Here is a 113,637-nt window from a genome sequence, read left to right on the forward strand (position 1 = left end):
CGAGACCAGGTGACGGATCGCCTCCTCCCGGCTGCTGCCGAGCCGCTGCTGTCGCGCCTCGATCTGCGGCGCGATGATGGGCGTGTCGGTCCAACCCGGACAGATGGCGTTCACCGTGATGCCCTGGCCGGCGGTCTCCAGCGCCACCTCCCGGGTGAAACCTACCACGCCGTGCTTGGCGGCCACGTAGGCCGACTTGTCCACCGAGGCCACTAGCCCGGATATTTCACCGGGTCAGTCAGAAGTCCCCAAATGCCAGGCTCGGTGGGGATATAAGGGCTCTGGGGGTGGAGATTGGCTGCTTTTTGATCAATTTCCTGTGCTCAGGGCGCACTTCCCCTACCCCCATGTCTTTTCTGTGCCGGGGACAGCACGCCGCGGCGCTATCCCGGCACCAGCTTGCTGGCCAGCCTCAGGAAGAGGTCCTGTTCCGGGTACTGGCTGCTCAACATCAGCCGAATCGTGCGCGTGTTGCGGGTGATGACAGCGCCGATCTTCAGCAGCTTCAGGCGGAGGGTGTTGACCTGGGCCTGGGCGAAGGCGGTGCGCTTGAGGTAGACCCGGCGCAACCGCTCCAGCAGCAGGTAGGCCAGCCCCGACAGCAGCAGTCGGTACTGGTTGGGCCACCATTCGTGGCAGCTGGTGCGGTCGGAGAACAGGAACTGCTGCTCCTTGATACGGTTCTCCATCTCGCCCCGGGCACAATAGCGGTGGTCATAGAGCCACTCGGCGCTGCAGCCGCGCAGGCTGGTGACCACATAGCGGGTGTTGAAGCCACGCCGGCTGGTCTCGGACTTGACGATCACCCTTCGTCGACGCTCCTTCCAGCTCTTGGCAGCGTACTTGATGAAGCCGAAGACACGCTCTTTCTCCCAGGTCGTCTCGAAGCGGATGGCCGATTCGTAGTCGATGTTCAGAGCCAGCTTGGCCAAGCGCTTGTTGCCGGCGAGGCCGATGATGTAATCGACGCCGTGGCGGTCACACCAGTTGAGGATCAGCGGACGGCAGAAGCCACTGTCGCCGCGGAAGACGATCTTCACCTCAGGCCACGCCTGGCGTAGCCGCCGGACCAACAGGGCGAGGATGGCGCCGGCGTGGTGAGCGGCATCCAGCGAGGCCGGACGCAGGTAGCTGACCAGCAGCTGGTCGCCACAGAACACGAATAGCGGCAGGAAGATGTAGTGGTTGTAGTAGCCATTGAAGTGCCGCCCGAGCTGCTGGCCATGCACCCGATCGTCGGTGGCATCGAAGTCGAGGTAGAGCGGCTTCTTGGGTGGCCGCCGGAACGAGCGGATGAACTGCTCGATCATCTCCTCGTGGATGGTAACCGCCCAGTCCCGATCGGCCTGCTGCTCGAAGCGACACAAGGTGGACTGGCTGGCCAGCACGCCATCGGTATCGACGGCGGTCTGCAGGGCGATGTCGTGACGCAGGGCCTGGTGGTCATTGAGGTCCTCATAGCCCAGCGCCAGGCCGAACACGCGCTGCCGGACCAGGGTTTCGGTGCGATGCAGGCAGCGCTGAGCGTCGCGCTCGTCGCCGAGCCGACGAGCAATAGAGCGGGTCAGGCCCATCTCGCGATCGAGCTGCCGCAGCAGCAGGATACCGCCGTCGGAAGTGACATCACCGCCATCGAAACGGGCGATGACCTGACGGCCTTTGCAGCGTGGAAAGGAAGCGGACGGCGTGGTACATTTTGTCATGGCGGCTGATGCGGTTGGTTCTGGTGTAGGAGCTTGAATCATAACCGATTTTCAGCCGCCTTTTTCATGCCCGGTGCAATATCCGGGCGTGCGCCAGGCAAAGCCTGGTCGCTGGGGGAGCCACACAGGGAGGCGTGGCCTAAACAGCGAATTGAAACCCAGTGGGTGCAAGTCCCACCCGGCCAAGGGTAGCCGCCAGCCGGTAGCGAGTCTTGCGCAGCATCGGGCAACCGGCGCTGTGAAGCGTAGACAGTGAGTGAGCAGGCCGTGTGATAGAGCACCGAAATGTTGGAATCGTGGCTGCCGACATTCTGCCCGACGTGGAAGGCAACACCGACCCGCTGAAATGGCTTGGCGGAAAGGAGCCACCGGTGTCAGAGAGCAGGGCATGCTCACACAGGGGTTTCCCAGGAACCTGGGAGGCCCGCCTTTCTCCCCCGAAAGGTGAAAAATCAGGTGCAGGAGCCACCTGTCCCGAAAGCTCCCGGTTCGGTGCTGTCGTGCCTGACGGTACCGGAAGCGAACCACAGGCACTCAGGGGGTACGGCCAGGCGATCACAAGGAGCCAGTCGGACGGAAGGGCGGGAGTCGGAGTTGCCCATAGTACCGAAGAAGGCGGGGAACCTACTCGACGGGACCCGCTGGAGGGAAGGGGCAATCAATCATCAGAACTGCACGAGGGACACATGACAGGTACACAGGAACCTGAGGTCATGTCCACGAAACAAGTGCGGATAGCAGCGCTGGCAGAGCGCTTCCCGCAGCGTGCCTTCACGTCACTGGCGCACCATATCGACGCCCAGTGGCTAAAGACGGCCTACCTGATGACGCGCCGTGACGGTGCCGTCGGGATCGATGGCCAGACGGCGGACGACTTCGCGCGTGACTTCGAGGCCAACATCCAGCGCCTGCTGGAAGCGGCCAAGAGCGGTCGCTACCGGGCGCCGCCGGTGCGGCGTGTCCATATCCCCAAGGGAGACGGGCGTGCCACACGACCGATCGGCGTCCCCACCTTCGAAGACAAGGTCCTGCAGCGTGCCGTGGTCGCCCTGCTGGAGCCTCTCTACGAGCATGACTTCCTGGAGTGCTCATATGGCTTCCGGCCAAGGCGCTCGGCGCACCAGGCGATCAAGACGGTATGGGATGAATTGTCGAGGATGGGCGGTGGTTGGGTCATCGACCTGGACATCAAGGCCTTCTTCGACACGATCGACCACCGGCACCTGCGAGCGTTTCTGCAGCAACGAGTGAAGGACGGTGTGATCCTGCGCCTGATCGGCAAGTGGCTCAAGGCCGGGGTACTGGAGGCCGGGCAGTGGCAGAAGGGTGAGCTAGGCAGTCCGCAAGGGGGCGTGATTTCCCCTTTATTGGCGAACGTTTACCTCCACTACGTGCTGGACGAGTGGTTCGAACAAGATGTTAAGCCACGACTGAAAAGTCAGGCGTTCGAGGTGCGTTTCGCCGATGATGCCGTGCTCGCCTTCAGCAACGAAGCCGACGCCCGCAAGGTGTTAGAGGTACTGCCCAAGCGCTTCGCGCGCTACGGGCTGACCCTGCACCCCACCAAGACCCGGCTGGTGCGGTTCCGGCCGCGCCCGGGGCAACGCGCCGAGACCTTCGACTTCCTGGGTTTCACCCACTACTGGGGGAAGTCACGCCGGGGCAGCTTGATTATTCAGCGGAAGACGGCGAAGGACAGGTTCAGTCGCGGGCTCAAACGGATCGCACATTGGTGTCGCCATAACCGACACCGTCCACTGCGTGACCAACATCGGGAGCTATGCAGGAAAGTGCAGGGGCATGCAGCCTACTACGGTATTCGTGGCAACATGAGAGCCCTACAGACATTCCGGTTCCGAGTGTCGTGGATCTGGGTGAAGTGGCTGAGTCGCCGCTCACAGAAGGGCCATATCCCGTGGGACAAAGCCTGCAAGCTACTGGATGCCCTGCCACTAACTCCGGTGAGGATTGTGCAGCAATGCTGAGTCCTTCAGCGAACCTGATGATTGAGGAGCCGGGTGCGTTAATTGCGCACGCCCGGATCTGAGGGGGGCCGGGACGAGCAATCGCCCGGTCTACCCGACTAGGCCATGCACCGAGGCCAGGTTGATGACGCGCCCCCAGCCCTTGCGGCGCATGTCGACGAGCGCCTGCTTGGTGCAGTGGTACACGGCCACCAGGTTGATGGCGATGATCGATTCCCAGAGATCATCGGGGAAGTCGGCGATGGGGGAGGTCTTCTGGATGGCGGCGTTGTTGACCAGCACATCGACGTCACGCTGCTCCTCACGGAGCCGGGCAAACATGGCGTGAATCTCCTGCCGGCTGCCCAGGTCGGCCTGCTGGTAGCAGACCTCGCGGGCTCCGACCGAGAGCAGCTGGGCCTTGAGGGCGGCGACCGTCTCCTCATCGGCCGCCACCCGGTCATGGATGATGATGCCGGCCCCCTGGCGAGCGTAGGCCAGGCAGATGGCGGAGCCAATGCCGCCCAGGGCGCCGGTGACCAGCACGTTCTTGTCGTGAAGGTATGACATTGGGACTTTCCTCGCTTGTTATTGGAATGATGACGGGAAGCGTTGCCGAAGCCGCCGGCGCGTCACCGGCGGCAACGTCAGTCGGTGACGCGCTCCAGCAGGCTGGCGTAGTTGGCCACGCCCATGCCGCCCATGTTGAAGACGGCGGCCAGGCGGGCATCCGGGATCTGTACGCCGGTCGCCTCGCCGAGCAGCTGCCGGGCCGCCAGCACGTGCATGGAGACGCCGGTGGCCCCGACCGGGTGCCCCTTGGACTTGAGTCCGCCGGAGGGGTTGATCGGCAGCCTGCCGTCGGGCATCACCCAGCCCTCCTCGATGGCGCGGGCGCCCTGGCCGTGGGGGGCGAGTCCCATGGCCTCGTAGATCATCAGCTCGGCGATGGTGAAGCAGTCGTGCACCTCGGCCAGCGACAGCGCCTCGAGGCCGACGTTGCCCTCGGCGAGCAGCTGCTGCCAGGCACGCTCGGCGCCCTCCAGGCGGGTGAGGTCGCGGCGGGCCAGCGGCATGAAATCGGTGACCTGCGCCCTGGCGCGGAAGCGCACCTGGCGAGGGCCGGCGGGGGCCGCCTCGGGGTGGGCGAGCACCAGGGCGGCGGCGCCGTCGGAGACCGGCGAGCAGTCGGTGCGCTTCAGCGGCGGGGCGACCACCGGGTTCTTGTCCGAGACCTTGCGGCAGAACTCGACCCCGAGATCCTTCCTCAGCTGGGCGAGGGGGTTGTGGACGCCGTTGGCGTGGTTCTTGGCGGCGATGCGCGCCAGGGCCTCGGTGTGGTCGCCGAAGCGCTCGAAGTAGGCCCGGGCGACCTCGGCGAAGATCCCGGCGAAGCCGGCCTCGACGCCCTGGGACTCGGGCCGGTAGCTGGCACCGAGCAGCCCCTCGGCGATGGCGGCGGGGCTCGCCTCGGTCATCTTCTCGGCGCCGATCACCAGCACCCGCCGGGCCAGGCCGCCCTCGATCAGGTTGATCCCCTGATAGAGCGCCGCCGAGCCGCTGGCACAGGCGTTCTCGCAGCGGGTGGCGGGCTTGAAGCGCAGATCGGGGTCGGCCTGCAGCGCCAGCGAGGCGGGGAACTCCTGGGCACACATACCGCTATTGAACTGGCCGACATAGATGGCATCGATGTCGCGCGCCTCGACGCCGGCGTCGGCCAGGGCCGCACTGGCCGCCTCGCAGATCAGGGTTTCCAGGCTCGCCTCGAGCTTGCCGAACGGGCTGTGGGACATGCCGATGATGCGGGTCTTCATGAAGTGCTCTCCTGCTGTGGGCGGGCGAGGCGCTGCCTCAATGCTGTCTTGACGATCTTGCCGTAGGCGTTCTTGGGCAGCGACTCCAGGACCTCATAGCGCTTGGGGCGTTTGAAGCGGGCCATGCGCTCCAGGCAGTGCCGGTCCAGCTCGGCAGGGTCGAGCGGACGATGGAGCGAGACGAAGGCCACCACCTCCTCGCCCCACTCGGGGTGGGGGGTCCCGACCACCGAGGCCTCGTGGACGGCGGGGTGCTGCAGCAGCACCTCTTCCACCTCGCGCGGGTAGATGTTGGTGCCGCCGCTGATGATCACGTCCTTGACGCGATCGGTCAGGTAGAGAGTGCCGTCGACCTCCATGCGGCCGATGTCGCCGGTGCGCAGCCAGCCGTCGCGCAACGCCTCGCCGGTGGCCGCGGGGTTGTTCCAGTAGCCCAGCATCACGCTGTCGCCACGCACGCAGATCTCGCCCTCTTCGCCTGCAGGCAGCGGGTTGCCCTGGCGATCCTGGATGGCCACTTCCACCTGGGGGTGGGGGCGACCCACCGGCACCAGGGCCTGGCGATCAGCCGTTGTCTCGGCGGTCTCGGCGTAGGGCGCATGGGCCTCACGGTCCATCACCGAGATGGTCATGGGGCTCTCGCCCTGGCCGTAGATCTGCACGAGCCGGGGGCCGAAGGTGGCCAGGGCGTCGCGCAGGTCGCGCTCGTACATGGGGCCGCCGCCATAGACGATGGCCTGCAGGTGCTCGAGCGCCAGCGGCGTCGCCTCTGCCTCCAGGTGATCGACGAGCCGGCGGATCATGGTGGGGGCCAGGAACATGGCAAGCCCCGCGCGCTGGTTGACCAGGTCGACGAACTCGGCCTCGTCGAAGCCGGCGCTGGCGGGCACCAGGTTGGCGCAGCCTCGCATCAGGTAGGGAATCAGGTAGATGCCGGAGCCGTGGGAGAGCGGCGCGAAGTGCGCCAGCACGTGGTCGGTCTCGACGCGATCCACGTTGGTCAGGTAGCAGTTGGCCATGCAGGCGAGGTTGCCATGGGAGAGGGCGGCGCCCTTGGGTCGCCCGGTGGTGCCGCTGGTGTAGAAGATCCAGGCGGGATCGCGGGAGGCCCGGTGCAGCGGCTCGGCGAGGGGCTCGCCGTCGGCCGCGAAGCCGGGCGCGTCGAGCCTCAGCAGGACTGCCGGGCTGGCAAGCTCGGCGTCCGGGGTGCGGTCGCTGATCAGCAGCCGGCTGCCGCTGTCCTCGAGGATATAGTCGACCTCGCGCCAGTGCAGCTTGGCATTGATCGGCACGACCACCAGCCCGGCGTACCAGGTCGCGAGCAGGGCATCCAGATAGGCGGGCCGATTCTTCATGTAGATGGCCACCCGCTCGCCCGGGGTGAGCCCGAGCTTGACGAAGTGGCCCGCCAGGGCCTGTACCCGCGCTTGAAGCTGGGCGTAGGTGGCGTGGAGCGCCGCGCCATGATAGAGCGCAGGACGCGTTGGCCCGACCCGCGCGCTGTGGTCGAGGTAGTGGGCAATGTTCAAGGGATCTCTCCGCACTGTCTTGTCGTTGTGATTCGGGCATTCGCCGTATGCACCAAGACTAGAGGCCTCCCCTACGGATCGATATACGTAGTACTACGGATGCGATTCCGTATTAGGTCGCGAGTGGCGGGCGCGGTCAAACCTGCCCGCAGGGGGGCGCCGAGCGCGGGAACGGGGGCGTCGCTGGTTGGGCGTGGCGGGAAGGCAGCGGAGGACGCGGTCTTAGCGAAGGGGAGGCGGCCTCGCCAGGCAGGCGAGGCCGCTTGGCGGGTTACGCCGTCAGCCGGCTGGCCACGGCGTCGAGGAAGCCGTTCATGTCGACCAGGGTTTCGCTTGCCGGGTCGCGGGTCTTGCCCTTGAGGTCGCCGGTGATGATGCCGGCATCCACGGTGTCGATCAGCGCCGCCTTGAGGGCATGGGCGTAGTCGATCAGGGCGTTGTTCTCGTCGCGCTCGCCCAGGGTCTCCAGGGCGTTGGCCACGGCGAAGAGCAGGGCGGAGGAGTTGAAGTGCGCCTCCCGGCCGTCGGTCTCCAGGTACTTCAGGTAGAGGTCGTGGGCGGTGCCGTGGGGCGCCTCGAACAGCATGGTGCCGTCCTTGCTCTCGATGATCGAGCTGGCGGTGGCCAGGCTGCCGCCCAGGGCGGCGGAGATGTCGGAGAAGATGTCGCCGTCCAGGTTCTGCGCCGGGTAGAGGGCGTTGCGGGGCGGGTCGGTGATCATCTTGATGAGCTGGCTGGAGGGCCGCATGATCATGAACGACGGCGGTGGGGTGCCGGTCTCGGCGAGCTCGCGACGCACGTCGGTGATCGCCGTGCTGAACACCTCGTCGTACTCCATGTACTCGCGCTTGAGGCCGAAGTAGACCTCCTTGCCCTTGCGCGAGGCGTCGCGGAAGACCTGCAGGACCCAGTCCTTGATCGCCGCCTGGTCGTTGGACATCAGCAGGATGGCGTCGCCCTTCCTGACCCGGCGCGCGTGCTTCTCCTCGCCGTCGACGATCACCTTGAGGATGCCGTCTTCCGAAGCGGGGGCGTTGAAGCTGCCGTACTGGTCGCCGCCGCCGGCGCTCATGCGCGAGATGGAGACCTGGGCCTTGCGGTCGGGAATGCCGAAGCGCTTGAGCTCCTCCACCAGCTTGTAGAGCTTGCGGCCGGTGGTGTTGTCCGGCACCCCCCACAGGGCGCGCTCCGGCGGATTGGCCACCAGGCGGGCGGCCTGGGCGTCGATCAGTTCGTAGTGATAGGAGAGCCCCAGCGCTTCGACCTGCTCGCGGTAGTCGCGATCAAAGATCTCCTCGATGGCGGCCCGCATCACGCCGTCGTAGCCGGCGATGACGGTATCCTTGAGGCCCAGGTAGATGTCGCGTTTCTCGCCGATGGCGCGCTGGAAGAAGCGGTGGGCCCAGGCCTTCACGTCTTCCACATCGTTGGTGGCCAGCAGCCAGGGGTCGCCCTTGTTGACCTCGCGGCGGTGCAGTTCGACCGGGTCGCCGCTGGCTCCCACGAACATCAGCTTGACCACGCCGGTGGCCCGGGAGAGCTCGTTGAAGCTGTCCTTGATGCCGCCGGTCTCCATGGTGTCGACCTCGATGTCGCGGCCGATCCATTCGGGGCGCGAGAACTTGAGGTTGCGAAACTCGATGTCCTCGCGGGTGATGTTGCCGCCGATGCCCTTGCGGATGGCGCCGTTGGGCGATCTGGTGGCCAGCGGGTGGAGCTTGGTGCCGTCGATCTCGGGGTGCTTGGCGAGCAGCTCGCCGAGCTGGGTGCGGTTGACCGTCATGCCGGCGTTCTTGATCCCCACGCCGTGTTCCCTGAGCGCCTCGACCGCATCGACAATCACCTGACCGTTGGTGACCAGACGGTTCTCCGCCGAGAGGTCGATCTCTACCAGCGGGACCTCCAGTCGTGAGGTCACGAAGGTATCGAGGATCTTCTCGAAGGCCACCTGGGCCATCTCGTCGCCATGCAGGATGACGAGGGGGGCGTCGACGCGGATCTTTTTGCTCATCACGGTTCCCTGTTTGTAGTGTTCGATCGATGAGGATCGTCACGATGTGCGGTGAGCCACAGGGTACGCCTGGCATGGCCAGGGCGCTACGCGCAGAAAGCAGTAGGGCATAGGGGCGCGCCGCTGCGCTAACCCTCGGCGCGGGCGGACCAGCGCTCGTCGGGATGCACCTCGTTGGCGGGCAGCACCGGGTCGTAGCCCTCGGCGCGCAGCGCCTCGATCACCTCCCGGGTGTGCTCGCTGCCCAGGGTCTCGAGCGTCGCCTCCACCTCGGTGGCGCGCAGCGAGAGGTCGGTGAAGGTGCGCTGGTGGGCGATCTGGATCACGTTGGCGCGCTGGTCGGCCAAGAGCCGGGTGAGCTCCGCCAGTGCCCCCGGCACATCGGGAATCGCCACCCGCACCCGCACGATGCGCCCGGTGCGCACCAGGCCACGCTGGATCACCGAGGCGAGCGCCAGCATGTCGATGTTGCCGCCGCACAGGATCAGCCCCACCTTGCGGCCGCGGTAGCGCTCGGGGTCGGCGAGCACCGCGGCCAGGCCCGCGGCGCCGGCACCCTCGGCCACCGTCTTCTCGATCTCCAGCAGCAGAAGGATGGCGCGCTCGATCTCGGGCTCGTCCACCAGCACGATGTCGCGCACCCGCTCGCGCACGATGGGCAGGGTCAGCCGTCCCGGCTGCTTGACGGCGATGCCCTCGGCCAGGGTGGCCAGGCCGCAGTGGATCGGCTCTCCGGCCAGCGCCTGCTTCATGGCCGGGAAGCGCGACGTCTGCACGCCGATCACCTCGATGGCGGGGTTGAGCGCCTTGGCGGCCACCGCGTTGCCGCCGATCAGCCCGCCGCCGCCGATGGGGATCACCAGGCACTCCAGGTCGGGCACCTCGTCGAGCATCTCCAGGGCGATGGTCCCCTGCCCGGCGATGATCCGTTCGTCGTCGTAGGGGTGCACGAAGACCAGGTCGCGCTCCTCGGCCAGGCGCCGGGCATAGTCGCCGGCCTCGGCGACCCCGTTGCCCTCCAGGTGTACCTCGGCGCCGAAGCTGCGGGTATTGCGCACCTTGAGGTTGGGCGTGTGGCGCGGCATGACGATGGTGGCGTGAATCCCCAGACGGGAGGCGTGGTAGGCCACCGCCTGGGCGTGGTTGCCGGCGGACATCGCGATCACCCCGCGGGCCCGCTCATCGGCGCTGAGCGAGAGCAGGTGGTTGAGGGCGCCGCGCTCCTTGAAGGCGGCGGTGAACTGGTGGTTCTCGAACTTGATGTAGAGCTCGCAGCCGGTGAGCTGGGAGAGGGTGTGCGAGTGCAGGCAGGGGGTGCGCTCCACGCTGCCCCGGATGCGGGCGGCGGCCTGTCGGACGTCGTCGAGGGTCACGGTCATGGTGGGCGGCTCCGGGTTGGCTGAGCCCCCCATGATGCGTCGCCGTGAGACGCTTGTCGAAGCCGTCGCCGACCCCGCGAGGGAAACGCTTACCGAACCCCGGCGGCTGGGATAGAGTCCATCCAGGCACCCCTTCCAGGGTGATACTGACGAGGAGCATGCGATGAATGCCAGCAGGATACTGGAACAGCTGATGCAGCAGGCCGGTGGCCAGTCGGGCCGTCAGGGCGGCAGCGGGAGCCAGGGCGGTTCGGGCCTGGATATCAAGGGCATGCTGGATGGGCTCTCGCGCCAGCTGGGCGGTGGCGGCGAGGGGGGCGCAGCCGGGCAGGGCGGTGGCTCGGGGCTGGACGTCAAGAGCCTGCTGGGCGGCGGCGCCCTGGGGCTGCTGGTCGGCTCCAAGCGTGGCCGCAAGCTGGGCGGCAAGGCGCTCAAGTACGGCGCCATCGCCGGAGTGGGCGCGCTGGCCTGGAAGGCCTGGCAGAACTCGCGCGGGCCGGGCGGCGAGTCGCCCGCCGAGGGCGAGCCGGTGGAGCGCCTGGGCGGTGAGGCCCGCGAGCGGCGCAGCCTGGAGCTGCTGCAGGCGATGATCATGGCGGCCCGTGCCGATGGCCATATCGACGACCAGGAGCGGGCGCTGATCACCCAGCAGATCGATGCCCTGGGTGCGGACCAGGAGCTGCACGCCTGGGTGGAGCGCCAGCTGGCGGCACCGCTGGATGCCGAGGCCCTGGCTCGCCGGGTCGATTCGCCCCAGGCGGCCCGCGAGATGTACCTGATCAGCGTGGCGGTGGTCGACGAGCAGAATGCCATGGAGCGCGCCTGGCTCGACCAGCTCGGCCAGGCCCTGGCGCTGCCCGGTGAGGTCACCGCGGCGCTGGAGCACCAGGCGCGCGAGGCCGGCTGATGGAAGCGGCGCTGATGACGCTGGCCACCGGCTTCGGCCTGGGGCTCTCGCCCTGGGCTTCGGGCACGGTGGGCTCACTGCTCGGCCTGCCGCTGGCCTGGTGGCTGCTGGGGCGCACCCGCCGCGTGCAGGCGGGCGTCACCCTGGCGCTGCTGCTGGCGGCGGTGCCGGTCTGCCACCTGGCCGAGCAGGCGCTTGCCGCCAAGGACGACGGACGCATCGTGCTCGACGAGATCGTCGCCTTTCCGGTGGCGGTGCTGGGCCTGGCGGGCGCGCGCCAGCCCTGGGCGATGGCGTCGGCCTTCGTGGTCTATCGGGTGTTCGACAGCACCAAGCCGCCGCCGGTGAACCTGGCCGAGGCGGTGCCCGGCGGCGCCGGTATCGTGCTCGATGATCTCGTGGCCGCGGCCATGACCTGGCTGGTGATGGCGGGCGGCCTCGCACTGTGGCGGCGGCGTCAGGCGTCGCCTTGAGTCGTCGGCGGGAAGCGCACGTCGAAGCCGCGAGCGTCGAGCTGGCGGATATCGCGGGGTCGGCCCTGCTCGTCGAAGTCCACCAGACCGATCCCGCAGCCGTTCCACAGCCGCTCGCCGGCCCTGGCACGGTCCGGGTCGCGGGGCGTGATGGCCAGGCGCCGGCGCTTGGTGAACCAGTTGAGCGGCGAGCAGGGCGCGTAGAGCCAGCGGTTCAGGCGGTCGAACCAGTCGAGCAGGGTGTCGGGGAAGGTGTTCTTGATACCGCTGGAGGTGATCTGCCACAGGTGCGGCCCCTGCCGGCGATGGCGCACCCGGATGTCGTAGGCGAAGGAGTAGTGCACGTCGCCGGATAGAACCACGTAGTTCCCCGGGGTGCGCGAGTGGCGGAAGATGTTGAGCAGCACGCTGGCCGCGCCGCGGTGGGCCATCCAGTTCTCGGCATCCACCATCAGCGGCTTGCCGGCCAGGGTGAAGAGCTTCTGCACCACCTCGATCAGCTTGACGCCGAACATCGGCGCCGGCGAGACGATGATCACCGAGCGGTGGTCGAGCAGCGCCTGCTGGAGTTCGCTCAAGGCCTCCCAGTCCATCAGCCCCGAGGGGCGCCTCGGGCTTTGCTCGCTGCGCCAGCGTCGGGTGCGGGTATCGAGGACCACCAGCGGCGGTTCGCCGGGCACCCGGTACTCCCAGCCCTCGAAGCGCAGCAGGCGGCGGATCAGGGTGTCCAGGGCCTCGCCGTCGAGCCAGCCGTCGTTCGCGGCGGCGGCCTCCAGCAGGCGGACGCATTCGTTCAGCGGCTCGGCGAGGCGGTCCGGGTCGTTGCCCCAGCCCTGGCAGAGCAGGTAGCCGACCAGGGCGTTGCCGATGATGCGCCGGGAGAAGGGATGGCCATAGGCGGTGCTCTCCCAGTCGGCGGTGAGGTTCCAGTCGTCGGTGACATCGTGATCGTCGAAGATCATCAGCGTCGGCAGGCGTGCCAGCAGCCGCGCGCAGGCCGGCAGGCCCGCCACGAAACGCTCGACGACCGCCCGCTGCTGCTGAAACAGGCCGCGGTGCTTCTCCGTCAGCCGGGGCGTGTCGATCTCGATCAGCTGCCAGGGCGTCGGTGACCAGGTCAGCAGGTACATGGCCAGCACCTCGGCCAGGGTGGCCAGGTGGTTGTGGGCGTTGGCCGAGGTGAACACCGGCTTGCGCACCCCGCCGAAGAAGAGCTCGCGCAGGTTCTCGCTGCTCTCCACGTCGGGCAGCAGCGATTCGCGGTCGTAATAGTGGGCGGCCTCACCGTGCAGGGCGCGGCTGTCGGCCACCACGGCCCCCTCCAGCGGTTCGTCGAACAGCCCCAGGCGCCGGATCAGCGCATGGATGGCCACCAGCATGGGACCGGCGACGTCGTCGGCGTAGACCTGGTCACCGGTCATCAGCAGCCAGGCGGGACGCTCGTCGGGCCGGTGGCGCCGTTCCGCTAGCCAGGCCTCGGCGCGCACCAGGCCGTCGGGGCCATCGTGGTGGGGCTTGCGGCAGGAGCCGTGGAGCAGGCGGTGATGGCGGCCGGCCAGCACGAAGGCGGGCAGCTCGCCGTCGGTATCGAGCAGGTGGGGTCCCCAGTCGGCGATGCCCTGCTCCTGGCCGGCGTCTCGAACGCAGAGGTCGTAGGCGATCAGGGTATCCCGGGGCAGCGGCGTCTCCAGCGGCAGGTCGATCAGATGCAGCCAGGCATGGCGCCCGACGGGCAGGCGACGGCAGTGCTGCGCCCCGATAAGCAGCCGCCGGGTCGCCTCGCCCGTGGGGGTGAGGGCGAGGATCAGCTCGAGGGGGCGGGTGGCGGCCAGCCAGAGCACCAGGCGATCGGGCGCCAGCCGCCGCAGCAGCGGGCCGGCCAGCACGTCGGGCAGGGGGGCGTCATCCATGGGCGGGGTCATCCGTGCATTCCTGGGGTCACCCCGAGACCGACCGGTGCCGCGTCGATAGGTTCCCGCCCTGACGAGGCGGCCCGTGCCGGATGCCTGCCCGCCCGGGTGGCTCAGTGGCGCCCCGCGGCAACCGGGTCGGCGAGCAGGCGCTGCGCCAGCCCGGAGACGTGGGGATCCTCCACGCCAAGCGCCTGCAGCGCGTCGGCCAGGTGGAGCAGGTAGTCGCGGTTGGCGCCGCTGGGGCCGTGGGCCCGGGCGATCTGCTCGGCGATGGCCTCGAGCGGGGCGTCGCCGAGGAAGGCGGCGTTGTCCTCGGTGGCCAGGTAGACCAGCCCCTCGGCGCGGCCGCCGGCCGGGTCGTCGAAGCAGAGGGTGATGACCTCGCGCAGGTAGCCGTTCTTCTCGCGCACATCCAGCGGGGCGAGTACCTCCGGGGTGATGCGGTAGGCCATGCCGTGGCACACCGCCCCGGGGTCGCGCACCAGGGTGGCCACCCGGCCAGGCGCCTCCGGGGTGCCGCGATGGTCGTGGGAGCCCTGCCAGAAGCGCCGCGACCAGCCGTGGATGAACGCCGGGCGCCGCTCCAGATAGGCGAAGTCGACCTTCCAGATCAGCGAGCCGTAGCCGAACAGCCAGATCTCGTCGTGGCCGTCGAAGTGGGTCATCTGGCGGTTGAGGGCGGTGGTGTCCAGGGCCATGGTCGTCGTGCAGCCGGTGGTGGAAAAGGAAGCTTCCATGATGCGTCGGCAGGCGGCGAAAGTCTAAGGGGGGAAGGAGCGCGACGTGGTCATGCGGGTGCGGTAGTCTGGCGGCCTGTTCACTTTCTGCTGATGGAGTCTCTGCCATGACCGTGATGATACTCGGCCTCTTGATCTTCCTGGGGGTTCACTCGGTGCGCATCGCCGCCGACGACTGGCGCAGCGCCAGGATCGCCCAGATGGGCGAGCTGCCCTGGAAGGCTGCCTACTCGGTGGTCTCGATCGTCGGCCTGGCGCTGGCGATCTGGGGCTATGGCCAGATGCGCCTGTCGCCCACCTGGGTGTGGTTTCCGCCGGTGGGGCTGCGCCACGCCGTGTCGCTGCTGATGATTCCCGCCTTCATCCTGCTGGTGGCGGCCTATGTGCCGGGCAACCACCTCAAGGCGAAGCTGGGCCACCCGATGATCATCGCGGTGAAGCTGTGGGCCTTCTCCCACCTGCTGGCCAACGGCCGGCTCGGCGACATCGTCTTCTTCGGCGCCTTCCTGCTCTGGGCGGTGTTCGACTTCCGCGCCGCGCGCCGTCGCCCAGCACCGCCGGCCCAGGCGGCGAGCGCGGTGCGTACGGCCATCACCGTGGTGGCGGGTCTGGTCGCCTACTATCTGTTCGCCTTCCATCTGCACATCTGGGTCACCGGCGTGCCGGTGATGTGACCGCCTCGGCTCACCTCGCGGTGAGCCGAGGGAGGCCAGCGGCACCCCAGTATCCCGCACACATACATGGTTCATGGTTCATGCCCTTGACCGCGGTCAAGTGACGGTTTGGCTCAGGGGCTCCCCCCAGACTCGCTCCAGCACCGCCAGGGCCTCGGCGATCACCGCTTCCTCGCCGCGGTCGCGCCGCCAGATGAAGCAGAGCGCGCAGGGCAGGCGGATCCCCTCGGCCACGGCGAGGCCACGCTCCTGACGCTCGGTCATGGCCAGGGTGTCCCGGGCGAGGCTCAGGCCCACCCCGGCGCGCACCAGGTCGAGCATGCAGGCTTCCTGATCCACCTGGGCGACCCCGTTGGGGACGAGCTCCAGCGGGTCGAGCACGCCGTGCAGCAGGCGGTGATGCACGGAGTCTTGCGGGGTGACGATCCACGGCAGCCGGGCGAGCCGCTCCCAGTCGGTACCGGCCAGGCGGCTGCCCCAGCCGGCCGGGGCGATCACATGGTAGTGAAAGTGGGTGAGCTCGCGGTGGACGATCTCGTCGGCGGCCTCGCCGGGGCCTTCACCCGGCGGGGCGAGATAGAAGCCCACGTCGAGTTCGCCGCGGCGCACGCGCTCCAGCACGCTGCCGCTCATGCCGTGGGAGAGCTCCGTCTCGAGCTGCGGGGCGCGCTCCACCAGGCGGTGCAGGAAGGCGCCCAGGCGTATGAACTCGGGGTCGACGATGGTGCCGATCTTCAGCCGGCCGCGCAGGGTGCTGTGCAGGGCGCGGGCCTGCTCCTCGAAGGCAGCCACCGCGGCCAGCGCCTTCTGGGCGGCGGGCAGCAGCGCCTGGCCGTCTTCGGTCAGCGCCAGCCCCTGGGGGCGGCGACGAAAGAGGGTGAGCTCCAGATTGGCCTGGAACTGCTTGAGCTTGAGGCTCACTGCCGGCTGGGTGAGGTGGAGGCGCTCGGCGGCCCGGGAGACGCTGCCTTCGTGGGCGACCGCAACGAAGGCGCGCAGGGTCTGAAGGTCCTGCATGGGGAGGCCTCTCGTTGTCATAGCATGATATTAGTAGAGCTTATATCCTGGTTTTGAATTACTCAATTGATTCGGGTGGCGCCGGGGCTAGTCTAGTGCCAAACAGGCGCGCATCCGTCGCTTCCTGTCACGGACAGTGGACGTCTGCCCCTCATTCCGACAACGACGAGACGAGACCACCATGAGCAACTCCAGCATCCTGCATTATATCAATGGGCAAATGACCGCCGGCGAGTCCGGCCAGAGCCAGGAGGTCTTCAACCCGGCCACCGGCCAGGTGAGCGGCCGAGTGGCCCTGGCCTCCCGCGCCGACGTGGATACGGCCGTGGCCGCCGCTGCCGCGGCCTTCCCGGCCTGGGCCGATACCCCGCCGATCCGCCGTGCCCGGGTGATGTTCAAGTTCCTGGAGCTGCTCAACGCCCACAAGGATGAACTCGCGGAGGCGATCACCCGGGAGCATGGCAAGGTCTTCACCGACGCCCAGGGCGAGGTGGCCCGCGGCATCGATATCGTCGAGTTCGCCTGCGGCATCCCGCAGCTGCTCAAGGGCGACTACACCGAGCAGGTCAGCACCGGCATCGACAACTGGACGGTGCGCCAGCCGCTCGGCGTGGTGGCCGGCATCACCCCCTTCAACTTCCCGGCCATGGTGCCGATGTGGATGTTCCCGGTGGCCATCGCCGCCGGCAACAGCTTCATCCTCAAGCCGAGCCCGCTGGATCCCAGCGCCTCGCTGCTGATCGCCGACCTGCTCAAGCGGGCCGGGCTGCCGGACGGCGTCTTCAACGTGGTGCAGGGCGACAAGGAGAGCGTCGAGGCGCTGATCGACCATCCCGAGGTGCGCGCGCTCTCCTTCGTGGGCTCCACGCCGATCGCCAACCTGATCTACGAGCGCGGCGCCCACCACGGCAAGCGCGTCCAGGCCCTCGGCGGCGCCAAGAACCACATGGTGGTGATGCCCGATGCCGACCTCGACAAGGCCGTGGATGCGCTGATCGGCGCCGCCTACGGCTCCGCCGGCGAGCGCTGCATGGCGATAAGCGTTGCGGTCCTGGTGGGCGACGTGGCCGACCAGGTGGTACCGCGCCTGGCCGAGCGGGCCCGCGCCCTCAAGGTCAAGAACGGCATGGAGCTCGACGCCGAGATGGGCCCCATCGTCACCGCCCAGGCTCACCAGCGCATCACCAGCTATATCGAGAAAGGCGTTGCCGAGGGTGCCGAACTGGTGGTGGACGGCCGCGACTTCGATGCGGCAAGCGCCGGTGAGGGCTGCGCCGAGGGCTTCTGGATGGGCGGCACCCTGTTCGACCACGTCACCCCGGAGATGACCATCTACAAGGAGGAGATCTTCGGCCCGGTGCTGGTCTGCGTTCGGGTCCCCGACATCGCCACCGCCATCCAGCTGATCAACGACCACGAATTCGGCAACGGCGTGAGCTGCTTCACCGAGAGCGGCAGCGTGGCCCGTGAGTTCGGCCGCCGCATCCAGGTGGGCATGGTGGGCATCAACGTGCCGATCCCGGTGCCCATGGCCTGGCACGGCTTCGGCGGCTGGAAGCGCTCGCTGTTCGGCGACACCCACGCCTACGGCGAGGAGGGGGTGCGCTTCTACACCAAGCAGAAGTCGATCATGCAGCGCTGGTCAGACTCCATCCGCGGCGGCGCCGAGTTCGCTATGCCGACGCATAAATAAGGTTTTTCGCAGGCTAGCGTGAAACTGCCCTGTGGGAGCCCGGGTCCCCCGGGCGAATGGCGCCGCAGGCGCCCCGGCGGTGTTGGTGAGGTTGGCATCTTCCGCCAGGAGTCCTTCGGCCTCCATTCGCCGGGCAAAGCCCAGCTCCCACAAGAAGTTCTCAGCCTCAACCAAGGCTCATGCCAGTTTGCGAAATAAGCAGCACGAGCCACCATTTGCCGCAGTGAGATCACGCCATGGCTGATCAGGAATTCGACTATATCGTGGTGGGGGCCGGCACCGCCGGCTGCCTGCTGGCCAACCGCCTGAGCGCCGATCCGGCCAATCGGGTGCTGCTGATCGAGGCGGGCGGCCGCGACAACTACCACTGGATCCATATCCCGGTGGGCTATCTCTACTGCATCGACAACCCCCGCACCGACTGGCGCTTTCGCACCGAGCCCGACCCGGGGCTCAACGGCCGCTCGCTGATCTACCCGCGGGGCAAGACCCTGGGCGGCTGCTCGAGCATCAACGGGATGCTCTATATCCGCGGCCAGGCCCGCGACTACGACGGCTGGGCCGAGTTCACCGGCGAGTCCGCCTGGCGCTGGGAGAACTGCCTGGCGGACTTCATGAAGCATGAGGACCACCACCGCCTGGATGCGGGGGGCGACGCCGACGCCGCCCATCGCGACTTCCACGGCCACGGCGGCGAGTGGCGGGTCGAGAAGCAGCGCCTCAGCTGGCAGGTGCTCGACGACTTCGCCACCGCAGCGGTGGAGGCTGGCATCCCGCGTACCCGGGACTTCAACCGCGGCGACAACGAGGGGGTCGACTACTTCGAGGTCAACCAGCGCAAGGGATGGCGCTGGAACACCTCCAAGGCCTTCCTGCGCGGGGCTGAGACCCGCGGCAACCTGACCCTCTGGCACTCCAGCCAGGTGCTGGGGCTCGAGCTCCAGCGTGGGGAGAATGGCGAGCCGCGCTGCACCGGCGTGCGCGTCGAGCGGGGCGGCGCCGAGGTCGTGTCCCGTGCGGCCCGCGAGGTGATCCTCGCCGCCGGAGCGATCGGCTCGCCCCAGCTGCTGCAGCTCTCGGGCATCGGCCCGGCGGCGCTGCTCGCCGAGCACGACATCCCGGTGGTGGTAGACCTGCCCGGGGTGGGGGAGAACCTGCAGGACCACCTGCAGATCCGCTCGGTCTATCGCGTCACGGGGGCGAAGACCCTCAATACCATGGCCAACTCCCTGGTGGGCAAGGCGAAGATCGGCCTGGAGTATGCGCTCAAGCGCACCGGGCCCATGAGCATGGCGCCGTCGCAGCTGTGCGCCTTCACCCGCAGCTCCGAGGCCTATGAGCATCCCAATATCGAGTACCACGTCCAGCCGCTGAGCCTGCCGGCCTTCGGGCAGCCCCTGCACGACTTCCCGGCGATCACGGCCAGCGTCTGCAACCTCAATCCCACCAGCCGCGGCACCGTGCGCATCACCAGCCGCGACCCGCGCCAGGCGCCGGCCATCGCCCCCAACTACCTGAGCACTCCGGAGGATCGCAAGGTGGCGGCGGACTCGCTGCGGGTCACCCGGCGCATCGCCGCCCAGCCCGCCTTTGCGAAGTACCAGCCGGAGGAGGTGAAGCCAGGCGTCGAGTTCCAGAGCGACGAGGACCTGGCGCGGCTGGCCGGGGATATCGGCACCACGATCTTCCATCCGGTGGGCACCACCAGGATGGGGCGCGACGACGATCCCATGGCGGTGGTCGACCCACACCTGCGGGTGCGCGGCGTGGCGGGGCTGCGCGTGGTGGATGCCGGGGTGATGCCCACCATCACCAGCGGCAACACCAACTCGCCGACGCTGATGATCGCCGAGAAGGCCGCGGCCTGGATCCTGGCCGGGGAGTAACTTTCTCGTCATCGAAGGCAAATAGTGTTTGACCTGCGCCCGAGAAGGGCGCAAGCTGTGCGCAGTTGGTTAGCAAGTCGAACATCGCAAGTGGTCATCGAAGGCTCATGGCATCGATTTCCCGGTGAAAGGTTTCTTGTTCTACCCACTGCAACTCGGGTATTTCCCGGAAAATCAATTGCTATTAGAGGAATTCGATAATGGCTACCGGTACTGTCAAGTGGTTCAACGACACCAAGGGCTTCGGCTTCATTTCTCCGGACGACAACGGCGACGACCTGTTCGCTCACTTCTCCGAGATCCAGGCTGACGGCTTCAAGACCCTGCAAGACGGCCAGAAGGTTTCCTTCGACGTCACCCAGGGCAAGAAAGGCCTCCAGGCTTCCAACATCAAGGTCATCGGCTAATCGCCAGCTGACACTGATGTGACTCCTTCGGGAGTCGAGAAAGGGCCCGCCACGTGCGGGCCCTTTTGCGTGTGCGCGAGTTGGCCCGTGAGGAGCGTACCGGGGAGCCGGCTCAGGCAGGAAGGTAGGATCGATATGGCCATTTATGGAATAAGAGAAGTTCCACGAAGAACTTTTTAGAATAATCGGCGGGCGGCAGAATAGGGGTACTCTCGTTGACCGGATGCCTGCCATGCCCCTGGACGCCTGGATCTCCCTCGCCGTCGTGATCGCCGTCTTTCCGCTGATGGCCTTCTCGCGGCTCGGGCCGGATATCGTCCTGCTGGGCGCGGTGATCCTGCTGCTGACGCTCGGCATCCTCGAGCCGTCCCAGGCGCTGGGCGGCTTCTCCAGCACTGGCCTGTTCACCGTGGCCTTCATGTATGTGCTGGTCACCGCCATCCGCCAGACCGGCGGCATCGACCTGATCATCCGCCATGTGCTGGGCCGGCCTCGCCGCGAGAGCGGCGCGCTGCTGCGCCTGCTGCTGCCGGTGGCCTCGCTGAGCGGCTTTCTCAACAACACCCCGGTGGTGGCCACCTACATTCCCGCGGTGCTGAGCTGGAGTCGCCGCGTGCGCGTGCCGGCCCACCGCTTGCTGATGCCGCTCAGCTTCGCCTCCATCCTCGGCGGTACCATCACGCTGTTCGGCACCAGCACCAACCTGGTGGTGCACGGCCTGCTGGTGGACCGTTCGCCCGAGCTTGCCATGGGGCTCTTCGATCTCGCCTGGGTGGGCGTGCCGGTGGCGGTGATCGGCCTCGCCTACCTGATCCTGCTGGGGCCGCGGCTGCTGCCGGCGCGGCGCGGCGCGGCGGCGGCCTTCGAGAACCCCCGCGAGTTCACCATCGAGATGGAGGTCGACCCGGAGGGGCCGCTGGTCAATCGCACGGTGGAGGAGGCGGGGCTGCGCCACCTCCAGGAGCTGTTCCTGGTGGAGATCGAGCGCGACGGCAACGTGGTCAGCGTGGTGGGGCCCGGCGAACGGCTCAAGGGCGGCGACCGGCTGGTGTTCGCCGGCACCAGCGAGGGGGCAGTGGAGCTGCAGCAGGTGCGCGGCCTGATGCCGTCGCGCCACGGTGAGTCGAGCCTGGAGAAGGACTTCAAGGAGCGGCGCCTGGTCGAGGCGGTAGTCTCCAGCCAGTGCCAGTTCGTCGGCCAGCGCATCCGCGACGGCCACTTCCGCACCCTCTACGGGGCCGCCGTGCTGGCGGTGTGCCGCGGCGGCGAGCGGGTCGCCGGCAACCTCGGCCAGGTGCGCCTGCAGCCCGCCGACGTGCTGCTGCTGGAGGCACGCCCGCCCTTCATCGAGCGCCATCGCCAGTCGCGGGACTTCCTGCTGATCAGCCAGCTCAACGGGGCGGCACGCCCCGTTCACGAGAAGGCCTGGCTGGCCTGGAGCATCCTGGCCGGCGTGGTGGCCCTGGCCAGCCTCGGGGTGATGAGCATGATGAATGCGGCCATGCTGGGGGCGGCGATGGTGCTGCTGACCGGCTGCTGCTCTGTGGGGGCCGCCAAGCGCGGGCTGGATACCCAGGTGCTGCTGACCATCGCCGCCTCCTTCGGCCTGGGCGCGGCGCTGGAGAGCTCCGGGGCCGCGGCGGCTCTTGCCGGAGGGGCCCTGGCGCTGGCGGATGGCAACCCACTGCTGCTGCTGGTCGGGACCTACCTGCTGGTGGCGCTGCTGACCGAGCTGGTCACCAACAACGCCGCCGCGGTGATCACCTTCCCGGTGGTGATGGCCAGCGCCGAGAGCCTGGGGGTGAACCCGATGCCCTTCGTGGTGGCGGTGATGTTCGCCGCCTCGGCGAGCTTCCTCACGCCTATCGGCTACCAGACCAACCTGATGGTGCACGGGCCCGGAGGCTACCGCTTCGGCGACTTCCTGCGGGTGGGCGGGCTGCTCAACCTGATCACCGCCGCGGTGGCCCTGACGCTGATTCCGCTTATCTGGCCCTTCTGACGGACCCGGCGTCTCGCCGCCGCCATGGCTTTGCGGTAGGGTGTCGGGTCTGATTTCCCCGACCAATGGAAGCCCTCCCCATGAGCCAACCCGGTGAGCTGATCATCGAGCCGAAGGGCGGCAAGCCCGCCGATGCCTGTGTCTTCATCCTGCACGGCCTGGGGGCCGACGGCAGCGACTTCGAGCCGCTGGTGCCGGCCCTCTCGCTGCCGGCCGACGCCAGCGTGCGCTTCATCCTGCCCCATGCGCCGCGCCTGCCGGTGACCATCAACGGCGGCATGGTGATGCCGGCCTGGTACGACATCCTCGAGATGAACCTGGGGCGGCGCGTCGACGAGCGCCAGCTAAAGGCCTCCGCCGAGCGCATCCAGGGCCTGGTGCGCGAGCAGATCGGCCACGGCATCGACAGCCGTCGGATCATCCTGGCCGGCTTCTCCCAGGGCGGGGCGGTGGCCTACCAGGCGGCGCTCTCCTTCGAGCAGCCGCTGGGCGGCCTGCTGGCGCTCTCCACCTACTTCGCCACCGCGGAGAGCATCGCCCTGGCCGAGGCCAACCGCGAACTGCCCGTCGAGGTGCACCACGGCAGCTTCGACCCGGTGGTGCCCGAGGCGCTCGGCCGCGCGGGCTTCGAGCGGGTCAAGTCGCTGGGCTATCCGGCCCACTATCGCCAGTACCCTATGGCCCATGCGGTCTGCCCCCAGCAGGTCGCGGATATCGGTCACTGGCTGAGCCAGCGTCTGTCACGCTGACCCCGGTGGCAGGCCCCTCCGGGCGAGCCCCCAGGCCCCGACCCGGCTCGCCCAAGGTCGCCTCGACACCGTCGGGGCGGCTGGGCAAACTGTGCCGACGACCTTTCGGCATGCCTCCAGGACAGACACCATGAGCACTTCCCCCTTCGCCAATCTCCCCGATGCCCAGGGCTATTTCGGTCGCTTCGGCGGCCAGCTGATTCCGCCGGAGCTCAAGGCGGTGATGGACGAGATCGACGCCGCCTACGAGGAGATCCGCGTTCGCGAGGACTTCCAGCAGGAGCTGGCCAGCCTGCTCGCCGACTACGTGGGCCGGCCCAGCCCGATCTTCCACGCCCGGCGGCTCTCCGAGAAGCTGGGGGGTGCCCAGATCCACCTCAAGCGCGAGGACCTCAACCACACCGGCGCCCACAAGATCAATCACTGCCTGGGCGAGGCGCTGCTGGCCAAGTTCATGGGCAAGACCAAGGTGATCGCCGAGACCGGCGCCGGCCAGCACGGCGTGGCCCTGGCCACCGCCTGTGCCCTGGTGGGCATCCCCTGCGAGATCCACATGGGCCAGGTGGACATCGAGAAGGAGCACCCCAACGTCACCAAGATGAAGATCCTTGGCTGCACCCTGGTGCCGGTGACCCGCGGCACCGCGACCCTCAAGGATGCCGTGGACAGCGCCTTCGAGGAGTACCTCAAGGACCCGCACAACTTCATCTACGCCATCGGTTCGGTGGTGGGGCCGCACCCCTTCCCGAAGATGGTGCGCGATTTCCAGTCGGTCATCGGCCGCGAGTCCCGCGAGCAGTTCCTGGCGCGCCATGGCCGCCTGCCGGACCACGTCACCGCCTGCGTGGGCGGCGGCTCCAACGCCATCGGCATGTTCACCGCCTTCCTCGAGGACGAGGGCGTGCATCTGGTGGGCGTGGAGCCGGCCGGCGAGGGCCTCGATACCCAGCGCCACTCCGCCACCCTGACGCTCGGCAAGCCCGGCGAGATCCATGGCATGGCCTGCTACGTGCTGGAGGATGAGGCCGGCAACCCCATGCCGGTGCACTCCATCGCCTCCGGCCTCGACTACCCGGGCGTGGGCCCCCAGCACAGCTACCTCAAGGAGCAGGGCCGGGTCGACTACCAGAGCGCCAGCGACGAGGAGTGCCTCGAGGCCTTCCTGACCCTCTCCCGGGTCGAGGGCATCATCCCCGCCCTGGAGAGCGCCCACGCGGTGGCCTGGGCCATGCGCGAGGCGCCGAAGCTGCCCGCCGACCAGCACATCCTGGTCAACCTCTCCGGCCGCGGCGACAAGGATGCCGACTACGTGGCGGACAAGCTCGGCCTCTAGGCGCTGCCCCGGCCAAGCGGCATCGGCCATGCGTACAGGTGCCAGGCCACGCATTCTGGGTTAGGGTGGAGGGCGGACTCGGAGAGGTCCCTTCACTTGACGCAGGGAGTGTCGTGGCTTGGGCATGGAGATAGTCAGGCGGACATGGCAGCGCTGGCGGGCCGGAGGCGAGGACGATGCCCCCGGCCTCGACGCGCTGCTGCTCGCGCACTACCCCGGGGCGGTCATGCTGCTCGACGAGCAGGGCGTGGTGTTGCGCGTCAATCCCGACTTCGAGCGCCATGCCGGCCACCCTCCCGACCAGCTCCTCGGTCGTCGGGCGGTGACGCTGGATGCCGACCCCCTGCATGGCGGTTTCGCCCTCGCCCTCGATCACTGCGTCACCCAGCGCCAGGCGTGGCGTGGCGTGCTGCTCTGCCGGCGCGCCGATGGCGCCCTGCGCCACCAGACCACCATGATCCAGCCCCTCGAGGAGCGCCCTGGTGGCCCGCTGCGGCTGCTGGTGATCCAGTATGACGTCACCGGCATGCGCGAGCGGGAGCTCCACGACCGCCAGTTGCTGACGAGGCTCGGGGATACCGTCGCGCGCCTGCCCGGGGCGGTGTTCCGCCTGCGCCAGGATGCGGCCGGCCATCTGGAGCTGCTCTACGCCAGCGAAGGGCTGGTGGCACTGATCGGACAGACCCCCGAGCGGGTGATGGACGATATCGAGAGGCTGCTGGGCCGGGTCATGGCGGAGGATCGACGTCGGCTCGAGGTGGTCCTGGCGCAGTCGGCGGTGAGCCTGGAGCCCTGCCAGCTGGAGCTGCGTCTCGACCTGCCGAGTGGCCTGCGCTGGCTGGAGGCCCGTGCCCGGCCGCAGCGTCGCCGCGACGGCAGCACTCTGTGGGACGGCCTGCTGGTGGAGATCACCGAGCGCAAGCACGAGGAGTTCAAGGTCCGCCGGCTGGTCAGCACCGACATGCTCACCGGGGCGCTGAACAGGCGCGCCTTCTTCGAGCAGGGCGTGGCACTCCAGGCGCGTGCCCAGCGCCACGGCGAGGCCCTGCCCCTGGCGATGCTTGACCTCGACCACTTCAAGACCCTCAACGATACCCACGGCCATGCCGCCGGCGACCTCGCCCTGCAGGCCTTCGCGGCCACCTGCCGCGAGTGCCTGCGCCCCTACGACCTCTTCGCCCGCATCGGCGGAGAGGAGTTCGCCGTGATGCTGGTGGATATCTCGCTCGACGAGGCCTGGCCCATCCTGGAGCGCCTGCGCCGGGCGGTGGAGGAGATCGTCCTGGAGGTCGAGGGGGCGACCATCCGCTTCACGGTCAGCCTGGGCCTGGCGATCCTGCCTCCCGATGGCAGCCTGGAGGGCGCCCTGGGCGATGCCGACCGGGCCCTCTACCGGGCCAAGCACGAGGGGCGCAACCGGATCTGCGGGCCCGGCGACGCCTCGCCGCTCCCCCGCGACGCTGATCCAGCGTGAGGGAGCGGCCTGGCATGCGCCCCGTAAAATGGTCAGGATCTTCGTCATGATATCGACTGCCCTGATTCTCCTGGCGCTGCTCTGCCTGCTGGACCGGCAGCTGGCCCGCGCCTGCCTGGCCTTCATCGCCTTTGCCCTGGTGATGGCCCTCACCTGGTGGCGGCTGGGGGCTCCCTGGCTGGCCGCTGCCGAGGCGCTGCTGGGCGCGCTGCTGTCCGGCGCTGCCCTCTTCCATGCGCTGGGTCGCGCCGGCGACGTGCCGCGCCTGCCCCAGCGGGACACCACGCCGCGCTCCGGCCTCCGGGCGGCGGTGCGTTGGCTCGCCGTCCTGGCCTGGCTGCTGCTTGCCGGCCTGGCGCTGGTGGGTCTGCTCGCCAGCGAGCGGCTCTCCCTGCGCGGGACCGCCATGCCGGCCCTGGTGCCGACGGGGCTCGGGGTGATGGCGCTGGGGCTGTGGGCCTTCGCCCACCATCGCCACCTGCTGCGCCGGCTGCTGGCCTTCAACGTGCTCGGCTCCGGCGTCTTCCTGCTGCTGGCGGGGCTCGCGGGCACTGCTCCCGAGGTGCAGGGGCTGATCCTGGTGGGGCTGACGGTGGCGCTGGTCGGCTCGGTGCTGGGCGCCCTGCTGCTGCGCCGCCTGCATGCCCTGGAGGGCAGCGTGATCCTCGAGCCCGAGGCCGCCCATGAGTGAAGCCGCAAGCCTGCTGCTTTGGCTGACGCTGGCGGCGCCGCTGCCACTGGGCCTGCTGGCCCTCTGGAAACCGCCGTGCCAGATGCGCACGGTGGTGCTGGCCACCGGGGCGCTGCCGCTGGCGACGCTGTGGCTGCTGCCCAGAGCGGGGGAGGGCGCGCTGCACGGCAGCCTGGCGCTGGGTGGGCTCTCGCTGCACTGGCGGCTGGATGCCCTGGCGGCGCTGCTCCTGCTGCTGACCCAGCTGGTGCTGCTGGCCAGCGCCGCCTACGGCGTGGGTCACCGCCGCGCGGCGCTGGCCGCCGACGCGCCCCATGCGCGCTTCTGGCCGCTGTTGGGCGGCCTGGCGTTCGCCCTGGGGGTGATCTGGGTGGCCGCCGACCTGCTGCTGCTCTATGCCGGCCTGGAGCTGATGGGGCTGTGTGCAGTGGGCATGATGCTGCTGCCCGGCAAGGCCGAGGCGATCCGCGCCGGCCTGCGCTACCTGCTCTACGCCCTGGTGGGATCGCTGGCCTGGCTGCTGGGGGTGGCGCTGCTGCTGGGTGCCTGGGGCACCCTGGAGCTGAGCGGCCTGGTCGCGGTGGCCGAGCCCGATGCCACCACCCGCATCGCCATGGCGCTGCTGGCCGGCGGCCTGCTGCTCAAGGCGGCGATCTTCCCGCTGCACGGCTGGCTGGCCCCGGTGCATGCCAGCGCCTGGACCCCGGTCAGCGCCGTGCATGGCGCCTTGGTGGTCAAGGCCTCTTTCTTCATCCTGATCACCCTGTGGCGGCGGCTGCTGCCGGAGGCCGAGGGGGCGGCCTGGGCGCTGGGCCTGCTGGGAGCGGCGGCGGTGCTGTGGGGCGGGCTCAAGGCGTGGCGGGCCGACTCCCTCAAGCAGGTGGTGGCCTGGTCCACGGTGGGCCAGCTCGGCTACCTGATGCTGGCCTTTCCGCTGCTGGCCGGCGTCGCCGCCTCGGTGGCGTCGCTGGCCTGGCAGGCCACCTGGCTGCAGCTGGCCGGCCATGCCCTGGCCAAGGCGGCGATGTTCATGGCCGCCGGTAACCTGCTGTTCTCCACCGGCGCCAGCCGCCTGGTCGACCTGGCCGGCACCAGCCGCCGGCTGCCGCTGTCGCTGATGACCTTCGGAGTGGCCGCGGTGACCCTGATGGGGTTGCCACCCAGCGCCGGCTTCACCGCCAAGTGGCTGCTGCTGCAGGCCTCGCTGGAGGCGGGGCAGTGGCCCTGGGCGGTGGTGCTGGTGCTCGGCACCCTGCTGACCGCCGCCTATGTGTTCCGGGTGCTGCGCTACTCCTTCGTGGAGGAGGCACCGCGCCATGAGTTTCATCCCCTGCCGCGGGGCACCGACCTCACGCCGTTGCTGCTAGCCCTGGCAGCGGTGGGGCTCGGCCTGGTGGCGGAGTGGCCGCTGTCGCTGCTGCGCCAGGGAGGGGTGCCATGAGCGGGGCCTTCTTCCCGGTCGCCACCCTGGCCACGTCGCTCGCGGCGGCGGCGATCATCTTCCTGCTGCCGGAGGGTGCCTTCCGCGCCCGCACCGGGCTCAACCTGGCCGCCGCCGTGCTCAAGATCGGCCTGGTGGCCTGGATGGTGCGTGGCCTCAGCCAGGGGCATGCCTACGCTGTGGAGTTCCCGGTGCTGGAGGGGCTCGCCTTCGTGCTGCGCGCCGACCCCCTGGGCATCATGTTCGCCGGGCTCTCCTCGCTGCTGTGGCTGTTCACCACCATCTATGCTATCGGCTACCTGGAGGACTCGCCCAACCGGCGGCGCTTCTTCGGTTTCTTCAGCCTCTGCGTGGCCAGCACCCTGGGCATCAGCCTGGCCGGCAACCTCTTCACCTTCCTGATCTTCTATGAGCTGCTGACCCTCTCCACCTACCCGCTGGTGGCCCATCGCGGCACCCCCAAGGCGCTGGCCGCGGCCACCCTCTACCTGCGTTTCACGCTGACCGCGGGGCTGGTGCTGATGATCGGCATGGTGGCGCTGCACGCCCTGGCCGGCGATATCCGCTTCGGTCAGCGGGAGATCCTCGCCGAGTTCGGCCCCGAGCAGCGCGGCGTGCTGATCGCCATCTTCTGGGTGCTGATCGCCGGCTTCGGGGTCAAGGCGGGCCTGGTGCCGCTGCACGGCTGGCTGCCCCGGGCCATGGTGGCGCCGGCGCCGGTCAGCGCCCTGCTGCACGCGGTGGCGGTGGTCAAGGCCGGCGCCTTTGGCATCGTGCGCTTGGTCTATGACGTCTATGGCGCCGAGCTCAGCCACGCCCTGGGGCTGCTCACCGGGCTCGCCGTCATCGCCACCGTCACCATCCTCTATGGCTCCGTGCGCGCCCTGGCCCAGGTGGAGCTCAAGCCGCGGCTGGCCTTCTCCACGGTGAGCCAGGTGAGCTACATCGTGCTCGGGATCGGGCTCTTCGGCCCGCTGGGCACCATCGCTGCGCTCTCCCACCTGCTGCACCAGGGGCTGATGAAGATCACGCTGTTCTTCTGCGCCGGCAACTATGCCGAGGAGCTCGGCATCCACCGCATCGATGAGCTCGATGGCGCGGGACGACGCATGCCGCTGACCAGCCTGGCCTTTACCGTCGGCGCCCTGGGGATGATCGGCCTGCCGCCACTGGTGGGCTTTCTCAGCAAGTGGTACCTGGGCACTGGGGCGGTACAGGCCGGGATGTCCTGGGTGATCGCCGTGCTGGTGGCCAGCAGCCTGCTCAACGCGGCCTACTTCCTGCCGATCCTCTACCGGCTGTGGTTCCGGCCCGGCCCGGCCCATGGCGTGGGGGCCTGGCCCGAGGAGCGCCACCTGGGCCGCCTCGAGACGAATGCCTGGCTGCTGCTGCCGGTCATCGCCACGGCGCTGTTCAGCGTGATGGCGGGACTCTTCGCCGGGCTGCCCTACAGCCCGCTGGAGTGGGCGACCCGGGTCGCAAGTCTGGAGTACCTGCCATGAGCCAGGAGATCTTCGCCGTGCTGATGATCGCCGCGCTGCTCTGGCCGCTGCTGCTGGGGTTGCGCCAGCCGCTGATGGCGGCCCTGGCCGGGCGCGACGAGGTGCGTTTCCCGCTCGACCCGCTGTGGGCCACGGCGCCGCTGCCGGCGCTGGCCCTGGCGCTGCTGGGCGGCGACGGTGAGCTGTCGATGGCAGCCTGGCTGCTGGGCGGGGTCTGGGGACTGGACGAGCCGCGTCGGGTGCTGCTGGCGTTCACCGCGCTGCTGTGGCTGCTCGCCGGCTGGTATGCCCGCGGCTATCTGGCCGGGGACGGCGAGCGGGCCACCGCCGGGGACGGCGCGGCGGCCACGCGCCTTGCCCGCTTCGCCGTGCTCTGGCCGCTGACCCTCTCCGGCAACCTGCTGCTGCTGGTGGCCGAGGACATCGCCAGCTTCTACCTGGGCTTCGCGGTGATGACCTTCGCCGCCTACGGCCTGGTGATCCACTCCGGCACCCGGGATGCCCTGACCGGCGGGCGCGCCTACCTGATCATGGCGGTGCTCGGCGAGGGGCTGATCCTGGGCGGCCTGCTGTGGGGCGCCGGCAGCCTGGGAGTGCTGACCCTGGGCGAGCTGCGCGAGGGGCTCGCCACGCTGGAGCAGGGCGCCTGGATCGGCGTGCTGCTGTGGCTCGGTTTCGGGGTCAAGGCCGGCGTGGCGGGCCTGCACCTGTGGCTGCCCCTGGCCCACCCGGTGGCGCCGACGCCGGCCAGCGCCGTACTCAGCGGGGCCATGGTCAAGGCCGGGGTGGTGGGCTGGATGGCGACCCTGCCGCTGGGCGAGCCCGCCGCGGCGGAGGGCTTCGCCTGGCTCGGTCGCGCCATGCTGGCGGTGGGCCTGGCGGGCGCTATCGGCGCCGCCCTGGTGGGCGTCTGCCAGCGCCACCCCAAGGCGGTGCTGGCCTACTCCAGCGTCAGCCAGCTCGGCATGCTGGCCGCCCTGGTGGGGGTGGGGCTCACCGCCCCCGCGCTGTGGCCGGCGCTGGCCCCCGCCGCGGTGCTCTTCGCCGCCCACCACGGGCTCACCAAGGGGGCGCTGTTCCTGGGCGTGGGTATCGCCGAGCATCCGCCGCGGCTGCCGGCCTGGATGCTGGCCCTGCTGCTGGCCGCCCCGGCGCTGTCGCTGGCCGGCGTGCTGGGCTCCGGGCTCGTCACCAAGTGGGCCTTCAAGGAGGTGCTCTACGACGGTGGCTACGCGGGCCTGGTGACCGGGCTCTCCCTGGCGGCGGTGGGCACCACGGCGCTGATGGCGCGCACCCTGTGGTGCCAGTGGCAGGGCGAACGGCAGGCTCGGCGGGACGGGCTGATGCCGCTGGCCGCCCCCATGCCGCTGGCCTGGCTGCTGCTGCTGGCAAGCGCCCTGGCCCTGCCGCTGTGGCTGCCGGCGCTGGGCATGGCGCCGGCCTGGCCGCCGGCGGCGGAGCTCGTGGGCCTCGGATGGCCGGCCCTGCTGGGGTTTGCGCTGTCGCTGCTGGTGGGGTGGCTGGTACATCGTGGGGTGCTGCGGGCGGCCTGGCGGCGTCCGCCGCCGGGGGATCTCTGGTGGCCGCTGGCCCATGGCCTCGACCGGCTTTGGAGGGCCGCCGGGCCCGGTCTGGAGCGGCTGGCCGCACGCAAGGCGGACTGGGTGGCGTGGTGGGTCGGCCTGGAGCGGTCGGCCACCGCGGCGCTGGAGGCGCTGGGCGAGGGGGAGGCGTGGCTGCGTCGCCACGCCGCGCTGCTGATGGTGGTCGTCGCCGTGGGGCTCGCCCTGGTGCTGCTGTTCAGCGCCGCCTGAGGCCGGTAGGGGCCTCAGGCGGTAGCGGGCGGCGGCGTGTCAGAGCAGCTCCTCGCCGGCCAGGGCCAGTCGCGAGCGCTCGACGCTCTTCAGGGTGATATGTCCGGCATGGGGCCAGTCGCGGAAGCGCTGCACCACCGCCGCCATCCCGCAGCTGTTGGCGGTGAGGTAGGGGGTGTCGATCTGGCCGACGTTGCCCAGGCAGACGATCTTGGTGTTGCGCCCGGCCCGGGTGACCAGCGACTTGAGCTGCTTGGGCGTGAAGTTCTGCGCCTCGTCGATGATCAAGAAGGTGTCGTTGAGGGTGCGCCCGCGCATGAAGCCCGGTGAGCGGATCTGCACCCGGGCGCCGAGCAGCTGGCGGGTGGCGCCGTTGTCCCAGCTCGATTCCCCGTTCTCGTCGCGCAGCAGGTTGTCCATGTTGTCGTGGAAGGCGCCCATCCAGGGCGACATCTTCTCCTCCTCGGTGCCGGGCAGAAAGCCGATATCCTCGCTCATGGAGATCGGCGCCCGGGTGAAGACGATGCGCTCGAAGCGCTTGGTGTCCAGGGTCTGCTGGAAGGCGGCGGCCAGGGTCATGAAGGTCTTGCCGGTGCCGGCGCTGCCGGCGATGGTCACCAGGTCGATATCGTCGTCCATCAGCAGGTTGAGGGTGAAGTTCTGCCGGCAGTCGTGGGCGTGAACGCCCCAGACGCTGGCGCCGTGGCGGTAGTTGGTAAGCAGGTCGAGGCGGGCCCGGCTTGTGCTCACCTCGCGCACGATGGCCTCGAAGCCGCCCTCGTCGTCGCTGTCCGCCACCAGCATGCCCGAGTGCCACTCGGGGGGGATCTCGCCGTTGAGGTGGTAGGTCACCCGCTGGCCCTCGCGCTCGACGCTGACGTCCAGCGCCAGGCCGTTCCACAGCTCGCTGCCAGCGTCCGGGTAGACCCGCACCCCCTCCAGCATGGCGTCGCTGTCGTCGTAGGCGCGGTCGTTGAGGTAGTCCTCCACCGGCACGCCCAGGGCGGCGGCCTTGACCCTCAGGTTGATGTCCTTGGTGATCAGGATCACCGAGGCATCCGGGCGCTCCTGGCGCAGCCGGCAGGTCTCGGCGAGGATGCGGTTGTCGGGGTTCTCCTCGAGGGGCTCCAGGGGCCTCAGGTCGGTGTAGCAGAGCAGGCGCAGGCGCCCCTCGGGGCCGTTCAGGCGCGGGATGGGAATGCCGTCGCGGATCTGCTCGAGGCCGACATTGGCGGTGAGGTCTGACAGGGTACGGCTGACCTGGCGGGCGGTGCGGGCAATCTCGCGGACGCCGTTCTTGTGCTTGTCCAGCTCCTCGAGCACGGTCATGGGGATGACCACCTCATGCTCGTCGAACTGGTAGAGGGAGGCGGGGTCGTGCAGCAGGACGTTGGTGTCCAGCACGTAGAGGCGGGTGGCCTTCTTGTCGATGCGTACCATCGGCGCAGCTCTCCTGATTGTCGCGAGCGGGCGTCGTTTATGACGTCCCGATGTCGACACTGTCAGCGCGCCATGTCAGGGAAGTGACAGCCGCCGACGGTGCCGTACAGCGCTTCTGCTCCCTCCTGTGACTCCTTCCTGTAGCCTTCGACAGCGGGCGGGGCGCGGGGTGCGCTCCCGCCTCATGCTGAGCATGGTGCCGCCCGCGTCATGCTGCTGTGCAAAATCAGCCGCTCTTTCAACGTTATCTCAGCGTCACCGTTCCGTATCCTGATAGACGCTCTCCACCTCGAGGGTGGAGCGCTTGCCGAGGTCGGCGAAATTCTCGGTAAGCCACCCTTCGGCGGTGCGGCGCCCCTCGTCGCGCAGGTGGCAGAGGAACGACCACTCGGCGTTCATCTTGCTCGAGACCGAGAGCTTGCCCAGGGTGTCGTCCCCGGCGATGCGGTGGAAGAGGGTGCCGGCGTAGCAGCCGATGTCCACGCCATGGTCGCCCAGCAGGCGCTGGAGCATGGCGATCATGCGCACCTCCTTGATCAGTGACGCGTTGAAGGTGATCTCGTTCAGGCGGTTCATGATCGCCGCGGCGCTGGTGGGCAGCTCCTCGCGGTAGATGGGGTTGATCTGCACGATCACGATGTCCCGGGAGCCGCAGTGCTCCATCAGCGGCATCAGCGAGGGGTTGCCCATGTAGCCGCCATCCCAGTAGGCCTCGCCGTCGATCTCCACCGCCTGGAACACCGTGGGCAGGCAGGCCGAGGCCATCACCGCATCCACGCTCATCTCCTCGCGGGTGAAGATGCGCTGCTTGCCGCTGCGCACGTTAGTGGCGGTCACGAACAGCTTGAGCTCCGGGCAGCGGCGCACCCGCTCAAAGTCGACCCGCTCGGCGAGCAGGTCGCGCAGCGGGTTGAGGTTGAAGGGGTTGAACTGGTAGGGCGAGACCAGCCGGCTCATCAGGTCCATGGCGATGTAGCCCGGCGAGTGGTCGAGGCTCCAGTTGCCGGTGAGCACGTCCAGCGGGGTGCGCCGGATGGGGCTCGTCATGCCGGCGCGGCTTACCGCCTGCCAGAAGTCGTGCAGCGCCTGGCGGGCGGTGTCGCGGTCGCCGCGGGTCAGGGCATCGGCCATCACCACGCCGTTCATGGCCCCGGCGCTGGTGCCGCTGATGCCCTCGATCTCGATACGGGAATCTTCCAGCAGGCGGTCCATCACGCCCCAAGTGAAGGCGCCGTGGGCGCCGCCGCCCTGCAGGGCCAGGTCGATCCGTTTGGTCTCGCTCATCTGTGCTCCTCGTTCATTGCTGAGTCGATCAGCACTCGAATGCGGCAATGCATTATTTCAGCATAACGCTCGGAGCTCCCGGTGGCCATGCATCCAGAGGCTGTCCAGCCGCTGAGTCACTTTCTGATACGTCACTCAAGCCATTGAATCTAAGTCTGATTCTCTGTAGATGGCGATGACGCTGCCGACGGCTGCCTCAGTCTCGCGACACTTCTGATGCCGTTCCGGCCGGCCGATGCCGGCATGCCGGGTGGGGAGATGCCGATGGAGTTGCGAAAAATATTCTGAAAATCAACGAGTTGAAATCATGGCGGGCCGGTCTGGCACGCATCGTGCCTTGTGATGTTCGCTGCGAGCGGGCATCGGCATTCAAGGGTACAGCCAGATGTTGCCTGGACACCTGTTCGCAGTCTTGCCAGCAAGAACAATCCGATCGGAACAGGATAGGGAGAACGATCATGAAAAAGTATCTGGTAATCGCAGGCACGCCCCTGTTGGCCCTGGCCTTCGCCGTCTCGACGGCGCATGCCAACCCGAGCGCCGGCGTGGCGGACAGTGTGGATCAGAACGTGACCTCCTCGGCGACGGCGGTGGGGGGAAGCAGCTCCGGCGGTAACGGTGGGGCAGGCAGTGGCTTCGGTGCCGGAGGCTGGGGCGTAGGCGGCAGTGCCAACGGGGGAATCAACAACGATGACTCCAACGACGATGCCTCTACCGGAGCCAACGGCGGCACCGGTGGCTATGGCGCCGGTGGCTATGGCACCGGGAGCGGTACCGGAGGCGGCGGCGGTAGCGTCGGCCGCGGTGGCGATGCCTGGGCCATGAGCGAGTCCTACAACACCTCCACCAGCGTCATCTCCCTTCAGGAGATGAGCGCCGTGGTCAACGGCGCTGGTATAAGCATCAACGCCGGGGCCGGTGCGGCTGGCGCCGCCGGTGGTGGCGGTGGCTATGCGGCCTCCATCAACCTGGGCGCCGGTTCCGGCGGTGACGGCGGTAACGGCAATGGCGGCACCGGTGGTCAGGCCGTGGCCAATGCCGGCAGCGGCAGTGGCGGCGGCGATGCCGGTGGCATCGGCCTGGGCCTCGGGCTGGCCAACGGTGAGGGCGGGAACACCGATGCCTCCGCCGGCAGCGGTTCCAGCGCGAGTGCCGCCAACCTTGCCGCCATCGGTGAGATCGGCGATGACTTCTCCGATGACGCCTCCAGCGGCTCCTTCTCGGCCGATCAGGCCTCCGGCGCCGACAGCATGGCGAGTGCCACCGGAACCTCCGGGGATGGCGGAGCCGGCACCGGCACCGGCAGCGGGACCGGAAGCGGCATGGCGACCGCCGGCAACGGCGGTGACGGGGGCCATGGCGGCAACGGTGGCAACGCCAGCCTGATGACCGGCGCGGCCAACGTCAACGTGGCGTCCGGGGTGTTCGGTGGCATCAGCAACATGAACGTCTCCACCGGGCTCTACAACGCCCAGGTCGCCGGTACCAACGTGGCGGCACACAGCAACGTCAGCATCGGCAACTGATCCATCGAGACGGGTTTCGGCCCGACAACCGGAAGCCGGCGGCACTGCGCCGCCGGCTTCCGTGGATCTCGAGATACCCTATCCGAGGGGGAACAGATCATGAAGGGGCACGACGTCGAAGCAGTTGAAGCGGGACCTCCGGGGATCTGGCGATGGGCCGTCGCCACCCTGATGGCATCCGTGGCGCTGAGTGCCGCCACGCCCTTGATGGCCGATGGTCAGGGGGGCGAGCCGGTCGGTGGCTTCGCCGCGCTGGAGCAGTTGGATCCCGAGTCGATGGCGTCGACACGGGGGCGGGAGGGCACGGTGATGCATTTCAAGACCGCGCAGAGCATTCAGAACATGCAGGCCATCGTCAGCGATACCCAGGTCTCGGTGGTGAACGGCGACATGGTGTCGGGCAATATCCGCTTCGATAACAATGCCATGGGGAACTACAGCGGCACGGGGATCTTCAGTGCCGTGACCGGTCACGGCAATGCCATCAACAACGCGGTGGGGATCAGCGTCTTCATCTCGGCCGACTAGGCGACGCTGGCGTTTCCGAGACAGGGACATCGTGGGCCATTGAGGGCCCAGGGGAGATCATCATGCCATCAGGGGCTTTCCTGGCACGCAGCGGCCGCCACCGGGTGCGTCGACTCTCCGCCGCGCTGCTGCTCATCGGCACTACCCTTGCCGCGGCGCAGGCTGCAGGGTCCGGCCAGGTCACCATTGCCAGCCACTTCGGCACCTTCCAGGTGGCGGCCAGCAGTCTTCAGGAGATCGGCTGGAAGCGGGTGGTACCCCAGCAGTACGACTTCAGCTGTGGCTCCGCGTCGGTGGCCACCCTGTTGACCTTTCATTACCAGCGGCCCACCACCGAGGCCGAAGTGTTCGAGTGGATGATCCGGGCCGGCGACGCCGAGCAGATCCAGCGGCACGGCTTCTCGATGCTGGACATGAAGCGCTACCTCGACCATCGCGGGCTCGATTCGGACGGCTTTCGCATCTCGCTGGATGACTTCCTGCGTATCGGCGTGCCCGCCATCACCATGGTCGACACGGCCGGCTATCGGCACTTCGTCGTGGTCAAGGGGATCGACAGCCAGCATGTGCTGGTCGGCGATCCCGCCGCGGGGACCCTGGTGGTGCCCCGCGAGCACTTCGAGTCGCTCTGGAACGGCACCGTGCTGGGCGCCAGGGCCGAGCTGGCGGTGGCCCAGCGACACTTCAACCACGAGCGCGACTGGGCCGTGCGGCCGAGCTCTCCCGTGGACCAGGGGGTCCAGAGGACGGGCATCGGGGCCAGCCTGCTCACCCTTCCCGCCAGCAACGAACTGGGGCGCTGAGCCATGATGACGTATCAGCGAAAGGCGCGTGGCGAGCAACAGCCTGTGCTGCCGACCTGCTCAGGGGCAGCCGGTTTTCGCCCAGGCCTGGCGGTCGGGCTGCTGCTCTGCTGCTGGAGCCTCATGCCTCTCGAGGCGTCTGGCGGCGAACGCTTCTGGTCGGAGGCCCAGGGCGAGCACGATATCTATTACCGTGGCGAGGTGATCGAGGAAGCCACGCTGGAGACGCTCCGGGGCGGCTTTCGCATCGGCGGCATGGAGCTGGCCTTCGGGGCGGAGCTGACGACCTTGATCGACAACCAAATCCAGTTGGTCTCGCTGGTCAATATCACGGCCAGGGGAGTGGACCTGGTATCTCGCACCCTGAGCGACCCGACGGGGCAGGCGACCCTGGTGGGGCCAGGAACCGGTGTCCGTATCACCGACCTGACCCCCAATGGCGTGGACCTGACGGGGCTGGCCGGCTTCTCCGGCGTGACCCTTGAGGACAGTCGGGGTTTCACGGCGGCGCTGCACCAGGTCACCAACCAGGCGATTCTCAGCGGGGTGGTGACCAATGCCTCCGGCGCCGCCATCGACCAGCGCGTCGAGATCCAGGTGCACGTCGGCAATATCGGCCGGCTGCAGATGGCACGTCAGCGCCAGGCGATCGTGGACACCTTCCCGGGCCTGCTGCGCTGACGGGGCGCTTGACGATTCAGAACAGGTCCATGCCGAAGGGCACGCGCAGGGTCAGGACCGTGTCCGGCGCGTCTTCGGTAATGCCGAACTCCAGGTTCAGGTTGATCGCCGTGTCCGGGTTGAGCTGGTAGGACCAGCCCAGCAGCATGGCACCCACGTTGAGAGTTCTTGAGCTCTGTGTAGTAGATCCGGTATCAGGTGTGAAGTATTCGGTACGGGTCTTGCCGATGAAGTCGTTCTTGTAGCCGAGGGTGAAGGAGGTCCGGGGGTTGATGGCGTAGGCCATGCCGAAGCTGATGCGGACCGCATCGCCCGGGTCGACCTTGCCCACGAAGATGTCGCCGCCGACATTGCGATTGACGGTGTCGCTCAGGTTGTAGGTATAGCCGAGGTTGGCGAAGTAGACGGCGGGCGCCGAGGGGAAGAGCACGGTGAGGCTGGGTTCGATGGCCTGGAAGCCGGTGCCGGTCGGCAGCTCTCGAGCTATGCCGGCGCTGTCGCGGGAGATATCGAAGGGGCCGTCGCCGGTGGTGGACTTGTAGCGCAGGTTGCCGATATAGATGGGGCGCCCCTCCCGGGCTCGATTGAGCTGGTAGTGGGCGGCCACTTCGATATCGCCCAGGCTTTGGTTCGAGAGTGTCCTATCTATAGTAAATTCTGGGTTAACTTCTGCCACCGTTATGTTTTGGGTCTCAGTTCGGTAAACATAAGGCACCTTCATCTCCAGCTCGAGCCGGTCGGTGACCCCGAGGCGTCCGGTCAGGGCGGCCATGTAGCTGTCTCTCTTAAGGTCCTGGGCGGTGAAGACTCCGATCAGCAGGGTGCTCAGGATCTTCACGCCCTCGAAGGTCATGCGGTTGATGCTCTCGTGGGTGTACTGGAACTCCGGCTCCAGCATCAGTCGCCCACGCGGCGTCAGCACCCCCCATACTCCGCCAGGGACTGGACATTGAACTGCACCTCTTCGGGAGGGGGTTCCTGGCCGACCGGCCGGATCTCCTGCTGGGCCAGCAGCGGTGCCGCGCCGGTCAACGACACGGCGCCCGTCACGGCGATGATGAAACGCTGGTAGGGAGTCATGGTGGCATTTCCTGTGTCGGGTTAGGCGCGCTCCTCGAGCGTGCGGTGAAGGTGGTGCTTCTCGATCAGGCGGTAGAGGGTCGCCCGGGACACCCCGAGCTCCCGTGCCGCATGCAGCACCTGCTGCTTGTTGCGAGCCAGTGCGGCGATCACGGCCTCGCGTTCCGCGCCGTCGCGGATCTGTTCCAGGGAAAGACCCTCTCGGGAGAGGCCGTTGCGCCGCTCCAGGCCCAGGGCGTCGGGGGTGATCAGGCGCTGTTCGCACATCACCATGGCGCGCCTGACCCGGTTGATCAGTTCCCGCACGTTGCCCGGCCAGGCGTGCTGGCGCATGGTGATCAGGCTGTCGTGGCTGAAGCCGCGTACGCGGCGGGAGGCTTCACGGCGGAACTGCTGGAAGAAGTGGTTGGCCAGCTGCTCGATGTCCTCTGGCCGCTCCCGCAGAGGCGGCGTCCTGGCTTGCAGGACGTTGAGCCGATGGTAGAGATCCTCTCGAAAGCGACCCTCCCTGACGGCGCCCTCCAGGTCGACATGCGTCGCGGCGAGTACCCTGACATCCACTTCGCTCTCGCGCTGGGCGCCAAGCCGAAGGAAGCGGTGATCCTCGAGGAAGCGCAGCAGGTTGACCTGGAGCTCCAGGGGCAGGTCGCCGATCTCGTCAAGAAAGAGGGTGCCGCCCGAGGTCGACTCGATGATGCCGACCTTGCGCCGGTCGGCGCCGGTGAAGGCCCCCCTCTCGTGACCGAAGAGCTCCGACTGGATCAGCCCGGCGGGCAGGGCGCCGCAGTTGACCGCATTGAAGGGGCCCGTGTGACGAGCAGAGCGCGTGTGAATGAGCCTCGCCGTCAACTCCTTGCCGGTGCCTGACTCCCCCGTGATAAGGACCGGGGCATCCACCGCGGCGATCTTGTCGATATCCCTCATCAGCGTCTGGATGGCGGGGGAGCTGCCGACCAGGGAGACGCCGGCACGAGATGGTGTCGCGTGGCCAGGGTGCGAGTCGGCACGGCCCAGCAGTGATGCCATGGCCAGCGTGCTCTCCAACACATGGTTGGCCTGGTCGGGGTGCAGGGGTAGCGGAAGGCAGGCATGGCAGTAGCGGGCGATGAACCTCACCGTCCGTTCGTCCTGGAGGCTGTGGGGGGGAAACAGGGCGACCCACAGCAGATCCGGAACCAGATTGAGGACTCTTTCCAGGTGCCGGGGGGGCGCTGGCCAGCAGGCCCTCCAGCAGGATGACCCCCAGTGGCGGTGGGCTGGAAGTCAGGAGCGCTTCGGCTTCGACCAGGCAGCTGGTGCGGCGAAATTGCCATGCATACTGCGGCATCGACAGTGCCGCAATTCCCTCCAGCGGCTGGCCACCCAGCAGCAGGGCCTGGCGTGATGTTTCCCTCATCATCCCTGTTTCCATCTAATCAGTGGCTGCGTCCGCCATGGCTTCAAGGGGGCGCAGGCAGTCGATCCGTTGGCCAGGTCGTTCCGTTATGCCGTTGGCCGAACTTCACCATTGGCAGAACATCGCGATGTGATGCCGTCATCGAATGCCGGGGACCTGGCGACTCAATGCAGGAAGCAGGGGAAGTGTTGTCGCTGGTATCGATACTGTAAAGAATGAGTTTTTTATGGTTATTTTCGGTAATCAAATCCGCGATGTACCGACGGTATCGGCATGGTCATGATGATCGAGTAGGGGAAGTATCATGCTGAGAACGAGTGAATAAAGGAGGATTTCCCCTATTCACTCGGGATGGGATCAATACTTTATTACTAGTCTTCCTGTCATGCCTCGACCCACACCTCCTCGCCCTTGAAGCTCACCTTCCAGGTGCGCAGCCGAACGCTGTCGTCTTCCAGGCAGCGGCCGTCGGCGAGGCGGAAGTGCTGCTTGTAGAGCGGCGAGGCGACCACCGGCTCGCCCTGTAGATCGCCGACGATGCCGCGGGCGATGACGTTGGCCCCGGAGAAGGGGTCACGGTGGTCGATGGCGTAGAGCTCCTGCGCATGGCTGGGGAGTTGCGACGTGTTCGGGTCGCTTGGCTGCGACGTGTTCGGGTCGCTTGGCTGAGACGTGTTCGGGTCGCTTGGAAGGTAGAAGATCGCCACCTGGGCGGGGCCTTCCGGGGTCTCCACCCAGGCGGCGACGCCGGAGTGGGGCACCAGGTCGGTGCGGGTGCAGAGGCGTTGCCAGGTCTGGGTCATGGTGTTGGCTGCTGCAGAGGCGATAGTCATGGGGAAAGACTCCTTCAGGCGGGACGTAACTGGCCGCGCTCGCTGGTATAGATGATGTCCGGGTCGGGGCGACTGTCGTTGACGAAGCTTCTGAAGCGCTTGAGCTTCTTCGGGTCGCTCAGGGCATTGGCCCATTCGCACTGGTAGGCGTCGATCACCGTCTGCATCTGTCGCTCCAGCTCCTCGCCGATGCCGAGGCGGTCCTCGAGGATCACCTCCTTGAGGTACTCCAGGCCACCCTCGAGGTTCTCGCGCCACACCGAGGTGCGCTGCAGGCGGTCGGCGGTGCGGATGTAGAACATCAGCACCCGGTCGATGGTGCGAATCAGCGCCTCGTCGCTGAGGTCGGTGGCAAACAGCTCGGCGTGGCGCGGACGCATGCCGCCGTTGCCGCAGACGTAGAGGTTCCAGCCGTTCTCGGTGGCGATCACGCCGATATCCTTGCTCTGCGCCTCGGCGCACTCCCGGGTGCAGCCCGAGACGCCGAACTTGATCTTGTGCGGGGCGCGCAGCCCCTTGTAGCGGTGCTCCAGGCGGATCGCCATGCCCACGCTGTCATCCACGCCGTAGCGGCACCAGGTGCTGCCGACGCAGGATTTCACGGTACGCAGCGACTTGCCGTAGGCGTGACCGGTCTCGAAGCCGGCTTCGATGAGCTCGCCCCAGATCGCCGGCAGGTCCTCGAGACGGGCGCCGAACAGGTCGATGCGCTGGCCGCCGGTGACCTTGGTGTAGAGGCCGTACTTCTGCGCCACCTGGCCCAGCACCACCAGCTTGTCCGGGGTGATCTCCCCGCCGGCGATGCGCGGCACCACCGAGTAGGTGCCGTTCTTCTGCATGTTGGCCATGAAGGTGTCGTTGGTATCCTGCAGCGGGATATGGGCCGCATCGGTGATCGGCTCGTTGAAGCAGGAGGCCAGTATCGAGGCCACCGCCGGCTTGCAGATATCGCAGCCGAGGCGATGGGTCTCCGGGTTGCCATGCTTCTCCATCAGCTCGCTGAAGGTCTTGATGCCCTCCACCCGGACGATGTCGTAGAGCTCCTGGCGGGTGTAGTGGAAGTGTTCGCAGATCGACTTGTCGACCTCCACGCCGCGGCTTTCGAGTTCGTGATCCACCAGGGTCTTGAGCAGGGCGGCACAGCCGCCGCAGCCGGTGCTGGCGCGGGTCTCGCCTTTCACCGCGCCCAGATCAACCGCGCCGCCGTCGATGGAGGCGCATACATCCGCCTTGGTGACGTTGTGACACGAACAGATCATGGCGGTGTCGGGCAGGGCGTCCGGCCCCAGCGCGGGGGCGGTGCTGCTGCCGGCCGGCAGAATCAGGGAGGCAGGGTCCTCGGGCAGTTCGAGGCGGTTGGCGTAGTACTGCAGCAGGGTGTCGTAGACGCTGTTGTCGCCCACCAGCATGGCGCCGACCAGGCGCTTGCCGTCGCTGGAGACCACCAGCTTGCGGTACTGCTGCTTGAGCGGGTCGAGAAAACGGAACTGGCGTGCTCCGGGTGTACGGTCGCCGTGGGCGTCGCCGATGGAGCCCACGTCGACGCCCATCAGCTTGAGCTTGGTGCTCATGTCGGCGCCCTTGAAGGGCTCATTGCCTTCGAGCAGCGTGACGGCGGCGGCCTTGGCCATCTGGTAGCCGGGGGCGACCAGGCCGAAGATGCTGTTGTTCCACAGCGCCACTTCGCCGACGGCGAGGATGGCCGGGTCGCTGGTCAGGCAGTTGTCGTCGATCACCACACCGCCGCGCTCGCCGAGCTCCAGGCCGCAGTCGCGGGCCAGCTCGTCGCGGGGACGAATGCCGGCGGAGAAGACGATCAGGTCGGTTTCCAGCACTTTTTCGTCCTGGAACACCATGCGGTGGCGGCTGCGCTCGCCGTCGACGATCTCCTGGGTCGCGCGGCCGGTGAGCACCTGCACGCCCAGCGATTCGATCTTCTCACGCAAGAGCTCGCCGCCTTCGGTGTCCACCTGCATCGGCATCAGCCGCGGGGCGAACTCCACCACGGCGGTGTCCAGATTCAGGCCGCGCAGGGCATTGGCCGCCTCCAGGCCGAGCAGCCCGCCGCCCACCACCACCCCGGTGGCGGCATTCTCGGCCGCGGCGCGGATGGCATCGAGATCGTCCAGGGTGCGGTAGACCAGGCAGCCCTCGCGGTCATTGCCGGGAATCGGCGGCACGAAGGGAAAGGAGCCGGTGGCCAGCACCACTCGGTCGTAGGGGGTGCGGCCCTCGGCGGTGACCACCTCGCTCGCATCGCGGTCGATGGCGGTGACCGCCTCATCGAGGCGCAGGGTGATGCCGTGCTCGGCGTAGTAGTCGGCGGTGGAGAGGGCCAGCGACTCGGCGTCCTGGCCGTTGAAGACCTCGGAGAGGTGGACCCGGTCGTAGGCCAGGTGGCGTTCCTCGCCGAACACCGTGATGGCATAGCGCTCGGTGGCGCCGCGTTCTACCAGCTGTTCGACCAGGTGGTGGCCGACCATGCCGTTGCCGATGATGATCAGGTGCGGTTGGGTAGACATGTCAGGCGGCCTCCTTCTCGGGGCGGGTCTGAGTGGGGGAATCCTCGGGCTTGGGTGAGGCGTCGAGTGAGGCGTCGAGCAGGGCGTCGGCGTCGGCCGCGCCCAGCAGCAGGGCGGGTCGGCAGGGGGTGAGATCGCGTCCGGCCAGGGCCTGGGCGAAGTACCAGGGACCCGGGGCGGTATCGCCATAGAGCACCGCTCCCTCCAGGCGGCCCTCGCGCAGCAGGAGCCGGCGGTAGTCGCCCTGATCGGGGTCGTGGTAGGCGAGCACCTCGTGCTCCTCGCTCGGCTCGGTGGGGCCGAAGGCATAGAGGGAAACGCCGCTGACCTTGAGCCGGGTGGCGCTGGGGCGCTCCGCGTAGCCGCCGACCGCTTCACCGGCGAGATGGGCGGCGAGCACCTCGGCCTGGCGCCAGATCGGCTCCACCAGGCCATAGGTGTGCTGTTCGAACTGGCAGCATTCGCCGAGGGCGAAGATCGCCGGGTCGGAGGTGGTCAGGTACCCATCCACCCGGATGGCGCGGTCCACCGCCAGGCCGGCGGCTCGCCCCGGCTCGACGTTGGGCGCGATGCCGATGGCCACCACCACGCAGTCGGTGGGCAGGCGGCGCCCCCCCTCGAGGCAGACGGCGGCGACACGGCCCTGGCCATCGTCCTCGAGGGCGGCCAGCCGGGCGCCGGTGATGACCTCGAGCCCGCGGCCGACGAGCTCCTGCTCGAGCAGGCCCGCAGCGGTGGCATCGAGCTGGCGGTTCATCAGGTGCTCCGCCCGCTGCAGCAGGGTGACCGCCATGCCGCGCTTGCGCAGCCCCTCGGCGGCCTCCAGGCCCAGCAGGCCGCCACCGATCACCACGGCGCTGCCGCCGCGGCTGGCGCAGTCGGAAAGGGTGGCGGCATCGTTCAGGTCGCGGAAGGCATGGACGCCCGCGAGCCGGATGCCGGGCAGCGGCGGCAGCGCCGGGCGCGAGCCGGTGGCCAGCACCAGGCGGCCATAGGCCAGGTGGCGTCCGGCATCGGTGGTCAGGCGTTGCGCCTGACGATCGATCTCGGTGACGCGCTCGCCGAGGATCAGCTCGATGCCCTGCTCGGCATACCACTCGGCCGAGCGCAGGGTCAGGGTGTCGCGCTCCAGTTCGCCGGCCAGCAGCGGTGAGAGCAGGATGCGGTTGTAGGCGGGAGTGGGCTCCTCGCCGATCACCGTGATGCGGGCAGGCCTGGCCGGCTGCCTGAGTAACGCTTCCAGCAGCCGGTGGCTGGCCATGCCGTTGCCGACGATGACCAGCGGGTCCTGGGGTGCCTGGGTGCTGTGCGGAGGCATGGAGCTCCTCCTCTGCCTGTGGGTGAACGCAAAAGGGCGCCTCGACCCCGTCTCGTGGAGAGACGGGTGCGAGGCGCCCTTGCCTGATGTTCGTTGACGGGCGATCGCCGTTGATCGCCGTCTGAGCAGACCCATCAAGAATCTCGCCAGCAGGCGGTTGTCGCGCCATACATTTCGTTTAATCAATGGGTTGCCGAGGCCTGGCGGCGGCGTGGCGGGAGAGGGCGGGTGCCGGGGGAGCGCCTCGCTGGTGCAGCAAAAGGGGGGTGTGCACCGCGATGAGGCAGGTTTCGGCGGCGTCGACCCGGCGCGAGGTGGCACCCCGTGGCGGGCACGGCGCGAAAAGCCAGGCGTCAGGCACGGGGTAGGGCGGGTTGGCACCCCGCTTGCATCGCCCTGGGTATCCATAAGGCGCCATGTCGGCGCCTCTCGGGGCAACGACGCCCGCCGCTTCCTGGCCAGACCGGGACGCGGCGGGCGTCTGCGTTCATAGGCCCTGGAAACGACAACAGCAGGAGACTGCCATGCGGCACATCAGCACCACCTGTCCCTACTGCGGCGTCGGCTGTGGGGTCCGGGCGACCCTGGCGGACGGGCAGCTGACCGCGGTGGCCGGCGATGCCGACCATCCGGCCAACTACGGACGCCTCTGCGTCAAGGGCTCGGCGCTGCACGAGACCCTGGGCGAGCAGGGCCGGCTGATGCGGCCGCGGGTGGACGGCCGCGAGGTGGCGTGGGCCACGGCCCTGGATGCCGTGGCCGAGCGGCTGGCGGCCACCCGACGCGAGCATGGCAAGGAGGCGGTGGCCGCCTATCTCTCGGGCCAGCTGCTCACCGAGGATTACTATGTCGCCAACAAGCTCTTCAAGGGCTTCATTGGCACCCCGCACCTGGATACCAACTCGCGGCTCTGCATGGCCTCGGCGGTGGCCGCCCACCGGCGCGCCTTCGGCGCCGATGCGGTGCCCTGCAGCTACGAGGACCTGGAGGAGGCCGAGCTGGTGGTGCTGGTGGGGTCCAACCTGGCCTGGAACCACCCGGTGCTCTACCAGCGCCTCAAGGTGGCCAAGACCCGCAACCCGCTGATGCGAGTGGTGGTGATCGACCCCCGGGTCACCGACAGCTGCGAGATCGCCGATCTCTACCTGGGTCTTCGCCCCGGCAGCGATGCCCGGCTGTTCAACGGCCTGCTGGCCTGGATGGCCGACCGGGGCAGGCTCGATGCCCTCTATCTGGCGCGCCATACCCGGGGGCTGGACGCGGCCCTGGCGGCGGCCCGGGAGGATGACGTTTCGCTGGCGGCCGTGGCCGCCGACTGCGACCTGGACCCGGAGCGCCTGGAGACCTTCTACTACTGGTTCGCCAGCCAGCTCCACGTGGTGACCCTCTTCTCCCAGGGGATCAACCAGTCCAGCAGCGGCACCGACAAGGGCAATGCGATCATCAACTGCCACATGGCCGGCGGCAAGCTGGGCCTGCCCGGGGCCGGCCCCTTCTCGATCACCGGCCAGCCCAACGCCATGGGCGGCCGCGAGGTGGGGGGCCTGGCCAACCAGCTGGCCGCCCATATGGACTACGACAGCCCCGGCGCCATCGATCGGGTCACCCGCTTCTGGTCGACGCCCTCGCTCACGCCGAGCCTCCCCGAGGCCCCCGGCCACAAGGCGGTAGACCTGTTCGAGGCGATCGAGCGCGGCGAGATTCACGCCCTGTGGATCATGGCCACTAACCCGGCGGTGAGCCTGCCCCGTGCCGACCGGGTACGGGCAGCGCTCGAGCAGTGCCCGCTGGTGATCGTCTCCGAGTGCGTCGCCGACACCGACCTGCTGGCGTACGCCGACATCGTGCTGCCGGCATCCTCCTGGTCGGAGAAGGACGGCACCGTGACCAACTCCGAGCGGCGCATCTCCCGCCAGCGCGGCCTGCTGCCGCCGCCGGGGGAGGCGCGCCACGACTGGTGGATCATCTGCGAGGTGGCCCGCCGGCTGGGCTACGGTGAGGCCTTCGCCTACGCGCACCCGGCGGAGATCTTCGACGAGCACGCCCGGCTCTCCGGCTTCGAGAACCTTCCCGGCACTCCGGGCGAGCGGCTGTTCGATATCTCCGGGCTGGCCGGGCTCGACCGCGCCGCCTACGACGCCCTCGCACCCATCCAGTGGCCGGTCACGGCCGCCGCGCCCCGCGGCACCGCGCGGCTGTTCGAGGAGGGCCGCTTCGCCACCCCCGACGGCCTGGCCCGCCTGGTGCCGGTGCGCCCCCGCGGGCCCGAGCAGGCGCTCTGCGCGGCGCGACCGCTGCGCCTCAACACCGGGCGCATCCGCGACCAGTGGCACACCATGACCCGCACCGCCCGCTCGCCGCGGCTGATGAACCACCGCCCCGAGCCCTTTATCGAGGTGGCCCCGGCCGATGCCGCAGCCTGGGGGGTGTCCGACCAGCAGCTGGCGCGACTGCGTGGCGCCGGCGGCGACTATGTCGGACGAGTGCGGCTCGCCAAGGGCCAGCGGCGCGGCGAGGTGTTCGTGCCGATGCACTGGAACGACCGCTTCAGCGGTGCGGCCCTGGCCGGCCGTCTGCTCGCCGCCCACCTCGATCCGCTCTCCGGCCAGCCCGAGGCCAAGCAGGGCGCCGTGGCGCTGGCCCCGCTGGCGATCGCCTGGGAGGCCACCCTGCTGGTGGCGCCGGATCTGGCCGGTGAGGCCGACTGGCGCGAAGAGGCCGCCTACTGGGCCCGCATTCCCCTGGCCCACTGCCAGCGCTGGCAGCTGGCCGGCGCCCCCGAGAGCGCCGACCGCGACTGGCTTGCCTGGGTAACGCGCCATTTGCCGGCGGCGACCCTGTGGCTCGAGGACCCATCCGGTGGGCGCCTGCGTGCCGCCGGCATCGAAGCGGGGCGCCTGCGCTGGTGGCTGATGGTGGGGCCGCCCGGCGAACTGCCGGGCCTGGCCTGGCTCGATGAGCGCTTCGCCGAGGCCGCCCGGGGCGAGGCCCTGGACGGCGCGCGTCGTCGTCGGCTGCTGGCCGGCGGTGACGCCGGTGCCGCCGACAGCGGCCCGGTGGTCTGCAGCTGCCACCAGGTGGGAAGGAGCACCATCGTGACCGCCATCCGCGACGGGGATGCCAGCATCGAGGCGCTGGGGGCGCGGCTGGCCTGCGGCACCCAGTGCGGCAGCTGCGTTCCCGAGCTCAAGGCCCTGATCGAGGAGAGCTCCGCCGCCTGAGAGGTCTGCCGCCCGGAAGCGGCGAGGGTCTGGTTAGTCGTCCGGCCCGTGCCGGGCCGGCTGTTGGCTCGGCAGCAGGTCGGCGAGGTCGAGGATGGCGCGGGAGAGGTCGGCCATGCTGCGGCTCTGGTCCATGGCCGTCTTGCGCATGTAGCGGTAGGCCTGTTCCTCACTCATGGCCTGGTTGGCCATGATGACCCCCTTGGCGCGTTCGACCAGCTTGCGCTCGCGCAGCGCCTTGCGGGTGTTCGCCAGTTCGTTGCCGAGCCCCTGCAGCCGGTCGGTCTGGCTGCGCACGAGCTCGAGCAGCGAGCGATTGAGGGGCGAGGCGAGGGCCTCGGCCGTCGCCTGCCCGTCGATGCCGCCGGGCGTGGCCGCGACGGTATCGCCCAGCAGCGGGTCGAGCGCCGAGGGGCCGGTGTCACACGGCGGCGCGGCCAGCGCCTGGCGCGCGGCGGCCAGGCGCTCGGCACATAGTGAAGCCAGCTCCTCGCCCAGGAAGGCCTCGACCCGGTGCATGGCATCGATGCGTCGGGTGGTCAGGGCGAACCAGAGCTCCCCCAGCTGCGCGGGGTCGCTCACGCCGGCCGCGGCGGCATCCACCGGCGCTGCCCCGGCGATCTCGCGCAGGCGCTGGATCGGTGCCAGGTCGCTCTCCGGCAGGGCGGCCTCCCAGCAGGTTCGGGCCTCGGGGCTGGCGAACTCCAGGAAGGTCGCGAAGCAGCGCGTCTGGGCCTCGAGCAGCCGCCCCAGCAGCCGGCGATGGGCGGCGTCGAAGCCGCCGGCGGTGAAGCCGTGGGCGCCGCAGGCGCGCTCCTGTCCGGCCAGCTCCTTGCCCTTCAGCAGGTGAAAGAGGGCCACCAGGGCCAGGGTGATGCGGGTGTCACCGCCGCCATCGGCGGCCTCGAACACCAGGCCCAGCAGGCCGCCGATCAGGCCGTTGTAGTCGCGCGTGGCGTCGTCCGGTGTCATCCGGCGGGTGGCCACGGCGCCACGCACCGTCTCCAGGGCGTCCAGGGTCTGCCACACCTCCGCGCCGCGGCGCAGCAGCCGGGCCCCCTGGGCCGTCTGCTCCGGGAGCTCGGCAAGCTCCGTGAGACGCCGCCGGACGGCCAGCTCGGCCGACTGGCTGTCGGCGATCCGCTCGCTGCGGTCGGCAGCGAAGCGCCGCCCCTCCGAGGCCAGGTAGATGGCGCTGCAGCCGCGCTCCTTCTGCAGCGCGTGGATCAAGCGACCGGTGTCGATGACGATGCCGCAGGCCGCGGAGAGCTGCTCGAGGGCGCCGAGCTCGCAGCGCCTGGCGGCCTGTCGCAGGCGTGATGCCGATGTCATGGGATAACCTCCCTTGCCAGGACGACCGCCGCCCCGGGCGGGCGGCGGTCGGTGATGGGGGCGAGGCGGCCACGTCGGCCGCCAGGCTCAGCGCAGCGAGAGGGCGCCGGCACCGGCGTCCTCGCCCAGCGCATCCCGGTACGCCTTGGCCTCCTCGTCCTCGGTCTCGTCCGAGAAGCGTACCAGCAGCGCGCAGGAGGCCAACACCAGTACGGTCAGGCCCAGGTAGAAGAGCCCCTGCTGGTAGGTGATCGCCTCGGAGCGGAACAGGAAGGCGGCGGCCACCGCCCCCACGTTGCCGCCGGCGCCGACGATGCCGGCCACCGCGCCCAGCGCCTTCTTGTTGATGAAGGGCACCACGCCATAGGTGGCCCCTTCCGCCATCTGCACGAACAGGCTGAACACCAGCATGATACCGATGGCGTAGGAGAGCACGTGCATCTGGGAGAAGGCGACCAGGGCGATGCCCTCGCAGATCAGGGCGATGAACAGCCAGCGCACGCGGCCCTTGAGGCCACCATTCCTGGCGAACAGGTCGGAGAAGATACCGCCCAGGGTGCGGGCGAAGACGTTCATCAGCCCGAACAGGCCGGCGAGCATCCCGGCCATGGCCAGGGTCAGGTCGAAGTGGTCGAAGAAGTAGATGGCGGCGATGTTGTTGATGGTCAGCTCGACGCCGAAGCAGATCGCATAGACCACGAACAGCGCCCAGACGCGGATGTCCTTGGCGGCGGCCATGAAGCTGCTGCCGGCACCGTGTTCGCCCGTGGCCTCGGGCAGCTCGCCGCGTGCGCGCAGCTCGGCGAAGTTGCCGTTGGGGGCGTCCTGGGTGAACAGCCAGTAGCCGATGCCGGTGGCGAACATCACCACGCCCGGCACCACCATGGCCAGGCGCCAGCCCAGGGTCTCGCTGACGCCGAGCATCAGCAGCCCGGAGAAGATCAGCGGCATCAGGATCTGGGTGGTGCCGCCGCCCAGGTTGCCCCAGCCGGCGCTGGTGGCGTTGGCGGTGCCCACCACGTTGGGGGCGAACATCATGGTGGTGTGGTACTGGGTGATCACGAAGGCCGCGCCGATGGCACCGATGGCCAGGCGCGCCAGCAGGAAGGTCTCGAAGCTGTTGGCGAAGCCGATGCCCATCACCGGGATCGAGCCCAGCAGCAGCAGGCCCGAGTAGGTCTTGCGCGGCCCGATACGGTCGCAGAGCACGCCGATCGCGAGGCGCACGATCACGGTGATCAGCACCGAGGCGATGATGGTGTTGCCAATCTGGGTCTGGGTCAGGCTGAGGTCCTCGCGGACCACCGCCATCAGCGGGGCGATGCCGAACCAGCCGAAGAAGCAGATATGGAAGGCGAACCAGGAGAAATGGAAGGCCCGCATCTGGGGAGTGGTGAAGTCCAGCAGGCGAATCCTGTTGGCCTTGTTGAGAATGTTCATGGCGTTACCTCGCGGATCAGTCAGTCGCGTTAGCAAACGAGCCCTTCGACGTTGAAGGTCAGGTTCGACGCACTCGTGCTCCACGGAGCCTGGTCCACGCCCAACAGGTCTTGATCCGTATTAAGCAAGTGATCTGCCACTTCTGGATTTTTTATCTGGATTTCATTGGCTTGATAGAAAAGCCGAGGGCCGCCCTCGTCGGGCGGCCCTCGGTTCTGCGGGGCTGGGGCTTTCTGATGGTGCAGTGCGGCACGGACGTGCCCGATCCTGGTGCCTGCGGCGGCACGCCGGAGTCAGCGCATGGCCAGCTGGCGGTCGTCACGGTCGCAGGCCAGGAAGGCGGAGCCCTCGAGCCACTCCGGGTCCGGGTAGTAGACGAACAGGTACTGCTCCTCCTTGATGCTGTCGATCAGCGGGTAGGTGACCTCCTGGCGCACCGCCGGACAGCCGTGGCTGCGGCCCAGGCGGCCGGTCTGCTCGATGAAGGACTCGCTGACGTAGTCGGCGCCATGGATGACGATGGCGCGCTGGTAGGCCAGGTCGTTGACGCCGGCCTCCAGCCCCTCCAGGCGCAGCGAATAGCCGTTGCGCCCGTAGTAGGTGTTCATGGTGCGAAAGAGCCCCAGGCTCGACTGGTAGCTCTCGGGCACGTTGGAGAAGGTGGTGGCCATGGCGTCACCGGAGCCGCGGCCGTGGGAGACCAGCTCCTCGAACATCAGCTCGTTACGGGGCAGGTCGAAGACCCACAGGCGCGGCTCGGTGGAGGGCAGCGAGTAGTCGATCACCGCTAGGCGTTCGGCGTCAGGGTCGGCGCAGGAGAGGGCATTGGCGGCCAGCGACAGCACCTTGGGGTCGGCGCCGGGGGCCAGGCGGGTTAGGCGTTGCTCCAGGCTCTGCCCCTGGAGGACCTCGGGGTGCAGTGCCTGGGCCAGGAAGGTATCGGCCTGGGCTTGGGTGCCGGCCAGCAGGGCGGCGCCGGCGAGCAGGGAGAGTGTAAATCGTGGCATGGGAAACATGACCCTCATCAACTTGGAGATGGCCGGGCCGGTACGATGACCGACTCGATCGCAGCTGTTCGAGGGACCAGCTTCCCTGTGGCCCCGCCTGGGCGGCTATTATGAAGAGTGAAGCAGGGAAAGCCAATTCAGAATTAAACGATAAAAGGAGTCGAACATGCGGCGATTTGTCACCATCCTCGCGGTAGTGGCGGTGATGCTCCTCCCGCCGGCCTTTGCCGAGGAGCCCGAGGCGGTCCGGCAGGACCCCCTGGAGGCCGAGATCGCCCGGCAGGTGGTCGACGCCCCGGAGGGGCTGCGTCGTTTCTATGCGGCTCGGGAGTCTCGCCCCGCCTGGGGGGAGCGCCAGCAGGTGGCCGCTTTTGCCGAGGCCCTGGAGACCCTGGAGAGCGACGGGCTGGACCCGCGGGACTACCGGGCCGACCGCCTGGTGGCCGAGCATCGCCGCCTCCAGGAGGCCAATGCCGGCCCGGCCGAGCAGGCGCGCTTCGAGCTGGCGACCTCGACGCTGCTGCTGACCGCCCTGCGCCACCTTCAGCGCGGCCGCCTGGATCCGCGCACGGTGGACCCCCAGTGGGAGATCCCCGTGGAGCCGGCGCGACTCGACTTCGAGGCGATCTCCCGCGCCGTGGACGGCCAGCGCTTCGAACAGGCCTTCGGCGAGGCGCGCCCCGCCTATGCCCCCTACGAGCGCCTGCGCAGCGGCCTGGCCCGCTATCGCAACATCGAACGGGTCGGGGGGTGGGCGCCGCTTCCCGGAGAGCCGCGGGTGCTGCGGCGGGGCGATGTGGATGACGTCGTGGCGCTGCTGCGCAGCCGCCTGGCCATGGAGGGGGAGCTCGAGGTGATGGCCGCCGACCCGGGCGCCTTCCCGGGGGCCGAGCTCGACACCTCCGACCCGCGGCGCTTCGATGCCGCCCTGGAGGCGGCGGTCAGGCGCTTCCAGCGGCGCCACCTGCTGGAGGCGGATGGCATCGTCGGCCCCCAGACCCGGGCGGCGCTGAACGTGCCGGTGGCGGTGCGCATCGACCAGATCCGCCTCAACCTGGAGCGCGCCCGCTGGCTGCTGCACGGGCTGCCCGAGGCCTTCGTGCTGGTGGACATCGCCGGCTACCAGCTCAGCTATTTCCGGCCCAACGGGGAGCTCTGGCGCACCCGCATCGTGGTGGGGCGCCCCTACCGGCGCACGCCGTCGCTGCGCTCCGAGATCACCCACATGACGGTCAATCCCACCTGGACGATCCCGCCCACCATCCTGCGCGAGGACGTGCTGCCCCAGGTGCGCCGCGACCTCGGCTACCTCTGGCGCGAGCGGCTGCAGGTGCTGAGCCCCTCAGGTGCGCCGCTGGACCCCTGGCAGGTGGACTGGAACAACCCCGGCAATATCATGCTGCGCCAGGCGCCGGGGCCCCAGAACGCCCTGGGCCAGGTGGCGATCCGCTTCCCCAATGACCACCTGGTCTACCTCCACGACACCCCGGCCCAGGGGCTCTTCGCCCGCGAGCAGCGCGCCTTCAGCTCCGGCTGCATCCGCGTGCAGGGGGTGCTGGAGTTCGCCCAGCTGCTGTTCGACGACACCGGCTCGGGCCAGGACATTGGCGCCCTGATCGAGGCGGGCCAGACCCGCAACGTCTCGCTGGCCCGGCGCATGCCGGTGATCCTGCACTACTGGACGGTGCACCCGGGCGAGGAGGGCCAGCTGGTGTTCCGCCCGGACATCTACGAGCGCGATGACGCCCTGCTGCGGGCCCTCAACCGCCCGCTGGCGATCTAGCGGGCGGCGACGCGAGTCACTCGTAGCCCTTGGCCTGCAGCCGGAACAGCCTGGCGTAGCGGCCGTTGGCGGCCATCAGGCTCGCGTGGTCGCCCTGCTCGAGGATCTCGCCGCCGTCGATGACGAGGATCCGGTCGGCGGCGCGCACCGTGGAGAAGCGGTGGGAGATCAGGATGGTCATCTTGTCGTGGCTGTGCTCGCGGAAGTCGGCGAACACCGCCGCCTCGGCGGCGGCGTCCATGGCCGCGGTGGGTTCGTCGAGCACCAGGATATCGGCGCTCTCGCGCATGTAGGCTCGGGAGAGGGCGATCTTCTGCCACTGGCCGCCGGAGAGCTCCTGGCCCCCCTTGAACCAGCGCCCCAGCTGGGTGTGGTAGCCACCCGGCATGCCGGCGATGAAGTCGTCGGCCAGGCCGCGCCGCGCCGCTTCCTGCCAGCGCGCCTCGTCCTCGAAGGCTGCCACGTCGCCGGCGCCGAGGTTCTCGCCCACCTTGAGCTGGTAGCGCACGAAGTCCTGGAAGATCACCCCGATGCGCCGCCGCAGGGCCTGGATGTCCCACTCGGCAAGGTCGCTGCCGTCGAGCAGGATGCGTCCCTCGCCGGGCTCGTAGAGGCGGGTGAGCAGCTTGATCAGGGTGGTCTTGCCGGAACCGTTGGCCGCCACCAGGGCCAGGCTCGCGCCGGGGGGCAGGTGCAGCGAGATCCCCGAGAGGGCGGGCCTGTCGGCGCCGGGGTAGGTGAAGCCGACGTTCTCGAAGCGGATGCCGTCGCCGGGGTGGGCGCCTTCGGTGAGGGTGCCGGCCTGGGGCGCCACCGGCTGCTCCAGGTACTCGTAGAGGTTGGAGAGGTAGAGGTTGTCCTCGTACATGCCGCTCACCGAGGTAAGGCTCGCCGAGAGCGCCGCCTGGCCCTGCTTGAAGACCATCAGGTACATGGTCATCTCGCCCAGGGTCAGCTGCCCGCTCACCGTCTCCACCACCACCCAGGCGTAGGCGCCGTAGAAGGCCAGGGTGCCCAGCAGCCCGAGGGCGAAGCCCCAGCTCTCGCGGCGAATCGTCAGCCGACGATCCTCGCCGTAGAGGGTGTCGAAGATCCTGCGGTAGCGGTCGAGCAGCAGTGGCTCCAGGCCGAACAGCTTGACCTCCTTGATGCTGTCCTCCCGGGCCAGCACCGTCTCCAGGTACATCTGCATGCGGGTCTGGGGCGAGCGCCAGCGGAACAGCCGGAAGGCGTCACCTGAGAACTTGGCCTCGGAGAGAAACACCGGAAGCGCCCCTACGGCCAGGATCAGCAGCGCCCAGGGCGAGAACTGCACCAGCAGCACCCCGAAGCTGATCAGCGAGATGCCGTTCTGGGCGAGGCCGAAGGTCTTGTTGACCAGCCCCAGCGGGCGGATCGAGGCCTCGCGGCGGGCCCGGGTCAGCTTGTCGTAGAACTCCGAGTCCTCGAACTGGGCGAGCGACAGGGTGCCGGCCTTCTCGAGGATCATCACGTTGACCTTCTGGCCGAGCAGGGCGCGCAGCAGCGACTGCTGGGCCGAGAGGCCGCGCTGGGCCATGGCGATGGCGGCGATCACCCCGGCCTCGGCCAGCACGTAGCGCAGCACCGGCCAGGCGCTCTCGAGGGTGAGGGGCGCGCCGGACTCGCGATGGTAGGCCATGGCCTCCACCACCGAGTCGACGATCAGCTGGCCGATCCAGGCCGCCACCGCGGGCAGCACGCCGGCCACCAGGGTGCACAGCGCCAGGCCCACGGTGAGTGGCCGCGAGGTCTGCCAGACCAGCACCAGCGCACGGCGGCTGTAGCGGAAGACCCCGAAGAAGGCCGCCAGGCGGTTCGCGGGGGGAGGGGCGGGTTGGGTGCGGCGCATATGGGGCGAGGACAAGCGGTGTCTCCGTACCTGGAGAGGGCGGCAGGGGCGGTTCAGCCGGCGCGTGCCGCGGCCCCGGGGTCAGGCACTAACCACAGCGCCCCGCTGGGGAGCGGGGCGCTGTGGCATATCAGGCGAGGGGTCAGCCCTCGTCGTCGCCGCTGTCGCGACGGCTGGCCACCACCGCGCCGGTCTCGCCGCTCTGCAGGGCGGCCAGCAGGGGTTCGGCCTGGCGCTTGAAGGCCACCAGCTGCTCCCCGGAGAGGCTCTTGTTCTCCGGCAGCTCCACGGTCATCGCATTGACCTGGGTGTTGTTCACCAGCACCTCGTAGTGCAGGTGCGGGCCGGTGCTGCGGCCGGTGTTGCCGGAGAGCGCGATGCGCTCGCCCATGGTCACGCGGTCGCCGCGGCTGACCAGCGGGCGGGAGAGGTGCAGGTAGCGGGTCTGGTAGCCGTTGTCGTGGCGGATGACGACATAGCGCCCCGCCACCGGGTGGTTGGCGACCTTCTCCACGCGGCCGTCCGCGGGTGCGATGATCGGCGTGCCGATGGGCATGGCGAAGTCGGTGCCGCGGTGGGGGCTCACGCGGCCGGTGACCGGGTGGCGGCGATTCGGGTTGAAGCCGGAGCTGAGGCGGTAGCTGCCCTCGAAGGGATAGCGATTGAAGGCGGGGTCGAGGCTCTCGCCGTCCGGGGTGTAGAACTTGCTGTCGGCGCCGTTGCGCACCAGGGTCATGTCGAAGCGCTCGCCCTCGTACTGCACCGCCAGTACCCGCGGGTCGAAGCTCGAGCCGTCGATGACGTCAGACTCCACCAGCACCTGGAAACGATCGCCGCGACGGGTGTCGCGGCGGAAGTCGAGGCGCTGGCCCAGCACGCGGGTCAGCTCGCTGATCTCTGCGCTGGAGAGGCCGGTGGCCTGGGCCGAGCGGGCAAAGCTGCCGCTGACGGTGCCGGCGAACAGGCGCTGGGAGGCCTCGCCGGTGCGCTCGATGGTGGCGACCTCGAAGCCGGCATCATCGCGCTCCACCATGAAGCCGGTGCGGGCGTTGCGCATCATGCGCAGGGCGAGCAGCTTGCCCTCTTCGTCGAGCTGGTACTCGAAGGAGTTGCCGGCGCGCCAGCGGGTGAGGGCGTTCTTGTCGGGCAGCTCGTCGAGCAGGCGCAGCACCTTGCTGTAGCCGAGCCCCAACTGGTTCTGGGCCATCACCGCGAAGGTATCGCCCTGCTTGACGGTATAGGTCTGCCACTCCGGCACGAAGGGTTCGGTGGCGGCGATCTCCTTCTCGAGGATCACGGGGCCATCGTCGAACAGCCCGAGCTCCTCGTCCGACACCGGCTCATAGGAGGTGGCGTCGGCCATCAGGGCGCCATCGTGGTCGAGCATGCCGCTGCCGATGGTGCCCACTACCACTGCCATGTGCACCGCGCCCTGATCGAGCTTGGACTGTGCCTGGGAGGCGTCGGAAGCGCCGCTTTGGGCCGGGCGAGTGAGGGCCAGCGGCAGGCCGCCATCGGCGGAGGCGCTGGCGGTGTTGATCAGGTCGAGGTCGAGCGCCTCACCGTCGACGAGCTTGGCCAGGGGCAGTTGATGCCGGGTGGCGTCCAGCGCCTGGCTCGCCATCTCGATGGCGTCGCCGACGGGGCTGCGTTCGAAGCTGAGGGTGGGAAGGCCGGGTCTGGCGTCGACCTCGAGGGGAACGATCACGGTGTCGAGCGTACGGTGCTCGCGCTGGACATCCTGGTAGGTGGTGACAATCTTCTGTGCGCCCAGCACGGTGACCATGGTGGCGACCGGCAACAATAACAGCTTGTGCGTGCGGGGCAGCGAATGGAGGATTCGCAGCATGGGTAAAGGCCAGTGAATAATGAAAAAGAGAAAAAAGGCCTGAGAACCATAACCCATGACGTATGGTGTGCCTAGGCTGTACGTATGCACAGTGGGATAGACCGCGCTGCATTGCAGCGCGGCCAGCCGGTTCAGAAACGGCGTTTACTAACTATCCATTGGGCCCGGGGGAGAGTGAAAAATCAACCCCTGCGCCTCCGGAGCCATGCCAATCAGCCGGTGAGGGTGCCGTCGCGATAGTCGCGCAGCGCCTGCTGGAGCTCGGCCTGGCTGTTCATCACGAAGGGGCCGTAGTGGGCGACAGGCTCCCGGTGGGGGGTGCCCGCCAGCAGCAGGGCCTGGCCGCCCGTGGCGCTGGCCACTGCCAGGCGGTCGCCCTTGGAGAGCCGCGCCAGTTGGCCAGCCGGTACCCGGGTATCGCCCACCTGAAGCTCGCCCTCGAACACGTAGGCCAGCAGGGTAGGGGCGTCGGCCTGCAGGGTCAGCTCACCCCCCGCCGCCAGGCGCAGGTGGGCCACGCCGCCGTTACCGGCCAGGGCATTCAGGGGGCCCGTCACCGCCTCACCGTCATCTCTGGCCCAGCGGCCGCCCAGGGCGATCAGCTCGGCCTCGGTGCCGGCCAGTCGCGGCATCTCTTCACCGCGCACGTCGCGGTACTCCGCCGGGCTCATCTTCTCGCTGGCGGCCAGGTTCAACCACAGCTGGAAGGCGTGCAGGCCATGGTGGTCGGTGAGCGGCATCTCGGAGTGGACGATGCCGCGCCCGGTGTGCATCCACTGGGCGTCGCCGGCGCGAATGGTGCTGGAGTGACCCATGTGGTCCTCGTGGGTCAGGCCGCCGTGGATCACGTAGGTGAGGGTCTGGATGCCGCGGTGGGGGTGGGGCGGAAAGCCGCCGATATAGTCGTCGGGACGATCCGAGCCCAGTTCGTCGATCATCAGGAAGGGGTCCAGCCCGCCGCCGAAGTCGTGGATCCGCTTGATCTTGACGCCGTCACCGTCCTGGCTCGGCTGGCTCGGCTGGCTCGGCTGGCTGGGCTGGAGGCGATCGACCTGGCGAAGGAGGGGAGCTGTCATGATAGGGGGCCTCTGGCTGTCGTGAGGGCTTCTTTACGAAGCGATATCTGGCATTCTAGGCCGACTTTTTCGAAACTTAAGCGCATTGTTTCGCTTTGTTCATTCGAGGATATCGAAATGTCACGCGTCACCCTGGCCCAGTGGCAGATGCTGGCCGCGGTCGTCGACCACGGCGGCTTCGCCCGCGCCGCCGAGGCGATCCACAAGAGCCCCTCCACCCTCAACCACGCGGTGCACAAGCTCGAGGAACTGCTCGGCGTCCAGGTGCTGGAGCCGGTCGGCCGGCAGGTGCGCCTCACCGAGGCCGGCGAACTGCTGCTGCGCCGCGCCCGCCAGCTGATCGAGAGCGCCGCGGCCCTGGAGGACGTGGCCGGGCGCCTGGCGGAGGGGCTGGAGGCCGAGGTGGTGCTGGCCGTGGATCAGGTGTTCCCCTCTGATGCCCTGGCCCGCGCCCTGGATGACTTCTCCGAGGCCTACCCCTATGTGCGGGTCCAGCTGCACGAAACGGTGCTCAACGGCGGCATCGAGATGCTCTACGACGGCAGCGCGGATCTCGTGATCTCCGGCCTCTCGGCCCAGGGCTTCCTGGGCGAGCCGCTGGTCACCGTGCGCTTCCTGGCGGTGGCCCACCCCGACCACCCCCTGCACCATCTGGAGCGCTCGCTGGACCTGCGCGACCTGGTGCAGCACCGCCAGCTGGTGGTGCGCGACTCGGCGCAGCGCCAGTCCCTGGATTCGGGCTGGCTCAAGGCCGAGCAGCGCTGGACGGTGAGCCACCTGGAGACCTCTATCGACATGGTGCAGCGAGGCCTGGGCTTCGCCTGGCTGCCGGAGACGCGCATTCAGGGCGCCCTTGCGGCGGGGCGGCTGAAGCCGCTGCCGCTCTCCGTCGGCGGCGTGCGCGAGATCCCGGTGCAGCTGATTCACCGCGACCGCGACCGCGCCGGCCCCGCCACCCGGGCCCTGGCCGAGGCGCTGGCCCACGGGGCGAGCGGCTGCCTGGCCAAGAGTGGTTCAATTTTACCGAATGATTGAGCCCAGAATATGCGCTGAAGAGTCGATGAATTCGCAATAGGATGGTGGCATCACGATCCATCAGCGGCCAGGGGCCGCCCCCAGAGGAGACGCTTCATGGGCCTTCTGATCAACGGCAAGTGGCACGACCAGTGGTATGACACCGACAAGCACGGCGGCGAGTTCGTGCGCGAATCCGCCAAGCTGCGTGACTGGGTGACCCCCAGTGGCGAGAAGGGGCCTGACGGCCAGCCGGGCCTGCCCGCCGAGGCGGGGCGCTATCACCTCTATGTCTCGCTGGCCTGTCCCTGGGCGCACCGCGTCATGATCCTGCGCAAGCTCAAGGGCCTCGAGGAGCTGATCGGCCTCTCCCACGTCAGCCCGCTGATGCTCGACGAGGGGTGGACCTACAACGTGGCCGAAGGGGCCAGCGGCGATCCGGTCAACGGCGTCGACTTCCATCACCAGCTCTATACCCTGACCGATGCGGGCTATACCGGCCGCGTGACGGTGCCGGCGCTGTGGGACAAGCAGCAGCGGCGCATCGTCAACAACGAGTCCTCGGAGCTGCTGCGCATGTTCAACGGCGCCTTCGATGAGCTGACCGGCAACCGCCTCGACTTCTATCCCGAGGAGCTGCGCGCGACCATCGATGCGGTCAACGCCGACGTCTACGACCACATCAACAACGGCGTCTACAAGTCGGGCTTCGCCACCGAGCAGAAGGTCTACGAGAAGCACGTGGTGGCGTTATTCGGGGCGCTCGACCGCATGGAGGCGCGCCTGGCCGAGCACCGCTACCTGGCCGGCGAGTGGTTCACCGAGGCCGATGTCCGCCTCTTCACCACTCTGATCCGCTTCGATGCCGTCTACCACGGCCACTTCAAGTGCAACCTGCGCCGCATCGAGGATTACCCGAACCTCTCGAACTACGTGCGCGAGCTCTACCAGTGGCCGGGCATTCGGGAGACGGTCGACTTCGACCATATCAAGCGCCACTACTATTACAGCCACGACACCATCAACCCCACCCGTATCGTGCCCCACGGCCCGCTGCTGGAGCTCGACCGCCCCCACGACCGCGAGCGCCTGCCGGGCCAGGGCATCCGCGAGAAGGGTTAACGGTTCTTCGCCAGCCAGCGATGCCCCATCGCTTTGAAAGCAAGCGGAGGCCTCGGTCTCTGCTGGCATTGATCCTTGCTGGTGGGAGCTGGGCTTTGCCCGGCGAATGGCGCCGCAGGCGCCCAGCGGTGTTACCAGGCAATGCAGTGGCCTCGGCCTTTCGCCCCGCGGAGCGTGGCTCCCACCAGTAAAAACAGCGCCCAAGTAGGTATTGCGCGATGGTGATTCTTTACTGGTGAGAGCTGGGCCTTGGGTGGTAAATGATGGGTTTATCCGTTCTTCGCCAGCCATCGGTCCAGGGCATTGGCGAACTCGCGGCGATCCGCATCGCTGTAGCCCTTGGGGCCGCCGGTGTGCTCGCCGCTGGCTCTCATGGTTTCCATGAAGTCCCTCATCTGCACCCGAGCGCGGATATTGTTCTCGTTCAAGGCCTCGCCGCGAGTGGTCATCACCTTCGCGCCGCGCTCGATGGCCGCCAGGGCCAGCGGCAGGTCGGCGGTGATCAGCAGATCCCCCGCCTGAAGGCGCTCGACGATCTCGTCATCGGCGGCGTCGAAGCCCTGGCTCACCGCCAACGCCTTGACCCACTGCGAGCGCGGCAGCGGCACCGCGTGGTTGGCCACGAACCAGGCGGCGGTCGAGGTACGTTCGGCGGCGCGCACGATGATCTCGCGCGCCACCTTGGGGCAGGCGTCGGCGTCGACCCACAGCGTCGGCATGGCGTGTCTCCCGGAGCAGAAAGAGTGGCGTGCCCGGCGAAAAGGCTGGCCAGGTCAGAGTGGCGATGGTAGCATGCGGCCTTCCTCGCATGTGCTGACCCCACCATCATGTACGACGCCATCGCCGCCGGTCCTCGACCGAGCACAGGATGCGCGCCGCAACGCCAGGCCCAGTGACACTCGCTGGCCGCAAGCGTTCGAATTGTGTAGATGGAGCGCCACCGAGATCCCGCCACCCTGGCGAGATCGGCGCAAATGGTCGCCACAGGGTTCCTGATCGCCATCCTCGATGGCATGGGCCCGATGCCTGGTGCGACCGGCGTCCCCGACTCCGATGTCCCGTGCTGCTGCCCCTGAAGGGCGCTGCGCGCCTGACCGTATTGCTCGCGTCAGGGACGCCAATGAATTTTTGCCGGCAACCCCGGCCTACCAAGGTGTGATTGATGACCCCGACTTCTGTCGCCTCGCCGAGCTTCGGTGACCTCGCTCTGCTGCCCGCCGTTCTGTCTGCCGTCGAGACCCTGGGCTACGAGACTCCCTCTCCGATCCAGATCCAGACCATTCCGGCCCTGCTGGAAGGCCGTGACATGCTGGGCCAGGCCCAGACCGGCACCGGCAAGACCGCTGCCTTCGCCCTGCCGCTGCTCTCCCGGCTCGAGCTGACCCGCCGCGAGCCCCAGGTGCTGGTGATGGCGCCGACCCGCGAGCTGGCCCAGCAGGTGGCCGTCTCCTTCAGCCGCTATGGCCAGAACCTCCAGGGCCTGGAAGTGGCGGTCCTGTGCGGCGGCCAGGAGTATCGCGAGCAGCTGGGTGCCCTGAAGCGTGGCGCCCAGGTCGTGGTCGGCACCCCCGGCCGGATCATCGATCACCTCGATCGCGGCAGCCTCAAGCTCGACGGGCTCTCCGCCCTGGTGCTGGACGAGGCCGACGAGATGCTGCGCATGGGCTTCATCGACGACGTCAAGCGCGTGGTCGCCGACACCCCGAAGGAAGCCCAGCGGGTCTTCTTCTCCGCGACCCTGCCGACCGAGATCGAGCGCATCGTCAACCGTTACCTGGTGGACCCGGTGAAGGTGGCCATCGAGTCGCGCACCACCACCGGCGAGAACATCGAGCAGCGCCTGGTGCGCGTCGATGGCGGTGCCAAGCTGGAGGCGCTGTCGCGCATCCTGGAAGTCGAGCCGGTGGATGCCGCCATCGTCTTCGTGCGCACCCGGGCCGCCTGTACCACCCTGATGGAGCAGCTCTCCGCCCGCGGCGTCAACGTGGCCAGCCTCTCCGGTGACCTGGACCAGAGCCTGCGCGAGCGCACCATCCAGCGCCTCAAGCGCGGCAAGGTCGACGTGCTGATCGCCACCGACGTGGCCGCCCGCGGCCTCGACGTGCCGCGCATCACCCACGTCTTCAACTACGATCTGCCCCAGGACTCCGAGGCCTACACCCACCGCATCGGCCGCACCGGCCGTGCCGGGCGTACCGGCATCTCGATCACCTTCGTGGGCTTCCGCGAAGGCCGCAAGGCGGGCTGGATCGAGCAGGCCACCGGCCAGAAGATGACCGAGATGGAGGTGCCCGACGAGGCCGCCATCCGCGCCCATCGCGACGAGGTCTTCCACCAGAAGGTGATCGCCGCGCTGACCGCCGGTGCCGAGGAGCAGCGCGCCCTGGTGGGCCGCCTGGTCGAGGAGGGCTACGACCCCATCGAGCTGGCCTGCGCCTTCGCCCGCCTGGCCCGTGCCGACGAGGCCCCCATCGGCCGCATGCAGGCGCCGCGCAAGGAAGCCCGCAACGATCGCCCCACCCGCGACGGCAAGCCGCCGCGTCGTGAGAGCCGCGGCCCGAGCGAGGGCATGACCCGCTACCGCGTCTCCGTGGGCCACAAGGACGGCGTCAAGCCCGGCCAGCTGGTCGGGGCGCTGGCCAACGAGGGCGGCATCGAGGGCTCGCGTATCGGTCGCATCGATATCCGCACCTCCTTCTCCGTGGTGGAGCTGCCGAGCTCGCTGCCGGCCAGCATCCTGGCCAAGATGGCCCGCGCCCGCGTTGCCGGCCGCGCCCTGGAGATCAGCGAGGACAGCGGCGCCCCCGAGCGCGCCCCGCGCCGTCGTTGCGAGGATGGTGACGCGCCGATTCGTCGCCCGTCACGCGCCTGAGGTAACGGTTGCCGCCAGCGGGCGGCACCACACCCCCCGACAGGTCGGAGCTCAGCTCCGGCCTGTTGTCGTTGTGAGCCCTGAATCGTCTGCCAGCAAGGAGTAAGAGTCATGTGGAAGCGGCTGCCGTTTCGTCTGCGCGGCTACCTGATCACGGTCACCGGCGTGCTGCTGCTGTCGCCGGATGCGCTGCTGGTCAAGGACACCAGCGTGGACGTGGCCACCTTCATGTTCTGGCGCGGGCTGATGCTCGGCCTGGTGCTGCTGACGATCGCTACGCTGCGCTATCGGGAGCGCCTGCCCCAGGCCATTCGCGCCTGCGGCCCGGCGGCGCTGTGGTGCCCGCTGGCCTTCGCCGCCAGCGCCTGGGCCTTCGTCGGCGCCACGCGGCTGACCACGGCCGGCAATGTGCTGGTGATGCTCAACCTGGCGCCGCTGGCGGCGGGGCTGATCGGCATGCTGCTGTTCGGCCAGCGGCTGCGCCGCCAGACCTGGGTGGTGATCGGGGTGTGCGTGGTCGGGGCCAGCCTGATGGCTGCCGGCGAGGTGGGGCAGGGCAGCCTGCTGGGCCTGGCCGTGGCGCTGATCATTCCGGTGGCCATCGCCGTGAACACCACGGTGGCCAGCGCCCAGCGCGGCAGCGGCACCCGGGGGCTCGACACCACGGTGGTGTTGCCGCTGGGCTGCCTGGCCATGCTGGTGCCGGCCGCGCTGATGGGGGGCGCCCAGATGCCCGCCGCCGAGGACCTGCAGCGTCTGGCGCTGATGGGGCTGATCCTGCCGCTGGCCTACTTCCTGATCCAGACCGGCGCGCGCTACCTGCCCGGCGCCGAGGTCAGCCTGGTGATGCTGGTGGAGACCCTGGCCGGCACCCTTCTGGTGTGGTGGTGGGTCGGCGAGGTGCCGGCGGCACTGGCCTTCGTGGGCGGCGGCATGATCGTCGCCGCCATGCTGGCGAGCTCCCTGCGCGATCTCTACCGCCAGCGCCGCAAGGCCGCCGAGGGCGCCCTGGATGCCCGCCGCCTGCGCGATGAGGCGGCGGAGGCGAGCATCGAGCGCGGCGAGCCCGCTCCGCCGGTGGGCGAGCGCCACTGAGCCAGCGGGTTCTGATCCGACGAGTTCACTCTCGTCGCGACGGCTCCCTTGCCACCGCCTCGGCGAAGCGCGCCAGCAGCGAGCCGGCCTCGGGGGTGGCGCCGACGCCGGCCAGCAGCGCCTCCGGGTCCTGCCCCTGGTCGCGCAGCGCCGCGATCTGGCGGGCCAGATAGGCGCGCATCACCTCGGGCGTGAACTCCGGGTGGAACTGCACGCTCCACTGGCGCGGGCCGTAGCGCAGCGCCTGGTGGGCGTCGTGGGCGTTGCGGGCCAGCACCACGGCCTCTGCCGGCGCCTCGAGCACCGCCTGGGCATGGGTCAGCTGGGCCGGGAAGCGCTCCGGCAGCTGGCCGAGCAGGGCGTCCGCGCGGCCCGCCTCGGTGAGTGCGACCTCATGGGTGCCGGACTCGCGTCCCGCCGGATGGTAGTCGCTTACCCCGCCGAACGCCGCGGCCATCAGCTGGTGGCCGTAGCAGACGCCGAGCATGGCCGTGTTGCGCTCGCGCGCCTCCACCAGCCAGGGCTTCAGCGCCTCGCTCCAGGGCTCGGCGTCGCTGACCATGGCGTGGGAGCCGGTGATATAGAGGCCGTCGATCTCCTCGAGGGCGGGCAGCGGCTCGTGGCGGGCGTCGAACACCGCGGCGTCGAAGCCGGCGGCGGCCAGCACCCGCTGGAACAGCGCCTCGAAGTCGCCGTGGGCCTCCACCACCTCGGGGAAGGCATCACCGGTCTTGACGATCAGCAGTCGGGGCATAGGGGGTATCCTCTTCCTGGATCAGGGTTCCTGTGTCGGGATGCGCGTCTTCGTCGGCGAGAGTCAGGCGCGGCGCAGCCGCTCGCCCAGGGCGGTCATGAAGGCCGCGCCGGCCTCGAGCTGCTCGATGTCGATGTATTCGTCGGGCTGGTGGGCCTGGCCGATGCTGCCCGGGCCGCAGATCACCGTGGGCAGGCCCTTGCGCTGGAACTGGCCCGCCTCGGTGGCGTAGGCCACCGCGCCGGCGGGGCGCTCGCCGAGCAGCGCATGGCACAGCGCCAGCACCTCGGCGTTGTTGTCGTCGGCCAGCGCCGGCACCGTCTCGTTGAGCGCCTGGGTGACGATGCTCGTCTCCGGGGCGCGGCTGCGCATCTCGGCCTCGAGCTCGGCGGCCCGGGCGTTGACCCGGCCCAGCAGCTCCTCGAAGCGGTCCGACGGCAGGTGGCGGATCTCCCACTCGAAGGTGCACTCCCGGGCCATGATGTTGATCGCCGTGCCGCCGGCGATCTTGCCCACGTGCAGGCTCGAGTGCACCACGTTGAAGGCCTCGTCCACGCGCCCCTCGGCGCGCAGCTCGGCCATCACCTCCTCGATGTGGGTGACCAGCCGGGCCGCCACGTGGATCGCCGATACCCCTTGGTTGACCTGGCTGGAGTGGCTCGCGCGCCCGGTCACGGTGGTACGCAGATTGGTGGCGCCCTTGTGGGCCACCACCGGGTGCATCAGGGTCGGCTCGCCGACGATCACCGCGGCGGGCCGCGGGTGCTCGGCCATCAGCCGCTCGATCATGCGCGGCGCGCCGATGCAGCCCACCTCCTCGTCGTAGGAGAGTGCCAGCCAGATGGGCGTCTTGAGGTCGAGGGTCACCCAGCGAGGCACCTCGGCCAGGGCGCAGGCGATGAAGCCCTTCATGTCGCAGGTGCCGCGGCCGTAGAGGCGGCCGTCGCCCTTGTCGATCAGGGTGAAGGGGTCGGTGGACCAGGGCTGGCCGTCCACCGGCACCACGTCGGTATGGCCGGAGAGCACCACGCCGCCGGCCACCTCCGGGCCGATGCGCGCCAGCAGGTTGGCCTTCCTGCCATCGTCGCTCTCCACCCGCCAGTGGGGCACGCCGTGCTCGTCGAGGAAGGCCTCCACGAAGGCGATCAGGTCGAGGTTGGAATCCCGGGAGACGGTGGGGAAGCCCACCAGGCAGTCGAGCATCTCGGCGGCGGTCATGGCGCGCTCCTTGGTCAGGTTTCGGGAAATCCTATCACGCCCGCGGGGCCGGCCGGCGTCCTGGGCGTCATAGCCCCAGGCTATCCGGTCGATGTTGTCACTGTTTCTGACATCAGTCATTAACAGGCTTACGATGTCGGGCGACGACGGATACCCGTCCATTCACTCTTCATCTGGAGGCGTCTCGATGCCTGATACATCCTTCTCCAACCCCGGGCTCTTCACCCCGCTTCAGCTGGGCAGCCTCAGCCTGCCCAACCGCGTGATCATGGCGCCGCTGACCCGCTCGCGCACGCCGGACAGCGTTCCCGGCAGGTTGCAGCAGATCTACTATGGCCAGCGCGCCAGCGCCGGGCTGATCATCAGCGAGGCCACCAACATCTCGCCCACCGCCCGCGGCTATGCCTATACCCCGGGCATCTGGACCGACGAGCAGGAGGCTGGCTGGAAGGGCGTCGTCGAGGCCGTGCACGCCAAGGGCGGGCGCATCGCCCTGCAGCTGTGGCACGTGGGGCGCGTCTCTCACGAGATGGTGCAGCCCGACGGCCAGCCGCCCGTGGCACCGAGCGCCCTCAAGGGCGAGGGGGCCGAATGCTTCGTCGAGTTCGAGGACGGCACGGCGGGGCCGCACCCCACCAGCACGCCGCGGGCGCTCGAGACCGAGGAGATCCCCGGCATCGTCGAGGACTACCGCCAGGCCGCCCTGCGCGCGAGGCGAGCGGGCTTCGACATGGTCGAGGTGCACGCGGCCAACGCCTACCTGCTCAATCAGTTCCTCGCCACCGGCACCAACCTGCGCACCGACCGCTACGGCGGCTCGCTCGAGAACCGTGCACGTCTGGTGCTGGAAGTGGTCGATGCGGTCGCCGAGGTGTTCGGCCCCGCGCGGGTCGGCATCCGCCTGACTCCCTTCCTCGAGCTCTTCGGCCTCACCGATGACGAACCCGAGGCGATGGCCTTCTACCTGGCCGGCGAACTCGACCGCCGCGGCCTGGCCTACCTCCACTTCAACGAGCCCGACTTCGCGGGTGCCGACATTACCTACCCGGAAGGCTTCAGAGAGCAGATGCGCCAGCGCTTCAAGGGCCGTCTGATCTACTGCGGCAACTATGACGCCGAGCGCGCCCAGGCCCGCCTGGATGACAACACCGCCGATGCCGTGGCCTTCGGCCGCCCCTTCATCGCCAACCCCGACCTGCCCGAGCGCTTTCGCCTCAAGGTCGCACTCAACGAGCCCGACCATAGCACCTTCTACGGCGGCGCCGAGGTCGGCTACACCGACTACCCCTTCCTCGACAACGGCCACGACCGGCTCGGCTGAGTCGGCGTTCACCCCTGAAGGTAGCAAGCCCGGCCAGCGTGCCGGGCTTTTTGATGATGAAGCGGGTGGTCCGACCCATTACCTTCGCCTGCTGGCCCCTTCCCCGAATTAGTGGCAGGCTAAGGGAATGTCGGACCCACCCTGCCGGGAGAGCGGGGGAGTCACGCTCAGGCAAACCGGGAACGGGTACCACCTATGCAGGGACCACCAGGCCGCGGGGATGGCGGCAGCGCCGGGCAGGATGCCGGCGGCAACTTCGCCTTTCTGACCGGCCACGACCCGGTCTTTCTCGAGCTCGCCGCCAGCGCCGAGCGCGCCTTCAGTCACGATCCCAACACCACCCTGATCAAGCTGCGCCAGCTCGGCGAGGCCATGGCCCAGGACATCGCTGCCCGCCTTGGCATCGGAGTGGACGAGCGTACCGGCCAGCGCGACCTCCTTTACCGCATCGACAGCGCCCTGGGGCTCGACCCCACGGTGCGCGAGCTCTTCCACACCCTGCGCATCGAAGGCAACCGCGCCACCCACCAGTTCCGCACCCAGCACCGCGAGGCGATCCAGGGACTCAAGGTCGCCCGCAGCCTGGCGGTCTGGTTTCATCGCGCCTTCGCTGACCCCGACTTCAAGCCCGGCGCCTTTCGTCCACCGGAAGACCCCAGCCGCGAGCTGCGCGAGCTCCAGGCCCAGATGGCGCGCCTGCAGGGCGAGCTGGTCACTGCCACCGAGCAGGCCGATGCCCAGCGCCAGCTGGCCGAGCTGGAAGCCCGCGAGAAGCAGGAGTACGCCGAGCTTGCCGAGGCCATGGACGAGGAGGCCCGCGCCCTGGCCGAGCAGTCGCGGGCCCAGCAGGCGGAACTCGAACGCCGCGAGCGGGAGTTCCAGCGGCGCCTGGCCGAGCAGGCTCGCACGGGGGGCGAAGGCGAGCCGCCCCGGGCGCTGCGCCAGCGGGTCGGTCAGGCCGACCGCGCGCTCAACGCCCAACTGGGTCTGGATGAAGAGCTCACCCGCCTGCTGATCGACCAGCAGCTCCAGGAGGCCGGCTGGGAGGCCGATACCCTGGAGCTCACCTGGCAGAAGGGCGTGCGACCCGAGGCCGGCCGGACCCTCGCCATCGCCGAGTGGGAGCTGCCCAACGGCCAGCGCGCCGACTACGTGCTGTTCCATGGGCTGGTTCCCATCGGCGTGGTGGAGGCCAAGCGCCAGAATATCGACGTGGCCGGCAAGCTCGCCCAGGCGGAGCGTTACGCCCGCGGCTTCGATCGGCGCGGCTTTGCCGGCGGCATCACCCCGGCGTGGGAGGAGGAGGGGCGCACCGTCGCCTGGCCCGACGACGCCGAGGGCCATTTTCATGTGCCCTTCGTGTTCTCGTGCAACGGCCGGCCCTATCTGCCGCAGCTGGCCGAGAAGTCCGGCATCTGGTTCCGCGACGTGCGCGAGCCCGGCAACCTGGCCCGGGCGCTGCCGCACTTCCACAGTCCCGAGGGCCTGCTCGACCGCCTCAAGCGCAGCCGTGCCCTGGCGGAGCAGCGCCTGCGCGAGGAGGGCTTCGGCTACCTGCGCCTGCGCGACTATCAGGAGAACGCCATTCGCGCCGTGGAGGCCGCCCTGGAGGAGGGCGCGCCCCGTGCGCTGCTGGCCATGGCCACCGGCACCGGCAAGACCCGTACCATCATCGGCCTGATCTACCGCTTCCTGAAGACCGAGCGCTTCCGTCGCGTGCTCTTCCTGGTGGATCGCACCGCCCTGGGCCAGCAGGCCCAGGATGCCTTCGACGAGGCGCCGCTGGAGCAGAACCACACCCTCTCGCAGATCTACAACGTCGCCACCCTGGGCGACATGGCCGCCGAGGCCGAGACCCGGGTGCAGGTCGCCACAGTGCAGGCCATGGCGCGGCGGCTCTTCATGGCCGACGCCCCGCCGCCGGTGGACGCCTACGATTGCCTCATCGTCGACGAGGCCCACCGCGGCTACACTCTGGATCAGGAGATGACCGAGGGGGAGCTGGCCACCCGCGACGCCGGCCAGTATCTCTCCCGCTACCGCCGCGTGCTCGACCACTTCGACGCCGTGCGCATCGGGCTCACCGCCACACCGGCCAAGCACACCAGCGAGATCTTCGGTCGGCCGGTCTTCACCTACTCCTACCGGGAGGCGGTGGCCGACGACTGGCTGATCGACCACGAGCCGCCGATCCGCTACGAGACCCTGCTCAGCCAGAAGGGCATCCACTTCGCGAAGGGCGAGACGGTCAGCCTGATCGATTCCCGCACCGGCGAGGTGGAGAGCGCCGAGCTGGAGGACGAGCTCGACTTCGAGATCGAGGCCTTCAACCGGCGGGTGATCGCGCCGGAGTTCAACCGTGTGATCTGCGAACAGCTGGCCCGGGAGCTCGACCCCTTCGGCGAGGAGAAGACGCTGATCTTCTGCGCCACCGACCTGCACGCCGACATGGTCAAGCGCCTGCTCGACGAGGCCTTCCACGCCCACTACGGCGAGGCCTGCCGCCAGGCCGCGGTGGCCAAGATCACCGGCAAGTCGGACAAGGTCGACGACCTGATCCGCCGCTACAAGAGCGACAAGTACCCCAATATCGCCATCACGGTGGACCTGCTCACCACCGGCATCGACGTGCCGCGTATCTGCCACCTGGTGTTCCTGCGCCGGGTGAAGTCGCGCATCCTCTATGAGCAGATGATCGGCCGCGCCACCCGCCGCTGCGACGAGATCGGCAAGACGGTGTTCACCATCTACGATCCGGTGGACCTCTATGCGGCGCTCGCCGAGGTCAACACCATGCAGCCGCTGGTCAAGGACCCCGGCGTGACACTGGAGCAGCTGCACGAGGAGCTCAGCGACCCGGCGCAGCTGGCGCGGGCCCTGGAGGCCCCCGGCCAGGCGGCCGGGGAGAGCCACGCCGATGACGTCCTCGACCAGTACAGCCAGATGCTGATGCGGGTGATGCGCAAGGCCACCAAGCGCGCCGAAGGGCGCGACGACCTGCGCCAGCAGCTGGAGAGCCTCGAGCAGAGCTGGGGCGTGGCGCCGGAGAAGCTCCACCAGCACCTGCGCGAGCTGGGCCCCCGGGCCGCGGCCAGCTTCCTGTACCAGCATGCCGGCCTGCTTGGCCAGGTGGCCGAGGTGAAGACGCTGCTCGGCAGCGAGCGTCTGCCGCTGATCTATGAAGGCAGCGACGAGCTGCTGGGCCGCACCCAGAGCTACGGGGTGCACGAGAAGCCCGCCGACTACCTGGAGAGCTTCGAGGCCTTCATTCGTGAGCGGCTCAACGACTCGGTGGCGCTGGGCGTGGTGGTCAACCGCCCCCGGGACCTCACCCGCGAGACCTTGAAGGAGGTACGCCTGCTGCTCGACGGCGCCGGCTACAGCGAGGCCCGGCTGGAGAGCGCCTGGCGCAACGCCACCAATCAGGAGATCGCCGCCAGCATCGTCGGCCATATCCGCCGCGCCGCCCTGGGCGAGTCGCTGGTGCCCTTCGAGCAGCGGGTGCGCGACGCCATGCAGCGCATCTACGCCCTGCACGGCTGGACCCCCGCCCAGCGCAAGTGGCTCGACCGCCTGGCCAAGCAGCTCACCCACGAAGTGGTGCTCGACCGCGACTTCATTCACCAGCGCTTTGCCGAGCAGGGGGGCATCCAGCGCCTGGATGCCGTGCTCGACCATCACCTCGACGAGGTCCTCGAGGCCCTCAACGATGCCCTCTGGGAGGCGAGCTGACATGTTCAAGAAACGCGATTTTTTCGACACGTCCCGCGGACATGTCGATGGCGTCGACATGTCTCGAGCACATGTTCAAGAAAGCCGGTTTTTTCGACACGTTTCCTGGATATGTCGAGGGCATCACCATGACGGCCACCGCGCAGCGGCGCGAAGTTAAAATAGTGGCAGGCCTTATTTTAATTTCAGGCGTAACTTAAAATAAGGCGCGACGCTATTTTACCCAGGCCCGCTTTCGAGCGGTGAGAGGGATCCCCCATGGAGCGCGGACTCACAGGCCACTACGAGGAGAGTATCGCTGGCGGCGTGCGCTGCCAGGCGTTCATCCCCGACCCGCTGCCGCCACGGCCGGCGCTGGCGCTCGACGGCAAGCTGCAGGGGCGCATCAATCAGGCGATGCTGGCGCTGGGCCGTCTCGACGCCATCAGCACCCTGCTGCCCGACGCCTCACTCTTCCTCTACAGCTATGTACGCAAGGAAGCCGTCATGTCGTCGCAGATCGAGGGCACCCAGTCCTCGCTCAGCGACCTGATGCTCTACGAGATGGAGGGTATGCCGGGCGTTCCCATGGACGACGTGCAGGAAGTCTCCTGCTACGTGAATGCGCTGATGCTGGGCGTGCAGCGCATCCGAGAGGGCTTCCCCATCAGCCATCGCGTGGCGATGGAAATGCACACGACGCTGATGACGTCCGGACGTGGCATCAATCGGATGCCAGGGGAGTTTCGTAGCAACCAGGTGTGGCTCGGGGGGCACCGCCCCGATGAAGCGGTCTTCGTGCCGCCTCCGCCTCATCGGCTGGCCGAGTGCTGGGCGGCGCTGGAGCGCTTCATCAACGACATGCCCGAGGCCACCGACCCACTGATCAAGGCCGCCCTGACCCACGTGCAGTTCGAGACCATCCACCCCTTCATGGATGGCAACGGGCGCCTGGGTCGTCTGCTGATTCCGCTGATCCTGGTGGAAGCGGGCATCCTCAGCGAGCCCCTGCTCTACCTGTCGGTGTTCTTCAAGAAGCATCGCCAGGTCTACTACGAACGCCTGCAGCAGGTACGGGTCACCGGCGACTGGGAGGCCTGGCTGCTGTTCTTCGTGGACGCCGTGGCCGAGACTGCCAATCAGGCAGTGGCAACGGCTCGGCAGCTCAACCAGCTGCGCGAGCATGACAAGGCGCGCCTCGGCGAGCTGGGTCGCCAGGCCGGCTCGGCGGGGCTGCTGCTCGACGCGCTCTTCCAGCAGCCCATCGCCAATGTCGCCCACTTGAGTGAACGCACCGGGCTGACGCCGGCCACCGTAGGGCGTGTGCTGACTCCCCTCGAAGACACCCTCGGCATCGTCCATGAGCTGACCGGCCAGAAACGCAATCGGATCTTCGCCTACCGGGCCTACATCGACATACTCAATCAGGACCCCTCATGACCCAGAACGACATCGTCCAGAAGCTATGGAACCTCTGCGACGTGCTGCGCGACGACGGCATCAACTACTCCGACTACGTCACCGAGCTGGTGCTGCTGCTGTTCATCAAGATGGAGTACGAGAACACCCAGGCCGGGCTGCTCAACGCCCACGCCCTGCCCGAGGGCGCCCGCTGGCCGGACCTCACCGGCCGCTCGGGGCTTTCGCTGCTCAACTACTACAAGCAGATGCTGCTCGACCTCTCCAAGAGCAGCGACCGGCTGATCGCCGCCATCTACGCCGACGCCCAGACCCGCCTGCGCGAGCCGCGCCACCTGGAGCAGCTGATCCGCGACCTGGACCGCATCGACTGGTTCAGCGCCCAGAAGGATGGCCTGGGCGACCTCTACGAGGGGCTGCTGGAGAAGAACGCCAACGAGACCAAGTCCGGCGCCGGCCAGTACTTCACGCCCCGCGCGCTGATCAACGCCATGGTGCGCTGCCTGCGCCCCCGACCCGGCGAGGTGATCCAGGACCCCGCCGCCGGCACCGCGGGCTTTCTGATCGCCGCCGATGCCTACATCAAGCAGCAGACCGATGATCACTTCGATCTCGATGCCAGGGCCCAGGCCTTCCAGAAGCTCAAGGCCTTCGTCGGCATCGAGCTGGTGCCCGGCACCCGCCGCCTGGCGCTGATGAACTGCCTGCTGCACGGCATGGAGGGCGACGACGAGGGCGTGGTGCACCTGGGCAACGCCCTGGGCGAGGCCGGCAAGGCGCTGCCCCGCGCCGACGTGATCCTCGCCAATCCGCCCTTCGGTACCGCCAAGGGCGGCGAGGCCAGCATTACCCGCGATGATCTCACCTACCGCACCAGCAACAAGCAGCTCGCCTTCCTGCAGCATATCTACCGCGGGCTCAAGCCCGGCGGCCGCGCCGCCGTGGTGCTGCCCGACAACGTGCTGTTCGAGGCGGGGCAGGGCACCGAGATCCGCCGCGACCTGATGGAGAAGTGCCACCTGCACACCCTGCTGAGGTTGCCCACCGGCATCTTCTACGCCCAGGGCGTGAAGACCAACGTGCTCTTCTTCACCCGCGGCACCGCCGAGGACCCCCACCAGGACGAGGGCTGCACCGATAGCGTCTGGGTGTATGACCTGCGCACCAACATGCCGAGCTTCGGCAAGCGCACCCCCTTCACCGAGGCCCACCTCAAGCCCTTCGAACAGTGCTACAGCCCCACGGGCAGCGACGCCCTGGGCGAGCAGCTGGCCGCCCGCAAGGAGGGCGACTGGAGCTTCGGCGCCGAGGAGATCGAAACCGACCGCGCCGCCGCTGCCGATGACGCCAATGCGGGGGTGGACGATAAGCTGCAGACCTCCCGCTGGCGCCGCTTCAGCCGCGAGTGGATTCGCGACACCAAGGGCGATTCCCTGGACATCACCTGGCTCAAGGACGCCGACAGCCTCGCCGCCGAGAACCTGCCCGAACCCGACGTGCTCGCCGCCGAGGCGATGAGCGAGCTGACCGAAGCCCTGCGCGAACTCGATGGCCTGATGGTCGCCCTCGGCAGCCAGGACGAAGCCGCCGCCCAGAAGCGGCTGCTGGCCGATGCGTTGGGGCTTGGGGATGACGCCGCAAGCGGTGAGGTGAAGGCATGAGCGAGCGGGTATTGCCGGAAGGGTGGGTGGAAACCACGCTTGGTCAGATTGTGGAGTATGGCAAGGCGGAAAAGGCGACCCGTGAGCAGGTCGATGACAATACTTGGGTGCTCGAGCTGGAGGATATAGAGAAGTCCTCCTCAAGAGTTATCCAGCGCCTGAATTTCAAAGAGCGTCAGTTCAAGAGCACCAAGAACCGCTTCAAGAAAGGGGATGTACTCTACGGTAAGCTGCGTCCTTATCTCGATAAGGTCGTGATTGCCGAGCGGGATGGTGTCTGCACAACTGAAATTGTTCCCCTTGATGCGCGCCCGCATCTGGACAACCGTTACCTCTTCTACTGGCTGAAGTCACTGGATTTCCTCTCCTACGTCAATGAAGTAGGGTATGGCGTTAATATGCCTCGCCTTGGCACCAAGGATGGAAAAGCCGCCCCCTTCGTTCTCGCGCCGCAGGAAGAGCAAAAGGCCATCGCCGATAAGCTGAACGAGCTGCTGGCTCAGGTCAGTAATCTGAAAGCCCGCCTGGATGCCATTCCTGCTATCCTCAAGCAGTTTCGGCAGTCCGTGCTCCAGGCGGCGGTAAGTGGGGATCTTAGCAATGGCTCTGCCAATGTGTGGCCGAATGTAAAGCTGATAGACGTGGTTGTGGCGAAGCCACGAAATGGGCGCTCACCGAAAGGTGTTGATTTTGAAACTCCATACAAGAGCCTGACCCTTTCGTCGACTACTTCTGGAAAGTTTTTGGGTGAAAAGTATAAGTTTGTTGAGCTGGACATCAAAGAAGACTCTCACCTGTGGGTTAAGGATGGAGATATTCTAATTCAGCGCGCTAATACCATTGAATATGTAGGAGTCAGTGCGCTTTACCGCGGGCCTGATAATATTTATGTATATCCAGATTTAATGATGAAGTGTGCAGTCAATGATCGGGCTGTTCCGGAATTTTTGCATTTCATTCTTCTCTCAAGGTCGGTCAGAAAATATTTTAGAGATAATGCCACTGGTACTTCAGGTAACATGCCAAAGATAAACCAAAAAATAGTCTCTGAGGTTCAGTTCAAACTTCCAGAAATCCAAGAGCAAGCTGAAATCGTCCGCCGCGTCGACCAGCTCTTCGCCTTCGCCGATCAGATCGAGCAGCAGGTCGCTAACGCCCAGACCCGTGTCGACAAGCTGACCCAGTCCATTCTTGCCAAGGCCTTCCGCGGCGAGCTGACCGCCGAATGGCGTGCCGAAAACCCCGAGCTGATCAGCGGAGATAACTCCGCCGCTACGCTGCTGGAACGGATCAAGGCGGAGAAGGCGAAGCAGACGCCGACGAAGACACGGCGGGGCGGCAGAAAGGCAACGGTGACATCATGACCCTGCACAACGAGACGGCGCTGCTTGCCGACGAGCAGCTCGTGCGGCTCGCCGGCGAGGCCGCCTTCGAGCGCGGCGTGGCCTATTTCCGGCAGGGCCAGGTGCTGGGCTGGACCCGGCAGGGGAATACCCTCACCGCCCAGGTCGCGGGCAGCGAAAGCTATCAGGTGACCCTGCATCTCAATCCCCGTGGTCTGGAGGGGGGCTGTGACTGCCCGGCCTCCGAGGGCATCGATTTCTGCAAGCACTGCGTGGCCACTGCCCTGGCCTACCGGGCGGAGCAGGCGGAACAGGAGCGCTTGATGGCGGGGGGAGAGAGTGGCCGCCTGCTCGCCTACCTGCAGCAGTTGGACAAGGACTCGCTGGTGGAGGCGCTGGCCGAGTTGATCGAGGAGGACCCGGTGCGACGGCATCAGTGGTCGCTGCGTGCCGATGCGGTGCTCGGCGTGCTCGATCACAAGGCGCTGAAGAAGCGCATCACCGCGGCCTTTCCGCTAAAGCGCCACCTGCATCGCTATGGTCAGGTGCGGCCCTATTTCGCCAAGGCGGAGGCGGTGGTCGAGCAGATTGCCGAGCAGGCGCCGCAGATGCCGCCTGATACCTGCCTGACTCTGGTGGAGTACGCCCTGTCGCGCTTGTCACGAGCGCTGGAGACCGTCGACGATTCGGGCGGCTTTCGTTTCTCCTGCGAAGAGACGCTGCATAGGCTGCACGTGCAGACTGCCGAGCGGCTCGACTGGCCCGCCGAGACGCTCGCAGCGCATCTCTACGAGATCGCCTTCGGGGAAAGTTATGATTCATACCCCAAGATTCCCGATGCCTATACCGAGGCCCTGGGCAGCGAGGGGATGGACGCCTACCTGGCCCTGCTGCAGCAGGTCTGGGACGCCTTGCCGAGCTTGCCCGCCGACGCGCAGTGGTCGGAGCAGTTTCGCTACCGGCGGCTGCGCGAGCCCCTGCTGAAGCGCGCCGAAGCGCGCGGCGATGTCGCCACCATCCTGGCGCTGCATCAGAAGAGCGCTACTGGGGTGCAGGATTACCTGAAGATCGCCGAGCTGTGCATCACGCACGACGCCTGGGACCAGGTGGAGCTGTGGCTGGCCCGGGCGGCCCGGGCCGAGGACGAGCGCTACCCCCGCTGGCGGTGCGAGCGCGAGCGGCTATGGATCCGCCTGCTGCTGCATCGCGGCGAAGCCGAAAAGGCGGGGCAGCTCCAGTGGCAGATCTATCAGCAGACGCAGCAGCTGGAGGATTATCGGCATCTGCTCGAGCTGGCCGATGAGTATGGCCTGGCCACCGACTATCAGCGGCGCGTCCACGATTGGCTCAGGGAGGAGGTCGACAAGGCGCCGGAGGCGCCCTGGGGCTATGCGCCCCAGGTGGTCAATAGCCTGCTGGAGATCTACCTCTACGAGAACCGTCTGGAGGAAGCGCTGGCATTCAGCTCGGACCGGCCGGTGGCGGCTGGCCTGCTGCTGAGGCTGGCCCAGCAGCTGGGCAACCCCGACCAGAGCCTGCCGCTCTATCTTCGCCTGGCCCGCAGCGAAGTGCGCAACGCCGACAACCGAAGCTACCGCAGCGCCATCGCGCAGCTTCGTGAGCTGCATGGCACGCTCGAAACGCTGGAACAGCACCGGGCATTTGCCGCGGCGCTGGAAGAGTTGCGTACCGAATTCAGGCAGAAGCGCAACTTCATCAAGTGGCTGAATGAGGCCTTTCCGCCATGAGAAAAATCGGGGGCGTACCCCTGTTTCCATCTGGTTCTATAAAATGGGAGGGACCCAGATTGTCGGATGACGTTGAGATTGAAATTTCGGGGAGAGAGGCGAACCTGATTCTGCGGTATGGGTATCCGTTCCCGGACCAGGCCCCCGCCTTTGAAGCGGTGGCAGGAAAGGCAGGTTTTCATCGGCTGATGATCGAAAGGTTTTGGCTCGAAGTGCTGGTCGGAGACCTGAGCAGGTCAATAAAAGAGGTCAGAGGTGCGGCATTGCAGGAGGAGCTGGACTCCCTGTGCGATACGCTGGAAACCGCCATGAGATATTCAGAATAGGCCGTGAGAGACAGGGTAGTGAGCCGAAAAATAAGGTTCATTTCGCTCGCTGGAATGAGCTTGGCATTGTGAGAATCAGGAGGTGGGATGCTGCATCCGGATCAGTTTCAAGTCAATGAGGCCTGGATCGCCTTCAGGCTGAACGAGTGGCCAGTGCATACGGAGCAGGATGGTGATTTCGATATCTTCGCGTTCATGGATGCCGCAAGCTGTTTTCTTCTGAGTTCCAGGCCGGTGCCGGCATCGGGTGAGGGGCCGGGAAAGCTGGAATCTCGGCGCTTGTTGAAGCAGGCCAAGGCGCACAAGAAGCGCTGGCCAAAAACCCTCTTCTTGCCCAGGGAGCAGCCGGCATTGTCCATTGTTGCCGAGGCGAAGAGGCAGGGTATTGCCGTGGTTCATGTTCCAGAAGATCAGCTGCTTTCTTTTATCAGTGATGCGAGAGAGGGGTTCAGGGAGAGTTTGATCGGGCCTCGGGTGGGGCCGCATGATTGACTACTTTCTGCTCGATGTCTTCACCGACCGAGCCTTTGCCGGCAACCCGCTGGCGGTATTCCCCCGGGCAAAGGGGCTGGATGACGGCATGATGCAGGCTATCGCCAACGAGCTGAACCTCTCCGAGACGGTGTTCGTCAGTGAGGCGACCGGCCAGCATCGCTATCCCATCCGCATCTTCACGCCGACGAGGGAGCTGCCCTTCGCGGGCCATCCGGTGATAGGCACCGCTCATCTTCTGCTTCATCATGGTATGGCCGAGCGAGAATGTCCGCTGATTCTCGAGGCCGGCGTTGGCTCATTGCTCGTAGAGTTCGATCAGGCGTTGGCTCGCCTGACCACGGCAGAATCCGTCAGCATCCTGGCGAGCACCTTGACCCAGGCCTCTGCCGCTGAACTGCTGGGGCTGGAGGCGCATCAGGTCCTTGGTGAGCCGGTTCTCGCTTCCTGTGGGCTGCCTTATCACCTGATCGAGCTCTCCTCACAGGGGGCCTTGGCGAAGGCACGGCCCTGGCCGACTGCCTGGGCGGAATGGGTATCACCCAGCGGCCACGATCAGGCCTATCTCTATGTGGTCGTCAAGGAGGCTGGTGCATCACGCGCCGTGAGAGCCCGAATGTTTTCCACCCCGGGCGGCATGCGTGAGGACCCGGCGACTGGCAGTGCGGCGGCGGCCCTGGCAGGGTATCTGGCCCAGAGCAAGGGAGTTGGCCGATGGCAATGGCAGATCGAGCAGGGCATCGAGATGGGTCGCCCTAGCCGCATCCTTGCCGAGGCCGATCGCATCGAAAACGATCTTTCGATCCGCATTGCAGGAGAGGCAGTGATAGTGGGAAGCGGGGCGCTGCACCTGCCAGGCGAACTGATGGTTTCCCGGGAGGCCCTATGAAACCCTTTTCCGTCCTGATGATCCGGCTGCTGGGTCTCTATCTCTTCCTGAAGACCTTGTTCTCGGTGCTGCCGGCGCTGCTGGGCCCCCATGTAGGAGAGTTCTGGTCAGCCGACCTGCTGCCGGTGCTGATCGCCACGGTGGCGGTACCCATGGTGGGCGGCGTATTGCTGTGGTGCTTCGCCGGCCGCCTGGCGGAGTGGCTGCATGGCGCTGGGGGAGTGAGTGATGGGGCGAGCGGCCGCATCCCGGACGACGACCTGGTGCGTGCCGGCACCTTCCTGATCGGTACCTATCTGGTGGTGCGGCATATCGGCATGCTGGTGGGGGCCTATTCGACTTCCGGCGCCGTGGCCTATGACGCCCTGGTCGTCGTGGTCGCGGGCCTCTGCATGATGCTGGGCGGCGGTGCTCTCGTTGCGTTCTACCGCGGGGCCAAGCATCTGGGGGTGGGCCGGTAGGCCGGCCATGGTGAAGCTCGCTGCCCGGGTCAGATACCTGTCACCAGGAAATCGACGGCGGCAATGATCCGGTCACGATAGAGGCCGAGATCATGTACCGCCTTACCGAGACGCTTCCTTTCCATCCCGGCGAGCTCCTGCGTCAAGGCGATATAGCGTTCGCCGTCGATCTCGATACTGGGGTTCAGGTGGGAGATTCGCAGGCTTTCGGCGATGCCGACAGGGCAGAGCGGCACGACGACGGTCGTGCGCAGCTCGCCGAGCAGGTTGCTCTGTATATCGAGAAGGTAGGGGTAGCGTTTGCGCGAGGCCGGGTTGCGGTTCTCGTAGGCGTGGAACTGAGCCATCAGAATGTCCGCTCGCCGTCACCGAAGGTGCCGTTTTCCTCCGCGAACTGGTTGTAGGCGCGGATGGCGTCGGTGTTCTCCCGTTGCCACCGTTCGCGCTGCTCCGCACGTACCTTATCCGACAGCGCGCTCTCGAAAGTGGCAGAAAGGTTGATGCCCAGGCGCCGCGCCTGCTGGAGCAGGTCGCTGTTGATGCTGACGTTGGTGGCCTTCTTGGGGGCTTGAGTGTCGTAGGGCTGGGTCATGTCAATGGCCTCGTAGCGGGCATGCGCATAGTGTGTGCGCGCCAGGCGTGTTCGACAAGTGTGGCGGGCCTCACGCCCCGCGCTGGTGCATCCGTCGGGTCAGACGCGCCCGAATGGAGACCTCGCCGCGCAGCCAGGGGCCGAGCAGGCGCATGGAGAGCGGGATGAACAGGAACACCATCACCGGGGTGAGCGCGAGGGTGCTGACCAGCACCTTGGGAAGCAGCGGTAGCCCCGCCAGCAGGCCCCCGAACAGCGCCTGAAAGAGCAGCGACACCGGAAAGAAGGCGAGCCAGATGGCAATGGCCTGCTTCCAGCGCGGCGGCGTCTGGCCGGTGGCGTCCTGGAACCAGCCGTCCAGCCCGGTGGCGCGATGCTCCTGGGGAGCGACGAAGAGCCCCTCGCCGCGGGCCAGCCAGGCGCGGCGCGAGGCGGAGTGTTCCCAGGCCGCCAGGGTGTCGGCATCGCGGAAGCGGAATATGATCTGGTACTCGTCGTCACCGGGCGGCGGGGCCAGCACGCCGGAGCCCAGGTAGCCGCTGAAGTCGGCGGCCAGCGCGCGGCCTTCCTCCAGCCAGGCGGTGAAATCGGTGTAGCGGCCGCGGGAGACGCGTCGGGCCACCATCAGGGTCAGGGGGGCAGGGGACATGGTGTATCTCCTTGATCGGGGTGCCGGGGTAGGGCGCCGAATCACACTCGGGCCGGGTAGGCCCTCGTGAGCGTTCATGCAGCAACTATTCAAAGCAAGAAGTATACCATGCCGTCCGTGCCTGGCGGGGAGATCAGCTTTTCAAGATTGGGGTTCTGGTCGTTTTTGCTGCTAAGTGCCGGGATGGCCGGCATGATCTTTCTGGTTGGTCGGGGCCTGGCAGCATCGGATTCGAGCAGCGGCATCATGGTGGTGTGCCGATCACTCGTTCCAGCTCACGATTGAAGGCCTCCGGCTTGGCCATGTGCAGGAAGTGATCGGCCTCTTCCATGATCACGGCGTCGAACTCCGGCAGCAGCTGCCGGTTGGCGTCGACGTCGGTTGGCCACAGGTCGGCATTGATCGCCACCAGCGGTATCGTCAGCTCCTCGAAATGCCTTGTCGCTTCACCATCGGCATGCCGCGATAGCATGTCTTCCATGGCGCTGATAGCCACCTCGGGCGGTGCGGCCGCCATGTCATGCATTACCCACTCGCGCAGCTTGGCATCGGTGCTATCGATGAACATCGACGCCACGAACTGGCGTGCGGCCGAGGCAAAGTCATCCTGAAGCGGTTCCAGCAGCTCGTCGCGCTGCTCCTGGCTGATCTCCGCGACCATGTCGTGGAAGGTGTCGACGCCGATGATGCCGATGACGCGTTCCGGCACCAGGCGTGCCGCTTCCACGCTGACCGGCCCGCCCATGGAGTGTCCGATAAGGATCGCTTGCGCTACGTCCAGGTCCTCCAACACCGCCTTCACGTCCTCTCCGAAGGCTGGCAGGGTGTAGGCGTCACGCCCCAGGCCAGAGTGGCCGTGCCCGGCAAGATCGACCGTCACCACGCGATGGCGCTGCGAAAAATGCGGCACTTGCCCGCGCCAGTAGCGGCCATCGCCGCTCCAGCCATGGATGAAGACCAGCGTCGGCTCGCCGCTGCCCTGCACCTCGTAGGCAATAGGTACGCCGTCCGCCGAGTCGGCCATGCGGGGCCAGTTGACCTCGGTGGCCAGCACCGGGCTGGCAAGTGCCAGCAGCAACAGGCCCAGGTAACGCACACCCCGCAACGCATATCCCTTCATGAGGCTCTCCGTCGAGTCTGACGTGACTGATGCAGCATAGACGAGACCGGCGTGTCGTTTCACCGAGTCCGGGCCCGGCCCAGAGAGACAGGGAAGCTCTCGCTGCTAGATGCTCTTTGCGGACATTCACCGTCTGCCGGTGGCGCTCTCGCCGGCGATGGTCATGTCCCTGGCGCGCTCCAGCGACTGCGCGCGTCGCGGCCGGGGGACTAAGCTGAAAGGGATTTCACACGGCGGAGTCCCCCCATGCTGGAGCTCTATCTGCTGCGTCATGCCAAGGCGAAACGCGGGGGCAGCGAGCTGCCCGACGCTGATCGGCCCCTGAGCCAGCGAGGCCGGCGCCAGGCGGCGGCCATGGCGCCGGCGCTGATGCGCTGGAGGGCGTTCGAGGGCAAGGTGTTCTCGAGCCCGGCCCGGCGCACCCGGGAGACCCTCGAGGAGATGGCGGCGGCGCTGCCCGAGGGCACCCTGGGCTCGGTGGCCCGCTTCGACGAGGCGCTCTACACCTTCGACGGTGAGGCGCTGCGCGACTGGCTGCAGACGTTACCCGAGGGCAACCGGCGGGTGCTGATGGTGGGGCACAACCCAGCGCTGCTGGAGCTGGCCCGCTGGCTCAGCCCCGTGGCGCCCGATTCCCTTCCCACCGGCGGACTGCTGCACCTCAGCCTGCCCGGCGAGACCTGGCAGGCGCTTGCGAGGCACACCGCCGAGCGGCTGGCGTGCCTGACCCCGGAGCAGGCCAGCCATGCGCTCTTCCAGCGCCGGGCGCCGGCGCCGCCGGACCTGCGCAAGGCCGACCTGGCCGGCCGCCTCCACGGGCAGCTCGGCCACCTCTATCGTCTGGTTCGGGCGCTGGAGCCCGGCGTGATGGCAGGCATCGATCCCGAGTTTCTGCACCAGTACCGCGTCAACCTGCGCCGCAGCCGGGCGATCGGCGAGGCCGTGCTGGCCACCGTCCGGCAAGCCGGGAGCGGGAAGGCGCCGGGGCTGAAGAAGCGGCTGAAGGAGCTCAAGCAGCGTGCCCAGGCCACCAGTGACCTGCGCGATCTCGATGTCTTCCTGGAGAGCCTGGAGCAGGCGCCGCCGCCGCTTCAGGCAAGCACTCGACGGGCGCTTCACGCCTGGCTGAACGAGCGGGCCCGGGAACAGCACGAGCGCCTCTGCCGGCAGCTGGGCCAGCCCGACTACGCCGCCGACATGCAGGCCTGGCAGGCGTTCCTCGACGGCGACGGCTTTCGGCAGGCGCTTGCCCGGCTCTCTGCGGCGCGGGTCGCGGCGGTGCTGGACGAGCGCATCGCAGGCCACGATAGCGACCTGGCCGCCCTCACGCCTGACGCCCCCGACGAGGCCTTCCACGACCTGCGCAAGGCGGTGAAGCGCATCCGCTACCTGGCCGAACTGGATCCGACGCGCCACCGCCGCTTCCTCGAGGGGCTGAAGCAGCGCCAGACCCTGCTCGGCGAGTTTCAGGACCTTTGCACCCGCCAGGCCTGGATCGTGGCCCTCTTCGCCAGCGCCCCTTCTCTCGCCAGCGATGAGGCACTGGAGAGCGAAAGGAGCGCCTGGCGTGAGGGACTCGCCAAAGAGAAACTGGCGCTGCGCACGCAGATCATGGCGCTGGCGCCGCTCGGCGAGTCGGGGCCTGCCGCGCGCTGACTCACGCCCTGGCGTCACCCGTGCGGGTGCGCCCCTCGGCTACTCCCGCTCGTCCCGGGTCGAGCGCAGCAGCACCCGGTCCATGCCCCGGGTGCTGAGCACCCGCTTCAGGGCGGCGAAGAGATGGGTGGGCAGGGTGACCGCATAGCGGGGCCTGGGGCGCGGGTGCTCCAGGGCGTGGATCAGCTTGGCCACCACCGCCTCCGGGCCCAGGGTGAAGGCGGCCTTGCCCTCGGTGCTGGCCAGCCGCGCCTCCACCTTGCGATAGGTCTCGGCATGGGCGCTACGCTCGGTATCGATATGGGCCCGGAAGGCGCGGTGGGCGTTCGCGCGAAAGCGGCTGGTGATGGGGCCGGGCTGGATCAGGCTGACGTGGATGCCGCTTCCCGAAAGCTCCTGGCGCAGGGTATCGGTGAGCCCCTCCAAGGCGAACTTGGAGCAGATGTAGGCGCCGCGGTAGGGCAGGGCGGCGAACCCCAGCACCGAGCTGTTCTGCACGATGCGCCCGTGTCCCTGGGCGCGCATCATCGGCAGCACCCGAGCGGTGAGCTCGTGGGTGCCGAGCAGGTTGGTCTCGAGCTGCTGCCTCAGCGTCTCCCGGGAGAGATCCTCCACCGCCCCGGGCTGGCCGTAGGCGCCGTTGTTGAAGAGCGCCGTCAGCCGCCCGCCGGTGCGCTCCGCGATATCGGCCACCGCCGCCTCGATGGAGGCGCTGCTGTCCAGGTCCAGCGCCAGTGCCTCCAGGCCCTCATCCTTCAGCCGGGCCACGTCCGCCTCCTTTCTGGCGGTGGCAAACACCCGCCAGCCGCGTGCCGCCATGGCGTGGGCCGCGGCGTGGCCGATCCCGCTGGAGCAGCCGGTGATCAGCAGGCTGCGCGTCTTATCCGGGCGTGCATCCGTCATTCGTCTCTCCTGTTCTGGTTCAGGCGCTCGATGGCCGGCCTCACGGGCCGCCCTGCAGCATCTCCCGGGTCGCCTCCATCACCCGGCCATCCACGGTGCGCTGGACCTTGTCCTCGATCTCGCCGAGCAGCGCCTCCACCTTGGGACCTTCGTTGGCCACCGCCACGAAGGTCCATTCGCTCGCCTCCAGCCGGTCGTGTTCGCCGCTCTCGCAAACCGCCACCGCCGGGTTGCGCCCGAAGCGCTCGTGCAGGCCGCCCATGCGCTGGCGCTTCTCCTTCAGCGAGCGGCAGCCGGGCAGCGAGATGTGCAGCGTGAGAATCCCCATATGCATGCTGACCCCTCCTTCGCCCTTTTCCTGACCTGGATCATTTCCCCGTCTCGCCCGGGTGTCTACCCTTCTCTGGCACAACATATGGTGTCTGATAGAAGAAATGGCACCATATATAGATAATCGGCCAGTGAGGGAACACCCATGCAACGCCAGCCGACCGGCGCCGTCAACGTCGCTTCGACGGTCAACGAATACCTGCAGCGCGCCGACTGGCGCGTCAACGCCAACGCCAACCAGGGCTACTCCCTGGGCGGGCTGATCCTCAACGCCTCGGGCAAGCTGATCGCCAACTACTGGCTGGACGAAGTCTATCCCGCCGCGGTAGGCGAGGCCCACCGGGAGGGCGACCTGCATATCCACGACCTGGACATGCTCAGCGGCTACTGCGCCGGCTGGTCGCTGCGCCAGCTGCTGATCGAGGGCTTCAACGGCGTGCCGGGCCGGGCGGAGAGCGCGCCGCCCCGGCACCTCACCAGCGCCCTGGGGCAGATGGTCAACTTCCTCGGCACCCTGCAGAACGAGTGGGCCGGCGCCCAGGCGTTCAGCTCCTTCGATACCTACCTGGCCCCCTTCGTGCGCCGCGACGCCCTCGACTACCCGGCGGTGAAGCAGGCGGTGCAGGAATTTATCTACAACCTCAACGTGCCGTCGCGCTGGGGCAGCCAGACCCCCTTCACCAACCTCACTTTCGACTGGACCTGCCCGGCGGACCTGCGCGACCAGGTGCCGATCATCGGCGGCGCGGAGCAGCCCTTCACCTACGGCGAGCTGCAGGCCGAGATGGACCTGCTCAACCGCGCCTACCTGGAGGTGATGGAGGAGGGCGACTGCCAGGGGCGGGTGTTCACCTTCCCAATCCCCACCTACAACATCACCCCGGACTTCCCCTGGGAGAGCGACAACGCCGAGCGGCTCTTCGCGCTCACTGCCAAGTACGGGCTGCCCTACTTCCAGAACTTCCTCAACTCGGACCTGGAGCCGCACATGGTGCGCTCCATGTGCTGTCGGCTGCAGCTCGACCTCACCGAGCTGCTCAAGCGCGGCAACGGCCTGTTCGGCAGCGCCGAGCAGACCGGCTCGCTCGGCGTGGTGACCATCAACTGCGCGCGCCTGGGCTATCGCTTCGCCGGCGACCGCACGGGGCTCTTCCAGGAGCTGGACCGGCTGCTCGGGCTCGGCCGCGACAGCCTGGAGATCAAGCGCGGCTGCATCCAGGGCTGGATGGACGACGGCCTCTACCCCTACAGTCGTCGCTACCTCGGCACCCTGCGCAACCACTTCTCCACCCTGGGGGTGAACGGCCTCAACGAGATGGTGCGCAACTTCTTCGAGGACCGTTTCGACATCGCCAACCCCGAGGGGCAGCAGCTGGCCATCGAGCTGCTGGAGCAGGTGCGCGAGCGGATGCGCGAGTTCCAGGCGGCCACCGGCCACCTCTACAACCTGGAGGCGACCCCGGCGGAGGGCACCACCTACCGCTTCGCCAAGGAGGACCAGAAGCGCTACCCCGGCATCCTCCAGGCGGGCACTCCGGATTCTCCCTACTACACCAACTCCAGCCAGCTGCCGGTGGGCTATACCGACGACCCCTTCGAGGCGCTGCTGCACCAGGACCCGCTGCAGACCCGCTACACCGGCGGCACCGTGCTGCACCTCTACATGGGGGAGCGGCTCTCCTCACCGGCGGCCTGCCGCAAGCTGGTGCAGAGCGCGCTCTCCCGCTTCCGCCTGCCCTATATCACCGTGACGCCGACCTTCTCGATCTGCCCGGTGCACGGCTACCTGGCCGGCGAACATGAGTTCTGCCCGAAGTGCGATGACGCCCTTCTGGCAAATCATGCTCGGGCCGGCGCCATGGCCTGAGGCCTTTCCCCGCAATACCACCAACCTGAAAAGGAGCATCCCATGCGTCATAGCGTCGAGAGCCTGCCCACCGAAGCGCGCCAGCGCTGCGAGGTCTGGACACGAGTGATGGGCTATCACCGCCCCGTCAGCCAGTTCAACCGCGGCAAGCAGTCCGAGCACCGCGAGCGGCGACACTTCAGCGAGCAGGCCGCCACCCCCTGACCCCACCGCCATGCCGGGCGCCTCGGGCCCGTGCCCGGGGCGCTCGGCCGGAACGCGCCCATGTCCCACGACGAATCTTGCCGGCCGCGGTTGCCCGTGGCCGGCCTAACCCCCATGACCACCCTGGACTACCCGGATCACCTGGCCTGCGTGGTCTTCCTGCAGGGCTGCCCGCTGCGCTGCGGCTACTGCCACAACCCCGGGATGCTCGCGCCCCGCCGTGCCGCGCCCGGCGAATGGGCCGAGGTGGAAGCCTTCCTGGCCAGGCGCCAGGGGCTGCTCGATGGCATCGTCTTCAGCGGCGGCGAGCCCACCCTGCATGCCGACCTGCCCGTCGCCGCCGCCCGGGCGCAAGCGCTCGGCTTCAAGGTGGGGCTCCACACCGCCGGGGTCTACCCGCGGCGCCTGGCCGAGACGCTGCCGCACCTGGCGTGGGTGGGGCTCGATGTGAAGGGCCCGGCGGCGTGCTTCGACGCCATCGTCGGCCGCCCCGGCCTGGCTGCCGCCCACGCCGAGAGCCTCGAGCTGCTCTCGAGAAGCGGCGTCGCCTTCGAGTGCCGCACCACCGTTCATTGGCGCGATCTCGACCTCGAGAGCCTGCGCCGCCTGGCCCTCGACCTCGCCGAACGGGGCGTAACCCGTTACGCCCTGCAGGTGGCCCGCCCCGGCCGCTGCCTCGATCCCGCCTACGCCCGCCCGGTGCCCAGCGCCCCGACCCTCGGCGAGCTCGAAGCGCTGGTGGAGACCCTGGCGCCGGCCTTCGAGCGTATTGAACTGAGGACGTAAGCCAAAGACGACACTGCCTTGTAAGCCATTGCCCACTGGTGCTCAGGCGGCTTAGGTGTCAGGCTGCTAGGTTACAGAATGTTGCCGGCACGCCGCCATCCCCGGCCTGCGCCTGGAAAAGCGTGAGAGTCTCGAAGGACGGCCCGATCTACACGGCCGCTTGCCGGAAATGCGAGCATCAGCATCTAGTCTATCGGTAGGGAGAGGGGAGGGCATGATGGCAGATAACGACCCAAAGCCGGCATGCCGGCAAAGACAGCAGGCACGTTCATCGGGGATATGCAGCATGCGCGATGGTCCGTGTTATGCTGCCAAGCTATACTTAATTTTTCGATTTTTCAACAAGATAAGAGGTGGGCAAGCGCGCGGCATAACATTATTGAACGCGCGTGCGCGTTCAAGTGGAATATGACGCGCGCGGTATAATACCTGTTATGGGCGCTCGGCCTTTTGCATTTGCCGGGGTTTTGCTCAAGCTTTCTGGTCTCGTGCCACAAGCCAAGTTAACCTGGCATTAGAGTTTTTCGGTTCATCTAAGGATGGCAGTTTCGTTCCTGGTGGACCTCGGAGAATAAGTGGTAATCGGCAACATTTCTGCTACTGGCGTGGTGTGCCACTAAGAAAAATTCGGGCGGCGGCAGGTGTCAGTTCTTGTCCCGTATTGTTCGGGCTGCGGCTCCGCTATCGCTTCGCAAAGTGCCATTAGAAAGCTGGCATTGTCGCCGCCATAACCAAGTGCAGCAGTTCGCGCCCTGTCGGGCGCCGGACGCTCGTAAACTCGCGCCGCTGTGCACGGCGTTATGCCTTGTGAGTTCTTCGGAGTATTGCTAGAGTGAGGGAGTCGAAAAAGACAGGGCGGTATGGTTAGTCCGTCCGTTTCCCGAAGGGGAAGCTCTGTTTGGTTCGCCAAACCCACGACCTTCGCCCAGCGTGCAAGTGCATGTTGGGAAGGGTTGTGGTGTATTCTTCCTTATCATGGCTTTCTTGCTGGGCAATGTTGAACGTCAACATCTGAAATGCGGAGAAAGCATCATGAAACCTAGAATCTCACTTGTAACGCTTGCTGTCGAAAGCCTCGATCGTTCCTTAAATTTTTACCGCGACGGCCTCGGTCTTGAAACTCAAGGTATTGTCGGTGAAGAGTTTGAACATGGGGCGGTAGCATTCTTTGATCTCGAATCGAATCTGAAGCTGGCTATTTATCCTCGCGAACACCTTGCTAAAGATTCTGGCTTACCACTGGGAAAACCGAATCCAACGGAATTCAGCATTGCTCACAATGTGTCCTCTAAATCTGAAGTAGATGAGGTCATGTTACAGGCTGGAAACAGTGGTGGTACAATTGTTAAACCTGCACAAGACACGTTCTGGGGTGGTTACGCTGGCTACTTTCAAGATCCCGATGGGCACCTTTGGGAAGTGGCTTATAATCCCGAGTGGATAGTGCCAGAGTAAGGCATAACAAAGCCGTGCACCGGATGCCAAAAGCGTCGCTCACGCGCCACTTTTGGCACCGGTGACGGCAGCGTTATGTGTACCCATCGGATTGGAGGAGCAGATGAAATCCATCACGACTTCGCTCATGTTTGTCGGAGAGCAGGCCGGGAAAGCCGAGGAGGCAATCAGGTTCTATACTTCTTTATTTCCTGATTCACAGATCACCGATATTCAGCGCTACGGAGCCGGTGAGTATGAACCAGAAGGTTCTACCAAAATGGCCCGGTTTACGATAAACGGAACCGAGTTAATGGCGCTGGACAGGTAACCGGTCATTCCAAGGCGTGCCGGTTTCCGCTTGCCTTATACGTCGCGTAGTGGCTGGATCAGGGCCACCGCGACCTTCCACTGCCGGTTATCTTCCGACTGCACGACGACCGTCTTGCGGTTGATCTTGATGACCCGGCCGAACACCTGACCCTCGCGGCTCTCGAAGGAAACGGCCTGCCCCAGGGTCAGGCGGCTCAACACCGCCATCTCCTGTCGGGCCTGGAGGTCGTCGATACGGCGGCAGATGAGGTCGTTGAGCGCCAGGAGCTGGTCGAGGCTCATGTCGTCGATACGCATGGGGAACCGGATCTCGTGCATCGGGAAAGGCGCCACCTTGCCCGATGCGCCGGCGGGTGTCGATTCAGCGCTCGATGTCGGAGCGCAGCGGCGTGTCGGCGAACTGGGCCTTCCAGCGGCGCGGTGTCAGCTCGTCGACCCGTGAGGCGAGATGAAGCGCCACGCGCTGGAGGACATCGACCAGATAGGTGTAGGGGTCGACGCCCTGCAGCCGGCAGGTGGTCAGCAGGCTCTGCACGATGCCGACGTGCTCGGCGCCGACCTCGCTCCAACAGAACAACCAGTTGCGCCTTCCCATGGGAATGCAGCGCAGGCCACGCTCCAGGTGGTTGGTGTCGATCGGCACGTCGGGATCGGACAGGAACACCTCCAGACTGCGCTGCCGCTTCAGCGCGTACTCGACGGCCTTGCGCAGCGGGTGGCGGGGCTCCAGATCGTCCCGATGAAGCTGGTGATCGCACCATTGCCAGAAGGCTCGCACCCGCGGTTCGCTGTAGTCGGTGCGCGCCTTGAGTTTCTCCGGTCCTTCGCGGCCCTTCTCACGGATCCAGGTCTCGGCCTTGTAGAGCCCGGCGATCCGCAGCAGGCCTTCCTCAACCGCGTCATCACTGCCCTGCGCCTTCTCGAAGTGCCTCCGTGCGTGGGCCCAGCATTCGGCGTGGGTCACCCCCGGGCGCTTCTCGGCATAGCGGGCATAAGAGGCGTTGCCGTCGGTCAGCAGCACGCCTTCGAAGTGGTCACCCAGCACCGTGTCGATGTGGGCCTTGGCGCGTGACGGGGAAAAGGTGAAGCTGATCTCGTCGTGGTCACCGTACAGCGGCCAGAACCATGCCTCCTGCATCTTGCCCTTGGTCTTGCGGCCCGCCTTGATCGGCGTCTCGTCCATGGCCAGCACCTGGCTTTGCAGCACGTGCTCCAGCTGGGCCAGGTGGATCGGCGACAGCAACGCCGCAGCTCGCGCCACCTGCTGAGTCAGTGTGGTGCGACTGAGCTGGATGCCGGCCTGCTGCAGGCGCTGATGCTGGCGATAGAGCGGCAGGTGGTAGCAGAACTTGTCGACCAGCAGGCCGGCGATGAAGCTGACGTCGGCCAGTGAGCCGTCGAACAGCGTGGCCGGCGCTGACGTTGCCTGGGGCGGCGCCGCCTTGCTGACCTTGAACACCGGGCAACGATACTCCAGCACCTCGAAGCTGGCCCGGCGCTGCGCCAGGCGGAAGGTGCTGCGCGTGGCGATCACCTCGACGTCGTCCAGGCTCATGCCCTCGGGCAGGTCCGGTGCCACCTCAATCACCTTGACCGGCACCGAGGCATCGAAGCGCAGCCCGGTGTCGTTGACGGCATCACGACGCGTCTTGCGTGACGGCGTCTTGGCGGGTGAGGCGTCTTCATCAGGCTCGGGCGGCGGCGGAGCCGGCAGATCCTGCATACTGCCGAGCAGGCTCTGTTGCACGGCCGGGTCGATCGCCAGCAGGCGCTCCGACTTGCGACCGAACAGCTGCCGCTTGAACCAGTCGAGCTGGCGTTGGAGCGACGCATTCTCTTCCCTGAGGACCGAGTTTTCGGCCAGAGATTGCTGGTATTTCTGCTCCAGAGACGGCGACGACACGAGGCGATATTTCCTGGTGAATCAGGCCGTTATTTTACCATGCCATCAGGCCGCTGACACCTTGGGATGCCAGCGTTTGCGGCGTTTCGTGACCACCAGATCGAGTCCCTCGATCAGGGCTTCGAACTCGGCAGGGCTGAGCGTGATCGCCTGGCCGGCGGTGGACGACGACAGGGTGGCGAAACGTCCGCGCTCCAGGCGCTTGCTCCACACGCAGTAGCCGCCGGCCTGGAAGTACAGGCACTTGAGCTGGGTGCGCCGCCGGTTGATGAAGATGAAACCGTGCCCGCTCAGCGGATTCTGACCCAGCTGTCGGCGAACCAGGGCGGCCAGCCCATCATACGAGCAACGCATGTCGGTGGGCTGGGTGCACAGCCAGAGCGTGATCGGCGGGCGCATCATGCCCCCCGGCGAAAGCGCAGACAGACACCATCCCCCAGGTCGAGCTCGATCTCCCAGCCGCGTGGCTCGTCACTAATGGCATCTTCCTCTGGCACTGACACGGGTGCGAAGAGCGCCGGCTCGGCAGCCCTGTGATAAGGCATTGGTGCGTCGCCGGCCAGTCGCCGCTTCCAGAGCTTGAAGGAACTGACGGGAAGCCCTACCTGCCGACAGAAGGCTTGCTGGGAGAGCCCGCTTTGGGCCTGTTCGTCGACCCAGGCCTGCCATTGCGAGGCGGGGTGGCGGGAGTGGCGTCGCTTCGACATGGGGACTGATGCTCCGTCGGTGAATGACGGGATCAGCGTAGGGGGTCAGGCCATTTCAAGAAACGACGCGCCAGGATGGCCGCTTACGCTGGACAGTCACCTTGATCACCAATTTAGTTTTACTCCCTCCATGTCATTGTATGTCGAGTGTGAGTCCTCGAACGAAATCGAGGAGGCTTTTCGGGCCTTAGCCGACGGCGGCTCGGAGCTGATGCCTTTGGATAACTATGGCTTTAGCCAGAAGTTTGGGTGGCTGAAGGATAGGTACGGAGTGTCTTGGCAACTCAACCTATCGGATTAACGTGGAACACATAACCAAGCGCAGCACTACGCAGCCTCCGGCTGCCGGACGCTCGCAAGCTCGCGCCGGTGTGCGCGGCGTTATGTGGTCGGGTAGGTGAGAGGGTCAAGACATGGAGGAGCTGTTTAACAGTCGTGAGATCTCCATTGGCATATGGGTTTCGGTCCTCCTGATATGGGCTTTGACGAAAAAAGAACGTAACTATTCAGGTGGCTGCGGATGGGATATCGCCAACCAGCTGATTTTTCTGGCATAGTGCACAGCATCATTCGGCACACCTATGCGGTGATATGACCATCAGCGATATCAACGTCGACGAGGCCCTGGAGCGGGTCCGGCAGCAGCTCAAGGAAGACCAGACGGTCTCGCCGTCGCTGCGTGCCGCCATCGATGTGCTGATGCTGCTGGTCAAGCTCATGGCCGATCGCCTGGCCACCAGTAGCCGCAACAGCAGCAAGCCACCGTCCCAGGATCCCAATCGCCAGCGCCGCTCGCGCGCCAAAGGCGAGCGGCGCCCCGGCGGACAGCCAGGGCATGAGGGTAAGACGTTGGCGCCGGTGACGGACCCCGACGAGGTGGTCAAGCTCCGTGTCGATCGTCGGCAACTCCCCAAGGGGCGTTCTTACCGCCCGGTCGGCGTCGAAACGCGCCAAGTGCAGGACATCGTAATCCAGGCCGTGGTCACCGAATATCAGGCTGAGGTCCTCGAAGATGATCAGGGGCAACGCTACGTGGCGCCATTCCCCGAGGGCGTGACTCGCCCCATCCAGTATGGCCCTCGCCTCAAGGCGCATGTCGTCTATCTCTCCCAGTATCAGCTGTTGCCCTATACGCGTATCCGCGAGTTGCTCACCTCGCAGTGCGGCCTGTCGCTGAGCACCGGCACCCTGTTCGCCTTCAACCAGGAGGCCTACCAGCGGGCCGAGGCGTTCGCCGAGTGGGTGATCCCGGCGCTACGTGAAGCAGCCACCGTCCATGCCGATGAAACCGGAATGCAGGTCGGTGGCAAACGCTACTGGCTACACAGCGCCTCCAACGAGGCCCTGACCTGGTTGGCCCCGCACCCCAAGCGCGGCCAGGAAGCGATGGACGCCATCGGCGTATTGCCCTTCGTGCGTGGCGTGCTGGTGCATGATCACTGGAAGCCCTACTACCGCTATCCGGATTGCCGGCACGCGCTCTGTAATGCGCACCACCTTCGGGAGCTGACAGCGGCCTGGGAGAACGATGGCCAGGCATGGGCCAAGGCCTTGCATGACCTGTTGTTGGAGATGCATCGCGCCGTGGAGGCGGCCGACGGCTGCCTCTCGGCCGATGAGACCCGAGCCTGGCGGCAGCGCTATCGAGATTGCCTGGCGAAAGGGGACGCCGAGTGCCCCCCGCCGGTGAAACCGCCACCTGGAACGCGAGGCCGGGCCAAGCGCACCAAGCCGCGCAACCTCCTGGAACGCCTCCAGGCGTACGAGGACGACGTGTTGCGCTTCCTCGACGACCCTGCCGCTCCCTTCACCAACAACCAGGGGGAGCGCGATCTGCGAATGACCAAGGTCCAGCAGAAAATCTCGGGCTGTTTCCGCTCCTGGGAGGGTGCTGAGATCTTCTGCCGCATGCGTAGCTTTCTCTCGACCGCCGTCAAGCAAGGGGTAGCGGCGCATACCGCACTGGAGCAACTGTTTGCGGGGGAGGTGCCAGCCTTCATGCAGCAAGAAGCCCCGACTCAGCCAACCGGTGCTGAATAGTTACAAAAGAACTTAGGAAGAGCCTGTTTCGCGTTGTTGCGGCAGCGCTCAACAAACGGCTAGTTCTATCGGTCTCAGTGTTCGCTGGGTACCTGTCTCTGGTTGTAGGGCTCTTAACGGCAATTGGCTTTTGGCATCTTGAAATGCTAAAAGCGACAATATATTGGTTTGTTCTGTCTGGTTTGGCTTTATTCGGGAAGGCGGTTACTTCTTCGAAGCCGATTGAGGATTGGCGGGGAACGGTTAGAGAGCAGGCTTCCATTATTGTCATTCTCGCCTTTATAGTGAATTCATACACGTTTTCATTGTATGCAGAAATAGCTTTAGTGCCGGTGGTGGCTTTTGTATCAATGCTTGTCGCGTATGCAGAGTTTCATCATAAGGGCGAGCCCGTTGCGAATTTATTTTTAGGCCTGCAGGCATTCATTGGCTTTGTCATACTCTTGCTCGCCGGCATGAATGCTTACAACGATTACGAGAGCCTAGCGTCCATAGCCACGGCTAAGGAGTTGTTCCTTCCGGTAGTTATGGCCACGATGGCAATTCCGTATATGTATTTTATAGCACTGTATTCCGCATACGACAGGATTCTTCGAATCTCTACCTTTAAACAGCCCTCAGAAATGGCGTCGTACATCAGAAGGCGGATCTTGTTGAGTGGCGGGCTACGACTGCGGAAAGCGCGTCGGATTGCGGCGATAAGACCCTATGAGTTCATGAGAGCTAATAATCGAGAGGATGTCGATCTGGTTATTGAGAGGCATCTGGCAGGTGATGTCGACACCTCAGAAACCGGTTGGGATTGAACGTAGTTATTTTCATGCAATCAGTAAAGCCACATAACCAAGCTATCCAGTTGACGCTCGTACCTCGCGCAACTGATGGCGAGCGTTCGGCCTCAAGGAGAGCGAAGTGAAAGTTCCATCAAGCAGAAATCCAAGGATCGCGTCGTCAATTAACCCGTTCGTGGCCTCATCGCTGAATCCACGTGTGGCTTCGTCATTGAATCCGCGCGTCGCAAGCAGTCGGAACCCGCTCGTGGCTTCCAGCCTAAACCCGCGGGTCGCAAGTAGCATCAATCCCAGAGTGGCGTCCAGCCTGAACTACAGGGTTGCCAGCAGCATTAATCCGCGCGTCGCAAGCAGTCTTAATCCTCGGGTTGCAACGTCGTTGAATCCGAACGTTGTTTCAACAATCAAGGGCCTTTATGTATGGTCGCTCGAGTTAGACGCTGTCGCGTTCACCGTTGAGGCAAATGATCGGGTGCGGCTCCTATTTGACACCAGCGCAGAGTTTTCCGGCGTCTTGGTGGTTGTCCGTGATGATTTCATAAATGAGTTTGACCTTGACAATGAGTGGGTTGGCTACTGGATCCATGCTCGCGACAACGTTTGGCTGAGGTTCGCGGTAGATGGAGAGTGGTGTGGGTTCACCACATGACGCCGAACAACACGTTGCACCCGACGTCCCTGTCTCCGCTCCGCTCCGGCAGGAACGGGGGTGAACGTGAGCGTACATCAGAATGTTCTCAATGGCCGCTTCTGGCCGGTAGCAGCCGTGAATCATATGGTCGTTTTCTTTACGCTCGCAGATCGCCCCTCCAGGAGGCCCTGGAGGGGCGGTTTTCTGTAAAGTAATTGCGTAAATCTTTCTATGCAAAGAAAAGGTATGTTTTCTTTCTGCTGTCAGCCACGAATGAGCCGTGCGCCGGGCGTTGTCTGGTAACCGAGCTCATCGCGGTCGCCGGGTTGTGCCCGGTATGGCGTTATTGCCCCCTATGTGATGCGCGATCTCGTCCTGAGTTGCCCAACATCAATTGTCCTCCTGAACCGCAGGCGCTAGGCTTCCTATATCCCCCTGGGGGGGATATGAATTGACATGCCTGGTGGACTCGGGTCACCCCGCATCAACAAGAGGAGCGGTATGGAGCTGTTTCGGGATCGCCGCTATCGCCACCTGTTCTCCGCACAGGTGATCGCCCTGATCGGCACCGGGCTGACCACGGTTGGCCTGGCGCTGCTGGCCAGCGAACTGGCCGGGGAGCGTGCCGGTGAGGTGCTGGGCACGGCACTGGCGATCAAGATGATCGCCTATGTGGGCATCGCCCCGGTGGTGGGCGCCTATGCCACCCGGCTGCCACGGCGTGCCTTGCTGGTCACCCTCGACCTGCTGCGCGCCGCGGTGGTGGTGAGCCTGCCGTTCGTGACAGAGGTGTGGCAGATCTACCTGCTGATCTTCCTGCTCAACGCCTGCTCGGCGGGCTTCACGCCGGTGTTCCAGGCCACGATTCCCGACATCTTCGAGGACGAGCGCCGCTATACCCGGGCGCTCTCCCTGTCGCGTCTGGCCTATGACTTGGAGAACCTGCTGAGCCCGCTGATCGCCGCCCTGCTGCTGGTGGTGATGTCCTTCAACCTGCTGTTCGTGCTGAATGCGGCGGCTTTCCTGCTCTCGGCGTTGCTGGTGGTCAGCGTGTCGCTGCCTTCGCCGCATCCTCAGACGACCGGCGGCGGGGTCTGGTCCAGGCTGACCCAGGGCATGAGGCGCTACCTGCACACCCCGCGGCTGCGCGGGCTGCTGGCTCTCAACATGGCGGTGGCCGCGGCCGGCGCCATGCAGATCGTCAATACCGTGGTCTATGTGCGTCATGCGCTGGGCATGGGGGAGATCCACGTGGCGATCGCCTTCGCGGCGGCGGGGGGCGGGTCGATGGTCGTCGCCCTCAGCCTGCCCAGGCTGCTGGTGCGCCTTGACCAGCGGCCGGTGATGCTGGCGGGCGGCCTGCTGATGAGTGCGAGTCTGGTGGCGGGGCTGACGGCGCCGGGCTTTGCGGTGCTGCTGCTGCTGTGGTTCGTGCTGGGCGCCGGGGCCTCGATGGTGATGACGCCCACCGGCCGGCTGCTCAAGCAGTCCTGCCGGGCCGAGGAGCGCCCGGCGCTGTTCGCCGCCCAGTTCTCGCTCTCCCATGCCTGCTGGCTGGTGGCCTATCCGCTGGCTGGCTGGCTGGGGAGCACCCTGGGCATGATGACCGCCTTCGCGGCCCTGGCCACCCTGGCCCTGGCCGCCACCCTGCTGGCCGCGCGTCTGTGGCCGGCGCAAGTGACCGAAGCGCACGCCTGATCACGCAAGGCATGCCTTGTCATCGATGGTGGAAAGGCGGGTGGAGCCGGTGGGGCCAGCCACGCCGCTACAGGTAGCGGACGATGGCCTTGAAGTCCTCGATTTGAGCCTGCTGGCCTTCCGTCCTGGCGCCGATGGCCTCGTCCAGGCAGTGATCGATGTGATCCTGCACCAGGGTTCGCTTGGCCTGCTGGATGGCCTTCTCCACGGCATGCAGCTGCTGGGCGATATCGAGGCAGGGGCGGCCTTCCTCGATCATCTGGGTGACGCTCTGCAGGTGGCCCCGGGCGCGGTTGAGCCGCTTGATGATGGCGGGGTGGCTCTCGTGGGCATGTGGTGGCATCTTGGGCTCCCTGTCGTTGTTCCTATCCCCATGGGGAGGATGGTAAGCTCCTGCCGGCAGCGTGCCAATGCCGCCCGTCGCGGCCTGGCACCTGCGTTCCCGGTTTCCGCCCTCATCCTGGTTGGCTTTCGATGCTCCACCGGCTGCGCCATCGCCTCGGCTACCTGATCCTGCTGCTGCTGTTCGTGCCCGGCCTGGGCTTGACCAGCGCCGGCGAGGCGCGGGCCCATGGGCCGCTGGGCGCGGCAGCGAGCGAGGCGGCGCTGCAGGAGGCGGAACAGGACAGCCATGGGCACTCCCACGTCCATGAGCATGACCACGGGGACGGCCGCCACCTCCACCACGACAGCGGCAGCCACTTCCACGAGACAGCGGATCGCCTCGGCACGGGTGTCAGCCTGGCGCCGGGGTTTCGTGATGCCCCGCGGACGGTCGCCCGGCACGGCGTCCCGCTGCGCCGCGTCTATCGCCTGGAGCGCCCCCCACGGCCGGCCATCGCTGGATGACCGGGGCCGTCCGCCGGATGGCCGATACCCAAGACAGACCCGTGGAGGTTTCATGTTCCCATCCCGAATGGGGGAGGCGTTCAGCGTGCCTGACAAGGCCCGACGCCATGCCCTGACCCTGCTCACGCTGCTGGTAATGCTCCTGGGAGCCAGCGGTGATGCCCTTGCCCACGCCGTTGCCGAGGGCGACAAGGGGTATATCCAGGAGATCTATGGCGTTCACCTGATCTCGTTCGTCTACCTCGGCGCCAAGCACATGGTGACCGGGTACGACCACATCCTGTTTCTGCTGGGGGTGATCTTCTTCCTCTACCGGATGCAGCACATCGCCATCTACGTCAGCCTCTTCGCCATCGGTCACTCCACGACCATGCTGCTGGGGGTCTACTACAACATCGGCATCAACAGCTACCTGATCGATGCCATCATCGGGCTCTCCGTCGTCTACAAGGCGCTGGACAACATCGGCGCCTACCAGCGCTGGTTCGGCGTTCAGCCCAACACCAAGGCGGCGACGCTGATCTTCGGGCTGTTTCACGGCTTTGGCCTGTCGAGCAAGATCATCGAGTACGAGATCTCGCCTGACGGCCTGGTGCCCAACCTGCTGGCGTTCAACGTCGGGGTGGAGGTCGGCCAGCTGCTGGCCCTGAGCGCCATTCTCATCGTCATGGGCTTCTGGCGGCGCACCGCCGGTTTCCTGCGCCACGCCTACACCGCCAACGTCGCCATGATGTGTGCCGGTTTCATGCTGGTCGGCTACCAGCTCACCGGCTATTTCGTCGCCTGATTCAGGGAGTCTCCGATGTACAACACCGATCTACCCACCCGGGCCGAGCTGCCCTCGACCGGCAAGCTGATCCGTTCCACCCTGGTGGCCGCCGTGGTGGCCGTCGCCCTGCTGGTGACCGTGGTGCTGCCGGCGGAGTACGCCATCGATCCCACCGGCGCGGGGCGCCTGCTGGGCCTGACCGAGATGGGGGAAATCAAGCAGCAGCTGGCCGAGGAGGCCGAGCTCGACCGGGCGGCGACCCAGGCCGCCGCGGACCAGGCGCCCCCGGCCGGAGCGGAGCAGCAGGCCCAGGCACCGGCGGAGAGCCAGGTCGCCGCCGATACCTCCCCCGAGGCCACTCCCGAGCCGCCGGCTATCGCCTCAAACGGCGAGACCGAGCCTGCCCAGGAAGTGGTGCAACCCGAGGCCGACCAGGCGGTGGCGGACGCCACCGCCACTCAGGAGCCGGCACCGGAGGCGAACGGGGCAGCCACCTGGCGTGACGAGGTGAGCTTCACCCTGACCCCGGGCGAAGGCACCGAGTACAAGCTGACCATGGAGGAGGGGGCCGTCGCGAGGTTTGCCTGGATCTCCGAGGGGGGACCGATCAACTTCGACACCCACGGCGACGGCAACGGCAACTCGATCAGCTACCAGAAGGGCCGCGGCGTGCCCGAGGACGAGGGCGAGCTGGAAGCAGCCTTCACCGGCAACCACGGCTGGTTCTTCCGCAACCGCAATGACAACGATGTGACCGTGGTGCTGCGCATCAACGGTGACTACGGGGAGCTGAAGCGTATGCTGTAAGCCGGCACTGCCCTCATCGCCCCGGCCAAGGAAGACGGCCGGGGCGATGATGTCGCTTTGGGCCTTTGGAATTATCGAAAAGCCAGCAACAGCTTATTCTCAAGTGCTGCCATCAACACTTACGAAGGCTTGGTACACGTCGTCTAGCAACACGCCCACATGAGCAAGCAGGGCATCATCATCCGCACACCGCTCCCGGGCGCCGCTCAACATCAGCCTCAGCCCCGCCGCCTCGGGTACGGGAGCACCACCGACGTCCAGGTAGTGCACCAGTTCCCCGAGCCTGACCAACGCGGGATCCGCCACCAGCCCGAAACTTGCCAGCAGCACTTCGAAGGTGACCTTGTCGTCGACATGGGTGAAGGCCGCACCGTCGAAATCGAACCCCAACGCTTCCGGCGGACACTGAGTCGGGCTTTCCAGCCAAACGAAGCGCGCCTCGGGGTCGATGAAGCGCTGAATCAACCAGGCCGAGGCCACACGATCCACCCACAGGTGACGACGGGTGGCCCATAGTCGGCCGCGAAATGCGCTTCGCTCCAGACAGGCAATCTCGGCCCGGGTGGGCTTGGGCTCATCGGGTACGAAACAGCGGTTATAGATGGCCTCGGCGTCTGCCAGGGCCGCGACGGCTTGCTCTCTGCCTGTTCCCGGAAAGAAGTCGATCTCAATAATGGCCTGAAAGCGCCGCTGCAGCTGAAGAAGTCCGCGCTGCGCCTCTCGCGCCTCTAGGCTGGGACACGCCTGCTGCCACTTGGCGACTGCCTCGAGTAACTCCTGATACTCCGCACCCCGGTCGAAGAGGGCGGGCAACATCTCCGTTGTCTCGATGCTCGTATCGTCTACCTCGAGTAGCAGGGACTTCCCCCCTAGTGCCTGGATATCGGCGGCCTGCTGTTGTAGTGCCTGGTATCGCGATGGACTTGCCGGCAACAGGTAGACACCGTCACGCAGTACGGCCGCGCCCATGCTGCGCAGGGCCCGCCAGATCCGCATGCGAGCGCTACTCGCATTCCCGCTGAGGCTCATGGCCAGTATCAGCCAGCGTCTTTCGTCGTCTACCATGCCATCCATCATCGTTGTATGCGTAACATGCGTGTTATACGCTCTACAATATTATGTAGCCACCGTCTTCGTGAGAGTGTACATGCCCCCCGTCAACGAAACGCCCCATCAGGTTCCCTTTCGCGAGGCCGTGATGGTCTGGCTACGCGTGGCCATGCTCAGCTTCGGCGGCCCCGCCGGCCAGATCGCCGTGATGCACCGCATCCTGGTCGAGGAAAAGAAATGGGTCGGCGAGCGGCGTTTTCTACATGCCCTCAACTACTGCATGATGCTGCCGGGGCCAGAGGCCCAGCAGTTGGCCATCTATATCGGCTGGCTGATGCACCGTACCAAGGGCGGCCTGGTCGCCGGCAGTCTCTTCGTCCTGCCCGGCTTCATTGCCATTCTGGCGTTGAGTTACCTCTATGCCGCGCTGGGCAACGTGGGGCTGGTGGAAGGGCTCTTCTTCGGCCTGAAGGCCGCTGTGCTGGCGGTGGTGCTCAATGCGGTGGTGAGGATCGGCAAACGGGCGCTCAAGAATCGGATCATGCTGGGCCTCGCGGCAGCGGCCTTCGTAGCGATCTTCTTCTTCGATATCGCCTTTCCGCTGATCATTCTGAGTGCGGCCCTGCTGGGTTACTGGGGCGGCAAGCGCGGCGTGACGGCGTTTCAGGTAGGCGGTGGTCATGGCGATGGCAGCGACCAGGGCCTCAGCGACCGAGATTCGCTGCTCGGTGAGGGGTTGCCGGCCCATGCGCGGCCCAACCGCCGTTGGTCACTGCGCATCTCGGCGACCTTCCTGCTGCTGTGGCTGACGCCGGTGGTGGTGCTGCTGATTACCCTGGGGGGTGAGAACGTCTTCAGCCAGATTGCCACCTTCTTCAGCAAGATGGCGGTGGTGACTTTCGGTGGTGCCTATGCCGTGCTCGGCTACGTGACCCAGGAGGCGGTCCAGAACTACGGTTGGCTGGCCCCCGGTGAGATGCTCGATGGCCTGGGGATGGCCGAGACCACCCCGGGTCCGCTGATTCAGGTGGTGCAGTTCGTCGGTTTCATGGGCGCCTTCCGCGAAGCTAGCGGGCTCGATCCCATGGTGGCAGCGACGCTCGCGGCAGTGCTTACCACCTGGGTGACCTTCGTGCCTTGCTTCCTGTGGATCTTCCTCGGCGCGCCCTACGTGGAGCGCTTGCGCGACAACCGGGCGCTGAGCGCGGCGCTATCCGCCATCACGGCGGCGGTGGTCGGTGTGATCCTCAATCTGGCGATCTGGTTCGGACTCCACGTGATCTTCGCCGAGGTCGAGGAACGGCATGCCCTGGGAGCCCGCCTGCTGCTCCCGAATCTGGCCTCGGTGGACCTGCTGGCTCTGCTGTTTGCCGCCGGGGCCATGGTCGCCATCTTCCACTTCAAGGTCGGCATGCTCAAGGTGCTGGGAAGCTGTGCGCTACTTGGCGTACTAGCGTCCCTGGTTGTCTTCTAGTCACGACGGCCTTCTCACATCATGGTCGTCGATCACGAAGATGTGCCGATGTCGGCCATCCGGAATGGTGGTGGGGATATGTGCGGGGGCCCGCGCCCATCCAGCCTGCTAGCGGTTAGGTGATAGCAGCCAGCAACCGCGCCCCTTCTGAGTTTCCTAGTTTCACTGGGTTTTCCCCTCTGGCCTTGCTGCCAACGTGACGTCATCATGTAAATAAAACCAAGGTTTGCTTAACAGCAGCCGTGCTGAGTTGGTGGTTCCGGCTGAAAGGCCGCTCTTGGCCGCAAGCGGCTGTCTATTGCCCTGGCTTCGTCACCCCTCGGCAACCTTCCTGGCGATATAGAACCCATAGCCGAAATACTCGCCATAGCGTTCGTACAGTTCGATCTCCTGCTGCTGCTCCTCGATGATGGCTTGGGCGGCGGGGCTGTTGCCATGGGCCTCGAGGAAGGTCGGGAAGCGCTCCTGCAGCGGGCGGTAGTAGTGCTCTCGCCAGCAGTGTGGCGGTAGCACGAAGTAGCCGAGCGGTGAATAGCCGTGGCGCTCCAGCACGGCGAGCTTGGCCGAGGCGGTGTCCACTTCGGGGTACTGGGCGCGCCAGAAGGCGTCGAGCTCGGCAGGGCGCTGCTCGGTGAGCCAGGTGAGTTCGGAGACCGCCAGGACGCCGTCGGGCTTGAGAAAGCGGCGCCACTCGCGCACGCCGCGGGTAAAGCCGATGTTGTAGATCGCCCCTTCAGACCAGATGGCATCCAGCGATTCCGGCGCGAAGTCGAGCGCCTCCATGGAGGCGTGGCGGGGAGTGATGCGCTCGGCCAGGCCAGCCTCGAGGGCGCGGGCCTTCAAGATGTCGAGAAATGGCTCGAGGAAATCCGCCGCCACGATCTGGGCATCGAGCGCCTCGGCGAGCACCAGGGTGGAGGCGCCGGTGCCGCAGCCCAGATCGGCGATGGCGAGGTCGCGCCGCCCGCAGAGCCCAGCGAGCTGGAGCGCGAGCCGGGTTTCAGCCTGGCCGCCGGGCCCCTGGCGTTCGTTGTGGCGGTGCAGGTCGGCCAGTAGCTCCAGTTCGTTCATGACGGGCTCGCTCCTCGGGTGGCGGCGCTACAGGGTCTCTTCCAGCAGCATGGCCAGCCGCCGGTGGTGCAGGGCGTCGGCGGCGGCGTCATAGGAGGGGGCGTCCTTGGCGGTGAAGCCGTGGGCGGCGCCCCGGTAGAGCTCGGTGATGAAGTGCACGCCGGCCGCAGCCAGGGCTTCGTCCATGCGGGCGATCTGCTCGGCCGGCAGCAGTTCGTCCTGGTCGGCGTGGCCGAGATAGACGCGCCCCTGGATGCGGCTGACCACGTTGACGGGGCTCGCCGGGTCGCCGGCCTCCGCCAGCCGGGCCGAGTGGAAGCCGGCCGCGGCGGCAACGCGGTCGGGGTAGTCGGCCGCCATGCGCAGGGCGAAGGCGCCGGTCATGCAGTAGCCCACCACGCCGAGCTTGCCCGCGGCGAATTCGGGTTCGCCATCGAGGCAGCCGAGCAGGGCGGCGAAGTCGCGGGACTGCGCCTCTGGCGTGAGGTGGGCGGCATAGCCGAACAGCGTCGGGCGCACGTCCGGGTCGCGGAAGGACTTGCCCTCCGGCACCACGACTCCGCGGGCATCGCGGTAATAGACGTTGGGCATCAGCACCGCATAGCCGCCGTCGGCGGCGGGGATGTCGATGGCGCGAGACATGGGCGGGCTCCGGATGGCAGTGGGGGAGGGCGGTGAGGGCCTCGTCAGAGTGTCATCTAACCAGAGCCTGGCCCCGCTGACGAGGCGGTGGCTGCTCGGTGCCGGCGTGTCGCCGGGGCGTGCCGACAAAGACGCCATCCGACCAGTGCCGACTGGGCAGGCGGACTCGCCGTCACCTATGGTGGATAGGACCGGCCGCATGAGGCGGGCGGCATCCCCGGCTTGCTCTGCCCAAGCCCTGATCAGGAGGTGAGTGTGATGACCAAGTTGCTGGTGCTCTACTACTCCATGTATGGCCATATCGAGACCCTGGCCAACAGCGTCGCCGAAGGCGCCCGCCAGGTGGAGGGGGTCGAGGTCACGGTGAAGCGCGTGCCGGAGACCATGAGCCCGGAGGGACTCAAGGCGGCGGGCGGCAAGACGGACCAGGCCGCCCCCGAGGCCTCGCCCAAGGAGCTGGCCGACTACGATGCGATCATCTTCGGCACCCCGACCCGCTTCGGCAACATGGCCGGCCAGATGCGCACCTTCCTCGACCAGACCGGCGGCCTCTGGGTCAGCGGCGGCCTGGTGGGCAAGGTGGCCAGCGTTTTCTCGTCCACCGGCACCGGCGGCGGCCAGGAGATGACCATTACCTCGACCTGGACCACCCTGGCGCACCACGGCATGATCATCGTGCCGATTGGCTACGCCGCCCCGGAGGTGGCCGATATTTCCCAGGTGGGCGGCGGCACGCCCTATGGCGCCACCACCATCGCCGGAGGCGATGGCTCCCGCCAGCCCGACGCCCGCGAGCTGGCCATCGCCCGCTACCAGGGAGAGACAGTGGCCCGGGTGGCGGCCCGCCTCAAGGCCGGGTCCTGAGCGTCGATCACTCGAGGGTGGCCCCGCCTCAGAAGCGATCCCAGTAGGGCGGGTCGCCGAAGTACCCCTCCAGGAAGTCCACGAAGTGGCGCACCTTGCTGGCCAGCAGCTGGCGGTGGGCGTACACCGCATAGAGCCCGAGCGATTCGGGCTCATGCTCGGGCAGCACGATCGCCAGGCGCCCCTGGCGGATGGCGTCGCCGCAGAGGAAGGTCGGCTGCAGGGCGATGCCGGCCCCGCCCACGGCGGCCTCCACCAGCACGTCGCCATTGTTGCTGGTCAGCTCGCCGCCCGCTCTTCCGCCGCCGCCGCTGCGCGGCAGCCACTTCAGCAGCGGCTCCTGGCTCTCCTCCATGTAGCGGTAGCGCAGGAAGCGGTGCCCGGCGAGCTCCCTCGGGTGCTCGGGCGTGCCGTGGGCCGCCAGGTAGCCGGGCGAGGCGCACAGCACCAGGCGCACGGGCGCGATGCGCCGGGCGATCAGCGAGGAGCTCTTCAGCCGCCCGATGCGCAGGGCGATGTCGAACCCCTCCTCGACGATATCCACCTTGCGGTCGTTGAGCTGCAGGTCGATATCCACGGCGGGGTGGGCCCGCTGGAAGTCGTTGATCAGCGGCGCCAGGTGGCGGATAGCGAAGGAGACCGGGGCACTGATGCGCAGCCGCCCGCGGGCCTGGCCCTGCAGCTCGCCGAGCTCGCTCTCCATGTCGTCGATCTCGGCAAGCACCTGCTCGGCGCGCTGCCGATAGGCGGCCCCCGCCTCGGTCAGGTGCAGCCGGCGGGTGGTGCGGTTGAGCAGGCGCACCCCCAGGTGCTCTTCCAGCTGCGAGACATACTTGCTGACCAGCTGCGGGGAGAGCGCCAGGCGCTCGGCGGCTCGGGTGAAGCTCCCCTCGGCTACCACTGTGACGAAGGTGCGCATGGCGTCGAGGCGGTCCATGGCGGGCTCCTGCGGAAGGGGGGATAATTATCAACATTACATTGATAGTCATGCAATATCTTCGTGCTTATTCCTCCTTATTGGCGAGAGTAGAGTGGCCTCATCGCTCGAGGCCACAGACGGCCTCGGCTCCCCGAGACACCCTGATGAGGAAGACCCCATGAAGACCCAGCTCGTGAAATCCCTGTTCGATACCGCCGGCGGCTACGGCGCCCTGGCCCTGCGCATCCCCGTTGGCCTGATACTGGCCGCCCACGGCGCCCAGAAGCTCTTCGGCTGGTTCGGCGGCCATGGCCTGGCGGGCACCGCCCAGTGGATGGAGAGCATCGGGCTGGCACCCGGCCTGCTGATGGCGCTGCTGGCCGGCGGTGCGGAATTCTTCGGCGGCCTGGCGCTGATGCTTGGCCTGCTGACCCGCCCCGCGGCGCTGGTCTCCGCCTTCACCATGCTGGTGGCGATCTTCAGCGTGCATATCAGCCACGGTCTGTTCATCGCCAACGGCGGCTACGAGTTCGCCCTGGCCCTGCTCGCCGCCACCGTGGCGCTCACCCTTCAGGGCGCCGGCCGGTTCTCGCTGGATGGCCTGGTCGCGAAGCGGTTCTGAGCCGACTAAGCGGCTGACCCGACCCGGCACCCGCCCATAACGGCGGGTGCCTCACCACCTGGAGGACGCAACATGCTGGTCAACGGCATCTGGCAGGAGAACTGGCAGCCGGTTCAGGCGAAGGACGACGAGGGGCGCTTCATTCGCCAGACCTCGACCTTCCGCCACTGGATCACCCCGGACGGCGCCCCTGGCCCCACCGGCAGGGGCGGCTTCAAGGCCGAGCCCGGGCGCTATCACCTCTATGTCGCCTATATCTGCCCCTGGGCCTCCCGGGTCCTGATGGCACGCCGGCTCAAGGGGCTCGAGGCGCTGATCGGCGTCACCGTGGTCAACCCGCGCCTCACCGACCAGGGCTGGCAGTTCGGTGGCTTTCCCGGCGCCGACGAGGACCCCCATCACGGCGCCCGCTACCTGCATGAGCTCTATACCCGCGCCGACCCCGAGGTCAGCGGCCGCGCCACGGTGCCGGTGCTGTGGGACACCCACACCGACACCCTCGTCAACAACGAGTCGGCCGATATCCTGCGCATGCTCAACGGCGCCTTCTCGCATCTGGTCGACCGGGGACCGGACCTCTATCCCGACCACCTGGCCGCGGAGATCGACGCCCTCAACAACGTCATCTACACCGAGCTGAACAACGGCGTCTACCAGGCCGGCTTCGCCTCCAGCCAGCCGGCCTATGAGGAGGCCTACGGCAAGGTCTTCGCCCGGCTCGATGCGCTGGAGGCGCGCCTCGGCGACGGGCGCTCCTATCTGTTCGGCGAGGCACTGACCGAAAGCGATATCCGCCTCTTCGTGACCCTGGTGCGCTTCGATGCGGCCTACCACGGGCTCTTCAAGTGCAACCGCAACACCCTGAGTGACATGCCGGCCCTGCACGCCTATCTGCACCGCCTCCTGGCGCTGGAGGGCATCGCCGAGACGGTCAACCTCGAGCACATCAAGGCGGGCTACTACTCCATCAAGGCGCTGAACCCGACCGGGATCGTGCCCGTGGGCCCTGCCGCCCTCTGAGCCCGGGAAATCCCGGCGGAAGGCAAGCCCACGGCGGGCTATGGTGAGGTCAGAAGGCCACGAACCCGAGGAGCGCCCCATGAGCAACCAGATCAAGGACGCCGCGGCGTCGTCATCGCTGGACTGCCCGGTGGTAGAGGGCCGGCGCCAGGTGCAGCATGTGCCGGCACGCAAGGCCGAGGTGGGCGGCATTCCCATCCACCGGGTGCTGCCCTCGCGGCAGCGGCGCCTGGTGGGGGCCTGGTGCTTCCTGGATCACGCCGGGCCTGCGGTCTTCAAGGGCGACAGCCGCGGCATGCAGGTGGGGCCGCACCCCCATATCGGCCTGCAGACCTTCACCTGGATGATCGCCGGCGAGGTGCTGCACCGCGACAGCCTGGGCAGCGAGCAGGTGATCCGCCCGGGCCAGGTCAACCTGATGACCGCCGGGCGCGGCATCAGCCACACCGAGCAGTCGCTGCCGGAGGACCCGCAGCTCCATGCGGCCCAGCTGTGGATCGCCCTGCCGCACGCCCATCGCGATACCGCGCCGCGCTTCGACCACTACCCCGAGCTGCCGACCTGGCAGGAGGAGGGCGTCACCCTGACGCTGCTGGTGGGTGAGCTGGCCGGCCGCGAGGCGCCCACGCTCACCTTTTCGCCCCTGGTGGGGGTGGACCTCGCCGCCGAGCGCGAGGCAACGCTGACCCTGCCGCTGCGGCCCGAGTTCGAGTACGCCCTGCTGCCCCTGGAGGGCGCGCCGAGCCTGGAAGGGGAGGCGCTCGCCGTGGACGAGCTGGCCTACCTGGGCCGCGGGCGCGATGCGATGACCCTGGCCCTGCCGGCAGGCGCCCGAGTGCTGCTGATCGGCGGCGAGCCGCTGGGCGAGGAGGTGCTGATCTGGTGGAACTTCGTCGGCCACAGCAAGGCGGAGATCGTCGAGGCTCAGCGCGAATGGGAAGCCGGCGGCGAGCGCTTCGGCCGCGTTGCCGGCTTCAGCGACGAGGAGCGGCTGATGCCGCCGCCGCTGCCCTGGAAGGGGTAGGCCGCTCATGCGGAGTGCTATGATAGGGTCTTGATATCGAGTGCTGGGCCGTCCGCGTCCGTGGAGGAAGTGATGGGTAATAGGCAGGAGACCATGCAGCTGCTACAGCGGCACTTCCCCGAGATGGTGCGAGAGTTCGGGGTTCATGACCTGGCTCTTTTCGGCTCCGTGGCGCGGGATGAGGCGGGGACGTCCAGCGATGTCGACATCCTGGTCTCTTTCGATGGCCCCGCGACGGCGGATCGCTATTTCGGCCTACAGTTCTTCCTGGAGGATCTGCTGGGGCGGCCGGTTGACCTGGTGACCGACAAGGCGCTTCGCCCGGAGCTTCGCCCCTACATCGAGCGCGAGGCCATGCATGTCTGAACGTCGACCTGAGCGCGAGTGGTGTTGTTACATCAATGACGACACCATCTGGAGCATCATCCAGACCCATATCCCCGAGCTTCTCGAAAGGCTGGAATCCCTCAGGCGCTGACGATGCGCGCGCGGCTGGTGCCGTTGCCCTGCGGTTCCACTCTTATCTGCACCGGGATGCGCTCGTGCATCTCCTGCACGTGGGAGATCACTCCCACCCGGCGGCCCAGCGCCTGCAGGCCGTCCAGCGCCTCCATGGCCAGGGCCAGCGACTGCGGGTCCAGGCTGCCGAACCCCTCGTCGATAAACAGCGACTCGATGGTGAGCTCGCCGGAGGCCATGGAGGCGAGCCCCAGGGCGAGCGCCAGGGAGACCAGGAAGGTCTCGCCGCCGGAGAGCGAGTGCACCGAGCGCGTCTCGTCGCCCATGTCCTGATCCACCACCAGCAGGCCCAAGGGCGATCCGCCCCGCGCCAGGCGGTAGCGGCGGGTCAGCCCGGCCAGGTGGGCGTTGGCGTGCTCCAGCAGCTGCTCCAGGTTGTAGGCCTGGGCGATGCGCCGGAACACCTTGCCGTCGGCGGAGCCGATCAGCTCGCTGATCCGACCCCAGCGGCGGTACTCGGCCCGGGCGGCTTCCAGCTCGCCTTGGCCGGCCCGCTGGCGCTCACGGCGGCGGTCGTCGTCGGCCAGCGCGAAGGCGGCGGCGTCACGCTCGCCCTGGGCGGCCGCCAGCCGCGGGGCGAGTTCGGCCTGGCGCGCCGCCAGTGCCTCCCGGCGCTGGGCGATCGCCTCGGCGGTGCGCGCGCTCAGCAGTGCCTCGTCGTCGGCCTCATCCTCTCCTGACGCCTGCTCGCCCAGCCCCCCGTCGCGGCGGTGGGCGAGCAGCGCCCGGCGCCGCTCGGCCAGGGCGGCGCCGGCCTGCTGGCGAGCCTGGTCGGCCGCCTCTATCTCGCGCTCCTCCTCCCGGGCCTCGGCGTCGTCCTGGGCCAGCAACCGCGCGAGGGTAGCGTCGTCCAGCGAGGGGTGCTGGGCCCGCCAGTCGGCGAGTTCGCGGGCGAGGTCGTCGCGCTCCTGCTGCAGGGCGTTGAGCCGCTCCGCCAGGTGCTCCTGTCGCTGGGCCAGGCGCTGCTGCGCCTGTTCGGCGGCGTGGCGGCGGGCCAGCGCGCCGTCCCGGGCCTGACGGGCCTCGGCCTCGGTGGCGTCGAGTCGCTGCTGCCACGCCTCCGCCGAGGCGTGCTCGCCGAGCAGGGCGCGCAGGGCACGCTGGGTGTCGTCATGCTGACGCTGCAGCTCGGGGAGGCGCCGTTCCAGTTCCGTCAGGTCGCGGTCGGCCCTGGCCTTATCGCCCTCCAGGCGAGTGAGGGCCAGCTCACCCTGGCGCAGCGACTCCTCCAGGGGGGCGAGCTCGGCTTCGGCTCGCGCCAGCGCCTCCAGGGTCTGCTGGGCCTGCCGGCGGCTCGCCTCGCTCTCGTGGCGCTGGGCCTGCAGCCAGGCCTCCCGGGCCGGCGCCTCCTCGGCGTCGAGCTCGTCGTGGAGCGGGTGCTCCCTCAGGCCCGTGCGGGCCTCCGCCAGGCGCGCTTCGGCGCCTGCCAGCGTCCGCTCGCCCTGGGCAAGGGCGGCCTCCAGGGCGCGGTACTCGCCCAGCAGGGTGTCGCGCCGGGCCTGGGCATCGTCGCGGGCCTGCCGGGCGGCCTCGAGCTGGCGCCCCTCCTCGGCCTCCTGGGCGGCGAGCTGAGCCGCCTCGGGGGTGGCCGGTGGCTGATGGCGCCAGGGGTGGTCCTGCCCACCGCAGACGGGACAGGGCTCGCCTTCCCGCAGGCCCTCGCGCAGCCGGGCCACGCTCTCGCTGCGTACGGCGCGGCTGCGCTCGATCAGGGCGGTGACGCTCTCCAGGTGGCCCTGGGCCCGGTCGAGGGCCTGGCGAGCCGTCTGCCCCTCGGCCAGCAGGCGCTCGCGCCGCTCGCGGTCGGTCGTTTGCTGGTGAGCCTGGTGGCGGCACGCCTCTTCGGCACGCTGGTATTCCTGCCAGCGGCTGGCCAGCGCCTCCAGGGCGAGGGTGCGAGCGGCGGCCCGATCGTGGGCCTGCTGGCCGGCCTGGCGGGCGGCCGCCAGGTGTGAGTGCTCACCCACCAGCTCGGCCAGGGCCGCCTGCCACTGACGCTGCTGCTCATGGCGCTTCTGCTGGGCGGCCTGCTCGCGCTGGTGGTCGTCACTCAGCTTGGCGGCCTGCGCCCGGGCTTGGGTGAGCTGGGTCTCGCACTCGGCCAGCTCGCGCTGGCGCTGGCTGAGGGCGTGCTGGTGCGCCCGGGCCTCATGAAGGGCCGGTTCGGCGCGCTGGCGTGCCTCGCCGGCGTGCGTGAGGGCCTGCTCGGCCTCGGCCAGGGCGCGCCCGGCGGCCTTGTGCTCGGCCTCGGCGGTGGCCAGTGCCTCGTCGGTCTCGCGCCGGGTCGCCGCCAGGGCGTCGAGCTCGGCGGGCAGGGCCGCCTGGCGGGCCAGGGCGTGCCGCCGGGGGGCGATCAGCCGGCGCCAGTCGCGGTCGCGGCGGGCCTCGGCGAGATCCTGCCAGGTTGCCTCGGCGGCCTGCTGCTGCGCCAGGCCCTCGGCATGGGCCGCGTGGCGCCGGTCGTCCTCCTCGTGCCAGCGGCGCGTCGCCTGGAGCGATTCCGCCTGGGTCTGCAGGTGAGTAAGGGCTTGCTGGGTGGCCTCGGCGACGCGCTCGAGCTCTGCACGGGCCTCGGGCTCGGCGGGCAGGTCGTCGGCGAGCTTCGCCTCCAGGGCCTCCACCGTCTTTCGCGCCTCGCTGGCGCGGCGGTAGGCGGCCATGGAGATCTCGGAGTACTCGGCGGTGCCGGTGAGGCGCTCGAGCAGGTCGCTTCGGGCGTTGTCGTCGGCCTGGAGGAAGGCGGCGAACTCGCTCTGGGCCAGCAGCACGGCGCGGGTGAACTGGTCGAAGGTGAGCCCCAGTCGCTCCGGCAGCAGGCGCTCGAACTCGCGCTTCTGGGCGGTCAGCAGGCGCTCGTCGTCGAGGTCGGTGAGCGATTGCTCCGCCGCCTGCAGGCGGCCGGTGGCCTTCTCCCGGGCGCGGCGCACTGCCCAGCGGGCGCGGTAGCGGCGTCCGTCGCGGCCCAGGAAATCCACCTCGGCGTAGCCGCTGGCGGTGCCGCGGCGCAGCAGGGTGCGGGCATCGCTGGTGGTGAGGCGGGAGTCCGGGGTGTCATCGATCTGGCTGTCGCGGGCCGGCGCCTGGCGCAGCCGCGGGGTGCTGCCGTAGAGCGCCAGGCACAGGGCGTCGAGAAGGGTGCTCTTGCCGGCGCCGGTGGGGCCGGTGATGGCGAACAGGCCGGCGTCGCTGAGCGGCGAGGCGGTGAAATCGAGCTCGAGGGGCCCCGGCAGCGAGGCCAGGTTCTCCAGGCGCAGGGCAAGGATCTTCATGGCCGCGCCTCCCGGCCACTCGCCTCGCTGTCGTCGGCGTCCAGCACCTCCTGGCGCAGGCGGTCGAAGTCGGCCAGCACGTCGTCGCCCGGCGGCTCGCCCCAGCGCGCCTCCCAGGTGCGCTCGAAGAGCCTGCGCGGGCCCAGGCTCTCCAGGTCGACCCGGGCCGCGGTGGCGTCTCCCTCGACGGTGGGCAGGCGGCGCTCCAGGCGCAGCAGGCGCACCGCCTTGTCCTTGAGTGCGGCCTCCACCCGGGCGCGCAGGTCGGGGAGGGGGGCCTCGAGCGCGACCCGCACCTCCAGCCAGGGCCAGTGCTCCTTCGGCAGCGCCGGGTCGTTCTCCAGGGCCTCGAGCTCGGCCAGCACGCTATCGATGGGGCCGGGGCCAATACGATGCATGGCCACGGGGCGCGGTACCGGGATCGCCATGGCCTCGGCCAGCGACTCGCCGTCCAGGGTCACCTCCACCACCTGGTGGGGGTAGGCCACCTCGCTGAAGTCCAGCGGCAGGGGGCTGCCGCTGTAGCGGAGGCGCGCCTCGCCAACCTGCTGGGCGCGGTGCAGGTGGCCCAGCGCCACGTAGGCGATGGCCGGGGGAAAGAGGGCGGCGGAGATCGACTCCTCGCCGCCGATCACGATGGGCCGCTCGCTGGCCTCGGAGACCGCCGCGCCGTGCAGGTGTGCGTGGCTCATGGCCACCAGTGCCTGGCCCGGTTCGCGGCGCGCCTCGGCGGCGGCGATCAGCTGGCGATGCACCCGGGTGATACCGGCCACGTAGTCATTCGCGTCGGCGGCGTCGCCGGGCCCGCTGTCGTCGTCGCGGCTTGCCAGCGCCGCGCCGGTCACTTCGGCGGGGCGCAGGAAGGGCAGCGCCAGGCACCAGGCGAGGGTCTCGCCGGCGGCGTCGGTGAGCGGCACCAGCAGGCGCTCGGCATCGAGGCGGCCGTCGTCGAGCCAGCTCACCCGCCCCAGGGCGTGGGTGCGCAGCCGGCGCATCAGCGGGGCGGGCAGCTCTATGCGGTTGCCGCTGTCGTGGTTGCCGGCGATCAGTACGATATCCAGCCGCGGCAGCCGCTCGTGGGCGGAGACGATGAAGTCGTAGAGCAGCTCCTGGGCGGCAAGCGAGGGGTTGACCACGTCGAAGATGTCGCCGGCCACCAGCAGGGCGTCGGCCTGGCGCGCGGCCAGGGTGTCGAGCAGCCAGGCGAGAAAGGCGCGGTGCTCGGCGTGGCGCTCCTGGCCGTGGAACGTCTGGCCAAGGTGCCAGTCGGCGGTATGAATCAGCGTCAACATGATCGGCGGGGCTCCCTTCCCTGGCGGGCATCGAAAGGCGATAGTCTACGCCACTGGAAGCGGCGGTTCAGGAGCCCGCTGAGACATCCCTCCGGAGCTGATCTGGCGACAAGCCTCTGAGGAGGCGCTGTGAACCCCTCCCTGGGCGCTATCGACGCCATCCCTGGCGTAGGACCTCCTCTACGGCTTGTCCCCAGCGCTCCTTACGCCGTGAAACAGGAGCCCTTATGCCACTCACTCCCCTCCACGACTGG

General features: G+C 67.6%; 97 protein-coding genes and 1 pseudogene (2 of these 98 running past the window's edge). 54 read left to right on the top strand and 44 right to left on the bottom strand.

Features of this window, described 5'->3' with window-relative positions:
• Positions 1-204: the 5' portion of an SDR family oxidoreductase gene (locus HIR79_RS06120; RefSeq protein WP_211620958.1), read on the bottom strand. Its footprint begins 132 nt before the window's first position; the window shows 204 of its 336 coding nt (coding positions 1-204); the start codon lies at positions 202-204; its stop codon lies off the left edge, out of view.
• A 179-nt stretch (positions 205-383) separates the two neighbouring features.
• Positions 384-1,703, bottom strand: a complete 1,320-nt coding sequence (locus HIR79_RS06125; protein WP_169957648.1) for an IS1380 family transposase — start codon at positions 1,701-1,703, stop codon at positions 384-386.
• 713 nt (positions 1,704-2,416) lie between these two features.
• On the opposite strand from HIR79_RS06125, the gene ltrA reads away from it, so the two are divergent.
• The gene (gene ltrA / locus HIR79_RS06130) at positions 2,417-3,688 is read left to right on the top strand and encodes a group II intron reverse transcriptase/maturase (protein WP_211620819.1); all 1,272 of its coding nucleotides are present in this window, start codon (positions 2,417-2,419) and stop codon (positions 3,686-3,688) included.
• A gap of 90 nt (positions 3,689-3,778) precedes the next feature.
• Here ltrA and HIR79_RS06135 read toward each other — a convergent pair whose 3' ends face one another.
• The 5 genes from HIR79_RS06135 to HIR79_RS06155 all read right to left on the bottom strand — a co-directional run bounded on the left by HIR79_RS06135 (position 3,779) and on the right by HIR79_RS06155 (position 10,400).
• Positions 3,779-4,237 carry an SDR family NAD(P)-dependent oxidoreductase gene (locus HIR79_RS06135; protein WP_169957649.1) on the bottom strand — a complete coding sequence of 153 codons (459 nt, stop codon included), beginning with the start codon at positions 4,235-4,237 and terminating at the stop codon, positions 3,779-3,781.
• A 77-nt stretch (positions 4,238-4,314) separates the two neighbouring features.
• Positions 4,315-5,481, bottom strand: coding sequence for an acetyl-CoA acetyltransferase (locus HIR79_RS06140; protein ID WP_169957650.1), 1,167 nt, complete (start codon positions 5,479-5,481; stop codon positions 4,315-4,317).
• Positions 5,478-7,010, bottom strand: coding sequence for a class I adenylate-forming enzyme family protein (locus HIR79_RS06145; protein ID WP_169957651.1), 1,533 nt, complete (start codon positions 7,008-7,010; stop codon positions 5,478-5,480). The genes HIR79_RS06140 and HIR79_RS06145 overlap by 4 nt, the downstream gene beginning before the upstream one ends.
• A gap of 271 nt (positions 7,011-7,281) precedes the next feature.
• On the bottom strand, positions 7,282-9,021 hold the full coding sequence (locus tag HIR79_RS06150; RefSeq protein ID WP_169957652.1) for an isocitrate/isopropylmalate family dehydrogenase: 1,740 nt from the start codon (positions 9,019-9,021) through the stop codon (positions 7,282-7,284).
• Between the two features lie 128 nt (positions 9,022-9,149).
• Positions 9,150-10,400 (bottom strand): threonine ammonia-lyase, encoded by a 1,251-nt coding sequence (locus HIR79_RS06155; protein ID WP_169957653.1) that lies wholly within the window; start codon positions 10,398-10,400, stop codon positions 9,150-9,152.
• Between the two features lie 163 nt (positions 10,401-10,563).
• Here HIR79_RS06155 and HIR79_RS06160 point away from each other — a divergent pair, with 163 nt between their 5' ends.
• Together HIR79_RS06160 and HIR79_RS06165 are read left to right on the top strand one after the other, a co-directional pair.
• On the top strand, positions 10,564-11,307 hold the full coding sequence (locus tag HIR79_RS06160; protein ID WP_169957654.1) for a tellurite resistance TerB family protein: 744 nt from the start codon (positions 10,564-10,566) through the stop codon (positions 11,305-11,307).
• Complete coding sequence (locus HIR79_RS06165) at positions 11,307-11,780, top strand: phosphatidylglycerophosphatase A family protein (protein ID WP_169957655.1); 474 nt, start codon at positions 11,307-11,309, stop codon at positions 11,778-11,780. Before HIR79_RS06160 ends, HIR79_RS06165 begins: the two co-directional genes overlap by 1 nt.
• Here the strand turns inward: HIR79_RS06165 and HIR79_RS06170 are convergent.
• Both HIR79_RS06170 and HIR79_RS06175 read right to left on the bottom strand, forming a co-directional pair.
• Positions 11,765-13,702 carry an alkaline phosphatase D family protein gene (locus tag HIR79_RS06170; protein WP_249322267.1) on the bottom strand — a complete coding sequence of 646 codons (1,938 nt, stop codon included), beginning with the start codon at positions 13,700-13,702 and terminating at the stop codon, positions 11,765-11,767. The two genes, HIR79_RS06165 and HIR79_RS06170, sit on opposite strands and share 16 nt — an antisense overlap.
• A 101-nt stretch (positions 13,703-13,803) precedes the next feature.
• Positions 13,804-14,391, bottom strand: coding sequence for a gamma-glutamylcyclotransferase (locus HIR79_RS06175; protein WP_169959494.1), 588 nt, complete (start codon positions 14,389-14,391; stop codon positions 13,804-13,806).
• A 146-nt stretch (positions 14,392-14,537) separates the two neighbouring features.
• Between HIR79_RS06175 and HIR79_RS06180 the strand changes: the two genes are divergently transcribed.
• Positions 14,538-15,104, top strand: a complete 567-nt coding sequence (locus HIR79_RS06180) for an NnrU family protein (RefSeq protein ID WP_169957656.1) — start codon at positions 14,538-14,540, stop codon at positions 15,102-15,104.
• 96 nt (positions 15,105-15,200) lie between these two features.
• Here HIR79_RS06180 and HIR79_RS06185 read toward each other — a convergent pair whose 3' ends face one another.
• On the bottom strand, positions 15,201-16,121 hold the full coding sequence (locus HIR79_RS06185; RefSeq protein ID WP_169957657.1) for a LysR family transcriptional regulator: 921 nt from the start codon (positions 16,119-16,121) through the stop codon (positions 15,201-15,203).
• Between the two features lie 181 nt (positions 16,122-16,302).
• On the opposite strand from HIR79_RS06185, the gene HIR79_RS06190 reads away from it, so the two are divergent.
• From HIR79_RS06190 to HIR79_RS06240, 11 genes are all read left to right on the top strand, one after another.
• Entirely contained in the window at positions 16,303-17,814 is a 1,512-nt protein-coding gene (locus HIR79_RS06190; RefSeq protein WP_169957658.1) for a CoA-acylating methylmalonate-semialdehyde dehydrogenase, read from the top strand.
• A gap of 236 nt (positions 17,815-18,050) precedes the next feature.
• On the top strand, positions 18,051-19,700 hold the full coding sequence (locus HIR79_RS06195) for a GMC family oxidoreductase (protein ID WP_169957659.1): 1,650 nt from the start codon (positions 18,051-18,053) through the stop codon (positions 19,698-19,700).
• A gap of 200 nt (positions 19,701-19,900) precedes the next feature.
• Complete coding sequence (locus HIR79_RS06200) at positions 19,901-20,107, top strand: cold-shock protein (protein ID WP_010629501.1); 207 nt, start codon at positions 19,901-19,903, stop codon at positions 20,105-20,107.
• Between the two features lie 232 nt (positions 20,108-20,339).
• The gene (locus HIR79_RS06205; protein ID WP_169957660.1) at positions 20,340-22,109 is read left to right on the top strand and encodes an SLC13 family permease; all 1,770 of its coding nucleotides are present in this window, start codon (positions 20,340-20,342) and stop codon (positions 22,107-22,109) included.
• 80 nt (positions 22,110-22,189) lie between these two features.
• Positions 22,190-22,858: an alpha/beta hydrolase gene (locus tag HIR79_RS06210; RefSeq protein WP_119022719.1), complete on the top strand. Its 669-nt coding sequence runs from the start codon at positions 22,190-22,192 to the stop codon at positions 22,856-22,858.
• A gap of 130 nt (positions 22,859-22,988) precedes the next feature.
• The gene (gene trpB / locus HIR79_RS06215; protein WP_169957661.1) at positions 22,989-24,191 is read left to right on the top strand and encodes a tryptophan synthase subunit beta; all 1,203 of its coding nucleotides are present in this window, start codon (positions 22,989-22,991) and stop codon (positions 24,189-24,191) included.
• A gap of 124 nt (positions 24,192-24,315) precedes the next feature.
• Positions 24,316-25,665: a GGDEF domain-containing protein gene (locus tag HIR79_RS06220; RefSeq protein ID WP_249322315.1), complete on the top strand. Its 1,350-nt coding sequence runs from the start codon at positions 24,316-24,318 to the stop codon at positions 25,663-25,665.
• 46 nt (positions 25,666-25,711) lie between these two features.
• Positions 25,712-26,356, top strand: a complete 645-nt coding sequence (locus HIR79_RS18360) for a hydrogenase subunit MbhD domain-containing protein (protein ID WP_249322268.1) — start codon at positions 25,712-25,714, stop codon at positions 26,354-26,356.
• Complete coding sequence (locus HIR79_RS06230; RefSeq protein ID WP_169957663.1) at positions 26,349-27,797, top strand: complex I subunit 5 family protein; 1,449 nt, start codon at positions 26,349-26,351, stop codon at positions 27,795-27,797. Before HIR79_RS18360 ends, HIR79_RS06230 begins: the two co-directional genes overlap by 8 nt.
• A complete protein-coding gene (locus HIR79_RS06235; RefSeq protein ID WP_169957664.1) occupies positions 27,794-29,299 on the top strand; it encodes a complex I subunit 5 family protein in 1,506 nt (501 codons plus the stop codon). Before HIR79_RS06230 ends, HIR79_RS06235 begins: the two co-directional genes overlap by 4 nt.
• A complete protein-coding gene (locus HIR79_RS06240; RefSeq protein WP_249322269.1) occupies positions 29,296-31,113 on the top strand; it encodes a proton-conducting transporter transmembrane domain-containing protein in 1,818 nt (605 codons plus the stop codon). The genes HIR79_RS06235 and HIR79_RS06240 overlap by 4 nt, the downstream gene beginning before the upstream one ends.
• Before the next feature lie 39 nt (positions 31,114-31,152).
• Here HIR79_RS06240 and HIR79_RS06245 read toward each other — a convergent pair whose 3' ends face one another.
• On the bottom strand, positions 31,153-32,553 hold the full coding sequence (locus tag HIR79_RS06245; protein WP_169957665.1) for a PhoH family protein: 1,401 nt from the start codon (positions 32,551-32,553) through the stop codon (positions 31,153-31,155).
• Between the two features lie 255 nt (positions 32,554-32,808).
• Complete coding sequence (locus tag HIR79_RS06255; RefSeq protein WP_169957667.1) at positions 32,809-33,837, bottom strand: patatin-like phospholipase family protein; 1,029 nt, start codon at positions 33,835-33,837, stop codon at positions 32,809-32,811.
• 458 nt (positions 33,838-34,295) lie between these two features.
• Here HIR79_RS06255 and HIR79_RS06260 point away from each other — a divergent pair, with 458 nt between their 5' ends.
• The 4 genes from HIR79_RS06260 (at position 34,296) to HIR79_RS06275 (ending at position 37,375) form a co-directional block, all read left to right on the top strand.
• Complete coding sequence (locus HIR79_RS06260) at positions 34,296-35,363, top strand: hypothetical protein (RefSeq protein WP_169957668.1); 1,068 nt, start codon at positions 34,296-34,298, stop codon at positions 35,361-35,363.
• A gap of 99 nt (positions 35,364-35,462) precedes the next feature.
• Positions 35,463-35,891, top strand: coding sequence for a hypothetical protein (locus tag HIR79_RS06265; RefSeq protein ID WP_169957669.1), 429 nt, complete (start codon positions 35,463-35,465; stop codon positions 35,889-35,891).
• Positions 35,892-35,953: 62 nt separating this feature from the next.
• A complete protein-coding gene (locus HIR79_RS06270) occupies positions 35,954-36,694 on the top strand; it encodes a C39 family peptidase (RefSeq protein WP_169957670.1) in 741 nt (246 codons plus the stop codon).
• A gap of 123 nt (positions 36,695-36,817) precedes the next feature.
• Positions 36,818-37,375 carry a hypothetical protein gene (locus HIR79_RS06275; RefSeq protein ID WP_169957671.1) on the top strand — a complete coding sequence of 186 codons (558 nt, stop codon included), beginning with the start codon at positions 36,818-36,820 and terminating at the stop codon, positions 37,373-37,375.
• Positions 37,376-37,391: 16 nt separating this feature from the next.
• On the opposite strand, the gene HIR79_RS06280 is transcribed toward HIR79_RS06275, so the two are convergent.
• The 6 genes from HIR79_RS06280 to HIR79_RS06305 all read right to left on the bottom strand — a co-directional run bounded on the left by HIR79_RS06280 (position 37,392) and on the right by HIR79_RS06305 (position 44,524).
• A complete protein-coding gene (locus HIR79_RS06280; protein ID WP_169957672.1) occupies positions 37,392-38,297 on the bottom strand; it encodes a transporter in 906 nt (301 codons plus the stop codon).
• Positions 38,291-38,455 carry a hypothetical protein gene (locus HIR79_RS06285; protein WP_169957673.1) on the bottom strand — a complete coding sequence of 55 codons (165 nt, stop codon included), beginning with the start codon at positions 38,453-38,455 and terminating at the stop codon, positions 38,291-38,293. The genes HIR79_RS06280 and HIR79_RS06285 overlap by 7 nt, the downstream gene beginning before the upstream one ends.
• Before the next feature lie 21 nt (positions 38,456-38,476).
• Entirely contained in the window at positions 38,477-39,481 is a 1,005-nt protein-coding gene (locus HIR79_RS06290) for a sigma-54 interaction domain-containing protein (protein ID WP_169957674.1), read from the bottom strand.
• Positions 39,482-40,234: 753 nt separating this feature from the next.
• Positions 40,235-40,684 carry a nitrite reductase small subunit NirD gene (gene nirD / locus HIR79_RS06295; protein ID WP_169957675.1) on the bottom strand — a complete coding sequence of 150 codons (450 nt, stop codon included), beginning with the start codon at positions 40,682-40,684 and terminating at the stop codon, positions 40,235-40,237.
• Between the two features lie 14 nt (positions 40,685-40,698).
• Positions 40,699-43,206, bottom strand: coding sequence for a nitrite reductase large subunit NirB (gene nirB, locus HIR79_RS06300; RefSeq protein ID WP_169957676.1), 2,508 nt, complete (start codon positions 43,204-43,206; stop codon positions 40,699-40,701).
• A 1-nt stretch (position 43,207) separates the two neighbouring features.
• Positions 43,208-44,524, bottom strand: a complete 1,317-nt coding sequence (locus tag HIR79_RS06305) for an NAD(P)/FAD-dependent oxidoreductase (RefSeq protein WP_169957677.1) — start codon at positions 44,522-44,524, stop codon at positions 43,208-43,210.
• A gap of 524 nt (positions 44,525-45,048) precedes the next feature.
• Between HIR79_RS06305 and HIR79_RS06310 the strand changes: the two genes are divergently transcribed.
• The gene (locus tag HIR79_RS06310) at positions 45,049-47,745 is read left to right on the top strand and encodes a nitrate reductase (RefSeq protein WP_169957678.1); all 2,697 of its coding nucleotides are present in this window, start codon (positions 45,049-45,051) and stop codon (positions 47,743-47,745) included.
• 33 nt (positions 47,746-47,778) lie between these two features.
• Here the strand turns inward: HIR79_RS06310 and HIR79_RS06315 are convergent, their stop codons facing one another.
• From HIR79_RS06315 to HIR79_RS06325, 3 genes are all read right to left on the bottom strand, one after another.
• On the bottom strand, positions 47,779-49,077 hold the full coding sequence (locus HIR79_RS06315) for a nitrate regulatory protein (protein ID WP_169957679.1): 1,299 nt from the start codon (positions 49,075-49,077) through the stop codon (positions 47,779-47,781).
• 87 nt (positions 49,078-49,164) lie between these two features.
• The gene (locus HIR79_RS06320) at positions 49,165-50,517 is read right to left on the bottom strand and encodes an MFS transporter (protein ID WP_169957680.1); all 1,353 of its coding nucleotides are present in this window, start codon (positions 50,515-50,517) and stop codon (positions 49,165-49,167) included.
• A 293-nt stretch (positions 50,518-50,810) separates the two neighbouring features.
• A complete protein-coding gene (locus HIR79_RS06325; RefSeq protein WP_249322270.1) occupies positions 50,811-51,524 on the bottom strand; it encodes a murein L,D-transpeptidase catalytic domain family protein in 714 nt (237 codons plus the stop codon).
• A gap of 166 nt (positions 51,525-51,690) precedes the next feature.
• On the opposite strand from HIR79_RS06325, the gene HIR79_RS06330 reads away from it, so the two are divergent.
• Positions 51,691-53,307 carry a L,D-transpeptidase family protein gene (locus HIR79_RS06330; protein WP_249322271.1) on the top strand — a complete coding sequence of 539 codons (1,617 nt, stop codon included), beginning with the start codon at positions 51,691-51,693 and terminating at the stop codon, positions 53,305-53,307.
• Between the two features lie 16 nt (positions 53,308-53,323).
• Here the strand turns inward: HIR79_RS06330 and HIR79_RS06335 are convergent, their stop codons facing one another.
• The 3 genes from HIR79_RS06335 to HIR79_RS06345 form a co-directional block, all read right to left on the bottom strand.
• Positions 53,324-55,177, bottom strand: coding sequence for an ABC transporter ATP-binding protein (locus tag HIR79_RS06335; protein WP_169959497.1), 1,854 nt, complete (start codon positions 55,175-55,177; stop codon positions 53,324-53,326).
• Between the two features lie 142 nt (positions 55,178-55,319).
• Complete coding sequence (locus HIR79_RS06340) at positions 55,320-57,026, bottom strand: peptidoglycan DD-metalloendopeptidase family protein (protein ID WP_169957682.1); 1,707 nt, start codon at positions 57,024-57,026, stop codon at positions 55,320-55,322.
• A gap of 212 nt (positions 57,027-57,238) precedes the next feature.
• Positions 57,239-58,102: a pirin family protein gene (locus tag HIR79_RS06345; RefSeq protein WP_169957683.1), complete on the bottom strand. Its 864-nt coding sequence runs from the start codon at positions 58,100-58,102 to the stop codon at positions 57,239-57,241.
• A gap of 117 nt (positions 58,103-58,219) precedes the next feature.
• Between HIR79_RS06345 and HIR79_RS06350 the strand changes: the two genes are divergently transcribed.
• Both HIR79_RS06350 and HIR79_RS06355 read left to right on the top strand, forming a co-directional pair.
• A complete protein-coding gene (locus HIR79_RS06350; RefSeq protein WP_169957684.1) occupies positions 58,220-59,137 on the top strand; it encodes a LysR family transcriptional regulator in 918 nt (305 codons plus the stop codon).
• 96 nt (positions 59,138-59,233) lie between these two features.
• Entirely contained in the window at positions 59,234-60,238 is a 1,005-nt protein-coding gene (locus HIR79_RS06355) for a glutathione S-transferase family protein (RefSeq protein WP_169957685.1), read from the top strand.
• A gap of 269 nt (positions 60,239-60,507) precedes the next feature.
• Here the strand turns inward: HIR79_RS06355 and HIR79_RS06360 are convergent, their stop codons facing one another.
• Entirely contained in the window at positions 60,508-60,957 is a 450-nt protein-coding gene (locus HIR79_RS06360) for a YaiI/YqxD family protein (RefSeq protein ID WP_169957686.1), read from the bottom strand.
• Positions 60,958-61,400: 443 nt separating this feature from the next.
• On the opposite strand from HIR79_RS06360, the gene HIR79_RS06365 reads away from it, so the two are divergent.
• Together HIR79_RS06365 and HIR79_RS06370 are read left to right on the top strand one after the other, a co-directional pair.
• A complete protein-coding gene (locus HIR79_RS06365; RefSeq protein ID WP_169957687.1) occupies positions 61,401-63,110 on the top strand; it encodes a DEAD/DEAH box helicase in 1,710 nt (569 codons plus the stop codon).
• 111 nt (positions 63,111-63,221) lie between these two features.
• Positions 63,222-64,205: a DMT family transporter gene (locus tag HIR79_RS06370; protein ID WP_169957688.1), complete on the top strand. Its 984-nt coding sequence runs from the start codon at positions 63,222-63,224 to the stop codon at positions 64,203-64,205.
• A gap of 25 nt (positions 64,206-64,230) precedes the next feature.
• Here HIR79_RS06370 and HIR79_RS06375 read toward each other — a convergent pair whose 3' ends face one another.
• Together HIR79_RS06375 and argE are read right to left on the bottom strand one after the other, a co-directional pair.
• On the bottom strand, positions 64,231-64,959 hold the full coding sequence (locus tag HIR79_RS06375) for a glutamine amidotransferase (protein WP_169957689.1): 729 nt from the start codon (positions 64,957-64,959) through the stop codon (positions 64,231-64,233).
• 63 nt (positions 64,960-65,022) lie between these two features.
• A complete protein-coding gene (argE, locus tag HIR79_RS06380) occupies positions 65,023-66,177 on the bottom strand; it encodes an acetylornithine deacetylase (protein WP_169957690.1) in 1,155 nt (384 codons plus the stop codon).
• 187 nt (positions 66,178-66,364) lie between these two features.
• Between argE and HIR79_RS06385 the strand changes: the two genes are divergently transcribed.
• The 10 genes from HIR79_RS06385 (at position 66,365) to HIR79_RS06430 (ending at position 79,548) form a co-directional block, all read left to right on the top strand.
• Positions 66,365-67,498, top strand: coding sequence for an alkene reductase (locus tag HIR79_RS06385; protein ID WP_169957691.1), 1,134 nt, complete (start codon positions 66,365-66,367; stop codon positions 67,496-67,498).
• A gap of 195 nt (positions 67,499-67,693) precedes the next feature.
• Positions 67,694-71,230, top strand: a complete 3,537-nt coding sequence (hsdR, locus tag HIR79_RS06390; protein ID WP_169957692.1) for a type I restriction-modification system endonuclease — start codon at positions 67,694-67,696, stop codon at positions 71,228-71,230.
• A 258-nt stretch (positions 71,231-71,488) separates the two neighbouring features.
• Positions 71,489-72,649, top strand: a complete 1,161-nt coding sequence (locus HIR79_RS06395) for a Fic family protein (RefSeq protein WP_169957693.1) — start codon at positions 71,489-71,491, stop codon at positions 72,647-72,649.
• On the top strand, positions 72,646-74,289 hold the full coding sequence (locus tag HIR79_RS06400) for a class I SAM-dependent DNA methyltransferase (RefSeq protein WP_169957694.1): 1,644 nt from the start codon (positions 72,646-72,648) through the stop codon (positions 74,287-74,289). The genes HIR79_RS06395 and HIR79_RS06400 overlap by 4 nt, the downstream gene beginning before the upstream one ends.
• Positions 74,286-75,653 (top strand): restriction endonuclease subunit S, encoded by a 1,368-nt coding sequence (locus HIR79_RS06405; RefSeq protein ID WP_169957695.1) that lies wholly within the window; start codon positions 74,286-74,288, stop codon positions 75,651-75,653. The genes HIR79_RS06400 and HIR79_RS06405 overlap by 4 nt, the downstream gene beginning before the upstream one ends.
• Entirely contained in the window at positions 75,650-77,380 is a 1,731-nt protein-coding gene (locus HIR79_RS06410) for an SWIM zinc finger family protein (RefSeq protein WP_169957696.1), read from the top strand. The genes HIR79_RS06405 and HIR79_RS06410 overlap by 4 nt, the downstream gene beginning before the upstream one ends.
• A gap of 59 nt (positions 77,381-77,439) precedes the next feature.
• Positions 77,440-77,706 carry a hypothetical protein gene (locus HIR79_RS06415; protein ID WP_119023289.1) on the top strand — a complete coding sequence of 89 codons (267 nt, stop codon included), beginning with the start codon at positions 77,440-77,442 and terminating at the stop codon, positions 77,704-77,706.
• Positions 77,707-77,793: 87 nt separating this feature from the next.
• Positions 77,794-78,198, top strand: coding sequence for a hypothetical protein (locus HIR79_RS06420; protein ID WP_169957697.1), 405 nt, complete (start codon positions 77,794-77,796; stop codon positions 78,196-78,198).
• The gene (locus tag HIR79_RS06425; protein ID WP_169957698.1) at positions 78,191-79,087 is read left to right on the top strand and encodes a PhzF family phenazine biosynthesis protein; all 897 of its coding nucleotides are present in this window, start codon (positions 78,191-78,193) and stop codon (positions 79,085-79,087) included. The genes HIR79_RS06420 and HIR79_RS06425 overlap by 8 nt, the downstream gene beginning before the upstream one ends.
• Positions 79,084-79,548 carry a hypothetical protein gene (locus HIR79_RS06430; RefSeq protein ID WP_169957699.1) on the top strand — a complete coding sequence of 155 codons (465 nt, stop codon included), beginning with the start codon at positions 79,084-79,086 and terminating at the stop codon, positions 79,546-79,548. Before HIR79_RS06425 ends, HIR79_RS06430 begins: the two co-directional genes overlap by 4 nt.
• A gap of 29 nt (positions 79,549-79,577) precedes the next feature.
• On the opposite strand, the gene HIR79_RS06435 is transcribed toward HIR79_RS06430, so the two are convergent.
• From HIR79_RS06435 to HIR79_RS06450, 4 genes are all read right to left on the bottom strand, one after another.
• A complete protein-coding gene (locus HIR79_RS06435; protein WP_169957700.1) occupies positions 79,578-79,895 on the bottom strand; it encodes a CcdB family protein in 318 nt (105 codons plus the stop codon).
• On the bottom strand, positions 79,895-80,140 hold the full coding sequence (locus HIR79_RS06440; protein ID WP_169957701.1) for a type II toxin-antitoxin system CcdA family antitoxin: 246 nt from the start codon (positions 80,138-80,140) through the stop codon (positions 79,895-79,897). Before HIR79_RS06440 ends, HIR79_RS06435 begins: the two co-directional genes overlap by 1 nt.
• A 70-nt stretch (positions 80,141-80,210) precedes the next feature.
• A complete protein-coding gene (locus HIR79_RS06445; RefSeq protein ID WP_169957702.1) occupies positions 80,211-80,789 on the bottom strand; it encodes an antibiotic biosynthesis monooxygenase in 579 nt (192 codons plus the stop codon).
• 244 nt (positions 80,790-81,033) lie between these two features.
• Entirely contained in the window at positions 81,034-81,909 is an 876-nt protein-coding gene (locus HIR79_RS06450; RefSeq protein ID WP_169957703.1) for an alpha/beta fold hydrolase, read from the bottom strand.
• A gap of 246 nt (positions 81,910-82,155) precedes the next feature.
• Between HIR79_RS06450 and HIR79_RS06455 the strand changes: the two genes are divergently transcribed.
• Entirely contained in the window at positions 82,156-83,565 is a 1,410-nt protein-coding gene (locus HIR79_RS06455) for a CHAD domain-containing protein (protein ID WP_169957704.1), read from the top strand.
• Positions 83,566-83,604: 39 nt separating this feature from the next.
• On the opposite strand, the gene HIR79_RS06460 is transcribed toward HIR79_RS06455, so the two are convergent.
• A complete protein-coding gene (locus tag HIR79_RS06460; protein WP_169957705.1) occupies positions 83,605-84,468 on the bottom strand; it encodes an SDR family oxidoreductase in 864 nt (287 codons plus the stop codon).
• Positions 84,469-84,508: 40 nt separating this feature from the next.
• Positions 84,509-84,802 (bottom strand): DUF503 domain-containing protein, encoded by a 294-nt coding sequence (locus HIR79_RS06465; RefSeq protein WP_119023280.1) that lies wholly within the window; start codon positions 84,800-84,802, stop codon positions 84,509-84,511.
• Between the two features lie 141 nt (positions 84,803-84,943).
• On the opposite strand from HIR79_RS06465, the pseudogene HIR79_RS06470 reads away from it, so the two are divergent.
• From HIR79_RS06470 to HIR79_RS06490, 4 genes and pseudogenes are all read left to right on the top strand, one after another.
• Positions 84,944-86,869, top strand: a pseudogene (locus HIR79_RS06470) (ribonucleoside triphosphate reductase).
• Positions 86,870-86,929: 60 nt separating this feature from the next.
• The gene (locus HIR79_RS06480; protein ID WP_169957707.1) at positions 86,930-87,655 is read left to right on the top strand and encodes an anaerobic ribonucleoside-triphosphate reductase activating protein; all 726 of its coding nucleotides are present in this window, start codon (positions 86,930-86,932) and stop codon (positions 87,653-87,655) included.
• Positions 87,656-88,630: 975 nt separating this feature from the next.
• A complete protein-coding gene (locus HIR79_RS06485) occupies positions 88,631-89,110 on the top strand; it encodes a VOC family protein (protein ID WP_349304996.1) in 480 nt (159 codons plus the stop codon).
• Between the two features lie 103 nt (positions 89,111-89,213).
• Entirely contained in the window at positions 89,214-89,420 is a 207-nt protein-coding gene (locus HIR79_RS06490) for a VOC family protein (protein ID WP_249322272.1), read from the top strand.
• Positions 89,421-89,455: 35 nt separating this feature from the next.
• Here HIR79_RS06490 and HIR79_RS06495 read toward each other — a convergent pair whose 3' ends face one another.
• From HIR79_RS06495 to tnpA, 4 genes are read right to left on the bottom strand one after another with little or no spacing between them, the layout of a single operon-like run.
• On the bottom strand, positions 89,456-89,740 hold the full coding sequence (locus tag HIR79_RS06495) for a transposase (protein ID WP_249322273.1): 285 nt from the start codon (positions 89,738-89,740) through the stop codon (positions 89,456-89,458).
• Positions 89,741-89,783: 43 nt separating this feature from the next.
• Entirely contained in the window at positions 89,784-91,325 is a 1,542-nt protein-coding gene (gene tnpC, locus HIR79_RS06500; RefSeq protein ID WP_211620964.1) for an IS66 family transposase, read from the bottom strand.
• A gap of 45 nt (positions 91,326-91,370) precedes the next feature.
• A complete protein-coding gene (gene tnpB, locus HIR79_RS06505; protein WP_169956277.1) occupies positions 91,371-91,724 on the bottom strand; it encodes an IS66 family insertion sequence element accessory protein TnpB in 354 nt (117 codons plus the stop codon).
• Positions 91,724-92,032 (bottom strand): IS66 family insertion sequence element accessory protein TnpA, encoded by a 309-nt coding sequence (gene tnpA, locus HIR79_RS06510; RefSeq protein ID WP_110068988.1) that lies wholly within the window; start codon positions 92,030-92,032, stop codon positions 91,724-91,726. Before tnpA ends, tnpB begins: the two co-directional genes overlap by 1 nt.
• Here tnpA and HIR79_RS18625 point away from each other — a divergent pair.
• The 4 genes from HIR79_RS18625 (at position 92,031) to HIR79_RS06530 (ending at position 97,192) form a co-directional block, all read left to right on the top strand.
• Positions 92,031-92,333: a VOC family protein gene (locus HIR79_RS18625; RefSeq protein WP_169957708.1), complete on the top strand. Its 303-nt coding sequence runs from the start codon at positions 92,031-92,033 to the stop codon at positions 92,331-92,333. The two genes, tnpA and HIR79_RS18625, sit on opposite strands and share 2 nt — an antisense overlap.
• A 290-nt stretch (positions 92,334-92,623) precedes the next feature.
• Complete coding sequence (gene tnpC, locus HIR79_RS06520; RefSeq protein WP_169957709.1) at positions 92,624-94,072, top strand: IS66 family transposase; 1,449 nt, start codon at positions 92,624-92,626, stop codon at positions 94,070-94,072.
• Positions 94,073-94,215: 143 nt separating this feature from the next.
• Positions 94,216-94,878: a hypothetical protein gene (locus tag HIR79_RS06525; RefSeq protein ID WP_169957710.1), complete on the top strand. Its 663-nt coding sequence runs from the start codon at positions 94,216-94,218 to the stop codon at positions 94,876-94,878.
• Between the two features lie 1,117 nt (positions 94,879-95,995).
• Positions 95,996-97,192: an MFS transporter gene (locus tag HIR79_RS06530; protein WP_119023276.1), complete on the top strand. Its 1,197-nt coding sequence runs from the start codon at positions 95,996-95,998 to the stop codon at positions 97,190-97,192.
• Between the two features lie 67 nt (positions 97,193-97,259).
• Here HIR79_RS06530 and HIR79_RS06535 read toward each other — a convergent pair whose 3' ends face one another.
• Positions 97,260-97,535: a metal-sensing transcriptional repressor gene (locus HIR79_RS06535; RefSeq protein ID WP_119023275.1), complete on the bottom strand. Its 276-nt coding sequence runs from the start codon at positions 97,533-97,535 to the stop codon at positions 97,260-97,262.
• A 131-nt stretch (positions 97,536-97,666) separates the two neighbouring features.
• Here HIR79_RS06535 and HIR79_RS06540 point away from each other — a divergent pair, with 131 nt between their 5' ends.
• From HIR79_RS06540 to HIR79_RS06550, 3 genes are read left to right on the top strand one after another with little or no spacing between them, the layout of a single operon-like run.
• Complete coding sequence (locus tag HIR79_RS06540) at positions 97,667-98,041, top strand: hypothetical protein (protein WP_169957711.1); 375 nt, start codon at positions 97,667-97,669, stop codon at positions 98,039-98,041.
• A 52-nt stretch (positions 98,042-98,093) separates the two neighbouring features.
• The gene (locus HIR79_RS06545) at positions 98,094-98,828 is read left to right on the top strand and encodes a HupE/UreJ family protein (protein ID WP_169957712.1); all 735 of its coding nucleotides are present in this window, start codon (positions 98,094-98,096) and stop codon (positions 98,826-98,828) included.
• Positions 98,829-98,843: 15 nt separating this feature from the next.
• Positions 98,844-99,617 carry a hypothetical protein gene (locus HIR79_RS06550; RefSeq protein ID WP_119023272.1) on the top strand — a complete coding sequence of 258 codons (774 nt, stop codon included), beginning with the start codon at positions 98,844-98,846 and terminating at the stop codon, positions 99,615-99,617.
• 99 nt (positions 99,618-99,716) lie between these two features.
• Here HIR79_RS06550 and HIR79_RS06555 read toward each other — a convergent pair whose 3' ends face one another.
• Positions 99,717-100,682 carry a chromate resistance protein ChrB domain-containing protein gene (locus tag HIR79_RS06555; RefSeq protein ID WP_249322274.1) on the bottom strand — a complete coding sequence of 322 codons (966 nt, stop codon included), beginning with the start codon at positions 100,680-100,682 and terminating at the stop codon, positions 99,717-99,719.
• An 82-nt stretch (positions 100,683-100,764) separates the two neighbouring features.
• On the opposite strand from HIR79_RS06555, the gene chrA reads away from it, so the two are divergent.
• Complete coding sequence (gene chrA, locus HIR79_RS06560; RefSeq protein ID WP_169957713.1) at positions 100,765-102,141, top strand: chromate efflux transporter; 1,377 nt, start codon at positions 100,765-100,767, stop codon at positions 102,139-102,141.
• Between the two features lie 312 nt (positions 102,142-102,453).
• On the opposite strand, the gene HIR79_RS06565 is transcribed toward chrA, so the two are convergent.
• Together HIR79_RS06565 and HIR79_RS06570 are read right to left on the bottom strand one after the other, a co-directional pair.
• Entirely contained in the window at positions 102,454-103,212 is a 759-nt protein-coding gene (locus HIR79_RS06565; RefSeq protein ID WP_169957714.1) for a class I SAM-dependent methyltransferase, read from the bottom strand.
• Positions 103,213-103,239: 27 nt separating this feature from the next.
• A complete protein-coding gene (locus HIR79_RS06570) occupies positions 103,240-103,854 on the bottom strand; it encodes a dienelactone hydrolase family protein (protein ID WP_169957715.1) in 615 nt (204 codons plus the stop codon).
• A 258-nt stretch (positions 103,855-104,112) separates the two neighbouring features.
• Here HIR79_RS06570 and wrbA point away from each other — a divergent pair, with 258 nt between their 5' ends.
• Entirely contained in the window at positions 104,113-104,718 is a 606-nt protein-coding gene (gene wrbA, locus HIR79_RS06575) for an NAD(P)H:quinone oxidoreductase (RefSeq protein WP_169957716.1), read from the top strand.
• 28 nt (positions 104,719-104,746) lie between these two features.
• Here the strand turns inward: wrbA and HIR79_RS06580 are convergent, their stop codons facing one another.
• On the bottom strand, positions 104,747-105,655 hold the full coding sequence (locus HIR79_RS06580) for a LysR family transcriptional regulator (RefSeq protein WP_169957717.1): 909 nt from the start codon (positions 105,653-105,655) through the stop codon (positions 104,747-104,749).
• A 160-nt stretch (positions 105,656-105,815) separates the two neighbouring features.
• Between HIR79_RS06580 and HIR79_RS06585 the strand changes: the two genes are divergently transcribed.
• The 4 genes from HIR79_RS06585 to HIR79_RS06600 all read left to right on the top strand — a co-directional run bounded on the left by HIR79_RS06585 (position 105,816) and on the right by HIR79_RS06600 (position 108,669).
• Positions 105,816-106,259: a DoxX family protein gene (locus tag HIR79_RS06585; RefSeq protein ID WP_169957718.1), complete on the top strand. Its 444-nt coding sequence runs from the start codon at positions 105,816-105,818 to the stop codon at positions 106,257-106,259.
• Positions 106,260-106,331: 72 nt separating this feature from the next.
• Positions 106,332-107,279 (top strand): glutathione S-transferase family protein, encoded by a 948-nt coding sequence (locus HIR79_RS06590; RefSeq protein ID WP_169957719.1) that lies wholly within the window; start codon positions 106,332-106,334, stop codon positions 107,277-107,279.
• Between the two features lie 79 nt (positions 107,280-107,358).
• Complete coding sequence (locus tag HIR79_RS06595; protein ID WP_169957720.1) at positions 107,359-108,303, top strand: pirin family protein; 945 nt, start codon at positions 107,359-107,361, stop codon at positions 108,301-108,303.
• 72 nt (positions 108,304-108,375) lie between these two features.
• Complete coding sequence (locus HIR79_RS06600; RefSeq protein WP_023006335.1) at positions 108,376-108,669, top strand: nucleotidyltransferase family protein; 294 nt, start codon at positions 108,376-108,378, stop codon at positions 108,667-108,669.
• 101 nt (positions 108,670-108,770) lie between these two features.
• Here the strand turns inward: HIR79_RS06600 and HIR79_RS06605 are convergent, their stop codons facing one another.
• Positions 108,771-112,091, bottom strand: coding sequence for an AAA family ATPase (locus HIR79_RS06605; RefSeq protein ID WP_169957721.1), 3,321 nt, complete (start codon positions 112,089-112,091; stop codon positions 108,771-108,773).
• Entirely contained in the window at positions 112,088-113,383 is a 1,296-nt protein-coding gene (locus HIR79_RS06610) for an exonuclease SbcCD subunit D C-terminal domain-containing protein (RefSeq protein WP_169957722.1), read from the bottom strand. The genes HIR79_RS06605 and HIR79_RS06610 overlap by 4 nt, the downstream gene beginning before the upstream one ends.
• Before the next feature lie 227 nt (positions 113,384-113,610).
• On the opposite strand from HIR79_RS06610, the gene nfi reads away from it, so the two are divergent.
• A protein-coding gene (gene nfi, locus HIR79_RS06615; protein ID WP_169957723.1) for a deoxyribonuclease V crosses the window boundary here: on the top strand, positions 113,611-113,637 show its 5' end (the start). It continues 666 nt past the right edge of the window; only the first 27 of its 693 coding nucleotides appear in the window; the start codon lies at positions 113,611-113,613; the stop codon falls past the right edge of the window.

It is taken from the genome of Halomonas sp. PGE1 (assembly GCF_013000985.1).
GTDB lineage: Bacteria > Pseudomonadota > Gammaproteobacteria > Pseudomonadales > Halomonadaceae > Halomonas > Halomonas alkalicola.

Coding starts and splice junctions, on each gene's coding strand:
- HIR79_RS06125 (WP_169957648.1), bottom strand. CDS start 1,703: ATGACAAAATGTACCACGCCGTCCGCTTCCTTTCCACGCTGCAAAGGC.
- ltrA (WP_211620819.1), top strand. CDS start 2,417: ATGTCCACGAAACAAGTGCGGATAGCAGCGCTGGCAGAGCGCTTCCCG.
- HIR79_RS06135 (WP_169957649.1), bottom strand. CDS start 4,237: ATGTCATACCTTCACGACAAGAACGTGCTGGTCACCGGCGCCCTGGGC.
- HIR79_RS06140 (WP_169957650.1), bottom strand. CDS start 5,481: ATGAAGACCCGCATCATCGGCATGTCCCACAGCCCGTTCGGCAAGCTC.
- HIR79_RS06150 (WP_169957652.1), bottom strand. CDS start 9,021: ATGAGCAAAAAGATCCGCGTCGACGCCCCCCTCGTCATCCTGCATGGC.
- HIR79_RS06155 (WP_169957653.1), bottom strand. CDS start 10,400: ATGACCGTGACCCTCGACGACGTCCGACAGGCCGCCGCCCGCATCCGG.
- HIR79_RS06160 (WP_169957654.1), top strand. CDS start 10,564: ATGAATGCCAGCAGGATACTGGAACAGCTGATGCAGCAGGCCGGTGGC.
- HIR79_RS06165 (WP_169957655.1), top strand. CDS start 11,307: ATGGAAGCGGCGCTGATGACGCTGGCCACCGGCTTCGGCCTGGGGCTC.
- HIR79_RS06170 (WP_249322267.1), bottom strand. CDS start 13,702: ATGACCCCGCCCATGGATGACGCCCCCCTGCCCGACGTGCTGGCCGGC.
- HIR79_RS06175 (WP_169959494.1), bottom strand. CDS start 14,391: ATGGCCCTGGACACCACCGCCCTCAACCGCCAGATGACCCACTTCGAC.
- HIR79_RS06180 (WP_169957656.1), top strand. CDS start 14,538: ATGACCGTGATGATACTCGGCCTCTTGATCTTCCTGGGGGTTCACTCG.
- HIR79_RS06185 (WP_169957657.1), bottom strand. CDS start 16,121: ATGCAGGACCTTCAGACCCTGCGCGCCTTCGTTGCGGTCGCCCACGAA.
- HIR79_RS06190 (WP_169957658.1), top strand. CDS start 16,303: ATGAGCAACTCCAGCATCCTGCATTATATCAATGGGCAAATGACCGCC.
- HIR79_RS06195 (WP_169957659.1), top strand. CDS start 18,051: ATGGCTGATCAGGAATTCGACTATATCGTGGTGGGGGCCGGCACCGCC.
- HIR79_RS06200 (WP_010629501.1), top strand. CDS start 19,901: ATGGCTACCGGTACTGTCAAGTGGTTCAACGACACCAAGGGCTTCGGC.
- HIR79_RS06205 (WP_169957660.1), top strand. CDS start 20,340: ATGCCCCTGGACGCCTGGATCTCCCTCGCCGTCGTGATCGCCGTCTTT.
- HIR79_RS06210 (WP_119022719.1), top strand. CDS start 22,190: ATGAGCCAACCCGGTGAGCTGATCATCGAGCCGAAGGGCGGCAAGCCC.
- trpB (WP_169957661.1), top strand. CDS start 22,989: ATGAGCACTTCCCCCTTCGCCAATCTCCCCGATGCCCAGGGCTATTTC.
- HIR79_RS06220 (WP_249322315.1), top strand. CDS start 24,316: ATGGAGATAGTCAGGCGGACATGGCAGCGCTGGCGGGCCGGAGGCGAG.
- HIR79_RS18360 (WP_249322268.1), top strand. CDS start 25,712: ATGATATCGACTGCCCTGATTCTCCTGGCGCTGCTCTGCCTGCTGGAC.
- HIR79_RS06230 (WP_169957663.1), top strand. CDS start 26,349: ATGAGTGAAGCCGCAAGCCTGCTGCTTTGGCTGACGCTGGCGGCGCCG.
- HIR79_RS06235 (WP_169957664.1), top strand. CDS start 27,794: ATGAGCGGGGCCTTCTTCCCGGTCGCCACCCTGGCCACGTCGCTCGCG.
- HIR79_RS06240 (WP_249322269.1), top strand. CDS start 29,296: ATGAGCCAGGAGATCTTCGCCGTGCTGATGATCGCCGCGCTGCTCTGG.
- HIR79_RS06245 (WP_169957665.1), bottom strand. CDS start 32,553: ATGGTACGCATCGACAAGAAGGCCACCCGCCTCTACGTGCTGGACACC.
- HIR79_RS06255 (WP_169957667.1), bottom strand. CDS start 33,837: ATGAGCGAGACCAAACGGATCGACCTGGCCCTGCAGGGCGGCGGCGCC.
- HIR79_RS06260 (WP_169957668.1), top strand. CDS start 34,296: ATGAAAAAGTATCTGGTAATCGCAGGCACGCCCCTGTTGGCCCTGGCC.
- HIR79_RS06265 (WP_169957669.1), top strand. CDS start 35,463: ATGAAGGGGCACGACGTCGAAGCAGTTGAAGCGGGACCTCCGGGGATC.
- HIR79_RS06270 (WP_169957670.1), top strand. CDS start 35,954: ATGCCATCAGGGGCTTTCCTGGCACGCAGCGGCCGCCACCGGGTGCGT.
- HIR79_RS06275 (WP_169957671.1), top strand. CDS start 36,818: ATGCCTCTCGAGGCGTCTGGCGGCGAACGCTTCTGGTCGGAGGCCCAG.
- HIR79_RS06285 (WP_169957673.1), bottom strand. CDS start 38,455: ATGACTCCCTACCAGCGTTTCATCATCGCCGTGACGGGCGCCGTGTCG.
- HIR79_RS06290 (WP_169957674.1), bottom strand. CDS start 39,481: ATGGCATCACTGCTGGGCCGTGCCGACTCGCACCCTGGCCACGCGACA.
- nirD (WP_169957675.1), bottom strand. CDS start 40,684: ATGACTATCGCCTCTGCAGCAGCCAACACCATGACCCAGACCTGGCAA.
- nirB (WP_169957676.1), bottom strand. CDS start 43,206: ATGTCTACCCAACCGCACCTGATCATCATCGGCAACGGCATGGTCGGC.
- HIR79_RS06305 (WP_169957677.1), bottom strand. CDS start 44,524: ATGCCTCCGCACAGCACCCAGGCACCCCAGGACCCGCTGGTCATCGTC.
- HIR79_RS06310 (WP_169957678.1), top strand. CDS start 45,049: ATGCGGCACATCAGCACCACCTGTCCCTACTGCGGCGTCGGCTGTGGG.
- HIR79_RS06315 (WP_169957679.1), bottom strand. CDS start 49,077: ATGACATCGGCATCACGCCTGCGACAGGCCGCCAGGCGCTGCGAGCTC.
- HIR79_RS06320 (WP_169957680.1), bottom strand. CDS start 50,517: ATGAACATTCTCAACAAGGCCAACAGGATTCGCCTGCTGGACTTCACC.
- HIR79_RS06325 (WP_249322270.1), bottom strand. CDS start 51,524: ATGCCACGATTTACACTCTCCCTGCTCGCCGGCGCCGCCCTGCTGGCC.
- HIR79_RS06330 (WP_249322271.1), top strand. CDS start 51,691: ATGCGGCGATTTGTCACCATCCTCGCGGTAGTGGCGGTGATGCTCCTC.
- HIR79_RS06335 (WP_169959497.1), bottom strand. CDS start 55,177: ATGCGCCGCACCCAACCCGCCCCTCCCCCCGCGAACCGCCTGGCGGCC.
- HIR79_RS06340 (WP_169957682.1), bottom strand. CDS start 57,026: ATGCTGCGAATCCTCCATTCGCTGCCCCGCACGCACAAGCTGTTATTG.
- HIR79_RS06345 (WP_169957683.1), bottom strand. CDS start 58,102: ATGACAGCTCCCCTCCTTCGCCAGGTCGATCGCCTCCAGCCCAGCCAG.
- HIR79_RS06350 (WP_169957684.1), top strand. CDS start 58,220: ATGTCACGCGTCACCCTGGCCCAGTGGCAGATGCTGGCCGCGGTCGTC.
- HIR79_RS06355 (WP_169957685.1), top strand. CDS start 59,234: ATGGGCCTTCTGATCAACGGCAAGTGGCACGACCAGTGGTATGACACC.
- HIR79_RS06360 (WP_169957686.1), bottom strand. CDS start 60,957: ATGCCGACGCTGTGGGTCGACGCCGACGCCTGCCCCAAGGTGGCGCGC.
- HIR79_RS06365 (WP_169957687.1), top strand. CDS start 61,401: ATGACCCCGACTTCTGTCGCCTCGCCGAGCTTCGGTGACCTCGCTCTG.
- HIR79_RS06370 (WP_169957688.1), top strand. CDS start 63,222: ATGTGGAAGCGGCTGCCGTTTCGTCTGCGCGGCTACCTGATCACGGTC.
- HIR79_RS06375 (WP_169957689.1), bottom strand. CDS start 64,959: ATGCCCCGACTGCTGATCGTCAAGACCGGTGATGCCTTCCCCGAGGTG.
- argE (WP_169957690.1), bottom strand. CDS start 66,177: ATGACCGCCGCCGAGATGCTCGACTGCCTGGTGGGCTTCCCCACCGTC.
- HIR79_RS06385 (WP_169957691.1), top strand. CDS start 66,365: ATGCCTGATACATCCTTCTCCAACCCCGGGCTCTTCACCCCGCTTCAG.
- hsdR (WP_169957692.1), top strand. CDS start 67,694: ATGCAGGGACCACCAGGCCGCGGGGATGGCGGCAGCGCCGGGCAGGAT.
- HIR79_RS06395 (WP_169957693.1), top strand. CDS start 71,489: ATGGAGCGCGGACTCACAGGCCACTACGAGGAGAGTATCGCTGGCGGC.
- HIR79_RS06400 (WP_169957694.1), top strand. CDS start 72,646: ATGACCCAGAACGACATCGTCCAGAAGCTATGGAACCTCTGCGACGTG.
- HIR79_RS06405 (WP_169957695.1), top strand. CDS start 74,286: ATGAGCGAGCGGGTATTGCCGGAAGGGTGGGTGGAAACCACGCTTGGT.
- HIR79_RS06410 (WP_169957696.1), top strand. CDS start 75,650: ATGACCCTGCACAACGAGACGGCGCTGCTTGCCGACGAGCAGCTCGTG.
- HIR79_RS06420 (WP_169957697.1), top strand. CDS start 77,794: ATGCTGCATCCGGATCAGTTTCAAGTCAATGAGGCCTGGATCGCCTTC.
- HIR79_RS06425 (WP_169957698.1), top strand. CDS start 78,191: ATGATTGACTACTTTCTGCTCGATGTCTTCACCGACCGAGCCTTTGCC.
- HIR79_RS06430 (WP_169957699.1), top strand. CDS start 79,084: ATGAAACCCTTTTCCGTCCTGATGATCCGGCTGCTGGGTCTCTATCTC.
- HIR79_RS06435 (WP_169957700.1), bottom strand. CDS start 79,895: ATGGCTCAGTTCCACGCCTACGAGAACCGCAACCCGGCCTCGCGCAAA.
- HIR79_RS06440 (WP_169957701.1), bottom strand. CDS start 80,140: ATGACCCAGCCCTACGACACTCAAGCCCCCAAGAAGGCCACCAACGTC.
- HIR79_RS06445 (WP_169957702.1), bottom strand. CDS start 80,789: ATGTCCCCTGCCCCCCTGACCCTGATGGTGGCCCGACGCGTCTCCCGC.
- HIR79_RS06450 (WP_169957703.1), bottom strand. CDS start 81,909: ATGAAGGGATATGCGTTGCGGGGTGTGCGTTACCTGGGCCTGTTGCTG.
- HIR79_RS06455 (WP_169957704.1), top strand. CDS start 82,156: ATGCTGGAGCTCTATCTGCTGCGTCATGCCAAGGCGAAACGCGGGGGC.
- HIR79_RS06460 (WP_169957705.1), bottom strand. CDS start 84,468: ATGACGGATGCACGCCCGGATAAGACGCGCAGCCTGCTGATCACCGGC.
- HIR79_RS06465 (WP_119023280.1), bottom strand. CDS start 84,802: ATGCATATGGGGATTCTCACGCTGCACATCTCGCTGCCCGGCTGCCGC.
- HIR79_RS06480 (WP_169957707.1), top strand. CDS start 86,930: ATGTCCCACGACGAATCTTGCCGGCCGCGGTTGCCCGTGGCCGGCCTA.
- HIR79_RS06485 (WP_349304996.1), top strand. CDS start 88,631: ATGGCTTTCTTGCTGGGCAATGTTGAACGTCAACATCTGAAATGCGGA.
- HIR79_RS06490 (WP_249322272.1), top strand. CDS start 89,214: ATGAAATCCATCACGACTTCGCTCATGTTTGTCGGAGAGCAGGCCGGG.
- HIR79_RS06495 (WP_249322273.1), bottom strand. CDS start 89,740: ATGCACGAGATCCGGTTCCCCATGCGTATCGACGACATGAGCCTCGAC.
- tnpB (WP_169956277.1), bottom strand. CDS start 91,724: ATGCGCCCGCCGATCACGCTCTGGCTGTGCACCCAGCCCACCGACATG.
- HIR79_RS18625 (WP_169957708.1), top strand. CDS start 92,031: ATGGGGACTGATGCTCCGTCGGTGAATGACGGGATCAGCGTAGGGGGT.
- tnpA (WP_110068988.1), bottom strand. CDS start 92,032: ATGTCGAAGCGACGCCACTCCCGCCACCCCGCCTCGCAATGGCAGGCC.
- tnpC (WP_169957709.1), top strand. CDS start 92,624: ATGACCATCAGCGATATCAACGTCGACGAGGCCCTGGAGCGGGTCCGG.
- HIR79_RS06525 (WP_169957710.1), top strand. CDS start 94,216: ATGCTAAAAGCGACAATATATTGGTTTGTTCTGTCTGGTTTGGCTTTA.
- HIR79_RS06530 (WP_119023276.1), top strand. CDS start 95,996: ATGGAGCTGTTTCGGGATCGCCGCTATCGCCACCTGTTCTCCGCACAG.
- HIR79_RS06535 (WP_119023275.1), bottom strand. CDS start 97,535: ATGCCACCACATGCCCACGAGAGCCACCCCGCCATCATCAAGCGGCTC.
- HIR79_RS06540 (WP_169957711.1), top strand. CDS start 97,667: ATGCTCCACCGGCTGCGCCATCGCCTCGGCTACCTGATCCTGCTGCTG.
- HIR79_RS06545 (WP_169957712.1), top strand. CDS start 98,094: ATGTTCCCATCCCGAATGGGGGAGGCGTTCAGCGTGCCTGACAAGGCC.
- HIR79_RS06550 (WP_119023272.1), top strand. CDS start 98,844: ATGTACAACACCGATCTACCCACCCGGGCCGAGCTGCCCTCGACCGGC.
- HIR79_RS06555 (WP_249322274.1), bottom strand. CDS start 100,682: ATGGTAGACGACGAAAGACGCTGGCTGATACTGGCCATGAGCCTCAGC.
- chrA (WP_169957713.1), top strand. CDS start 100,765: ATGCCCCCCGTCAACGAAACGCCCCATCAGGTTCCCTTTCGCGAGGCC.
- HIR79_RS06565 (WP_169957714.1), bottom strand. CDS start 103,212: ATGAACGAACTGGAGCTACTGGCCGACCTGCACCGCCACAACGAACGC.
- HIR79_RS06570 (WP_169957715.1), bottom strand. CDS start 103,854: ATGTCTCGCGCCATCGACATCCCCGCCGCCGACGGCGGCTATGCGGTG.
- wrbA (WP_169957716.1), top strand. CDS start 104,113: ATGACCAAGTTGCTGGTGCTCTACTACTCCATGTATGGCCATATCGAG.
- HIR79_RS06580 (WP_169957717.1), bottom strand. CDS start 105,655: ATGGACCGCCTCGACGCCATGCGCACCTTCGTCACAGTGGTAGCCGAG.
- HIR79_RS06585 (WP_169957718.1), top strand. CDS start 105,816: ATGAAGACCCAGCTCGTGAAATCCCTGTTCGATACCGCCGGCGGCTAC.
- HIR79_RS06590 (WP_169957719.1), top strand. CDS start 106,332: ATGCTGGTCAACGGCATCTGGCAGGAGAACTGGCAGCCGGTTCAGGCG.
- HIR79_RS06595 (WP_169957720.1), top strand. CDS start 107,359: ATGAGCAACCAGATCAAGGACGCCGCGGCGTCGTCATCGCTGGACTGC.
- HIR79_RS06600 (WP_023006335.1), top strand. CDS start 108,376: ATGGGTAATAGGCAGGAGACCATGCAGCTGCTACAGCGGCACTTCCCC.
- HIR79_RS06605 (WP_169957721.1), bottom strand. CDS start 112,091: ATGAAGATCCTTGCCCTGCGCCTGGAGAACCTGGCCTCGCTGCCGGGG.
- HIR79_RS06610 (WP_169957722.1), bottom strand. CDS start 113,383: ATGTTGACGCTGATTCATACCGCCGACTGGCACCTTGGCCAGACGTTC.